The organism is Noviherbaspirillum sp. FW303-A3 (assembly GCF_058788695.1).
Genome location: NZ_JBYTAZ010000001.1, coordinates 905,825 through 1,019,760, shown reverse-complemented (window position 1 = coordinate 1,019,760; position 113,936 = coordinate 905,825). Strand labels below are relative to the sequence as shown.

The window sequence follows — 113,936 nt, the reverse complement described above, 5'->3', positions numbered from 1 at the left end:
ACCGGTCGGGGCGCGACGTTCATCGATCTTGGCGCAGGCAATTGCGCCAAGGCGGAAGGATTGTTTCATGCGCTGCAACCGGCGCAGTATGTGCCGATCGATATTTCCGTGGACTTCCTGCGGGATGCCGTCGAGCGGCTTCGCCAGCGCTACCCCATGATCCGCATGATGGGGATCGGCATGGATTTCTCGCATTCGCTCGAACTGCCGGCCAATGTACGGTGCGAGAAGCGCCTGTTTTTTTATCCGGGCTCATCCATCGGCAATTTCTCGCCGGACGAAGCCGCGTATCTCCTTGGCCAGATACGCGGCGCGTGCGGACTGGATGGCGGCCTGCTGATCGGCGTCGACCTGCTGAAGGACAAGGCCGTGCTGGACGCAGCCTACGATGACGCCATCGGCGTGACCGCTGCGTTCAACCTCAACATGCTGCGTCACCTGAATGTGCTCGTCGATGCCGATTTCGACGTGGTTGACTGGCGGCACCTCGGTTTCTTCAATGAAGCCTTGGGACGCATCGAAATGCATCTCGAGGCGCGGCGAAGCGTGACCGTTCGCTGGCGCGACGGAGTGCGCCATTTCCGCCAGGGCGAACGCATTCATACCGAGAACAGCTACAAGTACACGCGCCATGACTTCCTGCAATTGCTGGAACGCGCCGGTTTCGGTGCCGTGCGTACGTGGACCGACGAGCGCGAATGGTTCATGGTGTGCCATGCACGCGCACTGTGATGGAGATGGAAGATGAATGTCGATACGATCGCGGCACGCTACCTGGAAGTGCGCAAGCACACGATGGCGCTGGCCGATCCGCTGTCGGAAGAGGACTGCTGCGTGCAGTCGATGCCGGACGCCAGCCCGATCAAGTGGCACATGGCGCATACCACCTGGTTCTTCGAAACCTTCATCCTCGAACGCCATGAGCCGCAGTTCAGGCCCTTCCATCCGGCCTTCCGCGTTCTGTTCAATTCGTATTACAACGGCGTGGGCGACAAGCACCCGCGTCCGCAGCGGGGCATGCTGACGCGTCCCTCGCTGCGGGAGATTGCAGTGTACCGCCACAATGTCGACGAGCGCATGTGTGCCTTGCTGTCGGAACAGACGCTGACAGCCGAACTGCTGGCCCTCGTGGAAACCGGGTTGCAGCATGAGCAGCAGCATCAGGAGCTGATGCTCACTGACGTCAAGCATTTGCTGTCGATGAATCCGCTGTTTCCGGCGTACTCGTCTGCACCGTTCAGACCGGCACCTTCTGCGGCGCCGCTTGCATGGGTGGAACAGGAGGCGGCGCTGGTCGGTATCGGCCATGCGGGCGACAGCTTCTGCTTCGACAACGAGACGCCACGCCATCGCGCGTTTGTCGAGGGCTATGCCGTGGCTTCGCGGCTGGTCAACAACCGGGAGTACCTTGCTTTCGTGGAAGACGGCGGATACAACACGCCGTCGCTCTGGCTGTCGGAAGGCTGGGACTGGGTGCAAGCGAACCGGCTCGCGCATCCGTTGTACTGGCAACGGGATGCAGGAGGATGCAAGGAATTCACACTGCATGGATTGCATTCCCTCGATCCGTACCGGCCGGCCACTCATCTGTCATTCTATGAAGCCGACGCCTACGCGCGCTGGAGCGGCGCACGGTTGCCGACCGAGGCGGAATGGGAGCGCGCGGCACAGGGCGCGTCATCATTTGGCGCCGGCGGATTGCATCCGATGCCGTCGTCCAGGGAGCAGGCGGGCGGGTTGTGCGAACTCTTCGGCGCCGTATGGCAATGGACGCTGAGCAGCTATGCCCCTTACCCCGGCTATCGCGCGGCAAACGGAGCGATAGGCGAGTACAACGGCAAGTTCATGTCAAACCAGTATGTGCTGCGCGGATCATCCTGCGCCACTCCGGCAGGTCATGCGCGCGTGACCTACCGCAACTTCTTCCCGTCAACCGCGCGCTGGCAGTTCTCCGGTATCCGCCTGGCAAAATCCCGGTAAGGAAACAGGTCAGTCGAGCGACAGGCCGTAGTGAATGAACCCATCGTCCTTCACGTAGCCGTGCGACTCGTACAGTTTTCGTGCGGGATTGTCGTGTGCCGTCGACAATTCGATGCGCTTGCTGCCGGTCGCGGCCGCATGGGCGCGCGCCGCCTCCAGCAAGATGCTGCCGACGCCGTTTCCTCGCGCGGCGGGTACAACATACAAGTCATTGAGCACCCAGATGCGTCCCGCGCCGACAGACGTGAACGAGGGAAAAAGCTGCGTGAATCCGATAGCCTCGCCTGATTTATTCTGTGCAAGAAAGATGACGGATTCATGCCTGGCGAGGCGTTCAGTGATGAACGCGTGTGCCAGCGCCGGGTGCGATGGCTGACGGTAAAACTGGCGATACTGGTCGAACAGCGGGGCAATGGTGTCGGCATCCGACAATCCGGCCTGCCTGACGGTGATGCTCATGGTGATCCTTTGCTGTGGAGACAGGGGCAGCTTTCAAAATTAGCACAAATGCGCCAAGCACGAATGCCGGCGTCATTGGCTTTTGCATCGATGGCATCGATAATGAAAAATCGCAGGTCCATCGGACACACGACAAAGACAACAATGAATTTTTCCTTTCGCACCGCCACGCCGAACGAAATTGCCGGCGCATTGCAGGATGCGCGCGCGTACACGCTGGACCTGTTCGAATGCTATGCGGCAGAAGGGCTGGATGTCGCAGGCAGGGTACCGATCCTGCCCTTCATCAATCCGCCGCTTTGGCAACTCGGCCATATCGCCTGGTTCGCTGAGTGGATCATCCTGCGCGAGGCGTCCTCCAGCGAACCGTCGGCGGCGAAACGCGGGTCGCTGCTGACCAGGGGCGACGACTGGTTCGATCCGAACACGGTGCCGCACCCCTCGCGCTGGCTGATCGAATTGCCGAGCACGGGCGCGCTGAAGACGTATTGCCATGAAGTGCTGGACCGCGTGCTGGACAGGCTCGGCAGGGCCAGGAACGAGCCGGAGGCGCTCTATCCCTACCGGCTCGCGCTGGCGTATGAGGACATGCATGGAGAAGCGCTTGCCCAGGGTTTGCAGACGTTCAGCATTCCCGCTCCGCAGCAACTGGCGCAACGCAACCTGCCTGCCTGGGCCCAGGGCGAGATCCGTTTTCCCGGCGGGACGATCGAACTCGGCAGCAAACCCGACAGCGGCTTCGTGTTCGACAACGAGAAGTGGGCGCACCCCTGCCATGTACCGGCGTTCGAAATGGATTCGACACTGGTGTCCAACGCGCAGTATGGAGAGTTCGTCGACGACGGCGGCTACCAGAAGCCGCAGTTCTGGAGCAATGCGGGGCGCGCGTGGCTGATGGCCAACGACAGGTCCGCGCCGCGTGACTGGATCCGCGACAGCCGGCGCTGGCGCTGCATGCGTTTCGGCGCACAAGTCACCTTGCCTCCCGACGAACCGGTACGCCACCTCAGCCTCTATGAAGCGCAAGCCTATTGCATGTGGGCTGGGCGGCGGCTGCCTACCGAGGCGGAGTGGGAGTATGCCGCGCAGTCGGGGCATGCGGCGTTGCGCTGGGGCGACCTGTGGGAGTGGACCTGCACCCCATTCGAGCCGTACCCGGGCTTTGCGCCGGACGCATACCGCGAATATTCGACGCCTGCCTTCATGACCCATCAGACGGTGCGCGGCGCATCGCTTGCCACGCGCCAGCGCCTGCGTTCACTGAAGTTCCGCAACTTCTGCCTGCCGGAGCGGGACGACATGTTCATCGGTTTCCGGAGCTGCGCGTTGTAAACGAAAAAACGGCCACCGAAGTGGCCGTTTTTCTGATGCGGATACGGATCAGCGATCGCCGTAGGAACGGCGTCCGCCGCCGTTGTCACCGAAGTGAGAACCCTTGTTGTAGCCATCCTTGCGCGGTGCGCCCGGCTTGCTGAAGCTGCGCTGGCCCGGCTTGCCGCCGCGGTTGTCGCCCGGCTTCCAGCCGCCCGGCTTGCGAGCGGTGCGCGGTGCCGACGCCGTCTTCTTCGGCTCATAGCCCTCGATCACATCGACCGGAATCAACTGCTTGGTGAAGCGTTCGATGCGCTTGATATTGATGTTTTCCGAGTGGTTCACCAGCGAGATCGCCAGGCCGTTACGACCTGCTCGGCCGGTGCGGCCGATACGGTGCACGTAGTCTTCCGGGAACTTCGGCAGGTCGTAGTTCACGACGTGGGTAATGCCAGGCACGTCGATGCCGCGGGCGGCAACGTCGGTGGCCACCAGCACGCGCACATGGCCGCGGCGCAGTGCGTCGAGGGTGCGGTTGCGGGCGCCCTGGTGCATGTCGCCGTGCAGGGCGGCAGCGGCAAAACCGGCGATGTTCAGGCGGTCGGCGATCGTGTCTGCATCACGCTTGGTCGCGGTGAACACGACGGCCTGGTCGAGGGACGCATCGCGCAGCAGGTGGTCGAGCAGGCGGTTCTTGTGCGACAAGTCATCGACGAAGTGCACGCGCTGCTGGATGTTCTCGTGGCGGCTCGCCGCACTGGCGATCTGGATCACCAGCGGGTCGCGGGTGATGCGCTTGGCCATGGTGCCGACGACGCCGTCGAGCGTCGCGGAGAACAGCATGGTCTGGCGGGTTTCCGGCGTGGCGGCCACGATCTTCTCGATGTCTTCGATGAAGCCCATGTCCAGCATGCGGTCGGCTTCGTCCAGCACCAGGATCTCCAGTTGCGAGAAGTCGATCTTGCCCGACTCCATGTGGTCGATCAGGCGGCCAGGAGTAGCCACCAGGATTTCCGGGTTCTTTGCCAGCAGTTGCATCTGCTTCGGATACGGCATGCCGCCCAGGATGGACACAGTGCGCACACGGCGCAGGTAGGTGCCGTACTTGGTGGTCGCGGTCGTGACCTGAAGCGCCAGTTCGCGCGTCGGGGTCAGGACCAGCATCTTCGGCTGTGCTGCCTGGAAGCGCGGACGCTCGCCGCGCGAACGGGCGGACTGGCGTTCCTGGTTCGGCGTCTTCAGGGCAGGTTGAGCGGATTGTTCTGCGACGGCAAACTTGTTCAGCGCCGGCAGCATGAATGCCGCGGTCTTGCCGGAACCGGTCTGCGAGGAAACCATCAGGTCGCGGCCTTCGAGCGCCGCGGGAACAGCCTGCTCCTGGACGGGAGTCGGCTTGGTGTAGCCGGCTTCCGTCAATGCCTTGAGGATGGACGAGTGCAGGCCGAGTGTTTCAAATGTCATTGTGTTTCTTTCTTGAATTACAACGCCGCGACCACGTTCATGACGCGTACGCGAACGTATTGAAAAGGCAACGCCAACCAACGAAACAACTGAGAATTTTTCTGAGAAATTTCGGCACAAAGCTTTGCGCCGGGACGGTGTCTATCCAGAGCGACACCAAGAGGCGGGATGCTTTATCGTTATTGCTAAAGGGTTGCGATGCTGCGAGGTACATCATGCTGCAATGCACAGCGGCGCATTATACATACTATTTGAATCCGCCGTCGGCTTATTTTCGGAAGGGGCGGGCTGGCCCGCCCCAGTCCGGTATTACTCTTCCGGTGCGTACATGACGTGCGAGAAGCCGCCGTCGACGTAGGTGATTTCGCTGGTAATGCCCGAGGCGAGATCCGAAAGGAAGAAAGCGGCCGTGTTGCCGACATCCTCGATCGTGATGTTGCGGCGCAGGGGGGCATGGGCGGCGACGATGCCGAGCAGCTTGCCGAAGTCCTTGATGCCGCTGGCGGCGAGGGTCTTGATCGGACCGGCGGAAATGCCGTTCACGCGGATGCCTTTCGGGCCGAGCGATTCCGCCAGGTAACGTACGCTTGCTTCGAGCGAGGCCTTTGCCAGGCCCATGGTGTTGTAGTTCGGGGTGGCGCGGGTCGAACCCATGTAGGTCAGGGTCAGCAGCGAGGAGTTCGGGCGCAGCAGCGGCAGGGCGGCCTTGGCCATGGCCGGGAAGCTGTACGACGAAATGTCATGTGCGATGCGGAACGATTCCCGCGACAAGCCATCTAGGAAATCTCCGGTAATTGCTTCGCGCGGTGCGAAACCGATCGAGTGCACCAGGCCATCGAGGTGATCCCAGGACTTGCCGAGATCGGCGAATACCGCATTGATCTGTTCATCGCTGGAAACGTCGCAGTCGAATACCAGTTCGCTGTCGAATTCCTTGGCGAACTCGGTGATCCGGTCCTTGAAGCGCTCGCCGACATAGGTGAACGCCAGTTCCGCGCCTTCGCGCTTGCAGGCCTGGGCGATGCCGTAGGCGATGGAACGGTTGGACAGGAGTCCGGTGATCAGAATTTTTTTGCCTTGCAGGAATGCCATGAACGACTCCAGAAAATTTGGTGCGTATTTTATCGCGATACGGGTATAGACCATCGTGCCGCGGTCAAGAATCACCGGAAAAGCGCTTGTTTCAGCGGTTTTCGGGGTTCTGTTTTTCAGACTGGGCAAGATTGTAGGTTGGGTTGGGGCATAGGGCAACCTTTTGCGCGCTTGGGGAAAATCAACAGTGTTGGCTGTCTGGCATGTTAAAACGCTCACACTCGCTTACCGAAGGGCAAGGGCAACTTGATGGAATAGAAATCCTCGCTGTCCCTTTCGGTAAAATAGCCCGGCCCAGAGTCGCTGGGATGCACTACATATAGAGGCGCATGCGCAAATTCCTTATCCTCATCCTGCTCGTCAGCCTGGTATCCGCCAGCGGAAGCGCAATGGCCGCCCATGCCTTCTCCTTGTACGGGACACCGAAGTATCCCGAGGGTTTCAAGCACTTCGACTACGTCAACCCGGATGCCCCGCGCGGCGGCGAACTGTTCCTGGCCAATCCCGACCGGCGCACCAGTTTCGACAAGTTCAATCCGTTTTCCCTGAAAGGCGTCGCGGCCGCAGGCGTCTCCAACCTGATGTTCGAGACGCTCGCTGTCGGCTCGGCTGACGAAGTCGCCACCATGTACGGCCTGCTGGCGGAGGACATGCAGCTGGCGCCGGACCGCATGTCCATGACCTTCCGCCTCAATCCGAAGGCGAGGTTCAATAACGGCGATCCGGTGACCGCCGCGGATGTGAAGCATTCATTCGACAGCCTGGTCGCCAAGGGGGCGCCGTCCATCAAGATTACCTTCGCCGAGATCAAGCAGTGCGTCGTGATCGACGAACGCACGGTGCGGTTTGACTTCAAGTCCCTCAACCATGAACTGCCCCTGATCGCAGGCGGCGTGCCGGTGTTTTCGCGCAAGTGGGGGAGCAATACCAGCTTCGACAAAATCCAGCTCGAACCGCCGATTTCCACGGGGCCCTACCTGATCGACCGGTACGACATCGGACGCTCGATCAGCTTCAGGCGCGATCCGAAGTACTGGGGTGATGACGTGCCTTCACGGCGCGGCATGTTCAATTTCGCGCGGATCAACTACCAGTTCTACAAGGACGACGTCGCGCGGCTCGAAGCATTCAAGGCGGGAGAATTCGACGTGGTTGTCGAATATTCCGCAAAGAACTGGGCGCGTGCCTACATCGGGCCGAAGTTCGAGCGCGGCGAGATCATCAAACGCGAACTGAAGCACTCGAACGGCGCGGGCATGCAGGGCTTCATGATGAATTTGCGCAAGCCGCAGTTCCAGGACATCCGCGTGCGCAAGGCGCTGGGCCTGGCCCTGGATTTCGAATGGATGAACCGGCAGCTCTTCTACTTCCAGTACAAGCGCATCTATTCCTTCTTCAACAATAGCGAGCTTGCCGCCACCGGCATGCCCACTGCCGAAGAGCTGAAACTGCTTGAGCCCTTGCGCGCGCAGCTCGACCCGGCGGTGTTCGGCCCCGCGCCCGTGCAGCCTGTTACCACCCCGCCGTCGTCATTGCGGGCCAACCTCGTCCAGGCGAAAGCCTTGTTCAAGGAGGCCGGCTGGGAGTATCGGGACGGTGCGCTGCGCAATGCCAAGGGCGAGCCGTTCACGCTCGAAATCATCGACGATCAGGGTGCCATGTCGCGCATCATCAGCGTGTATGTGCGCAACTTGCAAAAGCTCGGTATCCAGGTGAACCAGCGCACATCGGACTACGCATTGATACAGCGCCGCATGCAGGAGTTCGACTTCGAGATGACGAGCATCAACCTTGGTGCATTCACCAGTCCCGGGAACGAATTGTTCGACATGTACAGTTCATCAGCGGCGGACGAAAAGGGATCGAGCAACGTCTGGGGCCTGAAGGATCCGGCCGTCGACAAACTTGTCGCCGCGGTGGTCGCCGCAACGACATGGAATGACCTTGTCACGGCATCGCGCGCCTTGGACCGCGTCCTGTTGCACAAGCATATCGTCGTGCCGCACTGGTTCTCGGGGACGCATCGCGTTGCCTACCGCAACCGTTTCGGCATCCCCAAGGTCGTGCCGCTGTATTACCAGGCCGACGGCTATGTCATCTCTACCTGGTGGGAAACCGGGCCGCGATAGGAAATTATCATGAGGATTGATCCATGAACCTGTGGGCTTATATCGGGAAGCGCATGCTGCTGATGCTGCCGACGTTGTTCGGGGTGATCGCGATCACGTTCGCCGTCATCCAGTTCGTGCCGGGCGGCCCTGTCGAGCAGATGCTGTCGGAGCTGAAGGGGCAGGCAGGCGCGGGCGAAGTCTCGACGAGAGGTCCTTCGGAGTACCGCGGGCGGCAGGGCGTCGATGCGGAGCGCGTCAAGGAAATCCAGGCGCTTTACGGCTTCGACAAGCCGCCGCTGGAGCGTTTCTGGCAGATGGTCAAGGGGTTCGCCACCTTCGACCTCGGGCAAAGCTTCTATCACCACAAGGATGTGTGGGGACTGGTGAAGTCGAAGCTGCCGGTGTCGATCAGTCTCGGCCTGTGGACGTTTTTCCTGACCTACCTCATATCGCTGCCGCTCGGCATCGCCAAGGCCGTGAGGGAAGGGACACGGTTCGACGTCGCCACAAGTATTGCGGTCCTGATCGGGTATTCGATTCCCGGCTTTGTGCTCGGTGTCTTCCTGCTGGTGATGTTCGGTGGCGGCAGTTTTGTGCAGTGGTTCCCGCTGCGCGGGCTGACTTCGGACAACTGGGAGCAGTTGTCTCTTTTTGGAAAAGTCGTTGATTATCTGTGGCATATCACGCTGCCCGTCACTGCATCGGTTGCCGGATCGTTCGCCGTCATGACCATGCTGACCAAGAACACCTTCCTTGAAGAGATCCGCAAGCAGTACGTGCTGACCGCGCGCGCCAAGGGTCTTAGCGAGAAGACCGTGCTCTACAAGCATGTATTCCGCAATGCGCTCATTCCGCTGGTGACCGGTTTTCCTGCCGCATTCATCGGCGCCTTCTTCGCCGGCAGCCTCCTGATCGAAACCCTGTTCTCGCTCGACGGCCTCGGCCTGTTGTCCTACGAATCGGTGGTCCGTCGCGATTACCCGGTGGTCATGGGGACCCTTTACCTGTTTACCCTGATCGGCCTTGTGGTGAAGCTGCTGGGCGATTTGTGCTACGTGTGGGCGGATCCCCGCGTGCAGTTCGAAAGCCTGAACCGATGACAACAACGACACCATCCATCTCACCGGGCCGGCGCATCTGGCTGCGCTTCAAGCAGAACCGCCGCGGCTACTGGAGCCTGATCATTTTCTGCGTGCTGTTTGGCATCAGCCTGGCAGCCGAAGTCGTGTCGAACGACAAGCCGCTCGCGGTAAGCTACAACGGCAAAATCATGTTCCCGATCGTGCAGACGTATTCGGAAAGGGAATTCGGCGGCGATTTCGACACACCTGCCGATTACCTCGATCCCTTCATCCAGGAACAGTTCACGCGCGACGGCAACTGGGCGATCTATCCGATCAACCGCTACAGCTATAACACGCTGAACTATTTCGCCAAATCGCCCAATCCGGCGCCGCCTTCCGGCGACAACTGGCTGGGGACGGACGATCGGGGCCGCGACGTGTTCGCGCGCCTGCTGTATGGCTTCCGGGTATCGGTGCTGTTCGGCCTCGCCCTGACCATCACGGGCGTGATCCTCGGCGTGATTACAGGGGCGATCCAGGGATATTTCGCCGGCAGGACCGATCTTTTCTTCCAGCGCTTCATGGAAATCTGGGGATCCATGCCGGAGCTCTACCTGCTGATCATTTTTGCGTCGATCTTCGAACCCGGCTTCGGGCTGCTGCTCATCTTGCTGTCCCTGTTCGGCTGGATGGGCCTGTCGGACTACGTTCGTGCCGATTTCCTGCGCAACCGCAACCTCGAATATGTGCAGGCGGCACGCGCGATCGGCCTGTCCAACCGCCAGATCATCTGGCGCCATGTGCTGCCCAACAGCCTGACGCCTGTCGTCACCTTCCTGCCGTTCCGCATGAGCGCGGCGATCCTTGCGCTGACCAGCCTGGACTTCCTCGGCCTCGGTGTGCCGCCGCCAACGCCAAGTCTTGGCGAGCTGCTCGCGCAGGGCAAGAACAACCTCGATGCATGGTGGATCGCGATGTCGACCTTCGTGGCGCTGACCATGATGCTGCTGCTGCTGACCAATATCGGCGATGCCTTGCGCAACGCGCTCGACGTGCGGAGGAAGGCATGAGCCTGCTGGATGTGCAGAACCTGCGGGTCGGCTTCGGCTCCGCCACTGTTGTCAGCGATGTCAGCTTTTCCATCGCGCCCGGCGAGAAGTTTGCGCTGGTGGGCGAGTCGGGATCGGGCAAGACCGTCACCTCGCTCTCCATCCTGCGGCTGAACCATGACGCGCAATACGGCGGCCGCATCCTGTTCGAAGGTGAAGACCTGCTACGGAAGCCGGAAGCGGCGATGCGCTCTGTGCGCGGCAAGGATGTCGCGATGATTTTCCAGGAACCGATGACCGCGCTCAATCCGCTCTTCACCATCGGCAACCAGATCGCCGAGGTGTTGATGCTGCATGAAGGCATCAGTGCCAAGGTCGCGGCGCAGCGTACGGTCGAACTGCTTGAAAAAACGGGTATTCCCGAGCCGGCGCGCAGGGCAATGGCCTTTCCGCACGAGCTGTCCGGAGGGCAGCGGCAGCGCGCAATGATCGCCATGGCGCTTGCCTGCAAGCCCAAGCTGCTGATCGCCGACGAACCGACCACGGCGCTCGATGTGACCATCCAGGTGCAGATCCTCGAATTGCTGAACCAGTTGCAGCGCGAGGAAAACATGGCCGTGCTGATGATCACGCACGACCTGAACCTGGTCCGGCATTTCGCCGACCGTGTCGGCGTGATGGAAAAGGGCAGGCTGATCGAAACGGCGAGCACGCACGACCTGTTTGCGCAGCCACGAGAGGCCTATACGCGCAAGCTGTTGGCAAGCCACCCGCAGCGCGTGGTGGAAACCGTCGACGAGAATGCCGCGCCTTTGCTGGCTGCCGAGCGTGTGCGCTGCACGTTCTCGATCAAGCGCGGCTGGTTCAAGAAGACCCCATTCGTCGCCGTCAATGATGTCGACGTGCAGTTGAAGCCGCATGAAACGCTCGGCATCGTTGGTGAGTCCGGATCAGGAAAGTCGACCCTGGGCATGGCGCTGATCCGCCTGTCCTCGGCGGCGGTAAATGGAAAGATTGCCTTCCTCGGCAAGCCTATCAGCGACATGTCGAGCGTCGAGCTTCGCCCCATGCGCGCCAAGATGCAGGTGGTGTTCCAGGACCCGTTTGCGTCGCTGTCCCCGCGCAGGACGATCGAGCAGATCGTCGGCGAGGGACTGGAGCTGCACCAGCCGCAACTCGGCCGCGACGGATTGCGCAGGGAAGTGGCGAATGCGCTCTCCGAGGTCGGGCTGGCGCCGGAGATGATGTCCCGCTATCCGCACGAATTTTCGGGCGGCCAGCGCCAGCGGATTGCGATTGCGCGCGCGCTGGTCCTCAAACCGGAATTGATCCTGCTGGACGAACCGACGTCCTCGCTCGACGTGTCGGTCCAGCAGCAGGTATTGCTGCTGCTCGCCGAGCTGCAGCGCAAGTACGGCATGGCTTACCTTTTCATCAGCCACGACCTGGCCGTGATCCGCGCGATGGCGCACCGCGTGATGGTCATGAAGGATGGAAAAGTAGTGGAGGCGGGAAAAACGGAGGATGTGCTGTCGAATCCGTCGCAAGCCTATACGCAGCGCCTGCTGGCCGCAGCAACGTACTCGACCCTGAGCAAGACCGCAACGCCCCGGAGCCACGCGGGCGCGGCTCCGGCCTGAGCCTGATCGTCAGCTCGAACGCTTCTTGCCGGTCTTGCTGTTCGATGCGGTCGCCTTGGCCTTGCGTGCCGGGGCAGGCGCGGCCTTGCGATACGTCGGCGTGCTCTTTGCAGCCTGCCGGGTCGGCGCTGCTTTCCCCGCAGCCGCCTTGTTCGGCACATTGAGTTCGAGACGCGTTCCGGTGGATACCTTATCCTGTTTCAGGTCATTCCAGGACTTGATCTGCGCGACGCTGACCTTGTGCCGCTGTGCGATCGTGGCGAGGCTGTCCTTCTTGCCGACCTTCACATAGATCTTGCGGGTTTCCGGCACGTCCGGCGCGGTCACCAGCTTGGCTGTGTCGACGAGTTCCGGCGCGATGTCCTTCTCGGGAGCATTGTCGCTCCTCGGCACAAGCACGGTCGAGCCCGCCTTGACCACCATCTTCGGCGGGATATTGTTGGCCTCGCGAATGACTTCCGGCGTGGTGCCGAACCTCTTCGCGATGCTGGCGATGCTCTCGCGCGCGCCGGTCACCTTGTGCGCAGTCCAGGAGGACAGGGCGCGGCCCCAGCGGGCGAGGTTGGATTTGAATTTTTCCGCGTTGCTTTGCGGCAGGAGGATCTGCGTTCCCGAACCGGCCGGAATGACCGGGCGGTTGAACTGCGGATTCAGCGCCTTGAATTCATCGACCGACAATTCGGCCAACTGCGCGGCAACCTTGACGTCGATGTCGCGCGTCTTGCCGATGGTGACGAAGTAAGGCTGGTTATCCACCTTCGGCAGCGCAATGCCGTACTCGCCCGGTGCCGCGATGATGTTCTTCACTGCCTGCAGCTTCGGCACGTAATTGCGCGTTTCAGCCGGCATGAATTGCGACAGGCCGTTGAAGTCCGTCGATACGCCGGCAGCGCGCGCCTTGTTGATTGCGCGCTGAACCGAGCCTTCGCCCCAGTTGTAGGCGGCAAGCGCCAGCTGCCAGTCGCCGAACATCCCGTACAGTCTCTGCAGGTAGGTCAGCGCGGCATCGGTCGAGGCCAGCACATTGCGGCGCTCGTCCTTGAACATGCTCTGGGTCAGGTTGTAGTCGCGCCCGGTGGACGGGATGAACTGCCACATACCGGCAGCATGCGCGCTCGAATAAGCCTGCGGATTGAAGGCGGATTCGATGAAGGGCAGCAGCGCCAGCTCCGTCGGCATGTTGCGCTTTTCCAGTTCCTGCACCACATGGAACAGGTAGCGCGATGCGCGCGTCGTGGTCCGCTGGATATAGTCAGGACGGGCCGTGTACCAGTCCACATGGTTGGCGACCAGCGGATTGTCCAGGTCGGGAATGGCGAAGCCTTTGCGGATACGCGCCCAGACGTCCACTTCCTCCATCGACAGGACCTGCGCCAGCGGGTCGTTCGGATCGTACGGTTTTTCCAGGATGGAAACCTGCGACCAGTTGTAGAGGGGAAGGGAAAGATCGGCTGCCTGGGCGGCGAGCGGTGCTCCGAGGATGAGTAACGCTGCAACTTGGAGGTTTCTTGTTTTCAGCGGCTGCATGGGGCCTCGCTTGCTGTTATTGGAGCCACGGCGATCGTCGGCGCCGGGTTGAATCGAGTGAGTTTACGTAATGGTGTTTTCCTGCGTCAAGATTTATTGCATGAATTGCAAAACCGGCAATGCCTTAACGGAAGGAATTCTTCCATTCGCGTAAGGCAGCAAAAACAGCAATTGGTTCCCGCGTGGAAATGATTCCACGGGACATGAGCCTCTCTGCAATGGTCGGCTCGCGGAACCTCAGAAACGGATTGGTGGCCTTTTCCAGGCCTATTGTCGATGGCACCGTCGGGATGCCTTGCTCGCGCTTGGATTGTTCGCTCCGGATGCGCGTTGTCAATTGCATATTATCCGGCTCGACCTCGTTAGCAAAGCGTAAATTGGCAAGAGTATATTCGTGCGCGCAGAAGATTTGCGTTTTGTCAGGAAGCGTTGCCAGCTTGTCGAGCGAATGCGCCATCTGTTCCGGCGTGCCTTCGAACAATCGGCCGCAGCCGCCGGCAAAGAGCGTGTCGCCGCAGAACAGCCAGCCGTTTTCCGCGCTGTAATAAGCGATATGGCCGCGCGTATGGCCGGGAACGTCGATTACTTGCAGCGTGAGGCCAAGCGACGGAACCTGTACGGTATTGCCTTCGGCAAGCGGCACCGTCACTTGTGCAATACCGTCCGAACGTGGACCGAAGACCGGCACGGGGGAATCTTTCAGCAGGGCCGGAACACCGCCGACATGGTCAGCATGGTGATGTGTCAGTAGAATAGCGGCCAAGGCAAGACCGTGATCCGCGAGCGCTGCCCGTATCGGCGCGGCATCGCCGGGATCGACAACGGCGGCATGCTCGCCATCGTGTATCAGCCACAGGTAATTGTCCTGGAACGCCGGAACAGTCAACACATTCAACATACGATGGAACGCCCTTCCGCTGAAAAGCCCATTATAGCCCTCGGCCCCTGGCTCGAAACGCCAGCCGGGAGCTATGTCCGCGCCTGGCAGCAGGCGCGGCTGGACATGCTTACGGCGGACATTTTCGGCTTCAATGCCATGCAGGTCGGCTTGCCGCAGGTGAATGCCCTTCAGGCAAACCGGATGCCGAACAAATGGCTGACCGACACGCATGTCCCGCCCGGCAACGGTGAGGATGGGCTCGCCCCGATTGTCGTCGTGCATGATTTCGCCGAGCTGCCGTTCGCTTCGCAGAGCCTCGATCTCATTGTCCTGCCGCATGTCCTCGAATTCGCGTCCGAGCCGCACCAGGTGTTGCGCGAGGTCGAGCGCGTGCTGCGTCCCGAGGGGCAGGTGATCATCGTCGGCTTCAATCCCGCCAGCATGTGGGGATTGCGCCAGATTGCCGGCCGACTGACGGGCGCGCATTTCCTTCCGCCGGAGGGCGAATTCATCAGCGTCCCCCGCCTCAAGGACTGGCTCAAGCTGCTCAACATGGAAGTCAGCCGCGGCCATTTCGGCTGCTATGCGCCGCCTTGCCTCACCGAGAAGTGGCTGACTCGCTTCACCTTTATGGAAGGGGCGGGCGACCGCTGGTGGCCCTATCTTGGTGCCGTCTATATCGTCCACGCGATCAAGCGCGTGCGCGGCATGCGTCTGATCGGCCCGGTTTGGGCCAGGAAATCTGCCACCGCCACACAAGGCGTGCCGGCAACCAATCGAATACAAAAGAAACATCAATAAGCATGGAAAAAGTGGAAATATTTACCGACGGGGCATGCAAGGGAAATCCTGGCCTCGGCGGGTGGGGAGCTTTGATGATTGCCGGCGCGCACAAGAAGGAGTTGTACGGCGGCGAGCGAAATACCACCAACAACCGGATGGAACTGAAGGCCGTGATCGAAGCGCTCACCGCGCTGAAACGACCATGCGATGTGATTGTCCATACTGATAGCCAGTATGTGCAGAAAGGCATCAGCGAATGGATCCATGGCTGGAAGGCGCGCGGCTGGAAAACGGCTGCGAAGGAGCCGGTGAAAAATGCCGATTTGTGGCAGGCGCTCGACGCCGCCCAGGCTCAGCACAAAATCGAATGGCGCTGGGTGAAAGGCCATGCGGGACACGAAGGAAACGAGCGCGCCGACGCCTTGGCCAACCTCGGAGTAGCCTCCGTGTCCTGATTTCACTGATATGCTACATTCGCTCGTTGGCAACACGGTTTGCCGCTGAAGATCAACACCCGCAAACGAGCACATGAACGCCCGGAGAATCCTGTATCCAGCCATCGCCGCCATCGGCATTTCTGCCCTTGGTGCCTATGCCTATTATGCCCAGCGCCAGCCTCAGGGGCCGATCGAGCAGACAGCGGCCCCGCAGGCCGGCGCGGCAAAATCCGGCGGTGGTACATCCTCTCCGGTATCGGTCGACGCTACACAAGTCAGCACTGCTCGCTTGATTGATGACATCAACGCCGTCGGTTCGATACGTTCGAACGAAGCTGTGATCATCCGTCCGGAAGTGTCCGGACGAATTGCCAGGTTGAACTTCAACGACGGCCAGCATGTGAAAAAGGGCCAGTTGCTGATTGCCTTCGACGCCACGGTCAACCAGGCGGAAGTGCAGCAGGCGAAAGCGGAGCTGGGCATTGCCCGCGCAAACTTCGAACGCACCGTCGACCTGGCGAAGCAGAAATTCATTTCCGAGCGCGCGCGCGACGAGTCGCAGGCCAACGTGCAGGTGCTCGAAGCGAAGCTCGCACTCGCCGAAGCGAGGCTGTCCAAGCTCGAAATCCGCGCGCCGTTTTCCGGCATTGTCGGTATCCGCACGGTCAGCGTCGGCGATTACGTGAAAGACGGCACCGACCTCGTGAACCTGGAAGACATCTCCAGCGTCAAGGTCGACTTCCGCGTTCCGGAACGCTACGTGGACCAGGTGCAAAGGGGGCAGGGGATTGAAGTGCTCGTGGATGCAGTGCCGGGCCGGCCTTTCCGTGCGCGCGTCGACGCCATTGATCCGCAGGTCGATAGCTCCGGGCGCTCCGCGCTATTGCGAGGCCGCATCGACAATCCGGAAGGCAAGCTCAAACCGGGCATGTTTGCGCGCGTCAGGCTGATCCTCGCCGAACGCGGCAATGCGATGGTTGTTCCCGAGGAGGCCATCGTCCCCCAAGGCAACAAAGCCACGGTGTGGAAGGTCGTCGACGGCAAGGCAATGCGAATCGAGGTCAAGACCGGCTTGCGCCGTGCCGCCACGGTGGAAATCGTGGAAGGCCTGCAGCCGGGCGACACTGTGGTGACCGCCGGCCAGATCCGGCTGTCCAAGGATGGCACGCCGGTTCGCATCGCCCAGATGAGCGGGCCGGACGGAAAGCCCGTCAGCGTCTCGACAGCGCCGGCACCGAAGAGTTAAACGGAGCGCATCATGGTCTTGTCAGACATCTGTATCCGCCGTCCCGTGTTCGCGACGGTGATGTCGCTGATCATCCTGCTGATCATCCTGCTGATCGGCCTGGTGTCGTACAACCGTCTCGCCGTGCGGGAATACCCCAAGATCGATGAACCGGTGGTCACAGTGGAGACGCGTTATCCCGGCGCCAGTTCCGAGATCGTCGAGTCACAGGTCACCAAGCCGATGGAAGACTCGATCGCCGGTATCGACGGCATCGACGTCCTGACATCGATCTCGCGCGCGGAGCAAAGCCAGATCACCGTCCGCTTCCGTCTTGAAAAAGATCCGGACTCCGGCGCCAACGACGTGCGCGACCGCGTCTCGCGCGTGCGTTCCAAGCTGCCCCAAACCATCGAAGAACCGGTGATCGCCAAGGTCGAGGCCGATGCCAATCCCATCATCTGGCTCTCGTTCTCGAGCGACAGCATGTCGCAGCTCGACCTCACCGATATCGCAAACCGCATCGTCAAGCCGCGCCTGCAACTGCTGCCCGGCGCAGCGGACGTGCGCATCGGCGGCGAGCGCAAGTATGCGATGCGCCTCTGGCTCAACCGGGACAAGCTGGCTGCCTACCGCCTGACCCCCGCGGATGTGGAAGATGCGCTCAGGCGGCAGAACGTCGAAGTACCGGCCGGGCGCATCGAATCACGCCAGCGCGAATTCTCGGTCGTGTCCCAGACCGACCTGGCGACGCCGGCGGAGTTCGAAAACATCATCGTGCGCACCGTCAACGGCTATGCCATACGGGTCAAGGATGTCGCAAAGGTCGAACTCGGTCCCGCCGCCGAGCGGACCTCGGTGCGCTTCAACGGCCAGAACGCCGTGTCGCTCGGCGTCATCCGTCAGGCAACAGCCAACCCGCTGGAACTGGCCGGCCATGTAAAGACCGAAGTGCCGAAGCTGAACGAAGAACTCGCGCCGCAAGGCGTGAAGATCGCGATCTCGGTCGACAACACGCTGTTCATCGAACGCTCCATCAAGTCCGTCTACTCGACCATCGGCGAGGCGATCGTGCTGGTCGCGCTGGTGATCTTCGTTTTCCTGCGCTCCCTGCGCGCTTCGATCATTCCGCTGGTCACGATTCCGGTATCGCTGATCGGCTCGTTTGCGCTCATGTCGCTGGCAGGTTTCACGATCAATACGCTCACCTTGCTGGCGCTGGTGCTGGCCATCGGCCTCGTGGTGGATGATGCGATCGTGGTGCTGGAAAACATCTATCGCCACATCGAGGACGGGATGAAGCCCTTCCAGGCGGCCCTGCAGGGCGCAAAGGAAATCGGTTTCGCGGTGATCGCCATGACGCTCACGCTGGCCGCCGTGTATGCGCCGGTCGCCTTCACGCCCGGCCGTACCGGCCGCCTGTTCGTCGAATTTGCGCTGACACTTGCCGGTGCGGTGATCGTCTCCGGCTTCGTCGCGCTGACCCTGTCGCCCATGATGTGTTCCATCATGCTGAAACACCAGGAAAAGCACGGCGCCGCCTACCGCGCGATCGAAAACACGCTCAATGCCATTACCGCCGGATACCGGCGCGTCCTGGCGATGACGCTGACCGCACGCTGGATGGTGATTCTTGTCTACCTGCTCGTCATCGGCGCGCTGGTGTGGCTCGGAACCGGCATGAAGAAGGAGTTGGCGCCAATCGAAGACCGGGGAACGATCTTCACGTCGATCACCGGACCGGATGGCGCATCCCTGGAGTACACAGAGAAATATGCCCGCCGCCTGGAACAGATTGCCGCGGATGCCAAGGAAATCGACCGCGTGTTCATCATCGCGGGCAACCCGACCGTCGAGCGCGGCGTCGCCTTCTTCCGCACGGTCGACTGGAGCGAGCGCAGCCGCAGCACGCTCGACATCATCAAGGAAATGCAGCCCAAGATGGCCGGCGTTCCCGGCGTGCTTGCCTTCCCCAACGCACCGCCATCGCTTGGCCAGTCGATCCGCGAGCGGCCCGTCAACCTGGTGGTCCTGACCAATGCATCCTATCCGGAACTGCAGAACGTCGTCCAGCAGATCGTAACCGAAGCCGGTAAGAACCCGGGCTTGGCCAACATCGACACCGACCTGCGCCTGAACAAGCCCCAGGTCAACGTCGAGGTCGACCGCGACAAGGCTGCCGATGCCGGCGTGCAGATCGAGACCGTCGGCCGTACCCTGGAAACCATGCTCGGCGGGCGCAATGTCACGCGCTTCAAGAGGGGCGGCGACCAGTACGACGTCATTGTGCAGATTGAGAATGTCGAGCGCGATGCGCCCGACGACATCAACAACATCTTCGTGCGCGCCACCGGCAAGAACGGCACGCCCGACCAGATGCTGCCGCTGTCCAGCCTGCTGAAAGTCCGCGAAACCGTTGCTCCCCGTGAGCTGAACCACTTCGGCCAGCGCCGTGCCGCGGTCATCACCGCCAACCTTGCCAACGGCTATACACAGGGCGAAGCGATCGAATTCATGGAGGAAACAGCCAAGAGCATCATCAAGCCCGGCTACGCCACCGACCTGTCCGGATCGTCGCGCGAATATCGTGCGTCGAGCGGCAGCCTGGCGCTGACCTTCATCCTCGCGCTCGCCTTCATCTACCTCGTGCTGGCGGCGCAGTTTGAAAGCTTCATCGATCCCTTCATCATCATGCTGACCGTGCCGCTTTCGATGGCCGGCGCGCTGGCGGCACTGAAATGGAGCGGAGGCACGCTCAACGTGTACAGCCAGATCGGCCTGATCACGCTGGTCGGCCTGATTACCAAGCACGGCATCCTGATTGTCGAGTTCACCAACCAGTTGCGAGAGCAGGGCCGGGAAATCCGAGAGGCTGTCGTAGAAGCCGCCGTCCTCCGCCTGCGCCCGATCCTGATGACCACCGGCGCCATGGTGCTCGGCGCGATGCCGCTGGCACTTGCCACCGGCGCGGGCGCCGAGTCGCGCATCCAGATCGGCTGGGTCATCGTCGGCGGCATGACCTTCGGCACGCTCCTCACACTATTTGTCGTCCCGACCTTCTATACTTTCCTCACCCGGAAGAAGGCGCATGCCGAGCCCGATGCCGCGCACGCCCAACCAACACCTGCAACCGTACATCAAGCATGAGACAGATCGTCCTCGATACCGAAACCACCGGCCTGAACCCACGCTCCGGCGACCGCATCATTGAAGTCGGTTGCGTGGAGATCGTGAATCGCCAGCTCACAGGCAACAACTTCCACTCCTACATCAATCCGGAGCGCGACTCGGAAGAGGGCGCACTCGCGGTGCACGGCCTGACCACCGAATTCCTGAGCGACAAGCCCAAGTTCGCGGAAATCGCGAACGAGCTGCGCGACTATGTCCGCGACGCCGAAATCATCATCCACAACGCGCCGTTCGACCTCGCCTTCCTTGATGCGGAATTCGACCGGCTCGGGTTCCCGCGCTTCGCGGAACACGTTGCCTGTATTACGGATACCCTTGTGCAGGCCAAGGAAATGCACCCCGGCAAGCGCAATTCGCTCGACTCGCTCTGCGACCGCTACGGCATTTCCAACGCCCACCGCGCGCTCCACGGCGCGCTGCTGGACGCGGAATTGCTGGCGGAGGTCTATCTGGCCATGACGCGCGGCCAGAACAGCCTCACGATCGACCTTGCCGCGCCAGAACAAGGCGTGACGCAGGATCAAGTGATCGAGGTGGTATCGCTGGCTGAAATCGTCATCCTTCAAGCGACGGAAGAGGAGCGAATGGAACACGAAGCGCTCCTGGACCGTCTTGACAAGGACGTCAAAGGAAAATGTCTGTGGCGTGTGGAACCGGAAACAGCAACGAATTGATTCCGCGCACGGTTTGTGCCATAATGCGCAGCTCTTCGGACAGTTAGCTCAGGGGTAGAGCACCGCCTTCACACGGCGGGGGTCACTGGTTCAATCCCAGTACTGTCCACCATCCCCAACACATTGATCAGCAAGGGATTTTTCAATCCCGCTCGATTTCTGTCCTCCCTGAATCGGAACATTTGCCACAAAATTGCCACAGTCGAGTGGCAGGGAGCTTGTGGTGGCGACGATTCGTCAACGTGGAAAATACTGGGAAGTTCAGATCCGGCGTGAAGGCTGGCCTAAGCTTACTCACACATTCAATTCGAAGCCGGCCGCACGTGCCTGGGCAACCGTTATCGAATCAGAGATGGAACGCGGCGTCTTTGTCGATCGAACCGAGGCGGAAAGAAATACCTTGGGGGATCTCTTAAGCCGTTATCTTTCCGACGTTTCCAATCACAAGAAAGGCGCGCAGGCCGAGCGCTATCGAATTACTTCATTGCTTCGAGACCCGATTGCCCAGTATAAGGTGGCCGGCCTTTCGGGCAAGATCCTTGCTGAATGGCGGGATAGACGGTTGAAGGAGGTCTCAGGGTCGACAACGAATCGGGACCTGAATTTGATTTCCCATGTAATCAACGTTGCCCGGAAGGAGTGGGGAATTCATATTGAAAACCCCGTATCGATGATCCGGCGGCCGCCAGAAAATAAAGGGCGAAACAGGCGTCTTTCACCAGGGGAAGAAGAAAGATTGCTGGCAGAATTGGAGCCGAGCACTCGTTCAGCTCAGGGGCGATTCGAAGAGGGTGGATGCAAAAATCCCTGGGTGTATCCGCTTGTGGTTTTGGCCTTGGAAACCGCAATGAGGCGGGGCGAACTGTTATCACTCCGATGGGGCGATGTCTTTTTGGCGGATCGCTTCGTCCGGCTGCACGATACAAAAAATGGCGACGCCCGTGATGTCCCGCTTTCCACACGTGCCCATACTGTTCTAAGCAATCTGCCTCGCCATATTTCGGGGAAGGTATTTCCGATTACAGCTGATGCGGCTAAGAAGGCTTACGAGCGTGCCGTAACCCGTGCCGGGCTCGAGAACCTGCATTTCCATGACTTGAGGCATGAGGCCACCAGCAGAATAGCGGAAAAGTTGGATAACGTCTTGGAGCTATCCGCGGTGACCGGCCATAAATCGCTTTCCATGTTGAAGCGGTACTACCACCCGCGAGCAAAGGACTTGGCAAGAAAGCTTGGATGACATTCTGAGAAAGTCGTGGCACATACCAATGAGTGCAAGCCCAGCTATCCGAGCATTGACGACTTGCATTCAGCTCAAAGCAGAGTTCGGCATCTTTCCGAGACTACGATCCTTTTCAATATCAACTAGTTCGAGAGAAGGCGTCGAATTGTTTTTGTTCCTACGCGATCGATTTTGTCGTGGCTGAGGAGTAGGGGGCTCTATGGGCAATGTGGCTATATCAGATCCCTTCTCAGTGACAATCAGCGGATATCTGTCAAGCGTCAGCAGACGCTGCGCACATGCTAATGACCGAGACATCCCCATAAACAAGACAAGAAGGGCGACTGATTCAACAAGAACAAAGATTCCTTCTACAGGCCACAAAAAAGAGAAGATGAATGAAAAGAGGATTGCTGGAATAAATATCAGCTGTGCGATCCAGTCCGCTATACGTTCGCGCGTTCGCAAGCTAAGCTTATGTTCTTTTATTGCCTCAAAACCTATCGCGGCTTTATTAAGTTTGACGAATGATACGCCGTATCTAATATCGAAGAGCAAACCACTGGTATTCTTTCGCGCCATCGCGAGTAGAATTTCGTCGCTGTTGTACCGGTATCCGTAAGCACGTCGGAATACAAGTTCTAGGCGTAGCGGATGTATAGCTTCCAGGCGCTCGCTCTTTAGTGTTTCCATCAGCCAGGATAATCGTTTGTCACTGTAATTGAGAGATTTTTCTCTCATTGCATACATAAGTCGCCACGAAGCAAGCCATACCACGGGTAGTGATATTGACGCTGCTACCGCTAACGCGAGCGCTGGGTTACTAAGTACCAACTGCTTTAGCGGGTCAGATAGCAGGTTAATGATCCAATTCATTTTTGCTCCTTTTTTGGCCCGGGAGATGTCTTCGGAGCAGTAACCTTCTTGGTGGAGTGTATCGATAGTACGTTGCACACGAACCGCGTGCCACTGTTCCTCGCGCCCAGGCAGCAGGCGATGAACTGCGTTGTAAAGAACCCTGTTGCGATCCACAACGCTAACTTCGTTGCGCCAATTAAATGCATGCCGGTGGGCACTAGAACAATCAGCGGTAGCGACATGGCGGCCATATCGCGGTACATCAAGTACATCTTGTGCGCTTCGACAACCGGCTTGTCGTCACTGACCATCTTGTACAGCTTGAACCACTTCTTGTTCTGCTCAGCAAGATCGGTCGGTAGCTCACCAACGTTCTTCTTCAACGCGGCCATGTCGATCCGAACATCCGCCGGCCCATGACGTGTGAAGGCCTCGCATCCAGGCATCGGATTCTTAATCCGCCAGTACACCAGGATGGCCTTCACGTTGTGCGACAGCAAACCAGTGCACAACAGGATCAGAACGGGCAGGACGGTCACTGCTAACCCGCGCATGATTGCGATCTGGCTCCACTCTGCGTCCTTGATGACCTCGGGAGCGACGAACAGCAACATCACGATTATGTCGAGGACGGCCAGCATCACCAACCACTTCATGTTCAGTGACTTCAATGAGCGGTCGAGGTCGGTCTTCATCCGTTGTACTCCGTATCGATGAAATACTGGCTATCGTCCTGCACGTCGAACTGGATCCAGCCGTCGCGACGCGTGGTTAGCACGTGTCGATCCTTCATCGTCGTGCGGACGCGCACGCCCTGAGAACGGATGACTTTCCGATAATCGGGCACTGTCTCCTGCGTGGAGTGCACCTTGGCTTTGTCCGAGATCACGACGCAACTTGGCGTGAAGTACTTGAAGATGTCCTCACAAAATCCGTTCTCGCGACCGTGGTGCGATGCGACCAACACATCGGTGTCGTGGAGTTCAGTGCGAAAGGCGGGTTGCTGCAGCAAGGCCAGCCAGCCCGGCTTTTCGAGATCACCAGGAAAGAGGATCTTGAAGTTCGCGTACTTGATGAAGACCACCAGACTCAGATTGTTCGTGTCGGTGAAGGTCGGGTAGGGGTTGTAGTACATCGACATCCTGATCCCACCCATGTTGTCGTCGAACGGCGAGGTCGTGACGGTGTTGTACCCATTGCACGACGCGACATACTTTTTGGCGTCATCGGTGAGTGGACGGCCACTTTGCCTCTTGATTGCCTCCAACTGATCGCCAGTGTACGACACGTTTCTGATTAGCGTGTCGATGTATATGCCTTCGTTCCACAGGCCCTGCAGATCGCTCATGTGATCTTGATCGGCGTTCGTAATGAGCAGGTAATCCAGCCTAGTGCGACAGAGAGTGTTCTTGATGAAAGTGCTCGGTCGCCAACCTGTCATGCAACCTGAATCGATCATCGCGAGCTTGCCGGCCCTATCGGGCCCACCCAGTTGGGGCTCAACGTGGTGAAGCATGGCGCACGCCCCGTGCTCCACATTCCAGATCCGTAGCCGCATCAATCCACCCATGTCGCCTCCCGTTATTTTCTTTCAGGGATTTTTCTTTGACTGGGACACCAATGAACCAGCTAAGGCCTTTGTTGTAGTGCTGGCCTTAGAGCTCTGTAATGCTCCGGAGGCCTTGGTTTCCATCGTCTTGCTCGTTGTTTTCGAGGTGCCGGCCTGTGCCAAGGCACTACCAGCAAGACTACGCTGGAGCGAGGATGCGTTCGAGCTCCCTAATACGCGTCCTGCCGTGGACGCCACTTTGCTACCGGTGGATTTATTTGCCATTGCTACCTCCAAAAGGAAATGACGAAATACCGCTCTAATGGAAAATCCAGAAACACCGTATATAGTGCTAAATTTTCCTATATGTACTATATATGGTGCTGTATGGATATACAAGTATTTTGGCGCAGGGAATCATGGCTAGTGGCATTAGCCTCCCCGGGTTGACGCTCCTCATTAGGGCGGAGTTGTGGCGGGAGCCAGCAGAGGTTTTCAGGGAGTGTGCAGTTGCGGTGTCAGAAAGGGGGGGGGCAATATTGTTTTCTTGGTAACTAGGCCGGTATACCAATTGCATACTGGGTATGACATTGGCATTGGAACTTGCTCAAAAAAGAGCTATTTGCTACAGGTCGCATACTATCGTCCCGCATCTGGTCAGTAGAGTCAGCTCTTGCCGTGATAGTAAGCGGCCATTTTGTTTTCTATCGAGCGACTTTCACCTGGGCGCAACGACATGGAGCCACCTGGTGATCTCCTTCGGGGGCCTTTCCATGGCCTCCCGGATGTCAAATTCGACCCGTCTCTTGCGCCGGACATGCACTGGCGTGAACGCGAGCTTTTCGGACCGGCTATTCTGGCGTGCCGCCGGCTGTGCCTAACCAAAGCTCGTAGGGAAGGTCGATGATGTCCATCTCAATGCTCCTGGGTATCTGCCGGATCGTCGTGAAGCATCGTTTCGTAATCCTGGCCGCCGTAGAACACGCCAATGATGGAAACCAGGTCGCCGTCCACGTCGAAGGCGATCACGGCACGTTTTTTATAGTTCGTGATCCGCAGGCCGGGGCGCACGTCATCGCGCTTAGTGCCTCGATGCGGAAAGGTTTGCAAGTTCTCGCAGTAGCTAACGATGGCATCTGTATAGCTGGCGGCAATGTTGGGTGAAGCTGCAGTGGCGATGTAGCGGTACAAAGCCGCAAGTTGCTCCTGGGCCTCGGGCGAGAACACGACCCGGAAGGTCATTGCGTCTTGGCATGCTCGGCGGCGAGACGGGCGCGCACCTGGTCGGCGGAGATGGCGCGAGAGGGATCAGTCTTCAAGGCATCGTAGGCCGGGCCCACTTGGCTATGCAACCAAGTTTCGACGGCACGATCCCGCGCCATAAGAGCGCGCAACCCGTCGCGGATGACCTCGCTTTCGCTCGCGTACTCACCGGTCTGCACTTTGGACTTGACCACATCGGCCATGTCATTCGGAAGGGTGATGCTGAGTTGCTGCGTGGTTCGTCCCATAATGGACCTCCAACTCTATCAGTAGGATTAAATCCTACTCCCACCAGCCGGTTCCGTCCACTGTTTTCCGATTGCGGGGCCAGGGAAATATTCGAATGGCAGCCACGTCGGCTCAGGACGGGCGTTTTTAGACCAAAAATTCCTGCGATTTGTGCTTGCATCCCTTGATAACCATCAAGTAGCAGCGTCACTTCATGGAAAAACCCACATACACGCCCCCATGCAATTACTGATTGGTTTCATATACTTCCATTGAAAAAGTCGGCCGGGGCACGGAATTTTAGTGGGTTGGGTGTTTGCTCGCTTTGTGATACATTGAGGCATCAAGAGGTAATTCGTCATGAGTCGTCACCACCAAAAATTCGTAAAAACTGAGCGCGATACATCGACGCTGCGAGCTGAAAAGCAACAGCGCCAAGAGGCATCGCGCCAAGCCGTGCGTTCTGGTGTGCTGACGCAGGACGATCTGTTCCTCGTGCCCCGCAGTCTCGCTAAATCACTGCGAATTCACCAATACAAAGCCTAACCGATGGCCGAAGAGCTCCGACTCGTTCCATTCAACGAGGAGATGCTTTTTAAGGTGCTTGAAATTGTCCAGCAAGACGCCGTCTTGGTTGGCGGACAAGCCCTAGCCGTATGGGTGGGCATCTACGAAATTCAACTCCCCAGCGATTCTGCCTCGCCTAACGCCACGTTCAGCGTAGGACGATCCGTTGACACAGGCACCACGCCGATTAGCGCCGATTCGGATTTCATGGGGGACAGGGAGTTGGTTGGCCGATTGGCCGGCCGCCTTGCCAACAGCTTACAGCGTTACCAACTGAGAAGTGCGCTCTCGAGTCTGCACGGTGTCGTCGAACTGTACCTCGATGACAAGAATTTCATGAGCATCGACATCATTCAAAGCGTGGCCGGCATCCAAGTTTCGAGCGTGTGGGACAGATCCATCACGCTGGAAACTCCGAACCAGGTCGCTTTCAGGGTACTCCATCCGCTTGACCTACTGCGAAGCAGGGTCTACAACATCGCCCATTTCCCCGAGAAGCAGAATGACAATGGTCGGATGCAACTGCAACTAGCGCTGCAGGTGGCGAATCATTACATTCGTGAAACGAAGAGTGTGCTCGGGGAGAAAACCGCGCTTAAGCAAATCGAGGAAGTGGTCGCTCTTGCCAAATCCAGTGAAGGCAGGGCGGCTCGGTATTTTGGTGCCGATTACCGCGTCGCACTTCCGGACGATGCCATCGAAAGCCAGAATTTCCATGAAATTCGGTGGCCAAGGATTCTGAAAGAACTTGACGCCGCCAAGCCGCAAGCCTACTTTTCGCCGTCAGCCGCGGCCGATGCAGGGGACGCCGATGCTGCCGACCAGGACGATCCTACGTCCGCCCCTCGATCACGACCCTGACGACCTTGGATAGGGCCTTCAGAGCAATAATTGCGCTCCGCCCAGCGTCGATAAAACCATAACACGCGACAAGGGTTTTTATTCTGGCAGGCACGCAGATTCGGGTCGCACCCAATGGATGTCGGTCGAGCAACATCACCTGCCTACCCCAAGCGTTGAGCAACGCGACGATGTCTTGACCTGCTATATCGACTTCCTTTTCTGCAAAAACCGTAGCCGGCGGATGTGACCAGCATCGCGTTACGTTACGACTTGTTTTGTGCCTCCTGCCAAGGTTCGGTCGTGGTTTCCTCTTGTGGGATTTCCAGCGGCACGACCGGCGTCAACGCTTGGCCAGCTGCCTCGCCCAGACTATTTTCGTCCTCTTCTGGTTTTCCGGGCACTTGGCGGCATTAGGGCCATGATCGGTGCATAGCAGGGACGCACCGAGAGGGCCGGCCGGCCTGTGGCGCGGTTTTCGTGCGCGAAAGTCGCCCCATGGCACGCTTGCATCCCTTGATAACCATGAATTATCAAGGGATGTAAAAAGGCATGCGAAATTACACGATCTAAAAACGCGCGGGCAAATCTCTCATTGAATCTGCGTAATCTACTGCTCGTTAACATCCAATCCGGCAACTCGAACACACGATCCGGTGTTCATGAACACCGTCAGCTTTCAGCCGTTAAGCAAACCGTCGGTAAATTTTCCGATAGACAACTGTCGACCCATTGCGGGCATTCAGCCGAAATGGATGAGCGTCCGATCTGCCACGATCGTCGCCTTCCATAGGCGAAGTTCGTATAAATGCTCTTGGCAAGTAAGCGGACGTCTGGAGGGGCTCATAGCGCGCATCCATCCATGTACGCCACGATCTGGATCGCGGCGCTGACCCAGCCCCGCTGGTCCACGACGGGACCGCCGGTGCGCTGGCGAACTGTGCCTTCGCGGCCATGGGGTTCATCCGCGTCTCGAGCGAAAAGCCGTGATGTGCGCCGGGGCAAGAGAAGCCTACGACGCCTATCACGAACGCACATGGCGGCTCATGCCGCGCTAACGCAGTCTCACGGCAAACTCAGATAAATCGCAGCCGACTCGCCTACACCAAGCGCAATTTTGGCGGAACTCTTGGCGCTGAATCCACATCAGCAGTCCCTGAAACCACGGACAGGTTGGTCAGCTGGAAGGTCAGCGCATTGATCTCATCTACGCTAATACTAAGACTCTCTGCGATTTCACGGCGTCCCTGCTTTCGGCTATGCAGAATGTCGAGCACTTTAGTGAGGAGTTGAGAGGTTTCTCTCTCCATCGGCTCTGGCTCGTTCGTGCGATAGCCACTCTTGGCAATCTCTATGCACAGGCTTCGATAGTTCCACTCACTGACCAGCCCAAGGGAGTTGAATCGATAGGCCAGCGCGGCCAGCGACACCCCCCAATAGTGCTTCAGCTTCATCAGGTACTTGATGGTGTAGGCGGGCGGCTGGTTGGCCTCCACGCTTTCCTTCGGCATAAGAAAAGCTGATGCAAATGCATCGGCCTGGCGCTCCATCTCAGGTCCATGGGCCTGACCATGCTGCATGGTGTAGATGTCCCGCACCAGATGACCGAGCTCATGAGCAGCATCGAACCTGCTGCGCTCGGCAGACTTGATGGTGTTGAGAAAGACGAAGGGCTTGTCTTCGTACCAGGTGCAGAAGGCGTCCACCTCACGGGTTTCTTCGGCCAGAGAAAAAACGCGGATACCTTTGGACTCCAGCAGATGGACCATGTTGGGAATGGGCGCATTGCCCAGGCCCCACGCCCTGCGCAGGGTAGCTGCCGCCTCTTCAGGCCCCAGGTCGCTCAGGTCCGGCAAATCCGCCTGCGGCAGGCTGAAGCGGTCTTCAACCCACTGGTTGACCTTGAATGCAATCGCGCCAGTTGCGAAGGCGCAGGCCTTCATGGCATCTGTCATTTTCGAAAGCTTGCGAAAACTCACCGCATGCTCTTTGATCTCCGGCATGTCTTCGTCAATGAAAAAAAACTGCTGAGGGAATTTCAGCAGTTTTGCAATACGGGCCAGAAGTTCCAGGTCAGGAGCAGATGCCCCAGTCTCGTAGTTCTGCAGGCTACGGCTGGTGACACCCAACTCCTTGGCTAACTGCGCCTTGGTCAAGCGCCTTCTCACCCTGGCAAATGTGATTTGCTTGGGGTTGATTTCGGACATAATCAACTACTCAAAACGTACCTGTCTTGAGCTCAACTTCCACAGTGGCAGGCGCGTTAGGCTCGTCCTTGCGAATGGTGAAGTCAGCCGGATTGTTGGGGATGCTGCCCAGAATCAGACGAACACCCCACTCAGTGATTTTCTTGTTGTCGAAACCGGTCGGCAGGGACAACTCGAAACGGACCTCGTTCAACAACTTGTCGTAGTGGTACAGCAGAGCCCAAACCTGGGTTTCCTTCTGCTTTTCTTTAGCGAGCTTGAACGAATCACGGTTGAAGAGCTCCAGCTGACTGTTCTGCTGAACGAAGTTCTCCGCCACGGCCCCCTTCTCGGCCTGGTTCGTAGGATCCTCGAAACCGTTCTTTCCCGTTTCGCTGTTACCGGTCATCACCACGATGGAGATTGAACGATCGGGCGAACTGATGAAGGGGCAGTTCTGCTGCTCGTGGATATGCCACTGGAGCGCCGCGAGCAAAGTGCGCAGATCTTCAACGGTTTTCAGCCACTGCTGTACACCTGCTGCCGTCGGAGCTGACGCGCGCGTGACCTCGTTGCGCCCTCCCAAACCACCCCTGATCGCATCCTTAATGAGGATGGCATTCAAGTCCGGATGCAGTTCCTGCAGCCGTGCTTCCACCAGCGCCGGATCATCGACGATCTCGGCACGGCGAACGAAGGCGTTGGGGGCTGTCAGATCAAATTTCCGCACGTTTATTCCTTTCTCGTTTCCGGAAATTCTACCTCATATTGAGGTGGATAAAGCGGAAAAATTTTAATATGGTCAGGGAATGTTCACGTCGCTAGAGTAAGTATCAACTCGAACCGTTCTGAGTGTTCAAGATTTACCGGGCTGGCTGATCAAGTTCGACCGGAATATGCAGAATCAAGGCGTTCCCCCATAAACGTTCACCTGTCGTCGGCTTCGACGTTTAGGCGAGGCCGCTTTCCGAACAATGAGCGTCCCGCCTTCCACAGAAAAAGCAAGGCGATCTCCAACATGCCAGCCGGCGACCCGCATTATTTCACCTGGAATTTTCAGCATTAAGTTATTTTGGATATCCGTATTTCGCGGTTGATTTCCTTGAATGTTACGCAGTAACGAAATAGAATAACGTTACTGCGTAACGAGGGGGGTATCCATGGTAAAGACGGTAGCTGAACGGCAAGCTGAGTATCGAAAGAAACGCGCGACGGCTGGGGATAACGGGGAAAGGCGGATCAATACGTGGGTAACAACTGGAGCGGCACTTGCACTAGGTCGCCTCGCCAAACGTTACGGCGTAACGCAACGCCAAATGCTCGAACGGCTCATTCTTTCCGCTGACCAGCAAATCGTCAGCGCTATTGATCCCGACAGTAAAGAATGGTCGGAATATTTTGCTGTTACTGCGTAACACGTGATTCGTCAACCGTAAAATACGAATACCCGTTATTTTGAGTCGCCTCTTATTTCAATTTCAAGGCATTGCAGACGACAAAGGAAATGCGGCCAGTAAGTCGATTCCACTTCTTTCTGCATCTCAGTAACGGCTTTGATTTCATGCATGCCCCATAAATGTTCACCTTCTGCTCTACTGCAGCCCCCCCCCATAAACGTTCACCTTAGACTAAGAGCGCGTCAGCGTGGTCTTTAGGATGGAGGGATTCTGCACTGCGGCCAGAGGCTTTAACAAGCGCCTTCGGTGGCAACCGCCTGAAAGTCCAGCACGACGCGGGTCGAGCCGCGGCGACTGGGAGAGCTTCTAATTCAGGACGAACCACCCCCTCCGCTCTCCGGAACATCCCCTGGACATTTCACCCCGCTACGCGGGGCCGGCTTGACGTAGTCAAATTATGTCGTCGCATCCGTCGGACGCTCACGAAACGGAAAATAGCTCTACGCGCCCGAATGTGCTTGTTTTGATAGATATGTTACTTGTTCTTTTTTTTCTCGCTATCTATCCATGCCAGCCATCCCATGCGATGCGCAAGCGCATCATGCAAGGCATGGTGCCAAGGGTGTCCAGGCGCATCGTGATAGCGGCACACGGCGGCGTGAAACACCGGGCTGTCGATCAGGGGGCGCATATCGTGCCACCCGGCTAGATTGGCCGGTGTTTCCCCATCAAGCGCATTGAGCAGCAGCTCATAGTCGGTAAACGAATCGCAACCGATCGTGACGCTGCGCGGCAGCTCAGCGAGCCACGTGACTAGCCGCTGGCGCAGCCCAGCACCATCGACCAGCGCAACTCTTTCCAGATGCGGCAGGACCGCCGTCCGGACGAAGCCATTGCACAGGCTGTCATCGAAGTCCGACCGCTCGCAGTAGAAAACGCGCTTTCCGTCTTCGCTGACCATGCCGATGCTGATCAAGTCGATTTGCAGCGGGTCCGTGTATTCGGTATCCAGAAAGATCAACATACCAGTCTTTCACTCTTGGAAATCCGAGTGACGACACGTCGGCAGGAGCCGAGCGATGTTGAGGGCGTCGTCAAGCGCCCTGTGGTGGTTCCCTTCGAACCTTAGGCCAACGATCTGCAGGGCGGTGGCCATGCCAACTTGCTTGATCTTACGGCGCTTTGCGAACTCAGCTTTGAGATTCTGATGCGGCAACCCTACCAAGGGATCAGCTACGCCGTGCCGGGCGCAATCCCGCTCGATCTGGCGGCGGTCATAGGCTCCCCAGCTTCCCCAATAGCTGTCCGCCTGCCGGTGGCATTCTGCAAACTCGCGCAGCTTGGCAGCGACGGCGGACCAAGTGCGCGCATGGTCGACGTCGGACTGCTGGATGCCGGTCAGCGAGATGCAGAACGGTGTGAGTTGCGGTCGCCCGACCGGGCGGACGAAACTTTGGAAATGCTCGATGATCTGACCGGTCTGCAGAGACCATACTGCGCCAACCTCGATCACTTCCATCTGTTCAGGCGCAATGCTTCCGTCATCGGAGCAGGTTGCCTCAAGATCGATCACGAGCACCTTGGCCACTTGTGCGGAAAATGCCATTGGTAGTCACCAGCATCCATCATATTGGCAACAAAAAGTTCAAATGCCTCGGCCGTGGTGCGCGAACCTCCAACTCGCTTACGTTGCAGTTCGATCACATCCGCCAGAACAGCAGGCGTGCGGCATGCCCTGACTACTTGATTCAGGGCTGGTCGTAGCATGGTGGTCAGTGCCTTGGAAAAGGCTTCAGGTCTTTTCTCAAGATCTGGATCAACTTCAATCAGCAAATCTTCGATTAATGCGGTTGATATAATTGCGTTGGTCATTGTCGTACCTCCCATATAGGTTGCTTTGACTAGGTAGATCTTGCGGTGGCTGCCGCTGGGTCTACCGACTTAGATTTCCACGGTCCTTTGATTCTTAGTGCATTTCAGGTCCGTGGCGACGCGTCATGCTTTCGGCGGGCTACGAAGTTGCCGGACAAACTACCGTCCGGCAAGGGCTGCCGCCCCGGCGCCTACCGCCGAACTTCGCCAAAAAGCCAGCGAAGACCGCGACATGACGCTCTGAAACGTGTCCGCAGTTTGATACCTCTTGGTTCAGCAATTGAATATTCACATTCGTCAGGCTGGCCTCCTGTGCTTACAGTTGTTTTTGCGAATTGGCCGTTGGGTACCAATACTCGCTGTCTAAAAAACGATCGTAATTTCTGTCAATATATTCGGAACGAACATATTGGTTGAAGTCCTCCACTTCTTCGGTAAGCCAATCACCCTCCGGTCCCCCTGCACGTAATGAAGCGTAGTCTTCAGGATGCCAAATACGTCCGTGTTTCCAACTGTTCATAGCCGTTACCGGCATACATTTACCGTCATGCAATTGATCAAACACGTGAGGTTCCAGTTCAACGCCCGTACAGCCGAAAATGTGGCGAGAGCTCGCCTGGTCACAGAAGGTCATGAGTAGTTTGTATTGCTGCCTACTGCGCCAGTAATTCCATCGTTCGAATTCCCATTTTTCAAACGCTGTATAGGACACCCCGTCCGATGTTTTTCGGTCAATGCGGATTACTATGCCCACGGGTTCTCGATCTTCGTGATTGTCGTTGCTCGCAAGCGCGGCTGGAAAATCAGCCCCTTCCCGACGTACGAAATACACGTGAATCCGCCCCCCATCTCTCACGAGAGTGCTTAAGCGCTGAATTGCCGTTGGAATTGCCTTGTACCAATTCAGTTTGGCGTCGGATGCTATTGGCGACGTGCCTCTAAGCCAGGCTTCGCTCACTCCCATTTGAGATGCAAGGAAGTTAATTAAGCGCGGACGGAGTAAATCCTCCAGCCGCTCACGATCAGTCAAAGCAGACAACGTGAGCCCGAAGTCATGCAAGATCGATGGAATATCAACGAGGTCGACCCGATTTTCTTTAAAGAGCAGAAAAAAGCGATCGCAGATTGTTTTTACAGCATGATTTGGATTATCGAACGCATTTCCGGCGACGGATACTTCGGCGAGCCCAGTTAACGCCATCGTTACCGCGGCTTGGTATGAAATGCCGCCCATTGCCTCCGCTTGCGCTTCGTAAAAACGCCGCACATGAGGTGGAAGACGTATCGAAGTTGGCGTGGAAGGCTCACTTGGATCGACGGCCTTTTGTTTTGCCAGACCTACGCCCAAGTTATAGAGATTGTACAAAAGTTGCCCAAAATTCAATTGCATATAGCCTCGTAGTCAAAACGCATACATCATTATATGCGTAATGAATGCCCATGCAAGCATGTCAATCATTTTTTTACGACCCCTTTCTAACGACGATCACAAAGAAGCATTGCCGTCGTCCAAACAGTTTCTGCCGCCCTCATAGTGATTCAAGCCATCCCAATGGCGAACGTGGGTTTCATCGCGAACATCACGTCACGACTCAAGGCCAAAATAATGCAGCGTGATCCGAATTGGGCTTCTGAAATCCATAGCCTTAACGACGCGACCGACATTAAAACTGCTCTGCCTCGGCATGAGAATCTCTGAAGCGTCACATTGACTGCACTACTACGCTAGGTTTTATACGACACCTTGGTCAATGTGACTCTAATCTGCACAAATTTTCAGCAACCTCGGGTCACTTTGACCTTTCAATTCAGACTCCGACACTACCTAAAGTCGATGTGACCCTAGTTCGCCTATTTTTTAGGCAGCCCAGAGTCACATTGACGCACCTTGTTTTTGGTGCGGACGAAAATTTTTCTTCAGTTCGCAACTTGGGCCAATGTGACCCAACCTAGAATTTCTGGTAGCGTCAATGTGACTCTGAACAAGCGACGTGCGTTTGAACTTTTAAGGGGGCCTCGCAGTCGCTCAACGGCCGGGGAGACTCCGCTTGCGACTATGCGGCAAGGATCTGGTAGCCTTTACTGTTCTTGCGGATTGAATCTGGGCGGGCTGAAGCCCGCCCGACGATCGTGACATCTGCCGTTGGCCGTACATCGTCGCCGTCTTGTCGACACAATGCCCCAAGGCCTGGCTTACTTCATCTGGAGATAACCAGGCTTTAAAATCGTTCGCGGCCGCATGCCGCAAGGTGTATCCGGTTACCTCGGTCTTATTCTGCGGCCAAAGTGCGCGCCCGATACGCCTGATCGCACTGGTGAAATTGACTTTGCTACGTACATTGACATTAATCTCTCGTACCTGTCGCTTTGCTAGTTCTTCGCAAAGTTCGTGAACGAGCGGATGTGACGTGGCGGTATCGTACGCAATCTTGCGCCAGGCTTGCCCCTGAGCGGTGCCTTTCACTTTTGCGCCGGCGATCGTAAGAACGAGGTGCGAGTCGACCAGTTCGACGGTTACTCCGGTCGCCAATTCTTCAGGGCGGCACCCCGTGACTGCGGCCACCAAGAAGGGAAGCCTGTACATGCTGGTTCTCATGGCGGCATGCATTTGCTCTCGAAAGTCGGAAGGCAAAGCTTTGAGGCTCCGGCGCTTGCTCCTACGTGGTTTTGGATCAGGTAAAGGGCACGAGCCCCGGTGCTGCTCAATCGTTTTATGCAGCTCCAGGAGAAAATTTACAACGGCGACGCTTGAAAGCCATGCCGCGGTGTCGCCGGCTCGTTGCCTTTTGTCTTGCTCCGATAGCGCACCAGCAAGCCGCGCCTGCACAAAGTGTTTTGTCGCGGCCAATCTTCTGAAGTATGTGCGTTTGCTGCTCGTGTTGCACATGGCAGCAAACAATTCGCCGGGAGATCGGGTCTGAAATTTAGAGATCAGACGCTGTACTTCGCGATCGTACATTTTTAGTGTGACCTCGGATGCAGTACTTGGCGTCAAAATCTTCTTGAGTTCCCGTGCGTTTCGTATGGTCTCGTAGGCTGCTTCTTTGATTTCAGGTTCCATGATTCGTGTCCAAAAATTTAAACTCGTTGTCGGATGCCCTCCTATCACTACGTGATTCCTTCGGACCGGCGGGCACATTCTCTGTCGGGACAGAGAATGTTTTCGAGTCGAGCTCGGAGAGTCAATGTGACCCGAACTAGCTGGGAACATTTGTCGCCGTATATCGAATGTGATAACTTGATGCATCTTGGCTTTATATTGATCGCGGAGGTGGCATGAGTAATGTTGACTACCAATCTGGCCTCACGTTTGGGCTTGCACGTGCTCGCACAACTCGTGAGGATGCAGAGAGTGCGATCGGAGAGTGGGCCTCGTTTTCCGGAAAACTGGAGAACAAGCTGCTTAATGAAAGTGTCGAGCGGGCAGTAAGCGTGGAATATGTTCGCGAGCTTCGCAAAGCCTTGCGCGAGTTGAATCCGGCACACCCACTCCTCAACGACGGAGTCGCAACCAAACTTTTTGAGCAGGCACGAGTAAAGGCATATGAGGAAAGGGGTTTTCAGTACGACCCGGCAAGTGGCCGTTTCACTAAGCGCAATTCCAGCTAGCTCGTTTTGATTCTGCTGCATCATCACTTAGTCCCCTAGGAGGTCCTTGTTCGACGGTGCATCTGTACCGTTTTTTTCTTGCCCACCGTTTGGTCGAGCGGCGCGGTCTTTCCCGCCCAAGCTTCCGGCTGCGCCGCCTTTCACTTCTCTAACACCACCTACCAGGATATTGTGGCCTTCCTCGCCAGAGCGTTCGGCGGACCCGATACCGCCGGCATGTGCGCCCAGCCAACGGAGGATGTTGTCGGGTATCCAGTGGATGAGCGAGAACACGATGTGTACTACCGTGGTCATCAGGATGACATAGATGGCGACATAGGCAATGAAGGACACGATGCCAGTCATCGAATCCGCCTGCACACCCCCGACGACGGTCATGAACGCTATGTTGATCAAGCCGGTAACAGGCTGGGTCAGCAGCATGGCACCGATAAGCCCGAACAACATCAACGCCGGCCGCATGACGAGCGACAGAATCATCATGTAGCCTTGCCCTGCTTTGCCGATCGCGTCATCGCCGTCGGGATGGACGTGCGCGACGGCGAACAGGGGGGCCGCAATGACCGCCTCGAGGACCAGTACAAACCAGTTCACGACCGATGTGATCCAGGTGATGAAAGGGATCATTGGGATGTATGTTGAAAGCGTTACCCCAAACCCTAGAAGCAGCCAAATCAGAATAGTGAACGTCCCGGACAGGAACTGCAGGACTGCTCCCCAATCCATGACACCCGCGCCGCCGAGTTTTCCCAGAGTTGCACTTGCCGCACCTGCAGCCCCAGCAAGCGTGATCAGGAGCACTTCGCCAGTTCCAACAATCGTGTCGCCGAAGGACTTCATCTGGCTCATGTGATTGAGGTTCGAGCCTGCAATCTCTTGCGTCATCTGGTTGATCGCGCCCATGAAAGGGGCCGACAACAGCTTCCTCACGTATTCGGCGTTTGTCAACGTAGTTGTCACATGACCTCAAGCTGCCTGCTTTAGCTGTTCCGCCTGACTCCGTTCCGGATTCAGCCAAACCTCATCCCGCAATTCCCAATTCCTTGTCTGCCCTGACCATCGCCTCGGATTGCTGTTTTTGGCGGCGGCATAGAGGTGCTCACGATGTCTCAGAATGGCAGTCGCTTGCCCGGCGTGACGCTGCCCCGGTGTCACGAATTTCAGGCCACTGTGCTTGTGCTCCTGGTTGTACCAGCGAACAAACTGCTGCGTCCACGCCTGCGCCTGTTCCAAACTGTCGAACGGTTTTCTCGGGTAATCGGGCCGGTATTTGCAAGTGCGGAACAGCGACTCGGCATAGGCATTGTCATTGCTCACGCGCGGTCGGCTGAACGACGCAGCCACGCCCAGATGCTCCAATGTGGCCAGCATGGTGGCGCCTTTCATCGCGCTGCCGTTATCCGAATGCAGCACCAGCGGGCGCCCGCCCAACCCTTCGGCCAGACTCGCCTTGCGCATCAGCAGCGCGGCCAGCTCGCTTGATTCCGCCACATGCACTTCATGGCCAACAATCTTGCGGCTGAACACGTCGAGCATCACGTACCAGTAAAAATACTGACCCTTTAACGCCGCCGGCAACCACGTGATGTCCCAGCTCCACACCTGGTTCGGAGCGGTCGCGCAATGACTCGTCACCACGCGCTCGGAAGGCTTCTTCGCGCGCCCTCGGTGATGCTGCTGCGATGCCTGTTTCAGCACCCGATAAAAGCTCGATTCCGACGCCAGATAGACACCACGATCAGCCAGCGTCGGCACGATCTGCGAGGGCGGCAAGCTGGCGAATTCCTCGCTGTTGGCCACCGCCAGCATCCGCTCGCGTTCAGACTCGCTGAGCTTGTGCGCAGGCGCCGGCCGGACGTTCGTCGTGCGACCATCGGCGCCAATTACCTCATCCCCTTCGCGCACCCAGCGAAAGAACGTGCGCACACTCAATTCCAGTTCGGCACAGGCACAATGCAAGCGGCAGCCAGCCTCTTGCGCTTCACGGATCAACGCAACACATAAACGGCGATCTGGGGCGCTGATCAGTCTTCCTCTTTGTCCCCCCAGATCGCCTGGGCTTTTTTTCGCAGAACCAGCAGCGCCGCCGCTTCGGCCAACGCTTTCTCCTTGCGATGCAATTCCTTCTCCAATTGCCGGATGCGCTTCTTGTCTTCCTTCGACTGCTCGCGCTGGCTGCGCGCCTGCTCGCCCGCATTCGCATTGGCGGCCCGACATGCCTCGCGCCACGCCGCAATCTGTTCCACGTACAGACCTTTGCGCCGGCAATACTCGGCCAGCTCCGCTTCATTGAGCGCGGCCGTCTCCAGCACCACCGCAAACTTGTCTTCCGAGGACCATCCCTCGGGATTCTTCCCATCTCCCGGCACCGGCATTCCCTGTTTCTTCAATTGACGCCGCCAAGTATAGAGCGTCTGTTCAGTGATACCAGTCTCCTTGGCCAGTTCCGATACCGCCTTGTTCTCCGGAGGCATCATCCGTCGCAACACCGCTTCTTTCCGTTCCGCTGAATATGCCTTCACTTCGACTCTTTAACCGCCCCCGATAAGATTTACTTCCATCAGGTGACGCGACAACTAGTCTGACACCGGGGGTATTCCCAGGCACCTTCGCCCTCGCGAGGGGCGCGGACATTGGTATCGTTGTAGTAGTTCTTCTTGACGTCATCGGAGCGATGCTTGGCATACTCATCCGCCGCGGTCATTGCATCAGAGTACGTCAGCAGGACCTCTCTGGTTTCCTTGTCGACGATGTCGATTGGTTCCGAAGTCGGGAGTCCGTTCAGCGTGGACTGCATCACGTCGTTCATCTTGACGATGTGGTTGTACCAGGTCCCTGCAAAGATCCAGCCGCCGCTTTCGGCTCCCTTCAGGAAGTCCGTTCGTGCGCGGTCATTCGTCTGCTGTACAGCCGATTTTGCCGCTGCTCGAAGAGCATTCTCATACTCGGCCGCCGCTGTATCCAACGCGCCTGGGACCGGTTTTTGACCGGCCACTATCTGTGCCGCGATCGGGCGCAGCGTCAGGACCATTTTCTGAACGGCCTGGGCATGAGCGTTGATGATTGGATCTTTGATGACCTTGGTGTTGCTGTTGCCCTCGGACGCCTCCCATGACTGCTTCCATGAGATACCGCCGCACACGTCGGGATTCATGTAGCTGTTGTCATTGGCTCGCCATTTGTAATCGGTGACGGAGTACGAGGCCTTGGAATAGTTCTTGACGGTCGTGTATGCCCCGACGAGAGGGATGCCGTCAAAGACGTCGTAGTTGGTCAGTTCCCCGGTATTCGCCACCTTGCGAGGAATCGCGACTGCATTGATCCGCGTGCTGCGGTTCGATTCCTGGAACTGCTTGTTCATGGCTGCGGCGCACACCTCGAATTTGAGGATGTTTGCAGCCAGCGGCCGTGAATCGGGAATCATTGGCCGGCTGATCATGTTGTCCTGCTTGATCTGCTCGATAGCAGCCTTCCAGATAGCATCGGCGACGCCGACGCCCTGGAGCGCGAGCCACAGAATGCAGATTTGGATCAACGAGTAGCCGGACCCGAGGGGCAGCAACAGTGCGGTGCCGCCGACGGTGCGAAGCGGAACCCAGATTGACGACATCTTCTTGCCGAGCATTTCGCCGTCGTGTGCCGAGTCGATCGTCCCCTTCAACGTAGTGAAGCCGACAAACAACATCCCGAGGAATAAGACAGCACTGCCGAAGATTTTCATCATCGCGCCCAGCACGTCACTGGTTTGGCTACCTTCGACGTTCCCGCCGGTGGCGATCAGCCCGATGATGCTGCCGAAGACCTCGCGCAGAAATTCAACCGACGTGTCCCCGGCGGGCGGGGTGAACTGACCAGGCAGAGAGCTGCTCGACGCTGCGACAGCAGTGCTCGACAATGCAATCAATGCAATCAATGCGGTCAGCGTGGCAGACCTTTTCATTCTGCTCGACCTTTCTCACATTTTTGCAAGATGGTTTCTGGCGTTGGCGTTTTGGTCAATAGCCAAGCGTCATGTGTCAGCAGTAGTGGGAATGGCCAGGCCAACACGCTCCATAGTGGATTATGAAACGTTAAGAAGGCAAGACCGCCAATACTTGAGAAGGTGAAAGCCGCGGGAAAGAGCCACCAGCCTGGCAGCTTCATCCAAGGCCGGTGCAAACCCAATGGCATCACAATATTCAGGAGCAGAAGGAGATATGCACCAAGGCGGTGGGTCACGCATTCGAATCGTCTTGAATTAAAGATACGAAAAAGAATCTTCATAGTGGTCTTACTCCCTTGCTTAGCAAATTGGGAGAGGTCTTCAAAAAGTCGACAAACGCGCTATTCACTAATGGACCTTTCAATCCTTGTTTTTTAAGTAGCTTGTGAACGCTCGGATTTTTCATGGCGGTATACTCTTCAAAGGCGACGAGCACTTCCTCTTGACGGCTGGCATCAATTGCACGGAATCCGGAGAGAATGCGTTCCTGCTCACTGTTTTGTTCGAGCTTGCGCGCCTCGGCCTTCGCGGTGGCCTGTTGAAGAGACGCGTGTTCACTCCTTGCCTTTTCCATTTCCGTGCGCCAAGCGGTATGAGTTTGAAGGTCTTCAGCACTTGCCCCACTTTTTTGAATGCGGGACCTCACTGCATAGCGGTAGCCCACTTCATTGTTAATTACCCCATTCTTTGACGCGGCCCAAACTGCTGCTGTGACGAGAGAGTCGATGCTTATCTGCTCACCACCACCACCTGAATTGTTGGTGGTGGTAGAAATAGGGGTAAGGATATGGGTAGGGTTACCGCCTGACCCTTGCTTGTCTCTGGCAAGCCCCTCGGAAGCCCCTTCCAAGGAGCTATGAAGGGGCCGGAAGATCCCGTCATCATCGTGCGATGCGATCCATTCTTGAACCGCATCGCGCCACTGATCAGGAACTTGGCTGAGTTCTGCACGCGCCTTCCGCGCGACGTTCCCCAAAAATGCCGCTCGAAGTGAGTTGTGGTCCCACCAGTTTTTTACCCACACCCAGCCTGTCGGTTCGTCGATCGCTACTATCTCTTTTTGTGCCAGATCGCGAGCAGCGCTAAGTAGTTGAGCTTCCGTCCAACCGATTCCAGCACCGATCGAGCGCCACATGGTGCGATAAACACCGATCACGTTACTGTCACGACTCGTGAGAAACAGCAAATTCGTGAATAGGTTCTCGCTTGTGCAATGGGCCAGCTGCGGATCGGACCAGAAACTGTCGGAAATCATGCGTTGGCGCCCCATATTCATTTACCTTTCTCTTTGGTAGAACGGAGGAGCGGGCTTCGATTTCGTCTTGAGTTGGTTCCTTCTCTTTTATCCGGCGCATTGGTTGGGCGAGCGCTAGTCTGACTATTTTGCGCGTCTAGTCCCCATGCACGGATTTGTCCGATGTGCCATGTCAAACGACGCGGCCCCGAAATCGGTTCTGGGAAGCCCTTGATACGACGCTGTTGAATGGTTAGAGCTGCGAAGTTCGTGATTGCTGCGACTTCTTGAACACCGATACAGACTGAATCGTCCAGCTTTGATAGCCGCTCCAAAAGCTGCCAATCTCTTTCCATTTTCTTGCTCCAGGTGGGTTAAATCTATGTTGCGCACTATGTTTCTCTTGGGCACAATGAAAAAGGACAGAAAATTCAAGGACGAGGTAAACGATGGGATACCTAGCGGAACTTGCGGCCAATGCCTCAAATTTAGCGACATGGAACGCGGATGTTGAGGGCATGGATAGTCAAGATGAGTTGTTCGATGCGTTGTGCGCGCATGAACAGAAACGCTGGTTTAATGCGGATGAGGTGGCGAAGCAGTACCGGGAAAGACTTGTGAGATCCGCAATGGAGGAGTTGGCAGCTCGCAGCCATTCCAGGGCGAAGGTTGGCCGTCGTCCCGCGCTAACGGCCTACAAGGAATACAAGCAGACGTTCTTGCGCGGTTGGGCTCACTTCGTGACCAAATGCGCAAAAAGGGATGGGCTCACAATGAACCGTCTAGCTTGGGCGTTCGGATTCACCGAAGATTCCGAATGGCGGGCGCTTCAGCGCGGGGACTGCTACCGAATGACGCATCAGCGATTTGTAAGCCACTCACGATGGACAGTTCCACATCGAGGTTGGAACGTATTAAGGGAGGGAAGTCTGGTCAGGTTCCTGAATCAGAATTTAATGGACCCCAATCAGTTTGAGACTTGGGTGCGCGAACAATACGAAAATTTGCCACAGAATTGCCACAAATCAAAAGGTAATTTCTGCTAAGATTTTCTATGAGTTTCTAATTTAAGCTATTGTTTTTTAAAGATTTATTTAACTAAGATTTTCTAACGCTAGGCAAGTTTTCCGATTCACACGGCGGGGGTCACTGGTTCAATCCCAGTACTGTCCACCAGAATTCACGCCAATATCAGCGTTCAGACCCACTCGGTTGGGGCACAGTTGGGTCAAGAAAGCCTGCCTCGAGCAGGCTTTTTTATTGGACCTGAACTACAACCACAAGGTGGCTGACTGGCGTTTGTTTTTCTGTCTCAACTGATACTGCCTTGCATCGCGCTACAAGGGCGATGGAATGGGCGCAGATGGTTTTAGGAGCGCTACTGGCGCATGCCAAGCGCAATGAGGTACGTGGGGCGCATAACTATGCGCATCACAACCCAGGCCAGTATCCGATCCAGCAGCGCTTCATCCGACTACGCCGACTGACCAAGACGCAGCAACTACGCCTAGAACGCATACGCAGTAGATCAAGATGGCCTGCCATCAGCTCGACACTCTTGCGTTGGCGCTGTGGCATCAGTCCCGCGCAGTAATTTCTCAACCTCCCTCCCGATCTGCATGCGCCAGTACCGGCGCCAGGGATTGCTTTTTTGCATCTATATTTGAAGCGCTTCAAAAAAGCTTTACACCGAATAACGAAAAGAGTATCGTCCGTAAAAGTAATTTGAAGCGCTTCATTTTTTCGAGATTGGCGCGAACGGAGACAGCAGCCCATGTACAAGAACCATATTGCGGGTGAGTGGGTCGAGGGCGTTGCGGTTAACCGCAACATCAACCCTTCCAATACTGACGATCTCATTGGCGAATATGCTTATGCCGATGCCCGCCAGGCCCTGATTGCCATCGAAGCTGCAGCACAGGCGCAAACAGGGTGGGCGCGCAGCTCGCCGGAAGTGCGTAGCGACGCGCTCGACCGGATCGGCAGCGAAATCCTCGCACGCAAGGACGAACTCGGATACCTGCTGTCGCGCGAAAAGGCAAGACACTTCCTGAAGGAATCGGCGAGGTCGTACGGGCCGGCCGCATTTTTAAGTTCTTCGCGGCTGAAGCGCTTCGAATGGGGGGCGAGCGTCTGCCATCGGTGCGGCCCGGTGTGGATGTCGAGGTCACCCGCGAAGCGGAGGGCGTGATTGCCTTGATTACACCGTGGAATTTTCCGATCGCCATTCCGGCCTGGAAAATCGCGCCGGCCCTGGCCTACGGGAATGCCGTTGTATTCAAGCCGGCAGATCTGACGCCCGGCTGCGCTTGGGCGCTTTCCGAAATTATCGTGCGGGCCGGCAACCTGCCGCCCGGCGTATTCAATCTTGTGATGGGACGCGGCTCGCAGATTGGCGACACGATCATCCAATCCCGACTGGTCCGCGCGGTCAGCTTTACCGGCTCGACAGCAACCGGCAGGCGGATCGGCATGGATTGCATGCAGCGCGGCGCCAAGGTGCAACTGGAGATGGGCGGGAAGAATCCGCTCGTGATCCTTGACGACGCCGACCTGGACGTCGCGGTATCCGCCGCACTCAATGGCACATTCTTTTCGACCGGACAGCGCTGCACCGGTTCGAGCCGCCTGGTTGTGCAGGATGGCATTCATGACCGCTTCGTCGCGGCTCTCGTTGAAAAGATGAAAGCGCTGAAGGTCGACGATGCGCTAGCGCCGGGAACGGATATCGGACCGGTCGTTTCGCAGGCGCAGCTGGACCAGGATCTTGCTTACATCGACATCGCCTGCAATGAGGGGGCGCGCCTCGTCTGCGGTGGAGACCGCCCGCAACGAAGCACACCGGGTTTCTATCTTTCTCCGGCGCTCTTCGTCGAAACCACCAACGACATGCGGATCAACCGCGAAGAAGTATTCGGCCCCGTTGGCAGCGTCATCCGCGTCAAGGATTACGAAGAAGCCCTCAGCGTTGCCAACGACACGGTCTATGGGCTTTCCTCCGGTATCTGCACCACGTCGCTGAAGTATGCGAGCGATTTCAAGAAACGTTCCTCCGCGGGGATGGTGATGGTGAACCTTCCTACCGCCGGCGTGGATTACCACGTCGCCTTCGGCGGGCGCAGGGATTCCAGCTACGGACCGCGCGAGCAGGGCAGTTATGCACGCGAGTTCTACACCGTCGTCAAGACGGCCTATACACAGGCGTAATACAGGCGTAATCACATGAACACAATTTCAGGAAAAACCCGGCTATACGCGATCATTGCGGATCCGATCCATCACGTGAAAACACCGCAGGCGATCAATCGCTTGCTGGGCGAACGTGGCGTGGACGGTGTGATGGTCGCCTTGCATGTGTGTCCGGAAAACCTCCAGAACGCAGTGCAGGGTCTCAGGGCGATCAGCAACCTGGGCGGATTCGTCGTGACCGTGCCGCACAAGACATCCATCCTGTCTTTCTGTGACGAGGTCTCCGACGCTGCACGGCAAATGGGCGCGGCAAACGTCGTTCGCCGCGAGGCTGACGGACGGCTGGTTGCGGATATGCTGGACGGAAAAGGCTTTGTCGCCGGACTTGCACGCAACGGCATTCCGGTCAAGGGCTGCAGCGCCTATCTTGCAGGCGCGGGCGGTGCCGCCAATGCCATTGCGTTTGCCTTGGCCGAGGCGGGCGTGTCGCGCCTCACCATTGCGAACCGAACAAAGGACAAGGCGCTCGATCTGGTCGAACGCCTCGCCACGGCCTATCCCGCTGTCCCCGCAAGCGTCGGCACGACGGATCCAACCGGTCATGATCTTGTCATCAATGGAACATCGCTGGGCTTGCGTCCCAATGATGCCTTGCCGCTGGACACCGGCAAGCTGTCTCCGTCGCAAACCGTTTGCGAAATCATCATGGACCCGGTCGACACGCCCTTGCTGGTCGCTGCAAAGGCGAAAGGCTGTGCCATTCATCGTGGCCTGCCGATGCTGGCCGGCCAGGTGGAACTCATGGCGGCCTTCATGGAAGCATCCGATAAAGCCGGTCAGGCCTGAGCGACGATGAATACGCCGCATTCTTCACTTCTCGCCAGCTTCCGCGATCTTCTCAGGCAGCGTGGCGTCATTGAACTGCAATCCGACCTGGCGCGGTTCAACACGGACTGGCGGCAGCTGTTTCGCGGCAAGGCGCTGTGCGCCGTATTGCCGACGAGCGCAGCGGAAGTGTCGGCCATCGTCAAGGCATGCGTGGATGCCGGCGTGGCGATCGTCCCGGCCGGTGGCAATACCGGCTTGTCCGGCGGCGCGACGCCGGACGCGTCGGGCACGCAGGTGGTGCTGTCGCTGGAGCGCATGAACGCCATTCGCCATCTGGATACGGTTGGCGCAACGCTGGAAGTGGAAGCCGGTTGCATCCTGAAGGTCGCGCAGGACAAGGCGCGCGAAGCAGGCCTGCTGCTGCCGATCAGCCTCGCTGCCGAGGGATCCGCGCTCATCGGCGGCATCCTCGCGACCAATGCGGGCGGCATCAATGTGCTGCGTTACGGCATGGCGCGTTCGCGGGTGCTCGGCCTTGAAGTCGTGACGGCGGAGGGCGACATCGTCAGCGGCTTGCGCGGGCTGCGCAAGGACAATGCCGGTTACGACTGGAAGCAGGTGTTCATCGGCAGCGAAGGCACGCTCGGCATCATCACGGCGGCCGTATTGCAACTCGCGCCCTTGCCGCGACACCGTGAAACCGCGCTGCTGGCCGTACCCACGCCCGAGGCGGCGCTGCGCGTCTTGCAGGCGGCACGTGGCGCGCTCGATGAAACGCTCAACGCATTCGAACTCATTTCCGGCGTATCGATGGGACTCGTCGTGAAACAGGCATCGCGCACCTGTCCGCTCGGACAGTCTCCCTGGTATGTGCTGCTGGAAGCCAGCTCATCCCTTTCCGGCCTGCGCGCCGCGATGGAAGAAGTGCTGGCGCAGGTCCTCGAGAACGAGGATGCAAGCGATGGCGTCGTTGCCGAGTCAGGCCGCCAGGCTGCGGACCTGTGGGCATTGCGCGAGCACATCACTGAAGCGGAAGCGCGCGAAGGCCGGTCGGTCAAGCATGACGTTTCGGTGCCGATCGCGGCCATTCCCGGCTTCCTGCAGCAGGCCGGCGAGGCGTTGCGAACCGTATTCCCGGACGCGCGCGTCAACGCTTTCGGCCATGCGGGCGACGGCAACATCCACTACAACATCCTGGTGGATTCCGCGACCGACAGCCACGCGGTCAACACGCTGGTGCACGACATCGTTGTTGCGCACGGCGGCAGCATCTCGGCGGAACACGGCATCGGACAGTACCGGGTCGGCGAGCTGATGCGTTGCCGAGCAACGCCCGAACTGAACATTGCGGCGCGCATCAAGCATGCACTCGATCCATCCGGCCGTATGAATCCCGGCAAGGTCTTCCCGAAAAACATGTAATGAGAAAGATCGACATGGAAGAGTTTGACTACATCATCGTCGGCGGCGGAACCGCGGGATGCATCCTCGCGAACCGCCTGACCGAATCCGGACGTCATCGTGTGCTCGTGCTGGAAGCGGGCGGGAACGGGCGCGGCTTCTGGGTGCCGATTCCGGCCGGGTTCAGCAAGCTGATGACTTCGCCCAAATTCACCTGGCGCTTCGAGACCGAGCCGGAAGAGAACGTCCTCGGACGCAAGATCGCGATACCGCGCGGCAAGGGGCTGGGCGGTTCGACGCTGGTCAACGGCATGATCTATGTGCGGGGACAGGCACAGGATTACGATCGCTGGGAACAGTACGGCGGGCGCGAATGGAACTTCAAGAGCGTCGAGCCCTATTTCAGGAAGATCGAAAATTACGCCGAAGGCGGCAAGGAACGCGGTCATGCCGGACCGATGCACCTGCTTCGCGTGCGTGAGCGTTTCCCCATCTCCGACGCGTTCCTGGCGGCGGCCAGGGAGGACGGCCAGCCGATGAACGAGGATTACAACGGCAGCACGCAGGACGGCTTCGGTTATTACCAGGCGACGCAGCGGGCAGGGCGGCGCTGGAGCGTGGCGGACGGCTATCTGGCGCCTGCGCGCAGCCGCAAGAACCTGGTGGTGCGCACCGAGTGCCACGTGCTTCGGCTGAACCTGAAGGACAAGCGTTGCACCGGCGTGACCTACCGCCAGGATGGCAAGGACGTGACCGTGAATGCACGCGCCGAAGTCATCATGGCCGCCGGTTCGGTGCAGACGCCCCAAGTGCTGGAGCTGTCCGGCATCGGCAATCCGGACCTGCTGCAATCGCTCGGCATTCGCGTCACGCACGCATTGCGCGGTGTCGGTGAAAACTATATCGACCACTTTGCCACGCGCATGAACTGGCGGGTGAAGGGCACGAACACGCTCAATGAGCTGGCGCGCGGCTGGCGGCTCGGTCTTGCGGTCAGCGAGTATTACCTGCGCAAGACCGGCATCCTTACGCTGGGTACCGGCCTGGTGCATGGTTTCGTCAAGTCGCGTCCGGACCTTCCCAGCCCCGACGTGCAGTACTTCTTCGTCCATGCCAGCTATGCCAACGCGGCGGACCGGAAACTGGACAAGGCACCGGGCATGACCATCGGGGTTTCACAGTTGCGCCCGGAGTCCAAGGGCAGCATCCACATCCGCTCCGCCGATCCGATGGACGGACTGGCGATCCGTCCCAACCTGCTCGCCAGCGAAGCCGACCAGGACAGCCTGATCGGCGGCATGCAGATCGCGCGGCGCATCGTCGAGCGGCCGGCAATGAAACGCTTTGTCGACTTCGAGATGAGCCCCGGCCGCGAAGTGCAGTCACGCGACGAATGGCTGCATTTCGCCCGCAGCAACGGCCAGACCATTTACCACCCGCTCGGCACCTGCCGCATGGGCAGCGATACCGATGCGGTCGTCGATCCGGCACTGAAGGTGCATGGCCTTGCCGGTCTGCGGGTTGTCGATGCATCTGTCATGCCATCCATGGTGTCGGGAAACATCCAGGGTGCCGTGATGATGGTGGCGGAGAAAGGGGCCGAGATGATTCTTGCGGACGCGCGGTAACGCCGTCCGTGGGCGAGGCAACCTGCAGCATGCCGGGCCGGCAGTAGCAACAGCAGCAAGGACAGGACATTCCCTCGTTTTTCAAGAAAGCGCAGCGGCCGAAATGCGGTCGCAAAATGAAGCGCTTCAAAAAAGTATCACCCGGACTGCGATGACGATAGAGATCCGGACATGGGTTGCAGCGAAACGCATGCAACGTTTTGTATTGAAAGTTGACTGGAGACAGATATGAACAAGTTTTTTCATGGTTTTCTCACGGTATGCGCGGGTGTCGGCATTGCGATGTCTGCATCGGCGCCGGCCAGTGCGGCAGATCTCAAGGTCGGTGCACTGTTTCCGTTCAGCGGCGCGCTCGCATCGCTGGGCACTGAAAGCTATCGCGGCCTGGAACTGGCCATCGAAGAGCGCAACGCATCGGGCGGCATCAACGGCCAGAAGGTAGTACTGGTCAAGGCGGACGCCGTGGACGCCAACCAGGCTGTCGGCGAAGCGCGCCGCCTGACTTCCGTCGAGGATGTGAAAGCAATCTTCGGCAGTTATTCGTCGTCCATCTCCTTCGCGGCAACCCAGGTGGCGGAACTTGCCGGTGTGCCGTATTTCGAACTGGGCGCCGTGTCCAACCCGATCACCGAGCGCGGCTACAAGTACGTGTTCCGCACCAATTCCACCGCAAAGGACTTCGCGGACACCACCGTCAGCACGGTCTCGAACATGATTGCGCCGGCCATCAAGGCCGACCCGAAATCATTGCGCATCGCGATCATCCATGAGGACGGCCTCTACGGCACCACGGTCGCCGGCTTCCAGAAGGAAAAGGCGAAGCAGTTGGGCCTGAGCGTCGTCGAAACCCTGCCGTACTCCGCCAAGTCGGTCGACCTGTCGTCCCTGATCCTCCGCCTCAAGGGGGCGAAGGCCGACGTGGTGCTGCAGACCTCCTACCAGAACGACACCATCCTGTTTTTCCGCCAGGCCAAGGCAGCGGGCTACAAGCCGAAGGCAGTGATCGGCGCCGGCGGCGGCTATTCCATGTCCGACACCGCACAGGCACTCGGCGCGGATATCGACGGCGCATTCGATGTCGATTTCCCGACTTATCAGACCAAGGAAGCCGGCGCGCCGGGCATGAGCGCGTTCGTCGACGCCTACAAGAAGCGCTATGGCCAGCCGCCGCATTCCGGCCACAGCCTGGTCAACTATGTCGGTGCGAAAGCCTTCCTGGATGCGATGGCAAACGCCGGCTCGACCGACAAGGACAAGATCCGCTCCGCCGTCCTGGCCTACAAGAAGCCACTCGCATCGAGCGCCGCCGGCTGGGGCTTCCGCTTCGGCGAAAACGGCCAGAACGAGCTGGCGTCCGCCAACGTCATGCAATGGCAGGGCGGCAAGCTGATGACGGTGTTCCCGGCTGAAGCGGCGGTTGCCAAACCGATCTTCGCCCAGTAATCGCGGCAATTCTCCCCGCATTCCCGCTGTTGGTGCGGCCGCCCCCGTCGCAGACGGGGCTCGGCCGCCCTTTTGAGGTCACACAAATGGAAATCTTTGTCCAACTGGTCTTGAACGGACTGTTGCTCGGCGGAGCCTACGCCATCATCAGCGTCGGACTGACGCTGATCTTCGGTGTGGTACGGGTCGTCAACTTCGCGCACGGCGAATTCCTGATGATCGGCATGTATGGCGTCTATCTGATGGCGAGCTTCGCAGGATGGCATCCCTATGCTTCCGCCATTCCGCTCGCTGTGATGCTGTTCCTGATCGGCGCGGTGATGCAGCGATTCATCATCCAGCCGCTCCTGCACGCCGATGCACACATCCAGATCTTCGCAACGGTGGGCGTTTCGACCGCATTGCTGAACCTGTCCCTGCTCGTGTTCGGCGCGGACGTGCGTCCCTCGAATGCCGCTGTCGGAACGGGCACTCTTCAGCTGGGCGAGTTCACCTTCGTGAGCGGGCAGGTAATTACCTTTGCCATCGCCATCGCACTGGTCGGCGCAACCCATGTATTCCTGAAAACGACCCATGTCGGGCGCGCTTTCCGCGCGGTGGCGCAGCACCGTTACGCCGCCACGCTGATGGGTATCAACGTGAACCTGATCTACATCCTGGCGTTCGGCGTCGGATCTGCCTTCGTCGGCATCGCCGCGGCGCTGCTGTCGACCCAGTATCCCGCCTTTCCGACGGTCGGCACCTATTTCGCCCTGACGGCATTCGTCATCGTCGTGCTGGGCGGCCTGGGCAGCATGGTTGGCGCGCTCTGCGGCGCGTTGATCATCGGCCTGGTGGACAGCCTTGCCGGGTTCTATATCGCGCCCGACCTCAAGGAAGTCGTCTACTTCGTCATCTTCATCCTGATTCTTGTCTTCCGTCCGACGGGTCTGTTCGGCGCGGGACGCGGGTCCGAATAGTCGGGGAGCACCATCGTGATACCAAATCTTCGTCATCCTCGCACTTACGTCAGCATTGCGGTGCTCGCGCTGCTGCTGATCATCCCGGTGGCGGTCAATTCGCCATTCGTCTATCACCTGTTCGTCCTGATCTGCATCTTCGGCGGCCTGGCGACGGCATGGAACATCGTCGGCGGCTATGCCGGGCAATTGTCGCTCGGACATGCGGTGTTCTACGGCATCGGCAGCTATACCGGAGCCCTGCTGATCATCAAGTTCGGCATCAACCCCTGGATCGGCATGATCGCCGGCGCGTTCTGCTCCGCCGTCGTGGCTGCAGCCATCGCCTATCCGACCTTCCGCCTGCGCGGACCGTTCTTCGCGCTGGCGTCGATTGCGGTGCTTGAAGTGTTCAAGCTGCTGACCGTGCACCAGGGCAGCTGGACCGGCGGCGCGGCCGGCCTCTCCGTGCCGCTGAACATCGGCCTGCAGTGGATGATCTTCCGCGAGAAGTGGGCGTACCTGTTGATTGCCTTCGGCTTGCTGGCCATCACCTTGTGGGTTGCCTGGTATATCCGCCAGTCGCGCCTCGGCTTCTATCTGGTGGCCGTGCGCGAACGGGAGGATGCCGCCAGCGCGGTCGGCATCAATACCACGCGCGTCAAGCTGATCGCCGCCGTTATTTCGGCGGCTCTGGTCAGCGTTATCGGCACCTTCCATGCGATGTACCTGACCTTCATCGAGCCCAGCGCAGCGTTTTCGCTCGAGTTGTCGATCCAGGTGGCGATGTTTGCGCTGATCGGCGGCCTCGGCAGCATCGCCGGCCCGCTGGCGGGGACGGTGCTTGTCCTGCCGATTGCGGAACTGGCGCGCGGCTGGCTCGGTACCTTCGGCAGCGGCACGCACGGCTTCATTTACGGCGTCATCCTGGTGGTCGTGGTACTGACCATGCCCAAAGGCATTGTTGGCCAGTTCGGCGCGCGTATCCGGGAGCTGGTCGATCGCTTGCCCTACCTCGGCATCGAGAAAAAGCCCGTGGTCAAGATCAAGCCAAAGGCAAAGGTCATCGTCGCGCATGGCACGCCGGTGCTGAAGGCGGAAAACCTGCACAAGCGTTTCGGCGGCCTGCAGGCGACCGATAACGTTTCCCTGACCTTGCACCAGGGCGAAATCCTCGGCGTCATCGGTCCCAATGGCGCGGGCAAGACCACGGTGTTTAACCAGATCTCCGGTTTCATCCGGCCTGACAGCGGCACGGTGCAGGTGCGCCGGGCCGATGGCAGCTGGGCGAGTCCCGCCTCACCGAATGACTTCGCGCATGGCGGCATCGGCCGCACTTTCCAGATCGCGCAGCCGTTTGCCGGCCTGAGCGTGCTGGAGAACATCATGCTGGGCGCTTTCATGCACACCAAGAGCCGCGCCGAAGCGGAGCAGGTTGCGCGCAACGTCGCCGAACAGACCGAACTCACCGGCCTGCTCGATACCGAGGCGAGAAACCTGACCGTCGGCGGCCTGAAGCGTCTCGAAGTCGCGCGCGCCCTGGCAACCGGTCCGAGCATTCTCCTGCTCGACGAGGTCATGGCCGGCCTGAACCCGGCGGACGTCGAGCGCGCGATCGCCATGGTCAAGCGGATACGCGATACCGGCGTGTCGGTGCTCATGATCGAACATCTGATGCAGGCCACCATGGCCTTGTCGGACCGGATTCTCGTCATCAATCTCGGCAAGAAACTGACCGAGGGCGCACCGGCGGATGTCGTCAACAATGCCGAAGTGATCGAGGCTTATCTCGGGAAGGAGTATCTCCATGCTGCAAATTCGTGACATCCGCGCCGGCTACGGGAAAAGCGAGATCCTGCGGGGCATTTCCCTGGATGTGCATGCCGGCGAAATCGTGACGCTGGTCGGCGCCAACGGCGCGGGCAAGAGCACGACGCTCAAGACGATCTGCGGCGTCGTGAAGGCAAGAACGGGCTCGGTGCATTTCCAGGGTCACGACATCACCAATCATCCGACTCAGGACATCGTGTCCCTCGGCGTCACGATGGTCCCCGAGGGCCGCCAGTTGTTTCCGTTCCTGTCGGTCAAGGACAACCTCCTGATGGGCGCGTACAAGAAATCGGCGCGGGCCGACATGGAAGAGCGCCTCGGGGAAGTGCTCGAACTGTTTCCGCGTGTTCGCGAACGCCTCGGCCAGTACGCCGGCTCGCTGTCCGGCGGCGAGCAGCAGATGGTGGCGATTGCACGCGGCATGATGGCCGGCCCGCAGTTGCTGATCTTCGACGAACCCTCCCTCGGCTTGTCGCCGCTGCTGGTGGGGCAGATGTTCGACATCATCAAGACCGTCGCGGCGCAGGGCATCACGGTGCTGCTCATCGAGCAGAACGTCTTTCATACGCTCAGCATTGCCCATCGCGGTTATGTCCTGGAAAACGGCGAGATCGTCCTGTCCGGCACCGGCAGGGAACTGCTGGAAAGTCCCCATGTGAAGCGCGCCTATCTGGGCCTTTGATTTCAAATAACGAATAGACAGGTGAACAAATGACGCAACAGATGAAACGTGTCGATCACGGAAAAGGCGGCGCGGTGGATGTTCTTCGCGTTGTGGATGACGCGATACCGTCTCCGGCGCCCGGCCAGGTACTGCTTGAAGTCGCATTCGCGGGCGTCAACCGCCCGGACGTGCTGCAGCGGTCCGGTTCCTATCCGCCGCCCGCGGGCGCGTCGCCTTATCTCGGGCTGGAAGTGGCGGGTACGGTGGTGGCGGTGGGCGAAGGCGTCACGCAATGGCGCAACGGCGACCGGGTGTGCGCCCTGACGCCGGGCGGCGGTTATGCCGAGTATTGCGTCACCGACGCGGCGCACTGCTTCCCGATTCCCGCGAACGTCTCCATGCTGCAGGCGGCAGCGCTGCCGGAGACCTATCTGACGGTGTGGGCCAATGTGTTTGAACGCGGCGGACTGAGCAGCGGGAAATCGATGCTGGTGCATGGCGGCTCCAGCGGTATCGGCTTGACCGCGATCCAGCTGGCGCATGCGTTCGGCGCAAATGTATTCACCACGGTCGGTTCGCAGGAAAAAGCCGATGCCTGCATCGCCGCCGGCGCCGACAGGGCGATCAATTATCGCAACGAAGATTTCGTGGCGGCGGTGGCGGATGCGACGGACGGAAAGGGCGTCGACCTGATCCTCGACATGGTCGGTGCCAGCTATGTCGAACGCAACATCAAATGCCTCGCCCTGGAAGGCTGCCTGGTGCAGATTGCCTTCCTCGAAGGCAGTCACTTCGCATTCGATGCCACGCCCATCATGCTCAGGCGCCTGACGCTGACCGGATCGACGCTGCGCGCGCGCTCCAGCGAACAGAAGGCACGTCTCGTACAGAACCTGCAGGCAGCCGTCTGGCCGCTCCTGGAGAGTGGAAAATGCTTGCCCCATATCCACCAGGTCTTTCCCCTGCGCGACGTGCAGGCCGCGCATGCATTGATGGAAAGCAGCCGGCATATCGGAAAAATCATGTTGTCAGTCAAGGATTAAGGAAACTCTCATGCGTCATGCAAATCGTACTGTCCTCGTGACAGGGGGGCTCGGCGGGATCGGTTCGGCCATTGCCGAACGTTATGTGCAGGAAGGCGCCGCTGTCGGGGTCGTCGACTTCGACAAGGCGCGCGGCGAAGCATGCCTGCGCGAATGGCAGGGCAAGGGCCTGAAAATGCATTTCGCGGCGGCCGATGTCGCCAACTTCAATGAGTGCGAACGCGCCTGCCGCGAGATCGAAGAACGCCTCGGGCCCATCGACATCCTGGTCAACAATGCCGGCATTTCACCGAAACACGAGGGCCATCCGCGACCCGTGCATCTGATGGAGCCGGACGAGTGGCGCCGTGTCGTCGAGGTCAATCTCAATAGTGCCTTCTACTTCTCGCGCCTGCTGGCGGGAAGCATGATCGAGCGGAAGTTCGGGCGCATCATTTCCATGTCGTCGGTCGCCGGCAAAGCCTATCTCGGCGATATCGTCGCCGCGCATTACAGCACGACCAAGGCAGCGCTGATCGGATTCACCCGGCATCTGGCCGGCGAACTCGGGCCGCATGGCATTACCGTCAATGCGCTGGCGCCGGGCCGGATCGACACGCCATTGCTGCGGACGGTCGTCAGCGAGGCCAATACCCGCGTCATCCAGCAAACGCCTTTGCGGCGACTTGGCGCGCCTGGCGAGGTCGCGGATGTCTGTTGTTACCTCACGTCGCCGGACGCCAGCTTTGTCACGGGGCAGGTGGTCGATGTGGCGGGAGGCTGGTTGTTGACGTAGGGCTCGGTGGCGCCAGCGATCCTCGTTCGACGATATACGTGGTCAGCCGCTCCTCTTCGGGCAGCGGCTTTCCGTCGATCAATGCAACCATCTTTTGCGCGGCGCGCACGCCGATGTCCGACACCGGGATATGCACCGTGGTCAGGCCCGGCTTCACCATGCCGGCCAGATCGGTATCGTCAAAGCCAGTGATGGAGAGCGTCCGAGGCACATCGACGCCTCGTTCCATGCATTCATGGATCGCACCAATCGCATGCAGGTCGGTGCCGCAAATGAGCGCCGTGGGTTGCTCGTCAAGCTTCCACAGCGCCTGAATCGCGTCTCTGCCGCCTTCAAAGGAATAAGGCGATTCGATGATCCAGTCCGGGGGCACCTCGATCCCTGCCTCATGCAGCGCGTCCAGCGCTCCTGTCAGGCGCGCGCGCGACCTTTCGTTATGCATGGTCGGGCCGCCGCATATCGCGATTTTCCTGTGGCCTTTTGCGATGACCAGCCTGGCCATTTCGTACGAGGCCTTGCGGTTCGAAAATCCGACCGTGTGGGGATAGGTCGTCTCGTCGGTGGACCAGGTCAGCACATACGGCAGCTGGCGCTGGCGGATCAGCCGGAATACCTGGTCATCGTGATCGGAACCGACCAGAATCAGGCCGTCGATGCGGTGTTCGAGAATGTTGCGGATCAGATCGATCTCGCGCAGTGTGTCGTACTCATGGCTCGAGACGAGCAGTTGATAGCCGAGCTGCGACAGCGTTTGCTGCATGGCGTCGATCGAAATCGCGAAAATCGGATTCTTCAGTGTCGGGTAGATGGCGGCGATGGAATGCGTCTTGCGCGATGCCAGGGCGCGCGCGGCGCCATTGCGGACATAGCCGAGTTGCGCGACCGCCATGTTCACCTTGGCCAGGGTTTTCGGCTTTACCTGGCCCGGTACGGAAAGTGCCCGCGATGCACTGCCCAAGGACACCCCGGCCAGTTTTGCGACATCGGCCAGGGTGGCGGTTTTAAGAGAGTCTTTCATGACGGAGCACGAGGCCGTTTCCAAAATGGATGAAGCGCTTCAAAAGAGGGCGCAGGCTATCCTCGATAAGAGGAAAACTGCCATGAAACGAGTGTAACACGCGCAAGTTATGAAGCGATTCAATATTCGGCGAAGTCCGCTGCGATTCTTCGGACAATCACGCTGCAATATCGATTCGCCGGTGCTTTGGCTCCATTGAAAACAGCTAAGGCAAGTGCATTTCAGACATTCTCGTACATGTTCAACCGCTTGGCCGCATTGTGCAGATGCGTCTCGGCGGCATTGGCCGCCGCCGCCGCATCGCCTGCTTCGATCGCGTTGAAGATCGCCTTGTGCTCATCCTGCACGTCCTGAATCAGGTCGCTGTAATTGGCGGCCGTGTTGCTGCGCGCTTGACGGATAAGCTTGCGTGCATGCTGTTCGAGGTAGTCGTTGAGCGCCTTGAAATGCGGATTCTTCGTGGCATCGACGATCGCCTGGTGAAAGGAAAAGTCTTCCTCTTCGCCAAGCTGATCGTGGACGATCGCGTACTCCATGCCGATCAGCGCGCGCTTGATGCGCTTGAGATCCTCCGGTGTGCGGCGCACCGCCGCATAGCGGGCCGCCGCCGATTCAAAAGTGACCAGCAGTTCGATGATATGCGCCAGGCCCTCGGCATCATCGAGCGACGGGTTCTGCAGCCTGAACGTCTGGCGGGCGCTGCGCTCGTTGACGAACACGCCCCGGCCTTGCTGGGCGGTGACGATGCCTTCGGATTTCAGTTGCGACAGCGCTTCACGCACTGCGGAGCGGCCAACGGAAAAGCGCTCGCACAGTTCGTTTTCGCTGGGAAGCTTTTCTCCCGGCTTGAGCTGCTCTGTTTCGATCTGCCGGCGGAGCCATTCGACGACTTCTCCTGTCACCGACTGGTGCGGCCGCGCGGGCGGCTTCTTCCTCTTGATCGGCGCTTTTTGCGTTACTGTCATCTTGTCAGGCTTTCGGAGGTTGGAATGTGTTCAGGCATCGCGCGGTATGGCGCTCATACGACATACAGTCCGCCGTTGACGTGCAGCGTTTCGGCAGTAATGAAGCGCGCCAGCGGAGAACAAAGGAATATTATGCCTCCGGCAACTTCCTCTGCGGTGCCAAATCGCCGCAGCGGGGTGCTGTCCAGCAGCGCCTGGCCTTTCTGTCGCAAGAGGCCGGTGGTCATCGGCGTTTCAATAATACCCGGGGAAACAATGTTGACCCGTGTTTTCGGCGCCAGTTCGAGCGCCAGGCTCTTGCTGAAACTGATGACGGCTCCCTTGGATGCGGAATAGTGCGCATGCGAGAAACTGCCGCGATGGGCTGCGACCGACGCCAGGTTGACGATTGAACTGTCGTCGCTGAGGAAGGGAATCACTGCGCGGCAGATGTAGAAGGTGCCATCGAGATTGATGCGCATGAGCTTTTGCCAGTCCGCATCCTGCATGTCGCGCACCAGTCCTTCAGGGTAGATGCCAGCCGCATGAATCAGATGGTCGATCTTTCCGTGGAAGGCCGCAGCCGCTTCGACGGTGCGGATGCATGACGCTTCGTCGCCGATATCCAGTGCATGGCAGCTGATGCGGCCCTTGCCGCCATCCAGTTCGGATTTCACTGTTTCCAGCGCGTCGGCGTTGATATCGCTGAGTGCGAGATCGGCCCCGGCGGCGGACAACATGTGCGCGCAAACGCGTGCGATGCCGCTTGCGGCGCCGGTAATCAGTATCGTCCTGCCTTCGAAATCAATCATTTTTTCTCCTTTATATGCGGGCCTTTTCCTGTCGACGGATAGGGCCGGCGATGACATGTGCACTTGTCATACAAGTGCAAAATAGTTGTTGACATGATGTTTTGTCGTGGCTATTATGCGCTTCACTTGTATGACAAGTAAAGATAATTCATCAGACATGTTGGCGACACATCGAATGTCGTCAAAACAACAAAATGGAGGAGCGCATGGTGAACGGAGAGGCGGGCGTGGTCGGCATCGCGGCTGATTTCGTCATGGAAGCTATCCCCATGTGCCCTATGTACCTATTCCCAGTTCCTTTTTTGCGGCCACTTGGTCGATCCGCAACACGATCAATGGGCGCGATTCGCCGGCCTGTTCATGGCCGTCCCACATTGCCGTAATCGGCTTTTTTAGCAAGCAAAACCTAGGAGATATCCGGATGAACCATAAGACAAACGCTTGCGTGCTTACCCTCTTCGCCGCACTTGCATCGACTGCGGCCCAGGCGGAGCCGCTCAAGATTGCGCTGGTTGAAACGCTGTCCGGCGCGCAGGCGTCGACCGGCCTGATGTATCGCGCCGCGGTCAAGTACCAGCTTGACAAGATCAACGCCGCCGGCGGCTGGAACAACGAGCCGATCCAGCTCATTGAATACGATAACCAGGGCGGTCCGGCCGGTGCATCGGACAAGGTCAAGGCGGCCATTGCAACCGGCGCGAAGATCATCATCCAGGGATCGTCGTCGGCGATTGCGGGCCAGATCACCGAGGACGTCCGCAAGCACAATCTGCGCAATCCGGGTAACGAACTGCTCTACTTCAACATGGGCGGCGAGGCCCTGGAACTCACCGGCGAAAAGTGCCATTTCTATCATTTTCGCTTTACGACCAACGCGCCGATGCGCGTGAAGGCGCTGGTCGGCGCAATGCGCGATGCGAAAGAGCTCGGCAGCCGCGTCTACGCGATGAACCAGAACTATTCCTGGGGCATGGACATGGAAAAGTCGATCAAGGAATTTGCGCCGGCGGGCGGCTATAGCGTCACGGAGAGCACCTTGCACGACGTGAACAAGATCCAGGATTTCTCGCCCTACGTGAACAAGATCAAGTCTGCCGACGCGCAGACTGTTCTTACCGGCAACTGGTCCAACGACCTGCTGCTGTTGATGAAGGCGACCAGCGCCGCCGGCCTGAAAGTGCGTTTCGGCACGGTATTCCTCGACCAGGTCGGCAACATCGCCAATGCCGGCGAAACCGCGCTCGGTTACTACGTGGCCCATCCGTTCAATGCCGAACTCAACAAGCAAACTGAACAGTTCGCCGAAGAGTACAAGTCCAAGACCGGCCACTATCCGACCTTTGTCGAGCCGCAAACCGTGTTCGGCATGATGCTGATCAGCGAGGCGCTCAAGAACGTCAAGCCGGTGAACGGCGCCTTCAACACCACCGTCATGGCAAAGGCACTGGAAAAAGCCAAAGTGCGCACACCGGTGGGTGAAAACAGCGTCCGCGCGGCTGACCATCAGATCGTGATCCCGATGGTCGTTTCCAAGGTGACCAAGGATGCGAAGTTCAAGGCGGACGGCACTGACATGGGCTTCAAGCCAGTCAAGGTGTTCAGCCCCGAAGAGTCGGTCAACCCGGTCCAGTCATCCTGCAGGATGCAAAGCCCGGCCTAAGCGCCTCGCATGAACGCCGCGGGCGGTCCGCCCGCGGCAAACCAGAAACCATCTGACACATCCCGCTGGCTGCATGCGCCGCCGGGCAGGGCTGCCGTCATCTCTTCACTTTGCACGACGACCGCATCCAGCACCGGTTGGAAGGGGACACGTATGGAATACTTCAGCATCTCATTGCTCAACGGCGTCATTTACGGCTTGTTGCTGTTCATGGTGTCGGCGGGCCTGACGCTCATCTTCGGCATGATGGGCGTTCTCAATTTTGCCCACACATCGTTCTACATGGTTGGCGCGTACCTCGCGTACACGCTGGAGAAGGCGTTCGGCTTCTGGCCTGCCGTGCTGATTTCGCCGTTGATCGTCGGCGTGCTCGGCATGGTCGTGGAGCGTTTTTTCCTGCGGCGCGTGCACCGGTACGGCCATGCACAGGAACTGCTGCTGACCTTTGGCCTGTCGTTCATCATCGCCGAAGTGATCAAGCTCTTCTACGGCAATTATCCGGTCAACTATCGCGTACCCGGCTCGCTCAATTTCGCGGCTTTCCAGCTGTTCGGCGCGGACTATCCGTTCTACCGCCTGCTGATGGGGGGGATTTCCGTGCTCATGTTCGTTTTGATTTATCTCCTGCTGGCACGCACCCGCATCGGTATCGTCGTCCGCTCGGCCATCTATCGGCCACGCATGGCCGAGGCGCTCGGACATAACGTGCCCCTGGTCTTTCTGGGCGTCTTTGGGGTCGGCGCCGCGCTTGCCGGTCTGGCGGGGGCCATTGCCGGCGCTTTCTATACGACCAACCCCAACATGGCACTGGAACTGGGCGTACTCGTTTTCGTTGTGGTTGTCGTCGGCGGACTCGGATCGCTCGAAGGCGCAATGCTGTCATCGATCCTGATCGGCCTGATCACGTCGTTCGCGGTCGGCATCGATCTCAGCACAGCGGACCTGCTTGCCGTGTTCGGTGCGCGCGAATGGGCGCAAAGCGTCGGCGGCTTGCTGACCCTGAAGATCTCCTCCCTCGCAGCGACGATTCCGTTTGCGCTCATGTTGCTGATCCTGCTGGTGCGTCCCTCCGGCCTGATGGGCGATAAGGACTGAAAATGAAGAATTCCTCACGTCTCCTGCTCGCCGCAGGCTTGCTCGGCCTTGCCGTGCTGCCTGTCGTGCTGTCGCCGTCGCTCGTCAATGCCGCGATCCAGATGCTGATCACCGTGCTGTTCGCCTGCGCCTTCAACGTCCTCGCCGGGCAAGGCGGCATGCTGTCGTTCGGCCACGCCGCTTATTTCGGCATAGGCGCCTTCGCCACCGTTCACGCCATGAACGCCGTTGGCGGCGCGGGCCTTCTTCCGACGCCGTTATTGCCGATCATCGGCGGCATCGTCGGATGTGTCCTCGGCGGTATCGCCGGCTGGTTCTCCACGAAACGTACCGGCGTCTATTTTTCGATGATCACGCTCGCGCTCGCCGAGCTGCTGCATTCGATCGCACCGCACCTGGCAGGCGTGTTCGGCGGCGAAGCGGGTATTTCATCGATGCGAATGCCCGCCTGGGGGCTCAGTTTCGGCACCTCGACCCAGGTGTATTACCTGACGCTGTTCTGGGTACTGCTGTCGCTGGCCATCTTGTACTTTTTCACGCGCACGCCTGTCGGCAGGCTCACTCTCGGATTGCGCGAGAACGGCCATCGCATCCAGTTCCTTGGCTACAACGTGCATGCACTCAGGGTATTGGTGTTCATGGTATCGGCGACATTCGCCGGCATTGCCGGGGGCCTGCAGGCGATGAACAACGAAGCGGCGAACTACGTCCTGTTCGACGCGCGCCTGTCTTCCGAAGTGGTGCTCAACGCCTATATCGGCGGTGTCGGCGTGTTCCTCGGGCCGGCGCTCGGCGCAGCGGTCATGACCTTCTTCGGCTATGCGGTCTCCGACATGACGCGCACCTGGCTGCTCTATCAGGGCATCCTGTTCGTGATCGTGATGATGTTCATGCCGACAGGCATATCAGGATTGATTGCATGGTGGGGCGCGCAACGTCGCGTGCACACATTGTCCACGCTGTTGCCACCGCTCCTGATTTCCATTGCCTGTGGCTTGCTGCTGGCGGCAGGCACGGTGTTTACCGTCGAAATGCTGCAGCGGATTTTCCATCAAGACTACCAGTCGCTCATCGCACCAGGCAGCGCCTGGCCGCCGGTTGCGCTATTCGGGCGCGAATGGCTGCCGGGCAGCGCCGTCACCTGGGTCTTGCCGGTGGCTGCATTCTTTGCGGGATTGGCGCTGTTGCGTAACGCCGCGGCCAAGTGGCAATTTCTGAATGACAAGGAGGGGGCATGAATATGCCGATACTTCGACTGCGAGACGTCCATAAGCAATTTGGCGAAGCGCACATCATCCGTGGCATCAATCTCGACCTGACGGCCGGAGAACGGCACGCGGTGATCGGCCCCAACGGCGCGGGCAAGTCGACCTTGTTCTCGCTGATATCGGGCCAGTTCTCGCCGACCAGCGGCGAAATCGTGCTCGACGGTACGCCGATTCATGGCCTGCCGCCGCAACGGGTCAATCATCTCGGCTTGGCGCGCTCATTCCAGATCACCAATATCTTCCCGCGCCTGACGGTGTTCGAGAACCTGCGCCTAGCCGTGATGCAGAAGCACGGACTGCAATATACGTTCTGGAAGCCAGTCTCGCGTGCTGCCAAGGTGCGGGAGGAAACCGAGCAGTTGCTGGAACAGGTGCGCCTGTCCGCACGAGGCGACACGCTCGCAGGCGAGTTGTCCTATTCCGAACAGCGTTCGCTCGAAATCGGAATGACGCTTGCTTCCGACCCGAAGGTGATCCTGCTGGACGAGCCGATGGCGGGCATGTCGCGCGAAGAAACCGACTATACGGTGGACCTGATCCGCAAGCTGACCGAAGGACGGACACTGCTGATCGTCGAGCACGACATGGACGTCGTGTTTTCGCTGAGCGACCGGATCAGCGTCCTGGTCTACGGCGAACTGATCGCCACCGGCACACCCGACGAAATCCGCAACAACACGCAGGTCCAGGAAGCTTATCTTGGCGGGGAGGTAACGGCATGAACCGGAATACGTCAACTCCACTTCTGGAGGTCAAGGACCTGCATGCGCATTACGGCAAGAGCCATATCCTGCAGGGAGTCAATTTCACGGCCGGCAAGGGCGAGGTCATCAGCCTGCTAGGGCGCAATGGGTCAGGCCGTTCTACCACCATGAAAGCCATCATGGGACTGGTTCCGCCAACCTCGGGTCACGTGCTGTTCGAAAGGCGTGACCTGACCGGCGCCAGGCCTTACACCGTGTGCCGCTCCGGTATTGCGTTCGTGCCGGAGGAGCGCGAGGTGTTCGCCAACCTGACCGTGGACGAAAACCTGCGGATGGGCGAACAGCAGGGTCATGACGATGCGCCGAAATGGACGCTCGACCAGATGTTCACCTATTTCCCCCGGTTGAAGGACCGGCGCAACACCCGCGCCGGAAACCTGTCCGGCGGCGAGCAGCAGATGCTGACGATGTGCCGCTCGCTTCTGGGCAATCCGAAACTGATCCTCATCGATGAGCCGACGGAAGGCCTGGCCCCCAAAATCGTTGCCGTCGTCGGCGAGGCGATCCAGGACATCCACCGTCGCGGCGTATCGGTCGTTCTGGTGGAGCAGAAGCTCACCATCGCGCTGAAGATTTCGACGCGCGTATGCGTGCTCGGCCACGGCCACATCGTGTTCGAGGGAACGCCGGATGAGCTGAAGGGAAATTCGCAACTCATGAAAGACTGGTTAGCCGTATGACACAACAACATGCTGTAGAAGCGGGTACGCACGGCGGAGCGCAACGGTATGCCGATCTGGCGGGCAAGGTCGTGTTCATCACCGGTGCGGGTAACGGGATCGGGCTTTCGATGGCAGGGGCGTTTGCCGCCAATGGTGCACGCCTCGCGTTGTTCGACATCAATGCCGACGCACTGGCGGCGGCAAGGAAAACCCTGCAGGAGGCGCATTCGAACGTCGAGCTCATCTGCCTGACCGGTTCCATCACCGACGAGTCGGTCGTGGAGGAAGCCGTCGCACAGGCGGAACGACAGTTCGGCCGCATTGATGTGCTGCTCAACAATGCAGGCATCTCCATGAACAAGCCGACGCTTGAATTGAGCGCCTCGGACTGGCGTCGCGCAATCGATATCAACCTGAATGGCGTCTTCTATTGCGCGCAGGCGGCAGCACGCCGGATGGTTGCACAGGGCAGCGGCGTCATTCTGAACACGGCATCGATGTACGGCCTCGCCGCGGCGCCGGAGCGCGCCGCGTACTGCGCGAGCAAGGCCGCCGTCGTGATGCTGACCAAGGTGCTCGCCATCGAGTGGGCGAAATCGAATGTGCGGGTCAATGCCATCGCGCCGGGCTACGTGAAAACGGCGCTTGTCGACCAGCTCGTGCACGAGGGCCGCATGGACCTCGATGCACTGACCGCGCGCACGCCGTCCGGCCGCATGGCGCAGCCGGATGAGATCGCCGCCATTGCCCTTTTCCTTGCGTCCGACACGGCTTCCTTCATCAACGGCCAGGCGATTGTCGCCGACGGCGGCTGGACGGCCTACGGCTATATCTGAACCACATCATCCACTCTGGAGATCGATATCATGGCAGAACATATTGCGCTTTCGCCCGCCGCACCTTGGGTGGAACTACGCACCACTGAACAGGATTGGAAAAACGCCGATCCGATCATGCTTGGCACGCTGCTGTCGCAGCTGCATCTGATCCGCGCGTTTGAAGAAAGCGTACAAGACCTCGCCGGAAAAGGACTTGTGCACGGTCCCGCGCACTTGAGCATCGGCCATGAAGGCGGCGTGGTCGGCGCCACCGTCCCGCTCGTCGCGGCGGATCAGGTCAACGGCCCGCATCGCGGCCATCACATCCTGCTGTCCAAGGCGCTTGGTTATCTTATGCCGGACGGTATCGATCCGAAGGCGCCGCTGACGAACGATATCGAGAACCTGCTCAAGCGCACGCTGTCCGAGATCCTCGGGCTGGCGCAAGGCTTTTCCGGCGGACGCGGCGGTTCCATGCACCTGCGCTGGGCCGAAGCCGGCGTGATGGGGACGAACGCGATCGTCGGCGGCGGCGTGCCGCTCGCGGCCGGTGCGGCATGGGCAAACCGGCAGGCCGGCACGGACAACGTTGCGGTCACTTTCTTTGGCGACGGCGCGGTCAATATCGGCTCGGTGCTGGAGAGCATGAACCTTGCCGCCGCATGGAAGCTGCCCCTGTGCTTCTTTATCGAGAACAACCACTACGCGGTCGCGACGACGGTGGAGGAATCGACCGCCGAACCGCGTTTGTCGGCACGCGGTGCAGGATTCAATATCGCAAGCTGGCGTGTCGACGGCATGGACCCGCTCGCTGTGTACCTCGCCATGCAGGAGGCACTGAAACACATGCGCGCCGGCAAGGGACCGACAATCATCGAAGCGGACCTGTACCGGCACTTCCACCATAGCGGCGTCCTGCCCGGCAGCGCCTTCGGCTATCGCAGCAAGGAAGAGGAAAAAGGCTTCCGCGAACGCGACCCGGTCGAGCAGCTCGGAAAACGCATGATCGCGCGCGGCCTGATCAGCGACAAGGAGATCGCCGAGTTGCGTGAGCGCGCCCAGGCGGCGATGGCACGCGTCGTTGCCGCGCTCACTGAAGCCGACCCCGCGGACAAGGCGGGAAAGGCGCGCATACGGCCCGAGCTCTGGCCAAGCCGCGATTTCGTGGACGTCGGCATTCGCGGCGACTTGAGCGAGTTGCAGGGGGCGCGCACGGAAGAAGAGGGCAGTTTCCAAGGCAAGCTGGAATCGCGCAAATTCATCGACGCCGTCGCGGATGTGATGACGCGCCGCATGGAAACCGATTCCCGCGTGGTTGTGCTCGGTGAAGACGTGCACCGCCTGAAGGGCGGCACCAACGGCGCGACGCGCGGCCTGAAGGACCGTTTCCCGGACCGTGTCCTCGGCACGCCCATCAGCGAGAACGCCTTTGCCGGACTCGGCGGCGGCCTCGCGATGGACGGCCGCTATGCGCCCGTGGTCGAGTTCATGTACCCCGATTTCATGTGGGTGGCGGCGGACCAGGTCTTCAACCAGATCGGCAAGGTGCGCCACATGTTCGGTGGCGATATCAAGATGCCGTTGGTCTTGCGTACCAAGGTGGCCATGGGCACCGGCTACGGCTCGCAGCATTCCATGGATCCGGCCGGCATCTTCGCTACCAGCCCTGGATGGCGCATCGTCGCACCGTCCACACCGTTCGACTATGTCGGCCTGATGAACACCGCCGTCGCATTGAACGATCCTGTGCTCGTGATTGAGCATGTCGACCTGTACAACACGGCTGGCATGGCCCCGACCGAGGATTTCGATTATCAGCTTCCCTTCGGGAAAGCAGCGGTACGCCGCGCAGGCAAGGAAGTCACCGTGCTCACCTATCTCTCGATGGTTGGACACACGCTGGAGGCGGTCGAGCAGGCCGGCGTCGATGCGGAAGTGGTTGATTTGCGCTGGCTCGATCGCGCCAGCCTCGACTGGGAGACCATCGAGGCAAGCATCCGCAAGACGAACAATGTACTCGTCGTCGAACAAGGCGCCCAGGGCACCTCCTACGGCGGCTGGCTCGCGGATGAGATTCAGCGCCGCTGTTTCGACTGGCTCGACCAGCCGGTGCAGCGCGTCACCGGCAGCGAGGCTTCGCCGAGCATCTCCAAGGTCCTCGAGCGCGCCGCCTGCGCGCGCACGGAAGAGGTAGTCAACGGCCTGCGTCGCGTCATGCGCGACAAGGGCGCACTCTGAAAACGCCAGGGAGAAACAGATGACGATGAACATGACGGTCCCGCTCGAAGTGGGTATTGCATGCCGCGACCTGCCGGCACTGCGGCAGTTCTATGAAGGAACGCTCGGCTTCCGGTTTGTCAGCGAATTCCAGGTCCCGGCCGACAAGGCCGCGGCAGCCGGATTGTGTCCGGAGCCATACACCGTGGTGCGCCTGCAGACCTCGTACGGCGAACGGATCAAGCTGCTCGCCCGCGCGACGCCCCCGGCGCCCGAAGCCCCAAGCAAATGGATTCTCGACAAGCCGAACGCCGCTTACCTGACGTTCATCATCGACGACATCGATGCGGCGATGGCCCGATTGGCCGCCGCGGGCATCACGTTCATGACCGGGCCGCAGCGGGTGGAAGTCCGTCCGGGTGTCTATCTCGCATTCTGCCGCGACCCCGAAGGAAACGTCCTGGAGCTCGTGCAATACGAGGATATCGGGGCCTATCGCCCCGACCTGATCAAAGGAGTTGTCTGATATGGCCAAGCTGATTCACATGCCGGAAATTGCTGCCGACGGCGGCCTTGTCGTGGTGAAGGAATGGCTGAAGAAAGAAGGCGAAAGCGTCTCCGCGGGCGACACGCTGGCCGGTATCGAAACCGACAAGGCGCTGATCGACCTTGATGCGGAAGATGCGGGGATTCTCGGCCGGATACTCGTGCCGGCAGGAGGCGAGGCGCGTGCCGGCATGCCGGTCGCCGTGCTGCTTGCCGCGGGCGAAACCGCTGCCGATATCGACGCACTGCTGGCCGGCGCTGCCCCGGCCCCGTCAGCGGCATCCGCACCTGCGCCCGAAGCGACAAAGCAGCCGGAAAGCCAGATGCCGGCGCCGGATCGCGGTACGCGCGTATTCGCCAGCCCGCTCGCACGGCGCCTGGCGAAAGAACGCGGCGTGGAACTGTCCGCAATACGCGGAAGCGGCCCGCATGGCCGCGTCGTCAAGCGTGACGTCGAGGTCGCGCAGCCGGTGACCGCACCTGCTGCGGCAGCAACGAAAACAGCGATCCTGCCGCAGGCACTTCAGGTCAACGCCGCCTATGAGGAGATCCCGCATTCGACCATGCGCCGGACAATCGCGCGGCGCCTGTCCGAGAGCAAGTCCTCCATTCCGCATTTCTATCTCACGGCCGATTGCCGGATGGACAAGCTGATCGACTTGCGCGCACAGGTCAATGCCGGTGCGCCGCGCAAGGTTTCCGTCAACGACTTCATCGTCAAGGCGGTCGCTGCCGCATTGCGCGAGATGCCGGAGATGAACGTCAGCTGGAACGAGAACGCGCTGCGCCGTTACGCGCAGACTGACATCTCGGTCGCGGTATCGACCGATAACGGATTGATCACGCCGGTCGTTCGCGCTGCCGACAGGAAAACGCTCTCGGCCATCAGCAGCGAGATTGCCGATCTCGCGGTCCGCGCACGCAGCGGCAAGCTGGCGCCCGAGGAATACCAGGGCGGCAGTTTCACCATCAGCAACCTCGGCATGTTCGGGGTACAGGAATTTTCCGCGATCATCAATCCGCCGCAGGCTGCCATCCTCGCCGTGGGCGCAACCCAGCAGCGTCCCGTCGTGGAGAATGGCGCGCTTGCCATCGCATCGGTCATGACGGTGACGCTGTCGGTTGACCACCGGGCGATTGACGGGGCGCTTGCCGCGCAATGGCTCGCGACGCTGAAGCGCATGATCGAAAACCCGCTTGCAGCATTGATCTGAGGACGCGATGAAAAAACAGGAATTCGATCTGGTCGTCGTCGGCGGCGGCCCCGGCGGTTATGTCGCGGCGATCCGTGCGGCGCAGCTTGGCATGCGGACGGCGCTGGTCGAAAAGACGCATCTCGGCGGCATTTGCCTGAACTGGGGCTGCATCCCGACCAAGGCCTTGCTCCGGTCCGCCGATGTCCTGAGACTGGTCCGCGATGCGGCGCAGTTCGGCATCAAGGTGGGCGCGCCGCAAGCCGACCTCGCGGCGATGGTGGCGCGGTCGCGCGCGGTTGCCGCCCAGCTTCAGCGCGGGGTCACCCACCTGATGAAGAAAAATGGCGTGACCGTCATCAACGGACATGGCCGCCTGGCTGGAAAAGGCATGCTGCAGGTGGACGGAGAACAGGGCGGCACGGCGCTCTCGGCGCACCATATCATCCTGGCGACCGGCGCCCGTGCGCGCGAGCTGCCGGGACTGACGCCGGACGGCGACAGCGTCTGGTCGTATCGCGAAGCCCTCATGCCTGCCACATTGCCAAAGCGCTTGCTGGTGATCGGCGCCGGCGCGATCGGCATCGAATTCGCGAGTTTCTATCATGCGCTAGGCAGCGAAGTCAGCGTGGTGGAAATGGCAGACCACATCCTGCCGGTGGAAGACGAAGAAGTTTCCGCCCATGTCGCCGAAGCGTTGAAGAAGCAGGGCCTGCAGCTGCATACCGGCTGCCGTGTGAAATCGAGCAGCAAGGCGGGCAGTGCGTGGAAAGTGGAACTGGAAGGCGCCAACGCGAAAACGATCGAAGCCGACGTGGTCCTGTGCGCAGCCGGCATTGTCGGCAACGTCGAGAACATCGGACTGGAAGGCACGGCAATCAAGGTGGAGAAGACCCACATCGTGACCGACCCCTACGGCGCAACCGGCGAGCCGGGCGTGTATGCGATCGGCGATGTTGCGGGACCGCCCTGGCTGGCGCACAAGGCGAGCCATGAGGCGCTAGTGTGCGTCGAAAAGATTGCCGGCCTCCACCCGCACCCGCTCGATATTTCCCGCATTCCCGCCTGCACCTACAGCCATCCGCAGGTGGCAAGCGTCGGCCTGACGGAAGCAAAGGCGCGCGCCGGCGGACGCGCCGTACGCGTCGGCAAGTTTCCGTTTGCGGCCAATGGCAAGGCCATCGCGCTCGGCGCCACCGGCGGCTTCGCCAAGGTGGTTTTCGACGCGGACAGCGGCGAACTGCTTGGGGCCCACATGGTCGGCGAGGAAGTCACCGAGATGATTCAGGGCTATGCCATCGCCAGCGAGCTCGAGACGACGGAAGCGGAATTGATGGCAGCGATCTTCCCGCACCCGACCCAATCCGAAGCGATGCATGAAGCCGTGCTCGCGGCGTATGACCGCGCCTTGCACATATAAAAATTCCCATGAAAGGAAGCACCGTGGTAACTCTGAACAAACCCGGCTTGCTGCGCAAGCAATGCTATATCGACGGATCCTGGCGCAATGCGGACAGTGGCGCCACCTTTGGTGTGTCCAATCCGGCAACCGGCGAGTTGATCGGCACGGTTCCGGAAATGGGCGCAATGGAAACCAGGCGCGCCATCGAGGCGGCAAACACGGCATGGGCCGGTTGGCGGCAGAAGACAGCAAAGGAGCGCTCCGTCATCCTGCGCCGCTGGTATGACCTGATGCTGGCCAATATCGACGACCTTGCCTTGATCATGACCACCGAGCAGGGCAAGCCGCTGGCGGAGGCGCGCGGCGAAGTGATGTACGCCGCTTCCTATCTGGAGTGGTTTGCTGAAGAAGCCAAGCGTGTCAACGGCGACACGGTGCCGGGGCCGGGCGCCGACAAGCGCATCCTCGTCCTCAAGGAACCGATCGGCGTCTGCGCCGCCATCACGCCGTGGAACTTTCCGTCTGCGATGATCACGCGCAAGGCAGCCGCAGCGCTGGCCGCAGGCTGCACGATGGTGGTCAAGCCAGCGGAGCAAACGCCGTTTTCGGCGCTCGCGCTCGCCGTACTTGCGGAAGAAGCCGGCGTGCCGGCCGGCGTGTTCTCCGTCATTACCGGAAATGCGCCGGCAATCGGCGGCGAAATGACGAGCAATCCGACGGTACGCAAGCTGAGCTTTACCGGTTCCACCGAGATTGGCCGGCTGTTGATGCAACAGAGCGCATCCACCGTGAAAAAGGTTTCCATGGAACTGGGCGGCAATGCGCCCTTTATCGTGTTCGACGATGCCGACCTGGACGCGGCGGTCGAAGGCGCCATGGTCAGCAAGTACCGCAATGCCGGCCAGACCTGCGTCTGTGCCAACCGCCTGTATGTGCATGACAGCATTTATGATGCCTTCGCCGACAAGCTGGTCGCAGCCGTGCGCAAACTCACGGTGGGGCAGGGTACTGAAGCGGGCGTCACGCAGGGCCCCTTGATCGATGCGGACGCCGTGGCGAAGGTCGAAACGCATATTGCCGATGCCATCGAGAAGGGCGGCAAGGTGCTGACTGGCGGCAAGCGGCACGCACTTGGGGCCACCTTTTTCGAGCCGACCGTGATCGCTGGAGCGACCGTGCAAATGAAAGTCGCGAAAGAGGAAACGTTCGGGCCCGTCGCACCGCTGTTCCGCTTCCGTACCGATGAAGAAGTGGTCGCCATGGCCAACGATACCGAGTTCGGCCTGGCGAGCTATTTCTACTCTCGCGATATCGGACGGATCTGGCGCGTGGCGGAGCAGCTGGAATACGGCATGGTGGGCATCAACACCGGCCTGATTTCGAGCGAAATGGCGCCGTTCGGTGGCGTCAAGCAGTCCGGCCTCGGGCGCGAAGGTTCGCGGCACGGCATCGATGATTACCTCGTGATGAAGTATTTGTGCATCGGCGGCGTGTAGAGCCGGCGCTTCCGGCGGGAGAGCGGAATGAATGATCTGAACACGGACTCCATCGCCCGGTTTGGCGTCGAACCGGGATGGGGATTCGGCAAGCGATTTGAGACACGCTGGAGCGACATCGATCCTTTCGGCCATGTCAGCAATCGCGCTTACCTCATCTGGTGCGAGGAAACGCGCAACGCCTACATCGCTGCGCTTGGCGTGCCGGCATTGTCGATCGATACGCCCGGGCCGGTGCTCAAGGACATTGGCTTCACGTTTGACCGTGCGCTCAATCACGGGACGGAAGTCATTGTCACGGCACGCGTTTCCTGGGTGCGCACGACCAGCTTTCGCATGGAATATGCGGTCTGGAACGGTGCCAAGGCCGGACATGGCCACGCCATCTGCGTATGGCTGTTGAATGCAACAGGCGAACGGATTCCTGTGTCCGCACAGATGCGGGAAAGAATCATCGAACTAGAGCAATGGGATGGAGATCTGGTGTAGCAGCAGGAAGTTGATTCCACCGATTGCACAGGCAATCAAGAAGTGATGGCAAACAGGTTTGACGCATCTCAAGCAATGCCTTCACCTGTCCTTCCTGTCATTAATTCGTCATCTCTCGTGCCTACGATAACGAATTCTGCGTAGTTGCAAGAAGAACGGCAAAAGGCAATCAGCGCAGGTCGGCGCTGTCGGCTCCAACCGTCACCTCTATCGCCATCGACCGATGTGCTGAAGGTCGACCGGGCTTTCACATCCAGACTGGAAGAATCCGAGGAGGGTAGCGTTTTCTTCAGGGCCATCATTACCATGGCTCATGCGCTCGGCATGCGCGTCGTGGCGGAAGGCGTCGAGACGGTTGGCCAGGTCAGGATATTGAAGGCACTGCACTGCGACGAGATCCAGGGCTTCTACATTTCGCGGCCGCTACCGCCTGCAGAAATGCAGCCGATTCTCAGGCTGCTGCCGTCCACTGCGTGACCCGAACGTTCTGGCGGGGAGGGCGCAAACACTCAGCGCAATTGGAGTGCCGGTAGCGCTTTCTTCAATTGATCGAGGTAGCGCTCGCCGAGGTGCTTGCCGAACCTCGAGTCGCGGATTGCCGCTGCCCAGTAGCCGACGACCGGAGGCAATTGCGCTATTCGTTCCACCCGCTCGATGCGCGTGATGAGGTCGGCCGCCAGCAGGCCGAGGCAGGAATGGGCCACGGAAATCATGAACTCCTTTGCATCACGCAAAGCATCTTCGCTTTCCATCGGGTTTTCCCCCGGTAGTGCGACTGGCAATGGCCCTGTATTTTTTTGCGCAATGAAACCCTGTTCGGCGAGAGATGGAATGATTTGGCCGACATCATCCGCGGCCAGAATGGATGCTACGGCACCGGCGCTCCTTTGACCGTCGATGACGATCAACACACGCCGCTGCCGGACGTCCAGCCCGTGCACGCGCCGCGACACTTCGTCCTGGCCTTTTGCGGTTTTTGCAAAAACAGTGTCGGATGTCCAAAGGGCCGAGGCTTGCAGCGCGTTCATAATAAGGAAGGGAGACGTTGAGATCGCCGGCCATTATCACGGCAACTTCTTACACGGCTGTGACACTATTCGACGCACAGCGGCAAGCAGAGTGCGTTGTCACTTTTTGGAAACGGCTGCAACAATCAGCCTGATTGTTGATCTCAAGAGGAGTTCCCATTGAAACAGGAAGCGGGACGTTTCCGCTTGCAACCATATCTGCAGCCGAATGGCGACGAAGGACCTCCCCGAGATGCTCGCACTGGAGAGCATCGCCAACGAAGGCCACCCTCAACTCGCGGTGCGCGAGATGTGCCGGGTCGAGGCGGGAGGCCGCGTCTTCCCGGTCCATGTGCTTGCGCTGGGCAGCGACCGGACGGATATTCCCGCAGTCGGCTTCTTCGGCGGCGTGCACGGGCTCGAACGGATCGGTTCGCGGGTCCTGCTGGCTTTTCTCAAGAGTCTGCTGGCGAGGCTGCGTTGGGACCGGACGTTGCAGGCGCAAATGGCGTCGATGCGATTCGTGTTCATGCCCATCGTCAATCCTGCCGGCATGTGGCGGGGGACGCGATGCAATGGCCGGGGCGTGGACCTGATGCGCAACGCTCCCGTGGATGCGCAAGAAAAGGTGCCGCTGCTCGCCGGCGGACATCGCCTCAGTGCGCGGCTGCCGTGGTTTCGCGGTTCCGAAGGACAACCCATGGAGGTGGAGAGCGACGCCGTATGCCGTGTCGTGCGCGAGGAACTGATGAGCCGCCGGTTCAGCATTGCGCTCGACTGCCATTCCGGCTTCGGGCTGTGCGACCGCATCTGGTTTCCATTCGCGCACAGCACGTCGCCTATCCGGCACCTGGCGGAAGTCTTTGCACTGAAGGACTTGTTCAGCCAGGCCTATCCGCACCACGACTACGTCTTCGAGCCGCAGAGCAGCCAGTACCTGACACACGGGGACCTGTGGGATTACCTATACCTGCAGGTGATGGAGGATGAGGACAAGATCTTCCTGCCGCTTACGCTGGAGATGGGCTCATGGCGCTGGGTGAAGAAGAACCCATTGCAGCTTCTCAGCCGCATCGGGATGTTCAATCCGCTGCCCGTACACCGGCTGCAGCGCGTGTTGCGGCGCCACCTTGTTTGGTTGGATTTCCTGGCGCTGGCCACGGCAGGGTACAAGCACTGGTTGCCCGAGGGGGCCCAGCGTAATGAGCAGCAGGCGCGCGCCTTCGCTCACTGGTACAAGGGGAGGGGCGGGTGAGCAGATGGGTTTTCCTGCGCGGTCTGATGCGTGAAAGCCGCCATTGGGGCGTGTTTCCGGCGCAGTTCTCGCAATGCATCGACGGCGCGGAAGTCATGCTTCCAGACTTGGCTGGCAACGGAAAGCTGTACGGCGCCCGGAGTCCGGCCCGCGTGGACGACATGGTCGAGCATTGCCGCGCAATGCTGTCCGCGCGAGGAGGGCGGCCGCCGTATTTCCTGCTTGCCCTGTCGCTTGGCGGCATGGTCGCCGTGGCATGGGCGCACCGGTACCCGGAGGAGCTTGCCGGTTGCGTGCTGATGAACAGCAGCATGCGGTCGTTCAGCCCTTTCTATCGACGCCTGCTATGGCGAAACTATCCCCGGCTGCTCGGAATAGCCTTGTCGCGGCACGACGCGGACGCGCGCGAGCGGCTGATCCTCCATCTGACGAGCAGCCGGCCCGGGATGCATGCGCATACACTGAGCGCATGGGTGTCCTATCAGGAGGAATGCCCGGTCTCGCGCGGCAACGCACTTCGCCAGCTGATCGCAGCGGCGACGTTCCGCGCGCCCGTGGCAAGGCCGAAGGTTCCGATGCTTATCCTGTCTTCCGCCGGGGACCGGCTGGTCGATACATCCTGTTCACAGCGGCTGGCCCACGCCTGGCGTACCGATTTCGCACTGCATCCCGATGCGGGGCATGACCTGCCGCTGGATGATGGGGATTGGGTGGTGGCGCGGGTGCGCGACTGGCTTGGCAGCGAGCGTACCTGAGGCGAGGAAGCGGTGACGGTTTTATTCGACTTGGCTGCCGATTGCCTTTTGCTCGGCGAGGATTTCCTTCAAGTCATCCACCGTCGTCAGCAGATTGGTCAGGACCGCGCGCAACACGGTCACCTGGCCGGGATACGGCGTCGATTCGAGTAGTGTCCGTGAGACGAAGCTGAGGCCCCGGCGCTTCTGCTCGTCCTGGAGGGCGGTATTCATCCGATTCAGCGTCTCTGTAAGGCTGGCGACCGTTTCACCGTCCCCGGCACGCATGCTTGCCTTGAGCTGCGTCTGCATCTCGCGCGGCGCATAACGATAGGTGAGGATGAAGGTGTCCGAGCAGGTGATCAGCTCGAAATCCGGATCCTCCATCACCAGTTTACGCATGCTTGCCGCACGTGCAGCGCACTGGTCGAGCAGGGCATCGTAGCCTTTCATGCCGAAGAGCTTGAAGGAAAACCAGAGCTTCAGCGCATCGAAGCGACGCGAGCCTTCGAGCGAGGTGCGCCCCAGGTCGCCGGAGCTCTTGCGGATGATGTAGTTGGCCGCGTGCAGCAGGTGGTTCAGGCTGTTTTCGCTCTTGAACAGCACCATCCCCTGCGCCATCGATACCCAGAACAGTTTGTGGCCGTCGATAACGACAGAGTCTGCCATCTCGATGCCGTGGAACATGTCGCGGTATTTGTCCGCAAGCAGCAGGGCGCCGCCCCATGCGGCGTCGACATGGAACCAGATGTCTTCGCGTTGCGCGATCCGGCCGAGTTCTTTCAGCGGGTCGATGCTGCCGGTTTCCGTCGTGCCGGCGACGCCGATCAATGCGAGGATCTTGACCTTGCGCTGCTTCAGCTCGGCGATTCGCTCTTCCAGGAGGTCGAGCCGTATCCGGTTGTTTTCGTCGGTGGGAATGACGCACAGCGCGTCTTCGCCAAGTCCGAGCGTCGCCAGTGATTTCTTGACGGAGTAGTGCACGCGGGCCGAGGCGAGCACGGCGAAACCGGTGTAATCCTTCTCGCGCAGGATTGTCAGGAAGCCTTTCTTCCTCAGGCCGGGCATCTGGCTTTCGAGCGCGACCGACAGCGCCGTGAGGTTGCCCATGGTACCGCCGTTGACCATGTTGCCGAGCGTGACGTCATTGGACTGGAAGCAGGCGCGGTAGAAGGCGTCGTCGAAGCGGTAGATCTGTCTGTGCATCCATCCGAGAACCTGCTTTTCGACCAGCGTGGAGCTGTAGGCGGTCTCGATCTTTACCTGGTTCTGGTTGAGCGTTGCAATGAATGCTTCCACCAGCACGGATATCCAGGGCAAGGCCTGGGTCATGTGGCCGATGTACTTCGGGTGGTTGACGGGGACGGAGTGCGCAAAAACCTGCTGCTGGAGCGCATCGAGCACGGCGTTCATCGCAGCACCGTCGAGCGGCATCGCGGGTGCGTTGAATTCCTTCTTCAGGCCTTCGAAATCGGCGGGAGGATACGCGTGGCGCTTGTCGACGAAGAGCCATTCGCGGATCAGGCGCATGGACTGCTGCAAAAGCGCCGGGTCCTTGTCCAGGCCCTGGGCCGAAAAGTAGGTTTTCAGGAGCTCTTCCATGTTGGTTCCAGACCGCCGCGCGAACAGCGGCGAAGCGGCGCGATTATACAGGGCGCGCCTGAACGTCGCTGAAGGCCGGTAAGGATTTGCTGGAAGAAGCGGTGGTGCCGGACGCAGTGATGCGTCCGGGGGAAGATGGTCGTTACGGTGATGTGCGGCTTAGAACAGACTCTTGATCGCCCAATAGATGATGGCAATGCTGACTGCCGAGGACGTCGCGATGCAGGCGGCTGCTTGCAGCTTGTTGACGTTGAATTGCGCTTTGGCGGTGCGGGCTACAGCTCTTTGGTGTGCGTTTCTCATGTCTGCCTCGTCTTGAATTGGCGCAATTCCCTAATTGCTGGAATTCATTTTATAGAAGAGGTGACTGGAATCAATAGTCTGACCGGCAACTTCGTGAAAATTTGTTCGCACGAGAGCATGTGTTGCACACATTTCCTGTGGCTAATTCTGTGGACAAGTTGGTGCGGGGTGATCCAAGTATTTGATTCTAAAATGGTTTTTATTGCTGATTAAAATCAAGGCACAGAAGGGATGGAAAACGAAACGCGGAAAAAAGAAAGCCCGCAGTCCTTTCGGTTTGCGGGCTAAATCCAATTCAAGAAGAGTTGGAGGAGACAGGTTCACTATAGTTGAGCCGTCTCTTCCCGTCTGCTTTATTGTTGCAATAACAGATATTCGAACTATTTATATCTTCAATGGACTGCTCATTTCCGGCCGGCTTTGTGCGGTCCGGGAGGTCCTTGCCGGGACGGTTTTGCGCGACCTTGCGGGACTGGTTTTCCTGCTGAACGCTGGGGTGCTGCTGCACGAGTCGGCTTGCCCGAAACTTGAGGGGTTCCCGGCGGCTGGAAGCGCGGCACGAGGTGACGGTCGCTGTTGCCGATCAGGTCCGAGCGTCCCATCCGTTGCAATGCCTCGCGGAGGATCGGCCAGTTTTCCGGATCGTGGTAGCGCAGGAAAGCCTTGTGCAGGCGGCGGACCTTGCCGGTACGCGGCGTTTCGACAACTTCGGAATCGGCGGAAACCTTGTGCAGCGGGTTGCGGCGGCCATGGTACATCGCGGTGGCCATCGCCATGGGCGTGGGCATGAAGTTTTGTACCTGGTCGAGCTGGAAGTTGTTCTGCTTCAGCCACATCGCGAGGTTGAGCATGTCTTCATCGGTGGTGCCCGGGTGGGCGGCGATGAAGTAGGGGATCAGGTATTGCTCCTTGCCTGCCTCGCGTGAGTAGCGTTCGAACATTTCCTTGAACTTGTAGTACGCGCCCATGCCCGGTTTCATCATCTTCGACAGCGGGCCTTCCTCGGAATGCTCTGGCGCGATCTTCAGCAGGCCGCCGACGTGGTGGGTCACCAGTTCTTTCACGTATTCAGGTGAACGCACTGCGAGGTCGTAGCGCAGGCCGGAACCGATCAGGATCTTCTTGATGCCGGGGATGGCGCGCGCCTTGCGGTAAAGCTGGATCAGCTTGCTGTGGTCGGTGTTCAGGTTGACGCAAATACTCGGGTACACGCAGGACAGGCGACGGCAGGTTTCCTCGATCTTCTTGTCCTTGCAGGCAAGACGGTACATGTTGGCCGTCGGCCCGCCGAGGTCCGAGATGGTGCCGGTGAAACCTTTCGTCTTGTCGCGGACAAGCTCGATCTCGCGCAGGATGGACGGCTCGGAACGGCTCTGGATGATGCGGCCTTCGTGTTCGGTGATCGAGCAGAAGGTGCAGCCGCCGAAGCAGCCGCGCATGATGTTGATCGAGAAGCGGATCATCTCCCAGGCAGGGATGCGCGCCTTGCCGTAGCTCGGATGCGGCCCGCGCGCGTAAGGCAGGTCGTACACGCCGTCCATCTCGTCCATGGCGAGCGGCAGCGGCGGCGGGTTCAGCCAGACGTCGCGTTCGCCATGGGCTTGAACGAGCGCGCGGGCGTTGCCGGGATTGGATTCGAGATGGAGGATGCGCGAGGTGTGCGCATACAGGATCGGGTCGCCCTTGACGTCTTCATAGGCCGGAATGCGCACGACGGTCTTGTTGCGCTGTTCCTTCAGTGCTGCCTGGCGCTCTTCGCGAGACAGGATGAGGACGGGCTGCTCCGCAGGCTTCTGGTCGGTCGCGCAGCTCGCGGACTGCTTGTCCTTCATCTCGTACGGATCCGGATGCGCCTCGATACGGCCTGGCGTGTCGTAGCGGGTCGAGTTGGCTTCGCTCCAGTCTTCGGCGGGCTTCCAGCCGCGCTTGACCATGAACGCCGTGCCGCGGAGGTCGCGAATCGACTCGATCGGTTCACCTGCGGCGAGCCGGTGGGTGAGCGCGACCAGCGCGCGTTCCGCATTGCCGAACAGGAGGAGGTCGGCCTTGGAATCCGGCAGCACGGAGCGGCGCACCTTGTCCGACCAGTAGTCGTAATGCGCGATGCGGCGCAGGCTGGCTTCGATGCTGCCGATGATGATGTTGGCGTCGGGATAGGCTTCGCGTGCGCGTTGCGCATAGACGGTCACGGCGCGGTCGGGGCGCTTGTCCGGCTCGCCGCCTGCGGTATAGGCGTCTTCGGAGCGGATTTTCCGTTCCGAGGTGTACCGGTTGATCATCGAGTCCATATTGCCGGCGGTGACGCCGAAATACAGGTTCGGCTTGCCCAGCGCGCGGAACGGCTCCGCGGAATGCCAGTCGGGCTGGCTGATGATGCCGACCCGGAATCCCTGTTTCTCCAGCAGCCGTCCCACCAGCGCCATGCCGAAGCTCGGATGGTCGATATAGGCATCCCCGGTGACCAGGATGACATCGCACGAATCCCAGCCGAGCGCCCCCATTTCCGCGCGAGACATCGGGAGGAAGGGCACCGGCGTCGTGTAGTCGGGACGGTAACGCGGATAGGAAAACAGGTTTTTCGGGGGGCTCATCGTGGGGCGAATTGTACAGGAACTGTCTTACACGCAAGGCTTGCCGGAATGGCATCAAAGGCGCAACAAAATAAGACCTCGCATGGCCGCTGAAGTTGCGCGGGAACGGCTGGAACTAGGTTGTCAGGCAGTTATCAAATGATTCCCTCGATTGCGAGGGAAACCGTTAGGAGGCATGACATGATGCAAGCAAACGAACTGCAGCAACGCCTGGTCCATGTGGAGAGCACCATCCATGAGGCCGCCCAGCGTTGCGAATCGGCGCAGGCTGTGCCGATGGACATCAAGAACTGTATGCAGGAGCTGGACCAGAAGATCGGTCAGGCGCGCAACATGGTGCAGTCGGCGCAGGATGAACAGCAGGTGCGCCAATGCGTCGATGACCTGGAACAACTGGGCGATCGCGCAAAGGATGCATGCGAACATTCGACAGGCAATGTGGATGCCGAACTGAAGAACGCCATCATGCAGGCACACCGCGAACTGTCAGACTTGAAACACCAGCTTCACTAAACAGGCTTTCCTTCGAAGGCGCAATGCCTTCGAAGGACGCGGTCAAACTTTACTTGCCCGGCATCACATCCGGCAATACTACATTCACATCCAGCACTTCCAGGTTGCCCTGGCGATCGAGCGAAATCTTGATGTCGTCGGCATTCACCTTCGCATACTTCGAAATCACTTCAATCAGTTCCTTGTGCAGGGCCGGCAGGAAGTCCGGGCCGTCGCGGCCATTGCGCTCGCGCGCGATGATGACCTGAAGGCGCTCCTTGGCTGCGCTGGCGCTTTTCGGTTTGGTATTGAACAGGAAGGAGAGCAGCGCCATGTTTACTTTCCTTTAAAGAGTCGCTGGAACAGGCCCGGCTTTTCGTAGGCGGTAAAGCGCAGCGGCACTTCATGGCCGAGGAAGCGCGCGACGACGTCCTGGTAGGCTTCCGACACGTCGGAACCGGTCATGTGGATGGCCGGGTTGCCCTGGTTGGATGCATGCAGCACGGACTCCGATTCCGGGATGATGCCGATCAGCGGAATGCGCAGGATTTCCTGCACGTCGGTGTAGGACAGCATTTCGCCGGCTTCGACGCGCTTGGGCACGTAGCGGGTGATCAGCAGGTGTTCCTTGACCGGCTCCTGGCCGTTCAGCGCGCGGCGCGACTTGGCCTGGATGATGCCGAGGATGCGGTCGGAGTCGCGCACCGAGGATACTTCCGGATTGGTGACGACGATTGCCTCGTCGGCGAAGGTCAGCGCCATCACGGCGCCGTGCTCGATGCCCGCCGGCGAATCGCACACGATGTACTCGAAGTCCATCTTGGCCAGGTCGTTCAGCACGCGCTCGACGCCGGCTTCGGTCAGCGCATCCTTGTCGCGCGTCTGCGAGGCGGGCAGCACGAACAGGTTTTCGCAGTGCTTGTCCTTGATCAGGGCCTGGTTCAGGGTCGCTTCATTGTTGATCACGTTGATCAGGTCGTACACCACGCGGCGCTCGCAGCCCATGATCAGGTCGAGGTTGCGCAGGCCGACGTCGAAGTCGATCACAGCGGTCTTGTGTCCGCGCAGTGCCAGGCCGGAGGCGAAGCTGGCGCTGGAGGTGGTTTTGCCTACGCCCCCTTTGCCGGACGTTACAACAATGATTTTGGCCACAAACAACTCCTTTCGTTAGATCAAAAAAACTAGACGCGAATGGACAGGACATCTATCCGGTCGCCAGCAAGACGGACCTGCGCCGGTTTTTTCGCCAGATCCTGGGGTAGACCGCTCTCGAAAGTGCGGTAGGTGCCGGCAATGGAGACCAGTTCGGCTTCCATGCTCAGCGTGAAAATGCGTGCTTCGTTGTTGCCGCTGGCACCTGCAAGCGCGCGGCCGCGCAACGGTGCGTAGACGTGAATGCTGCCGTCCGCGATCAGCTCTGCGCCCGGGTTCACGATCGCGTTCACCACGAGGTCGGCGCCGCGCGCATAGATGCGCTGGCCTGCGCGGACCGGGGTGTCGATGATCATGGCCGCAGGTGCGGCGGTTGGCGCTGCCGGGGCAACGGGCGCCGGCGCGGGGGCTGGTTCGGGTACGACGGTCACCGGCGCTTCTTCCTCGGCAGGCCGGCGCGGCTGCACCAGGGTGTCGATGGACAGGCCGCTGGACAGGATCGCCTCTTCCATTTCCACAGGCGCGCCGCGTACGGCGACCGGGTTCAGGCTGTAGGACTTGAACAGGGAAATCAGCGCGGGCCACTCGATCGCGGTCGGCAAGGTTTCACAGGACGTGACGTCGAGGATCGCGAACTCGTTGTCGAAGTAGTCGGATGCGCCACCGGTCATCGCCTGCATCGCCGCGTCGAGGACGGACAGGTCGGAGGTGTGGAGGATGGCGGAAACGGCAACGACGGTCGAAATCTTGATTTCTATCGGTTTGCTGCTTGGATTCTTGGACATAGGGCGCTATCAGTGAATGCGGGCGTGAGCAAAAGGCCATGTTCCGGCTGCCAAATGAAACGGGCCGCATCGAAAGCGGCCCGAACATGAGGGGGAACCATTGACTTCATTACAGCGTATTGAACAATTGCTCACCGCTCGCTCTGTGCTTCGCGCCGTATTATACCCGTTGCCGTCGCGCTACCTCCCTTCAAATCGGCGTTGTTGCGGAAAAATTGGCGTCAGAGCGCGGTGCGCAGGGCGAACAACTCCGGGAAGAGCACGACCTCCAGCATTTTCTTGAGGTAGCTGGCCCCGGCCGTGCCGCCGGTGCCGGTCTTGAAGCCGATGATGCGTTCCACGGTCGTAACATGCCGGAAGCGCCAGAAGCGGAAGGCGGTTTCCAGATCGACCAGTTTTTCCGCCAGCTCGTAGAGCTCCCAGTGCTTTTCCGGCGACTTGTACACCTCAAGCCAGGCCGCTTTCACCGATTCGTCGGCGATGGTTGGCGTCGTCCAGTCTCCCTGCAGGCGGCTCTTGTCAATGCTGAAACCGCGACGCGCCATCAGCAGCAGGGCTTCGTCGTAGATCGAAGGCGCGCGCAGGGCGCTGTCGAGGCGGGCATGGACTTCCGGCGACGAAGCATGGACATTCAGCATTGCGGCATTCTTGTTGCCGAGAACGAATTCCAGCTCCCGGTACTGGTAGGACTGGAATCCGGACGACTGCCCGAGGTAGGGGCGGATCGCCGTGTATTCCGGCGGCGTCATCGTCGCCAGGACATCCCATGCGTGCACCAGCTGGTCCATGATCCGCGCCACGCGGGCGAGCATCTTGAATGCCGGCTGCAGGTCATCCTTCTGCATCTGGCGCAGCGCGGCGTGCAGTTCGTGCAGCATCAGTTTCATCCACAATTCGCTGGTCTGGTGCTGGACGATGAACAGCATCTCGTCATGGGCGGGCGAGCGCGGATGCTGCGCCGACAGCACCTGGTCCAGCGCCAGGTAATCGCCGTAGCTCATGGCCTTGCTGAAGTCCATCTGCGCGCCGTGCCATTCGGCGGTTTTTTTCGAATCCATGTTCGCCTCGCTCAGGTGACTGCGTCGTGTTTTGCGCCGACGTCGTATTTTTGTCCATCCAGGATATCGGCCAGGATATCCACCGCATCCCACACATCGACGAAGCGCGTGTACAACGGCGTGAAGCCGAAGCGCATGATTTCCGGCTCGCGGTAATCGCCGATCACGCCGCGTTCGATCAGTGCCTGCATCACCGGGTAGCCGTGCGGATGCGCGAAGCTGACCTGGCTGCCGCGTACGCGGTGCTCGCGCGGCGTGGCCAATGTCAGCGGATGGCGCGCGCAGCGGGTTTCGACGAGCTCGATGAACAGGTCGGTCAGTGCCAGCGACTTCTTCCTGACCGCTGCCATGTTTGTCTGCGCAAACACATCCAGGCCGCATTCGACCAGGGCGAGCGAGAGAATGGGCTGGGTGCCGCACAATGCGCGCCGGATGCCGCTGGCGGGCGCGAATTCCGGCTGCATCGTGAAGGGGGTCACGTGGCTCCACCAGCCGGACAGGGGCTGCCGGAATGCAGCCTGGTACCGCGGCGCAATCCAGGCAAATGCAGGAGCGCCCGGTCCGCCGTTCAGGTACTTGTAGGTGCAGCCGACGGCGAAATCCGCGCCGTCCTCGTTGAGGTTCACGGGAACGGCGCCGGCAGAATGCGCCAGGTCCCAGACTGCGAGCGCGCCTTGTCCGTGCGCATGTGCCGTCACCGCACGCATGTCATGCATGTGGCCTGTACGGTAATTCACATGCGTCAGCATGACGACAGCCGTGTCCCGGTCGATGGCGGCGGGTAGTTCTTCCGGCGTGTCGACCAGCCGCAGGCGGTAGCCGCGGTCCAGCCATTCCGTCAGCCCCTGGGCCATGTAGACGTCGGTCGGGAAGTTGGCGCGTTCGGTGACAATGGTTTTCCGGCTCGCGGTTTCGCTCTTTCCCGACTGGATGCGCAGTGCGGCGGCGAGGACCTTGAAGAGGTTCAGGGATGTGCTGTCCGTGACGGCAATCTCCCCCGGAGCAGCACCGACCAACGGCGCCAGCTTGTCGCCCAGGCGCAGCGGCATGTCGAACCAGCCTGCCTTGTTCCAGCTCCGGATGAGATCGTGGCCCCATTCCCGCTCCAGCACTTCGCGCGCGCGGTCGAGCGCCTTCTTCGGCCGCACGCCGAGCGAATTGCCGTCGAGGTAGACGACGCCTTCGGGCAGGTCGAATTCCTCGCGCAGGCCCGCCAGCGCATCCATTGCGTCCAGTGCGGCACAATCGCTTCTTGTCAACATCATGCATCTCCTTGCGGAAGGGATCGGAGCACGGCGCGCACCGGACTGGCGTCCATGCCGGCAAGTTTCAGGGGCAGGGCGATCAGTTCATAGTCGCCAGCGGGCACATCGTCGAGGACGATGCCTTCGAGGATCGCCATGCCGTGCGCCCTGACCGCGTGGTGCGCATCCATGGTCTTGGAGTCCTGCGGATCGAGCGAGGGCGTGTCTATGCCGATGAGCCGTACGCCATGTGCCGCCAGCAGCGCCACCGTACTGGCGGCCACGCTTGCGAAGGCGCTGTCCCAGCTGTCCACGGGCGCTTTCGCATAGGTGCGAAACAGAACACGCGGAGGAATCCCGTCGAGCGTACCCTTGAGATGCTCCGGTTCGACGCGTTTTACACCGGTGCAATCCACAATGCGGCAGCGTCCAAGGTAGGCGTCGAGCGGCACGGCGTCGATCGCGGCGCCGGCGGGGTCATAGTGGGAGGGCGCGTCGCAATGCGCTCCCGTGTGGGTGGACATGGTGAGCCGGCTCACCTTCACAGGGCAGCCGCCCCCGATTTCCCAGGTGGTTGCGGTGCTGAAGGGGGTATCGCCTGGCCATACCGGCATCCCGGCCGATACCGGCGGCGTGATATCCCAGATCCGCAGGGGTTTTGTCATTGCTGTCGCCTCCAATCGTTGCGCTTGAATGAAGTGTAAGGCGAAATTCATGACGATTTGTTGCGAAGTGCAGCACAAAATCCATTGAAAATGAAATAGGATTCGAGAATTGACTCAATTTTCAGCTGGATATTCGAATGAACCTCGATCATGTCGATCTGAAGATACTTTCGCTCCTCCAGGAGGATGGCCGGATGAGCAACCAGGAGCTCGCCGAACGGGTTTTTCTTTCGCCATCGTCCTGCCTGCGCCGGGTACGGCTGCTGGAAGAGAACGGCGTCATCGCCCGCTACAGCGCCGTGCTCGACACCGCAACGCTTGGACTCGAGGTCGATGCCTTCGTGCAGGTGACGATGCGGCGCGACGTCGAACGCTGGCACGAGAACTTTTCCGCGTTCCTGAAAGCATGGCCGGAGGTGGTCGGCTCCTACATCATCACCGGGGAAGCAAACTACCTGCTGCGCGTGAGGGCGCGCAGCCTCAAGCACTTTTCCGCCTTCATCCTGGAAAAACTGTACAAGACGGACGGGGTGCTCGACATCCGATCCAATATCGTTCTCCAGACCATCAAGGACACGCACGCCATCGCTACCGAACTCCTGTCCGACCGTCCCGGTTGACCCGCCCGCTTTTCGTACGATAATGAATCGATGCCGGGGAGCCCAGGGAGGGCCATGAAGAACGATCCAGAACAACTGTCTTCAGGGACGGCGCATTGGCTGCCGGCGGACTTTGATGGCAGTCCTGTCGCTGCCTTTGCCATTGACCTTGAACACACGGTGATCCGCTGGAACAAGGCCTGCGAAAGCATGACCGGCATCGCTGCGGACAAGATCGTCGGCACCGGCAATCATTGGCAACCCTACTACGTGCAGCCACAGAAGGTGCTGGCCGACTACGTCATGCTGGACCGGCCCGCCGATATTGCCGAGGCGTTTGCCGGAATCCGTTTCCGGTCCGTGCCGCTTGTCCCCGGCGCCTACGAAGTCGAGGATTTTTTTCCGCACTTGGGGGAGAGCGGCCGGTGGATTGCCTTTTCGGCGGCGCCACTGCGGGACGGGCAGGGCAGGATCGTTGGCGCGGTGCAGACGATGCACGACATCACCGAAACCCGGTTGGCCGAAGAATCGCTGCATGATGCGCAGGTGCGGGTCGAGCGGTTCGCCGCGAGGCGCAGCGAGATGCTTGCGCAGGCAAGCGGCCAGTCCGGCAAGCGGCAGGAAGATGGCGCCGCCAGTCTTGAAAAAAGCATTCCCGCGGAATTCATCCGTGCATCGAATGACATGCCGGCAACCGCAGTCGCCGTACAAGCCCCTCCGGCAAAGGGCGACAGCGCCATGACGCCCGCCTTGTCCGCTTTCTTCGACGGCAGCCCCGTCCCGGCCTTTGCGATTGACGCCAACCATGTCGTCACCCACTGGAACCAGGCATGCGAACGGACCATCGGTGTCGCAGCCTCGCGCATGATCGGCACGCGCAACCAGTGGGCGCCGTTCTATCCCAAAGAGCGGCCGGTGCTCGCTGATCTCATTGTCTCCGGCGCCGTGGAAGAGATGGTGGAAGCCTATTACCACGGGAAGTTCAGGCGTTCTCCCATCATTCCGGGGGCATTCGAGGCAGAGGATTTTTTCCCGCATATGGGGGAAAGCGGACGCTGGCTGTTTTTCTCCGCCGCGCCGTTGCGCGATGCAAGCGGACGCGTGGTCGGCGCCATTGAAACGCTGCAGGACGTGACCAAGCGCAAGCTGGCGGAACGGGACTTGCACAAGGTCCAGGTTGACCTGGAGCAGCTCGTGGTCAAGCGTACCGCCCAGCTTGCGCAGGCCAATCGCAGGCTGGAGGATGACATCCGCAAGCGGGAAGAGGCAGAGGCGGAACTCCTGCGCCGCAATGCGGAGCTGACCGACCTGAACGAAAAACTGTCGATGGCGCAGGAACAGCTGATGCAGTCCGAAAAGCTGGCCTCGATCGGGCAACTGGCGGCCGGTGTCGCGCACGAGATCAACAATCCGATCGGCTATATCTTCTCGAACTTCGGCGCGCTGGAACAGTACTTCTCCGGCCTCCTCGAAATGCTGGAGGCTTATGAAGAGGTCGAGGACCGCATCAACGACGAGGCGGCCCTGGCACGGCTGAAATCGCTCAGGGAACGCGTGGAATTCGACTATCTGAAAGGGGATCTCCCATACCTGATGGAAGAGTCGCGCGAGGGACTGATCCGTGTCCGCAAGATCGTGCAGGACCTCAAGGATTTCTCCCGTGTCGACTCGCATCTGCAATGGCAATGGGCCGATGTCCACCAGGGCATCGACTCAACGCTGAACATCGTCAACAACGAGATCAAGTACAAGGCGGACGTCGTCAAGGAGTACGGCACACTGCCTGAAATCGAATGCCTGCCATCGCAGATCAACCAGGTTGTCATGAACATGGTCGTCAATGCGGCACAGGCGATCGGCCAGGAACGGGGACGCATTGTCATCCGAACCGGTGCCGACGGCACGCATGTCTGGATCGAATTCGAGGACAACGGCTGCGGAATGACGAAGGAAACCATGTCGCGAATCTTCGATCCCTTTTTCACGACCAAACCGGTTGGCAAAGGGACAGGCCTTGGATTGTCCCTCTCGTACGGGATCGTACAAAAGCACCAGGGCCGCATTGAAGTGCGCAGCGAAGTCGGCAAGGGATCGACTTTCCGCGTTGTCCTTCCTTTGCGGCATGCCCCTGCGTGACCAGGAGTGGCGCATGCAGCCGGACTCGGTTAGGATGGCGTCGCCTGCGTCATCCCCAACTGCACTCGAAACATGACCTCTCCCGCACAGACCGCAATCGCTCCATCGAGCAGGCCTCTTCTCGCCTGCGACACGAACGCTCTCCCATGGATTTCCTGGGCCATGCCCGGCGCGCAATTCAAGCTATTGAGCGCCGACCCGGCCAGCGGGCGTTTTTCCCTCATGATCCGGCTGGAAAAAGACTGTGTCGCACCGATGCACCGGCATGTGGGCGCCGTCGAGGGGCTCGTGCTTGAAGGAGGCTTTCATTATGACGACATGCCCCATGTCCGCTATACCGCGGGCATGTACGTCCTCGAACGCGACGGTGCGGTGCATCGGCCCGTCAGCCCGGAAGGCGCCATCATGTTCGCCGTCTTCCATGGCCCCGTCGAGGGGCTCGACAGTGAAGGAAATGTCACCGGCCGCATCGGTTGCGAATGGCACATGCACACCTGGGATGCGGCAATGGCGGCGCGTGCCGCCTGACGTTGTCCGCAGTCAGCCGGCCGGCACCTTTTCATTGAGCCGCCAGTATTTGCGGAGGAACTGCACGACGTTCGCGTCCGTGCCCGGCGTCGCATGTATCCATTGCGTGCCGTACTTGCGCAGCCGTTGCAGCCGCCGCCAGCGGATGTTCGCCCAGTACACGGGGAGACCCTGCACCTGGTAGGCGGCCAGCTCCGACTCGATGTGCTCATCGTCCCCGAAGAACAGCCAGTCCTCCACGAACAAGGACTGCAGGCGCTCCAGCTCGTGCAGTTGCGCTTCAGTCAGCGGACAGCGGATCTGGTTGCGCGTCGGAGGGTGGTCGATCGTCCACGGGCCATGCACATCGTCTTCGACGCTCCGATACAGGCGCATGTCATGGTCGGCGTAGAAGTTCTCGATCATGAAGAACGCGGCCGAGAAATAGGTCTCCCTTGTCTCGATGTGCCAGCCGAAGACGTCGTCGCCCGATTCGCAATAGAACAGTGCGAAGACAGAGCCTGCTTTATCGGGCGAATACGAGATGTAAATCCTGGACTGCATTCGCTCATAGCCTGGTCTGAAGGAATGCCGGCGCGAGCCGGCAAAGGACGTGCACAAAGCTCGTGAACCGCGCACGTATTCGTTCGAACCTTATAGACAGCCTTGGGCTGAACGGGTTCGACCGCACACGAAGGAAGTGTGGGGAGGCGATGGCTTGTATCGCCCCTGCTGCATTTCCGGACATTCTCTCTTCTCGAACTAATCCATGACACGGAAATCCAACGATTCTGGTGCATGCGCCAGGCGTCCGTTCGTCCTGCTTCGGACGTGCAGTGCAAGGGCTGACAACTTCAACATAAAGCAAGGGGTGCATCATGGACGACAGAAAGGTGGCATTGGTAACCGGTGGCATGGGAGGGCTGGGTGAGGCCATTTGCACGCGGCTGTGCCGCGCCGGATATCGCGTGGCGGCAACTTATTCGCCTCGCAACGAATCGGCTGCGGAATGGGTAGACGTACACAGGAAGGAAGGCGTGGAGGTGATGGCGTATATGGTGGATGTGACTGACTATGCGTCGTGCGATGCCGGCGTAAAGAAAATCGTGGGTGACACCGGGCACATCGACATACTCATCAACAATGCCGGCATCACGCGGGATTCCACGCTGAGAAAGATGTCGTATGAGGACTGGCAGGCAGTGATGAGAACCAACCTGGACAGCGTGTTCAACATGACCCGGCCAGTACTCCACGGCATGCTCGAATCGCAGTGGGGGCGCATCATCAACATTTCCTCCGTCAACGGGCAAAAGGGGGCCTACGGCCAGGTGAACTACTCCGCCGCCAAGGCGGCCATGCATGGCTTCACCAAGGCGCTTGCACTGGAAGTGGCGAGCAAGGGAATTACCGTGAATACGGTTTCGCCCGGTTACCTGCGAACCAGCATGGTGATGAAGGTGCCGAAAGAAATTCTTGAATCGAAGATCATCCCTGAAATCCCTGTCGGGCGACTCGGCGAGCCCAGCGAGATCGCAGCACTGGTTGCTTATCTCTGTTCCGATGACGCCGCCTTTGTGACCGGCGCCAACATCGCCATCAATGGTGGGCAGCACATGCACTAGGTTGCATGCCGTCCTTCTCGCTTGCATGGGCATGCGTCCCGCAGGGCAATCCGGCGATTGATCTGCCTCAAGCGCACGCTGCAGTGAGTGGAAGGACGGGGTGAATGCGAACAGAATGTACCAACCCCGATTCACATCCGACTGGAGCGGCAGGAACCTCGGCTGCAGGGCGTTGTCCGGCAGGTGGGGCGCCCGTGTCTGAAATGCGCGCCGGGACGGTTATTGCCGCATCCAGTCGCGTCCCATCCTCTTCTTCTCATTCCCAGGAGAGTCATCATGCAGAACGGTAGCAATCCCTTGGTCACGATGTACAACACGCAACTCGAAGCATCGCGAAGATTTGCCGAGGCCGTATTTGCCGGCTCGGAGAAAATCGATCGTGTCATGAGAGGCGCGACGCAGCGCGTCTTCAACGAGCAGTTGAACCTGGTGCAGGCGATCACGACCGCGCGCGATCCGCGTACGGTCGGTTCAACGCTGCAATCGAGCTTGTTTACTCGCAATCCGGATGATGCGGTGAACTACCAGCAAGAGATCGTCCGTATCGTCGCGGAAATGCAGAACGAGATCAGCCGCTCCATGCAGGAGTACATGACGGAGATCCGCTCCGGCGCGACGACGAGCGCAACCCGTCCCCTGCAAGCGGCACAGGCGCAAGCCAACGATGCGGTGTTCAATCCGATGACCAGCATGTTCTCCGTATGGGAATCGGCATTCAAGGAAGTCGCGGAACTGGCCAAGAAAAATATGGTGGCCGCGCGCGGTGCTGTCGAGCAGGCCGCAGGCAAATCGGCGCAAGAGATGGCAACCTATGTCGAAGTGGCGACCGGAACGGCGCAGGATGCAATGAATCGCACAGTAGACCAGGGCGCAACAGCAGCCTCCCATGCAGCGCGTGGTGCGGCGACGGAAGCGGAGACAGTCGCATCCGCAGAAGACAAGCGTGGCGGTCAGCCATCGGGCCCGAGCCGCAAGAGGTAGGCGTTCAAGAAAAAAGCCCTGTCCGACGGACAGGGCTTTCCGGAAAGGCAGGAGGAGCCGTTATGCGGTGGCCAGCGAACCCCACTCACCATCCGGCTGATCGGGCTCCTTGGCCGCGGCCTTCGATTTTTTCGAGGCAACCTGTTTTGCGCGTGCACTCGAAGGCGGCAGTCGGCGCAGGGTCTTCAGTGCATCCAGATCCTTGATGCCGATGGAGCGCTGGTCCACGGAAATGAGGCCGATTTCATTGAATGCCGACAGTGTGCGGCTGACGGTTTCCAGGGTCAGGCCGAGGTAGCTTCCGATTTCATGGCGTGTCATGCGCAGGTTGAACAGCTTGCTGGAATAGCCCATGTCGGCATAGCGTTCGGACAGGTTCACGAGGAAGCGTGCGACGCGCGCTTCGGCGCTCAATGCGCCAAGCATGCTGACCATCGCCTGCTCGCGCACCAGCTCCCGGCTCATGACGCTGTACATGGCATGTTCGAATTCGGGATGGGCGCGGCCCAGTGCGGTCAGTTTCTTGAACGGCAGCAGGATCAGGTCGCAATTGGACAGTGCGACAGCTTCCGATGCATACCGCTTGGTATGGATGCCATCCACACCGAACAGATCGCCCTTCATCGGGAAGCTTAGTACCTGTTCATTGCCGAACTCATCGATCAGCACGGTCTTCAGGAATCCGGAATGGACGATGTATAGCGTATCGAACGGCTGGCCGATCGTATGGATGCGCTGACCGGTCTTGAACTGGACGTGCTGGAACAGGAGTTCTTCGTCGGTATGGACTGCGGCGGACGGAATGCGGAGGACGTCGCACAATTCCTTGAGGTTAGACCAGAGCTTGCCCTGACGCTGCCAGCCGGCTTCCACGGAAGATGAGTGCATCGCCGGGACGGGAGTCTCGGGGCGGGGGTCAGTCATTTGCGTGGATAACATGGGCTTCTCCTAATCCAGGGTAATTCGGTCTGTTTATCCGGCGGCGTGCAATAGGGTGTTGTTATGCCATCGCCGTTTCACGCTCGCCGAAAAGCCTTCGTCCCGATTTTGTTGTTACGAAACAAAAGCGCGTTGTTTGCTTGTCATGCTTTGCTGTGAGTGACCAGTATCGCAACCGCAACAGCCGATTGCTATCGGTGTGGGCTGAATTGACATGTAGGAGACCGTTGCGCAGTGTAGGAATTTCCTTACATGCACAAAGGAAGTTTTCCTATAGGACTTCCGATGGGAACGCGTGCATGGCTGCCCGCTGTGTCGAGGATGTTGGCTTGGGGAGGAGGAGGCGTATCAGTTCTTCAGCGGGCCAAGCAGGCGATGCTGAACGGCATACTGGACCATTTCTGCCAGTGAGTTCATGTTCATCTTGGTCAGGATGCGCGTCTTGTGCGTACTGACCGTTTTAGCGCTCAGGTGCAGCAGGTCGGCAATCTCGGTAATCGACTTGCCGCTGACGAGAAGGGTGAAGACTTCGAATTCACGGTTGGAAAGCTGCTTGTGCGGCAAGTCCTCGTTGGACGGCATCACATCCATCGCCAGTTGCTCGGCGACTTCAAGGCTGATGTAAGGCCGCCCGGATGCAACCTTGCGGATTGCGCTCACCAGTTGCGTACCGGCGCTTTCCTTCGTGAGGTAGCCGCGTGCGCCTGCGCGGATTGCACGTACCGCGTATTGCTCTTCCTCATGCATGGTCAGGATGAGGATCGGCAGCTTCGGGACTTCATCCTTGATCTGGCGGATCAGCTCGACCCCGCTGCGGCCGGGCATGGAAAGGTCGAGCATCAGCAGGTCGAAACCACCCTTGCGGACATGGGCAAGCGCTTCGAAGCCATCGACGGCTTCGCCCACGACCTGGATGTCGTCGGCCCCATCAAGAATGCGCTTCAAGCCTTCGCGCATGATAGTGTGGTCGTCGGCGATAACAATACGGATCATGGGTATGTTGTTGGCGGGTGAGGGCTCTGTTCTGAATTGAAAATAGGATCGATCGGAATCGATGCGTGGATCGCCAAGCCATGTGGCGTCGCGTTTTCGATGCTGATCGTACCTCCCAGTACGAAAATGCGTTCCTGCATGGCGATCAGGCCATAGCACCCCGGCTTGAACTCGCTGCCGGCGGCCATGCCTATACCGTCATCCTGAATCATAACATCGAGTTGGTTTTCGGTACGTTCGAATAATATCCGTGCATTGCGGGCATGGGCGTGCCGCTCGATGTTGGACAGCCCTTCCTGTATCACCCGGAACACTACCGACTCGATGGGATCGTCCAGCTTGCCTGTCATGCCCACGCTTTCAACAGTGCACGAGATGGCGGTCTTCTTGCGGAAATTTTCGGCCATCCACTCGACGGCGGGAAGCAGCCCGAAATCGTCGAGGAGCGGCGGGCGCAACGCCGACGCCATGCTCTTTGTCATCGTGATAACGTTGTCCAGCAGTCCTTGCATCTGTGCAAGGCGTGCCGGAAGACCGTCATCGGTTTCCGGGAGGCTGTTTTCGAGCCAGTCAAGGTCGAGCTTGAGGACGCTCAGCCGCTGGCCGATCTCGTCATACAGCTTCCGTGAAAATCGCCGCTTTTCACTCTCGGTTGCTTGTTGCGACGACACGGCCCAGCGCCGGAAATCGTGCGGACGCACCAGCCGACGTTTTGTCTCGTGTTCGTTCCGGTGGCTGCCTGGCTCATGCAGGATCAGCGCCAGGAAAAGTTCTCCGTGCACCGTGACTCGCGAAATGCTGGCGTTGAATGTCAGACACTGTCCGTCCGCACGCATGCCCTTGAGTTCGAGCTTGTTCCGTCTTCCCGAAAATCGGGTCGCCGAAAGGCGATCCATGTGTCTCCGTGGTTCGGAAGCGGTACGGGGCGGGATGAGGACGTCGAGCGGCTTTTCAAGCAGGTCGTCTGCTGGATAGCCGAACATCCGCTCCACCTTCTGGTTCACGAGGACGATGTGCCGCATCGAGTCGACAATGACCACGCCATCCATTGCCGAATGAATCACCGATAGAAGCGAAGGTCCGACCTTGGCGGCGGGGAAGCGCGACAGGGAGGTAATGAAGTTTGGCAGTTTGCCCGTGCTGTATTCCAATTGTGTGGTCATCGCAATTCTCTGTTGCCAATGCCTGTTCCGCATTCATGTGCAGGCGGAGTGTTGGTGCCGCCGGAAGGGCGGTCGATCCGGCACTGGACAAGGGTGTACCGGTGCATCGGTTGCGAGTAAGTGCTTAACGTCGAACCAACTGCCGGGAACCGCAAGATCCTCGCCGATAGCAAACGGATGTGACTGCGGCAGTTCCTGTCAAAGCCCTGCGCCGCAAACATTCGTCCTGCGTATATCAGCCTAAGACCGTTGTGAGCTCAAATTAACAGACCAAAGTGAAGCTGGATTGAGAAAAAACAACCAGTCGATTGCGATAAGGTAAGCGGATTGGCAGGCGGTTCCAGCGGGATTTTCGCTCTTTGCGTTTGCTCAAGAACTCGGGGAGGGGCACAAGCGAGAGGGGCGTCCGAAGACGGACAGTCGGCGCAATGGCGGAAGCAAATGGCCTGTATGCAAATTTCGTGCTGCGTGCTGCTACACTACGTCGTCCTCTCGGACAGGGGGCTAACGCGCTCTCCAGCATCCCTCCGCATAATCGAACGAACAAAAAATGGATATTCATCTCGGCGACATCAGCCACATCATTCAGCTCTCGATTGCACCGGTATTTCTTCTGACCGGCGTCGGGACGAAGCTCGCCGTCCTGACCAACCGCCTTGCGCGCATCATCGACCGCTCTCGTGTGCTTGAGGACAGGTTGGGTGCGACAGGAGGTGCGGGATTCGCCGAGGCGCACGCCGAACTGCTGACCCTATACCGCCGCGCGCATCTCATCAATCGTGCGATCACACTGAGTACGTGCTGCGGCTTGCTTGTGTGCGTGGTGATTGCGGCGCTGTTCATCGGCGATGCGCTTGACCTTGCGCTGGCGAAATTCATTGCACTCTGCTTCGTGGTCGGGATGTTCTCCCTTATCGGCAGTTTCGTCTACCTCCTCCGCGAAATCTTCGTTGCAACACAGACGCTGTCGCGGCGCAATCTGCCAAACGTTCCAAAATAACGCTCAGTGTCTCCGCCGGAGGCCGAGTTGTCTATGCCAGGCGGGATCCACTGCATAGCGGTCACCATCTTCGAGGCAGCGGTCGATCGCCGATCGCCAGACGCGAGCGACTTTCGCAACTTCATCCGGCATGTCGTTGCGTGCTTCCACCTGGATCGCGCGGATTCCGAGCGATGCCATCAAGGGCAACTGCTGCAAGGCCTCCGCCAGATGATGTTCAGACGAGTAACATGGGTCATTGCAAGGATCTTCGGCAATTATCCATTCAGGGCGCAAGCTATCGTGCGTTTGATCTCCGGCATTCGAAATGAGCGTAGTTTCGGAAGCAAGAATCTCGATTTCGACATCGCTCTTGGTCGAAATCTCGACAAGCTGTGCTACTGAAAGTGCTTGTGGAACAAGGATGCGCGCTGCATTCAGTTGCAGCTTCAACTGCGTTGCTGTCCTGGCGCAAATAGCGGGGGGCGCGACGAAGTGCAGGAGGAGGGCAGGAAAGCGCGCTGCGCAGTGGAGGGCCAATGCAATGTCCGACAATACAATCGCATCGAATCCCTGCGCTGCTGTCCATGCGATCGCATCGCGGCAATTCTTCCATGGCTGGCCCTGGGCGGAAATGCTCAGGTCGAGTGCAATCTTTCTCCCTCTTCCATGAGCGTACCGAATTGCCTGGCTGGATCGATCGTTCTTGAGTCCCGGTGAGCACGATTGTGCGAGTCGATAAGGTATCCGCACCCAGTCAGCGCCAGCGTCTATCGCTGCCCGCACTGCCACCGGACTTGCGGCAAGGCATGCGAGTTGCAACCTGGAGGATGATGATACTGAAGAGGCCGCAGCAGAATACGTTGATGCGAATTTCATGATGAGCCTCCTTGAGTGGAAGGCAAGCGCAAAGCAATACAGACGACGCAGCAAGAGGAATGGGGGTATCCCAACCCTTTGTTTCTACCATGCAATCGATTTCAATTTAGCAGTGTTTCGATTGAGCAGTTTGATATCGCGCAAGCGTTGTTGCCGAGTGGGAGCTACGTGCGGAAGAGAAAGGATGACGGGGGAAAGTGATGCCCGAGCTCGCAGCATCAGAGAAAAAACAAAAAGGGCTTACGTTTTCACGTAAGCCCTTCGAATTTTTTGGCTCCCCGACCTGGACTCGAACCAGGGACCTGCGGATTAACAGTCCGTCGCTCTACCGACTGAGCTATCAGGGAACAGCAGAAACGCTATTATAGGCAGATTTTTCTGTCCGTGTCAAAACTTTTGGAACAGAAATGCGGGTGAACGCGCAATCGATTCACCCGCAGATACTATTTTTACAGCACCTTGCCGATCGCATCGACCACGGCGTCGATATTGCGCGAATTGAGCGCAGCGACGCAAATACGGCCGGTGTCCACTGCGTAGACGGAGAACTCGCCGCGCAGGCGCTCCACCTGAGCCTTGGTCAGGCCGGAGTAGGAGAACATGCCGCGCTGCTTGATGACGAAATCGAAGTCCTGGCCGGGGGCCTTGTCCTTCAGCTTCTGCACCAGCGCCTGGCGCATTTCGCGGATGCGCACGCGCATGCCGGCCAGCTCGTCTTCCCACATCTTGCGCAGTTCAGGCGTCGACAGGACGGTCGCGACAACCTGGCTGCCGTGGATCGGCGGGTTGGAGTAATTGGTGCGGACAACGCGCTTCAATTGCGAGAGGACACGGGACGCTTCGTCGGCGCTGGCGGCAACGATGCTCAGCGCGCCAACACGCTCACCGTACAGCGAGAACGACTTCGAGAAAGAGTTCGACACGAACAGAGGGCCGCCGGCATCGGCAAAGCGGCGGACGACCTTGCCGTCCTCGGCGATGCCGTCGCCGAAGCCTTGATAGGCCATGTCGAGGAACGGCACCAGGCCACGCTCGGTGACAACCTTGATCACGTCGGTCCATTGCGACTCGGTGAGGTCGGCGCCGGTCGGGTTGTGGCAGCAGGCGTGCAGCACGACGACGGAGCCGGCCGGCATTTCCTTCAGGGCCTTCAGCATGCCGTCGAAGTTCACGCCGCGGGTCGCTGCGTCATAGTACGGGTAGTTGTTGACGGTGAAGCCTGCGGATTCAAACAGTGCGCGATGGTTTTCCCAGCTCGGGTCGCTGATCCATACCTGTGCGTTGGGCGAGAACCGCTTGAGGAAGTCCGCGCCGAGCTTGAGCGCGCCGGTGCCGCCGATGGCCTGCGCGGTGATCGCGCGCTTTTCCTGAATGACGGCGCTGTCGGCGCCGAACACCAGCTCCTGCACCGCCTTGTCGTACACAGCCAGGCCTTCGATCGGCAGGTAGGTGCGCGGCGTTGCCTTTTCCATCAGTTGCGATTCTGCCTTGCGGACGCATTCGAGCAGCGGCACCTTGCCGTTGTCATCGTAGTAAACGCCGACGCCGAGGTTGACCTTGTTCGGGTTCTTGTCGGCGTTGAAGGCTTCGGTAATTCCAAGGATCGGGTCGCGCGGCGCCATTTCGATGGCGGTCAGCAGGGAGGCGGGATGGGATTGGCTCATCGTGATAACATGAAAAGTTGACTGTAAAAGCGGGCTTTTGCAGACGGGTTGTAGTCAGTTCCGAGCAGGTTGGCCGGAACGGATGTGCAACTTTCTATTCTACCAAAGGTCGAATGCAGATGGCAGATTTATCCCAGGTATCAAGCACCGTCGACGAATCCAGGATCGTCACTTTTCCGGACTCGCCTTATCGGCTCTACCAGCCGTTTCCGCCTGCGGGCGACCAGCCCGATGCGATCGCCAAACTGGTCGATGGGATCGAGGACGGATTGTCGTATCAGACCCTGCTGGGCGTGACCGGTTCCGGCAAGACCTACACGATGGCAAATGTCATCGCGCGCCTCGGCCGCCCGGCGATCGTGTTCGCACCGAACAAGACGCTGGCCGCGCAGCTGTACAGCGAGTTCCGCGAGTTCTTTCCGCAGAACGCCGTCGAATACTTCGTCAGCTATTATGACTACTACCAGCCGGAAGCCTACGTTCCGCAGCGGGACCTGTTCATCGAAAAGGATTCCTCCATCAACGAGCATATCGAGCAGATGCGCCTGTCCTGCACGAAGTCGCTGATGGAGCGTCGCGACGTTGTCATCGTTGCGACCGTTTCTGCGATCTACGGTATCGGTAATCCGAACGAATACCATCAGATGATCCTGACGCTGCGCGCGAAGGACAAGGTGAGTCAGCGCGACTTGATCGCGCGGCTCATCCAGATGCAGTACACGCGCAATGAAGTCGATTTTGGCTGCGGTACGTTCCGCGTGCGCGGCGACACCATCGACGTCTTCCCGGCCGAGCATGCTGAACTTGCACTGCGCATCGAGACGTTTGACGACGAAATCGAGAGCCTGCAGTTGTTCGATCCCCTGACCGGGCGCGTTCGACAGAAGATCCCGCGGTTCACTATCTATCCGGGCTCGCACTACGTCACCCCGCGGGCGACCGTCCTCAGGGCGATCGAAACCATCAAGGAAGAGTTGCGCGAGCGCCTGGAATTCTTCCGCAAGGAAAACAAGCTCATCGAGGAGCAGCGCATCGAGCAGCGTACGCGCTTCGATCTCGAGATGATGCAGGAGCTGGGATTCACGAAGGGCATCGAGAACTATTCGCGCCACCTTTCCGGCGCCAGGCCGGGGGAGCCGCCGCCGACGCTGGTCGACTATCTGCCGCAAGACGCTTTGATGTTCCTTGACGAGTCGCATGTGCTGCTCGGCCAGCTCAACGGCATGTACAACGGCGACCGCGCGCGCAAGGTCAACCTGGTCGATTACGGCTTCCGCCTGCCGTCCGCGCTCGATAACCGGCCGCTCAAGTTCCAGGAATTCGAGAGCAAGATGCGCCAGACGGTTTTCGTGTCGGCGACGCCGGCGGAGTATGAGGCAACGCACGCCGGGCAGGTGGTCGAACAGGTGGTGCGCCCGACTGGCCTGGTGGACCCGATCATCCAGGTGAAGCCGGCAAGTACTCAGGTCGACGACCTGATGTCTGAGATCACCGACCGGGTAGCGAAAAACGAACGCGTGCTCGTCACGACGCTGACCAAGCGCATGGCGGAGCAACTGACGGAATTCCTGGGGGATCACGGAGTGAAGGTTCGTTATCTCCATAGCGATATCGATACAGTGGAACGTGTGGAGATCATTCGTGACCTTCGCCTGGGTACCTTCGACGTGCTGGTCGGGATCAACCTGCTGCGCGAAGGCCTGGATATTCCGGAAGTGTCGCTCGTCGCAATCCTTGACGCCGACAAGGAAGGTTTTCTGCGATCCGAGCGAAGCCTTATCCAGACCATCGGACGCGCTGCGCGGAATTTGAATGGCACTGCGATCCTCTATGCGGACCGTGTCACCGATTCCATGAAGCGGGCCATTGACGAAACCGAACGGCGCCGGGCAAAGCAGGTCGCCTTCAACAAGGCAAACAACATTACGCCGGCCGGGGTCAAGAAGGAAATCCGCGACCTGATCGACGGCGTCTACAGTCCGCAGGAGGCGAGAGCCGAACTGCTGGTGGCGCAGGAGCAGGCCAAGTACGAATCCATGAGCGAGAAGCAGGTCAGCAAGGAAATCAAGCGCCTCGAAAAGCTGATGGTTGAACACGCCAAGAACCTCGAGTTCGAAAAGGCCGCGCAGGTACGCGATCAGCTGCACACGCTCAAGCAGCAGCTGTTCGGCGCTCCCGGACTGGACAATGTCGCCTCGCTTTCAGGCAAGTAAGGGGGGCATGTGAACGCCACCCTATCCGCAACGGCGGGGCGCGGCGGTACAATCCGGGTTTCTCAGCTCCTGAACGACCATGTCCGATACCTTTCCGCCGGCGATACTTGATGCGCTCAAGCTGGCCGATCCCTCCTGGCAGCCGATCCTGAAGCGCGGCCTCGACGCCGTCCGTAATGCGGAACCCGGCTATCTCGACACGCTGGCTGCCGACAGTTACCTGCCTACTCAGGGCCGCCTCTTCGCAGCATTCATGCAACCGTTACACAGCGTTCGCTACGTGCTGGTCGGGGAGGGGCCTTATCCGCGGGAGCAAAGCGCGACGGGCGTATGCTTCATGGATGGCGCGGTGGAGTCGCTCTGGTCCGAAAAGGGCTTGTCGAAGCAGGTCAACAAGGCCACGTCGCTGCGCAACTTCATGAAGATGCTTCTGGTTGCCGCAGGCATCCTCTCGGAAGGCGGAACCTCGGGCGATGCGCTGGCCCATGTTTCACTGAAGGCGCGCGCCATCGGTTCTCCCTTTATCCAGACGCTGACCGAATTGCAGGCCAACCTGACCGGGCAGGGATTTCTGCTCCTGAATGCATCCCTGGTCTTCCGCCCGCATGTCGCTCCCGCAAAGGACGCCAAAGCCTGGCAGCCTTTCCTCCAGACAGTCCTCGAAGCACTTGTCGCGGATGCCGAAGAAAGGCGGACGGAACTGCCTAAACTGGTCTTGTGGGGGAAAATCGCCGAGCAGTTGAATGCCCTTGAAATTACTGCGCGATTCCCGCGCGCAGTTTCCGAGCATCCCTACAACCTCAGTTTCATTGCAAACGCGACCATGCAGTCGCTCTTCGGTCCTATGGACTTGCTTTTCAAAAGGTCGTCTCCGTAGTCCGTGTGAAGGTGCGGGATGGGGTTCCTCTGACGCCGATTCGATCTGCGGAAATATTTCTTGCTGTTTGTGAAAAACAATCTGCAAATTCATATTTGATTGCGATTCTGATATTGTCTATTTTTTAACAAAATCTTGCGCAAGCTCATGGCTCGCCGTCTTGGCTACTGTAACTATCCGGGATATCAGTATTCCGGGGCGCCCGAGGGTGATTGAGGATCCTTTATGAAATCGACGCAAATCCTGTTCGTCTGCATGGGCAATATCTGCCGTTCGCCCACGGCGGAAGGAGTGATGCGGAAGTACGTGGATGAATTGGGCCTGTCACAGCAAATCATCGTGGATTCGGCGGGAACGCACGACTACCACGTTGGCGAAGCGCCTGATCCACGTGCACAAGTCGCTGCCATGCGGCGCGGCTATGACCTCTCGGGCCTGCGCGCCAGGCAGGTCCAAATGGAGGATTTCGAGCGATTTGATCTTGTGCTTGCCATGGACTTCAACAACCTCGCTGCCTTGCAGGCCTGGTGTCCTCCAGGAGCGGAACAGAAAATGGGCTTGTTGATGCCTTATGCGCAGTCCCGCCGCGCAACCATCGTTCACGATCCTTACTACCGGAGCGACAGGGATTTTGATCATGTATTGGATGCGATCGAGGACGCGTGCAAGGGACTTCTCGATGCGCTGGTTGGTGATGAGAGTGTGCCGGATGGCCCCAGGCAGCGCCTGCAGGCAAGGTTGAGTGCGCATTCCAATTCGTGGGCGTTTCCCGCGCGCGTAGCTGATTCGCGCCCATGATTGTCCCTTGAGCGGGCAGCTCAATTCCGGAGGCGGAGCGTGTAAGAATTACCACGCCGGCTTGCACAATAATTCCTGTGCCGGATCGCTCCAGCCGAAGGGCGGCGCGAAAAATGGCTGCACAGCACCTGCCGCCGGGATGGTATGACGATTGCATACGGCAATGTTGGGTACATATGCCAAATCGGGCGGAGTCATGAACGCGATGAAGTCGACAATAGCGGCAGTCGTGTGGCTGGCGGCAAGCGTGGCGTTTGCGCAGGAGTTCGTGCCGCAAGGCCGGGGAGTATCGGACGCTGATACATCCGGCAATACTTCTCATTCTGACAGCGAGGACGCGCTTGCGCCGCTGCTTGACTCCGAGCGTGTTTCTGACGGGCATTTGCAGGCAATCGCATCATCCGGAGCCAGTCTTTCGCGCGCAGTTTATCCTGATTCCAGTTATCTGTCGTTCTACCGCCCGACTTCCATCGGTGGCATCAGGACTTCAGTTGGTTTGCATCCTCTGCCGACATCCGCCGTTTCCGCCTCATTTATCCAGGAGCGCACCGGAATCGACACCCGCGCAACGCTTTCGGCAGAGCGCTGGCTGGAGCAACGCGCCGGGTTCGCCCAAACATTTGCTGTCGGCCATGCCTGGCGTGACCTGACGCTTGAGGGGGCGGCATTCTCCAGCCCGGCTGACGGACGGTTACAGGGAGCGCATGAGCCCAGGAAAATCGATTCCCGCTCCGCGCGCCTGTCATTTTCACCTCTCGAAAACTGGGTAGTGCGTCTCAGCCGTGGAACCGTAAGCGGTCTGGACCATCTCGTTGTCGGCGAGCAAATGAGGCGAACTGCGCTTTCGGCTACCTATCGCCGGGCATTCGCCGAAGGCGATTGGGAGACGACACTTGCATGGGGGCGAAACTCGCGAAAGTTCAGGGAGTCCACCGTTGGTTATCTGGTGGAGTCAGCATTCCGGTTTGACGGTGTGCATTCCCTGTTCGGCCGGTTCGAACAGGTGGGTAGCGATGAAATCGTCCGGGAGAATGAATCCCTCCAGCGACAACTGTTCATGATGAACAAGCTGACCTTCGGCTATTCCCAGGACTTGCGGCTGACGTCTTCCCTGCGCATGGACGTCGGCGCTTACGTCACGCGCTATTTCGTCCCGTCCAGCATGACTCCCTCCTATGGCTCGGGGCCAACTACTTATATGATGTTTGCGCGCGTGAAGCTTCGGTAGCCGCATGGCGGCGTACGCGAGGCTGTGCGAAATATGAAATAATAGCGTTGCATCGCAGCAAACAGTCTTCGGTCCTTCATCGAGCGCGCCGCGCCCCTGTCCTTGTCCTGCCTGATTTTCTGCGTCCACAAGTCGTCAGTCAATACCTGACAAAATCACTCAACTTTGATATACTTGACCAAAATCTTCGGGAATCGGGGATATTCGAGTGAACTTGGATAAAGTTTCCTATTGGAGTTGAAGTCTATGCGTCTGACCACCAAGGGCCGTTTTGCAGTCACTGCGATGATCGACCTCGCAATGCGCCAGGACAAGGGGCCCGTTACATTGTCCGCGATCAGCCAGCGACAGGAAATTTCCCTGTCCTACCTGGAGCAGTTGTTCGGCAAATTGCGCCGGCATGAGATTGTGGAGTCGGTACGCGGCCCCGGCGGCGGATACACGCTCGCTCGCCGTCCCGAAGATGTGACGGTCGCCGACATCATCATTGCCGTCGACGAGCCGCTCGATGCCACGCAGTGCGGGGGCAAGGAAAATTGCCACAGCCATGGCCATGAGCATGGTTCACGCTGCATGACCCATGACCTGTGGGCGACGCTGAACGCCAAGATGGTCGAGTACCTGGATTCCGTGTCGCTGAAGGATCTTGTGGACCAGCAGCGCCAGAAGAACGCCGAACAAAATGTGGTGGTCGTTCCCCGTCCCCACGTAGCTGCATGATTGGAGTAAGTGAGAGTATGAACGCCCCTCTGGAAAAAAGCCTCGTCGACACCATCAAGGCTCCCCATTTTCCGATCTACATGGATTACTCGGCGACCACGCCGATCGATCCGCGTGTGGCCGACAAGATGATTCCCTACCTGCGCCAGCAGTTCGGCAATCCTGCCTCGCGCAGCCATATGTATGGCTGGGAAGCGGAGAAGGCGGTCGAGGAAGCGCGTGCGCACGTCGCCGCTCTGGTGAACGCCGATCCTCGCGAAATCATCTGGACTTCCGGCGCGACAGAAGGCAACAACCTGGCGCTGAAGGGGGCTGCGCATTTTTACAAGACCAAGGGCAAGCACATCATCACGGTGAAAACCGAGCACAAGGCCGTGCTCGACACCGTGCGCGAACTCGAACGCCAGGGCTTCGAAGCCACCTACCTGCAGCCGCAGGACAACGGCCTGATTACGCTGGAGCAGATCCAGCAAGCGATCCGCCCGGACACTATCCTTGTTTCCGTCATGCTGGTGAACAATGAAATTGGCGTGATCCAGCCGATTCCGGAAATTGGTGAGCTGTGCCGCTCGAAGGGCATCATTTTCCATTGCGATGCCGCCCAGGCAACCGGCAAGGTGCACATCGACCTCGAGAAGTGGAAGGTCGACCTGATGACATTCACCGCCCACAAGACCTATGGACCGAAGGGTATCGGCGCGCTGTACGTCCGCCGCAAGCCGCGTGTCCGTATCGAGCCGCAGATGCACGGCGGCGGGCATGAGCGTGGCCTGCGTTCCGGCACCTTGCCGACACACCAGATCGCCGGCATGGGCGAAGCCTTTCGCATCGCCAAGGAAGAAATGGATACCGAGATCGCGCGCGTCAAGGCGCTGCGTGACCGCTTGGCGAAGGGCCTGACCGAAATCGAAGAGGTCTACATCAACGGCGACATGGCGCACCGCGTTCCGCACAACCTGAACGTCAGCTTCAATTACGTCGAAGGCGAATCGTTGATCATGGCAATCAAGGACATCGCGGTGTCGTCCGGTTCGGCCTGCACCTCGGCCAGCCTGGAGCCGTCGTATGTTCTGCGCGCACTGGGCCGCAGTGATGAGCTGGCGCACAGCTCGATCCGCTTCACCATCGGCCGCTTCACCACCGAGGAAGACATCGACTTTACGATCAACCTGATCAAGACCAAGGTTGCCAAGCTGCGTGAACTGTCTCCGCTGTGGGAAATGTACAAGGACGGCGTCGACCTCAACTCTATCCAGTGGGCTGCGCATTAAGCGGCACTGACCAAGCTAAAGGAGCTCAACATGTCTTATTCCGAAAAAGTTCTCGACCATTATGAAAACCCGCGCAATGTCGGCTCGTTCGAGAAGGGCGACAACTCGGTAGGCACCGGCATGGTCGGCGCACCCGCTTGCGGCGACGTGATGAAGTTGCAGATCAAGGTCGGCGCCGACGGCGTGATCGAAGACGCGAAGTTCAAGACCTATGGCTGCGGTTCGGCGATCGCATCGTCGTCGCTGGTGACCGAATGGGTCAAAGGCAAGACGCTCGACCAGGCAATGTCGATCAAGAATACGCAGATCGCGGAAGAACTCGCGCTGCCGCCGGTGAAGATCCACTGCTCGATCCTCGCCGAGGATGCCATCAAGGCTGCCGTACAGGACTACAAGACCAAGCACGCGGCCGACGCCAAAGAAGCGGCCTGATTTGTGTGCCCGGCCTGGCCGGGCGGTACTGAGGAAGAATCGTAAGCGTCATGGCAATCACACTGACTGAAAAAGCGGCAAAGCATATCAACCGTTATATCGAACGGCGGGGCAAGGGGATTGGCCTGCGTTTCGGCGTGCGCACGACCGGATGCTCGGGCATGGCATACAAGCTCGAGTATGTGGACGAGAGCGCGCCGGACGATGCAGTGTTCGAGTCGCACGGCGTCAAGGTATTCGTCGACCCGAAGAGCCTTCCCTATATCGACGGGACCGAACTGGACTTTGCGCGCGAAGGGTTGAATGAAGGTTTCAAGTTCCACAACCCGAATGTCAAGGATGAGTGCGGCTGCGGCGAAAGCTTCCGTATCTGATCGGTTCGGCGGCGTTCTTCCCGGAAGATCGCCGGAAAACCGTTTCGTATACCAAGCCTGTTGATGTCCGGACAGGCTTTTGTTTTAGGTAACCATGCAAAACCACTTCGAGCTGTTTAACTTGCCGCAACGCTTCACCATCGAGACGGAAGCGCTGGACAAGGCGTATCGCGAAGTGCAGAACCGTGTCCACCCGGACAAGTTCGTCAATGCGACCGATGCCGAGAAGCGCGTCGCAATGCAATGGGCAACGCGGGCCAACGAGGCTTACCAGACGCTCAAGAACCCGTTCAAACGGGCCGCCTACCTGTGCGAGCTGAACGGGATCGACCTGCAAACGGAGTCTAATACAGCCATGCCGCGCGAATTCCTGATGCAGCAGATGGAATGGCGCGAAGCCCTGGAAGACGCGAAGGCAGCCAGGGATATCGATGCGCTGGAAAGCGTCGAAGCCGATTTGCGCGCAGTGCGTAAATCCGCGCTCGAACAGATCGGCAAACTGCTGGATACGAGTGATTTCGAGTCCGCCGCCAAAGGTGTGCGGCAGCTCATGTTCCTCGAAAAATTCGGAAACGAAGTCCACGCCGTTTTCGAGAAGCTGGAAAGCTGAACAGAAGAATACTGACAAGGGAACCGTAACCGGTCCCGGCATGATCGCCGTCCGGTGCGTTGACTGACTGAAGACAACCTATGGCACTACTCCAAATTTCCGAACCTGGCATGTCCACCGCGCCGCACCAGCACCGGCTGGCCGTGGGCATTGACCTGGGGACGACCAATTCGCTTGTTGCGACTGTCCGCAGCAGCATTCCAGAAGTGCTCACCGACGAAGAGGGCCGGTCGCTGCTGCCGTCGATCGTGCGCTATCTGGCCAATGGCAACGCAAACATCGGCTACAAGGCGCAGGCTGCGCAAACCACCGACCCGAAGAACACGATCGTCTCCGTCAAGCGCTTCATGGGCCGCGGCCTGAAGGACATCGCTTACGCGGAGAACCTGCCGTACGATTTCGTCGATGCACCCGGCATGGTCCAGTTGAAAACCGTCGCGGGAATCAAGAGCCCGGTTGAGGTATCCGCGGAAATCCTTGCCACGTTGCGGCAGCGGGCGGAAGACGCACTCGGCGATGAACTGGTCGGTGCCGTGATCACGGTGCCGGCGTATTTCGACGATGCGCAACGCCAGGCGACCAAGGATGCGGCCAAGCTCGCCGGTTTGAACGTGCTGCGCCTGCTGAATGAGCCGACCGCAGCCGCAATCGCGTATGGTCTGGACCACGGCTCCGAGGGTATCTATGCCGTATACGATCTTGGTGGCGGAACGTTTGATATTTCCATCCTCAAGCTGACCAAGGGCGTGTTCGAGGTGCTGGCAACCGGCGGCGATTCCGCACTGGGCGGCGACGACTTCGATCATCGCCTCATGTGCTGGATGATCGAGCAGGCGCATCTTGCACCCTTGTCCGAAAAGGACATGCGCGTCCTCATGGTAAAGGCGCGCGAGACCAAGGAGCTGCTGTCAACGCAGGCGGAAACCCACATCGATGTGGTGCTCAATTCCGGCGAGGAAGTACATCTCACAATTACTGCGGCGACCTTCTCCCAGATTACACAGCATCTCGTCAACAAAACGATTACGCCGACCAAAAAAGCCCTGCGCGATGCCGGCCTGACCGCAGATGACGTGGACGGTGTAGTCCTTGTCGGTGGCGCGACGCGCATGCCGCACATCCGCAAGGCGGTGGGCGACTTTTTCCAGACCACGCCGTTGGCCAACATCGATCCCGACAAGGTTGTCGCGCTTGGGGCGGCCATCCAGGCCAACCTGCTTGCAGGGAATCGTGCTCCCGGAGACGACTGGCTGCTGCTCGATGTCATTCCACTGTCGCTCGGTATCGAAACCATGGGCGGGCTGGTCGAGAAGGTCATTCCACGAAACTCCACGATTCCGTGCGCACGGGCGCAGGAATTCACCACCTTCAAGGACGGGCAGACTGCCATGGCCATCCATGTCGTGCAGGGCGAGCGTGAGCTCGTCAGCGACTGCCGTTCGCTGGCGCGCTTCGAGTTGCGCGGCATCCCGCCCATGGCGGCAGGCGCGGCCCGCATTCGCGTTACCTACCAGGTAGACGCCGACGGCCTGCTGTCCGTGTCCGCCCGCGAGCAGCGTTCGGGCGTCGAAGCCTCGATATCCGTCAAGCCGTCCTACGGCCTGGGGGATGAAGAGATCACGAAGATGCTGCAGGACTCTTTCCAGTCTGCCGATATCGACATGAAACTGCGCGCCCTGCGGGAGGAGCAGGTAGAGGCCGAACGGATCCTCCTGGCTACGCAGTCCGCTCTGGATGCGGATGGCGACCTGCTCTCGGACGAGGAACGCGGCGAAATCGCGGCTCTGATGGCAGGGCTTCGCCAGACTGTTAGCGGCGAGGACCATGACGCAATCAAGGCATCGGTGGAGGCGCTTGCAAAAGGAACCGAGGAATTTGCCGCGCGCCGGATGGACCGTAGCGTGCGTCACGCGCTCGCAGGCAAGAAGCTCGACCAGGTGGCGTGACGCCCCGGAACACATCAATAACACTCTATCGAGGTAACACAAGTGCCCCAAATCGTCGTACTTCCCCACGCGACCCTTTGTCCCGAAGGTGCGGTAATCGAAGCGCCCGCAGGCAAGTCGATTTGTGACGTATTGCTCGAGAATGACATCGATATCGAGCATGCATGCGAAAAATCATGCGCATGCACGACTTGTCACGTTGTTGTCCGGGAAGGATACGATTCGCTCGGCGAGCCGGAAGAAAAGGAAGAGGACCTGCTGGACCGCGCATGGGGTCTTGAGGCGACCTCGCGCCTTTCCTGCCAGGCTGTTGTCGAAAACGAAGACCTCGTGATCGAGATTCCGAAATATACGATCAACCAGGTCAGCGAAAACCACTAATTGGGGGACATCATGAAATGGACTGACGTTACCCGTATTGCCGAAGAGCTGCACGACAAGTTTCCCGACGTTGACCCCATGACGATCCGCTTCACGGACCTGCACAACTGGGTGTGCGAGCTGGAAGACTTCGATGACGACCGCAAGCACGGAGGCGAAAAAGTCCTGGAGGCGATCCAGATGGCCTGGATCGAAGAAGTAAAGTAAGTTTCCTGTACGGTGTCAGGCCGGATCGAGGGGAATCGAGACGGTCACAGTCGTGCCGTGATCGGTATTGCTATGGATGTCCAGCTCGCCGCCCAAGGCGATGATCCGTTCCTCGATGCCGATGAGGCCGAAGGAGTTCGCCTTCCTCCGGCAGTCGGGATAAATCCCGATCCCGTTATCGGTGATCTGCATGTACAACTTTTCATCTGCGATACCCAGAGAAATCTCGACGTTGTTTGCTTGCGCGTGCCGGATGACATTGTTCAGGGATTCCTGAAGGATCCGGAACAAGGCTGTCGCACGATTGTCGTCTAGAGCAATATCGTCCTCCATGCGCAGGTCACAGTCGATCCCGCTCCGGCGTTCGAAATCCTTCACCTGCCATTCGATTGCCGCGTTGAGGCCGAGATCCAGCACGGTCGGACGGAGGTTGTTGATCGCAGCACGCACCGCTTTCATTGTTGCATCAATGTGGTTGAGTGCGAGGCGTACCCGCTCGTTCAGTTTTGAATGCAGCCTGGTCCGGTCATAGAGCATCGCCACGTCGATCCGAAGCGCGAGAAGGTTCTGCCCGAGGTCATCGTGCAGTTCGCGCGCGATCCTTTTCCGCTCGTCCTCCCGTACCCTTTCCTGGTGTGACACGAGGTGGCGCAGCATTTCCCGCGAGTGCTGGAGTGCATCCTCCATTTTTTTTCGCTCGGTAATGTCGGTACAGGTGCCGATGTAGCCGAGGAAGCGGCCTAGCGGAGAAATGCGCGGCACGCTATGTGCGAGCATCGTGTGGAACTGGCCGTTACGGTGGCGCAGTCGATACTCGACGGTGAACGGGGTACGTGAATCGAGCGCTGCGGCGTGCGCATTGATGCAGGCAGGCATGTCATCCGGATGAATGCCCTCAAGCCATCCGCTTCCGAGTTCATCTTCAAGGGGGCGGCCGGTGAAATCGAGCCACATGCGGTTGAACCAGAGGTAGTCGCGATTGGGACCTGTGATCCAGATCAGGACCGGCGCGGAGTCTGCCATCAGGCGGAATCGCTCTTCGCTCTCGATCAGGCTCAACTCGGCCTGCTTGCGGTCGCTGATGTCGCACAGGACCAGGCGGCACGTCTTTCTTTCATCGTCGGCGTTCGCTTCCAGGTGGGCAAAGAATGCCTTCTTGTCCGTGTCGAGGAAGCGAAGTTCGCATGTCTCCTTTGAATCGCCTTGGAAGACCTGCTTCAGGAAGGCGTTGAACGAGGCATGCATGTCGATCGAAATGAATTCCTCAAGCCGGCGGCGGAGCAGGGAGGCGCGCGTGATGCCGAGCAGGCCGGCGCCGGTAAGGTTGACTTCGATGATCGTGCCAGTGCGGTCCAGGCGGAAGTAGCCGACCGGGGCGCTGTCGTAAAGGTCTGTGTAATGGGCTATGGTCTCTTCAACGCCCAGCCTGGTAGAGAGCGCCGAGATTTGCGACTCAGGCCATGTGCTTCCGGCGTCCGGATACTCATGGTGTCTGGAGAGTGTGGTGGCATCGCTTCCGGCGGGCAAACCAAAACCAAGGACAGAGGATTCTGCGTTGGTTTTTCCTAGCGTCAAATTGTCGTCGTCGTGAGCCACTATCGATCGTCTCCAATGATGCATAAATGGCAAGTATGCGTTGGCCTGCTATCGAGCGCAAGTGTGATGTCGCATCTTGTACAAAGGCCGGGTGGGCTCAAAAATTGTTGCGGGAAAGAAAAAAGGCGGCACGAAGCCGCCATGAGGGGGAGGGGCGATTGCTTCAGGCGCGGGAAGTGAGTTGGCCGTCTACCACCCGTACCCGGTCACCGACACTCCAGCCTGGTTGCTGGGCATACGGGAAGGTACGGACTTCGCCGCCCTCCATGCGAACGCGTACCTGATAGGTTGCCGTGGTTCGCGTGCGCTTTTCAATTTCATTCCCGGCATAGCCGCCGCCGACTGCACCTGCGACGGTAGCGATCTTGCGGCCGTTGCCGCCACCGACCTGGTTGCCCAGGACGCCGCCGAGGACTGCGCCGGCCACCATGCCGACGCCGCTCGGTTGTGCTGCCTGCTCGATCACCTGCACGGATTCCACGCGGCCGCAGCTATGGCATACCGCTGGAGCCTGAGCGACTTTCGGAGCCGGTTCGCTATAGATGCGGCGGGCACGTGGCTGCTCTGCCTGGGCCGTGCGCGATGCGCTGGCTCGCTTTTCCGGAACAGGTTCGTCTTCCTCTTTCGCTGCAGTCTTTGTTTCTGTCTTGCTTTCAACCAGCGCGGCTGGCGACGTTGCCGCAGCGGCGGCGCCGACGGTCGCGGTAACGGGCGTGGCCGTGCTATGTGAGTTCGGGATAAGACCGGTGATGGCGGCCACGCCGGTAAGGCTGACCAGCATGACGGAAATCGCTGCGCCGGCGACCAGCGGATGAATTCGGGTGGATGGCGTATTTTCCATTTTTTACCTCCTGATGCGGACATCGTCCGTGAAATGCATTTGAGACGATTATCAGAGGTAAGCCTTGGCAAAAAAAGGCGTTTAGTGTGTCAGGTGTAAGGCTTTGTAACGGCGTTTGTCGTCTGTCAAGGCAACCGCTGCATGAAAGGGAAACGGGACCGTCTCCGGTCCCGTTTCCCTTGCCAGTCTGGCAGCGTATTTCAGTCTTCCCGGCGCAGGTGCGGGAACAGGATCACATCGCGAATGTTGGGCGAATCGGTGATCAGCATCATCAGGCGGTCGATGCCGATGCCGCAGCCGCCTGTGGGCGGCAAACCGTACTCCAGCGCACGGATGTAATCGGCGTCGAAGAACATCGCTTCCTCGTCGCCCGCATCCTTGGCTGCTACTTGCGCATGGAAACGCGCAGCCTGGTCTTCCGCATCGTTCAGCTCGGAGAAGCCGTTGGCGATTTCGCGGCCGGTGATGAAGAGTTCGAAACGCTCGGTGATGCCCGGCACTGTATCGGATGCGCGTGCGAGCGGCGACACTTCGATCGGGTAATCGATGATGTAGGTCGGATTCCAAAGCTGGGATTCGGCCGTCTCTTCGAACAGCGCGAGCTGCAGGGCGCCGATGCCGGCGTTCTTCATCGGCTCGACGCCGAACTTCTTCAGTTCGGTGCGCAGGAATGTCGCATCGTGCAGCTGTTCGTCCGTGTATCCAGGCGCATATTTGTTGATGGCGCCGACGATGGTCAGGCGTTCGAACGGCTTGGAGAGATCCAGTTCGCGGCCCTGGTAGGTCAGGCAAGCCGTGCCGTGCGCATCGATCGCAGCCTGGCGGATGACTGCTTCGGTGAAGTCCATCAGCCACTTGTAGTCCACGTAGGCGGCGTAGAACTCCATCATCGTGAATTCCGGATTGTGGCGCGGCGACACGCCTTCATTGCGGAAGTTGCGGTTGACCTCGAACACGCGATCAAAACCACCGACCACGAGGCGCTTCAGGTACAGCTCGGGCGCGATGCGCAGGAACATTTCCATGTCCAGCGCATTGTGGTGGGTGATGAACGGCTTGGCCGCGGCGCCGCCTGGGATCGGATGCAGCATCGGCGTCTCGACTTCCATGAAACCGTGCTCGGACATGAAGCGTCGCATGGATGACATGGCAGCGGTGCGCTCCTTGAACACACGGCGCGTGTCCTCGCTCATGATGAGGTCGACGTAACGCTGGCGGTACTTGGTTTCCTGGTCGTGCAGGCCGTGGAACTTGTCGGGCAGGGGGCGCAGCGACTTGGTCAGCAGGCGCAGGCCGGTCACCTTGACGGACAGCTCGCCGGTCTTGGTCTTGAAGAGCAGGCCTTCCGCGCCGAGGATGTCGCCCAGGTCGTAATGCTTGAACCTGGCGTGCGTTTCCTCGCCGGCATTGTCATTGGTGATGTAGAGCTGGATGCGGCCGTTGGCCTTTTGGCCGGACGCATCCTGCAGGGTGGCGAAGGACGCCTTGCCCATCACGCGCTTGAGCATCATGCGACCGGCGACGGATACCTTGATCGGTTGTGCTTCAAGTTGTTCGTTGTCGAGTTCGCCGTACTGCGCGTGCAGGTCGGCGGCCTTGTGCTCCGGGCGGAAATCGTTGGGGAAGGCAGGACCCTGCTCGCGCAGCGCGGCCAGCTTGGCGCGGCGTTCGGCGATGATGGAATTCTCGTCTTGCGCCGGTACGTTTTGTTCGTGTTGGTTGGTCATGGACATTCTGCGGTCGATGGTGAAATGCGGTTATACGCCCTGCTTGAGCGAGGCAGCGATGAAATCGTCGAGGTCGCCGTCAAGCACGGCCTTGGTGTTGCCGACTTCATGATTGGTGCGCAGGTCCTTGATGCGCGACTGGTCGAGCACGTAAGAGCGGATCTGGTGGCCCCAACCGACATCGGTCTTGGAGTCTTCCAGTTTCTGCTGTTCACTCATGCGCTTGCGCAATTCCAGTTCGAACAGGCGCGATTTCAGCATTTCCCACGCTTCGGCGCGGTTGCGGTGCTGGCTGCGGTCGTTCTGGCACTGAACGACGATCCCGGAAGGCGCGTGCGTAAGACGGACGGCGGAGTCGGTCTTGTTGATGTGCTGGCCGCCGGCGCCGGATGCGCGATAGGTGTCAACGCGCACATCAGCCGGGTTGATGTCGATATCGATCGACTCATCCACTTCGGGATACACGAAAATACTGGAGAAAGAGGTGTGGCGGCCGTTGGCGGAATCGAACGGTGATTTCCGCACCAGCCGGTGCACACCGGTTTCCGTGCGCAAAAAGCCGTAGGCGTAATCCCCTTCGACCTTGAGCGTCGCGGTCTTGATGCCGGCCACTTCACCGTCGGACTGTTCCAGGATTTCGACCTTGAAACCCTTGCGCTCGCAATAGCGCAGGTACTGGCGCAACAGCATCGACGCCCAGTCCTGAGCCTCGGTGCCGCCGGCGCCGGCCTGGATGTCGATGAAGCAGTTGTTCGGATCCATCGGATTGGAGAACATCCGGCGGAACTCCATGCCTTCGACCAGCTTCCTGAGTTCTTCCGCGTCCTGCTCGATGGCAACCAGCGTGTCTTCGTCCTGCTCTTCGCGCGCCATCGCGAACAGGTCGCGGGTGTCGGCGAGATCGGCGTCGATCTTGGTGAGGGTGAGGACGATCGCTTCCAGCGATTTCTTTTCCTTGCCGAGGTCCTGGGCCCGTTTCGGGTCGTTCCAGACGTTGGGGTCTTCCAGTTCGGCGTTGACTTGTTCGAGCTTCTCCGACTTCACATCGAAGTCAAAGATACCTCCGTAGTTCGGCCGTGCGGGTGCTCAGGTCCGCGAGCAGCGAGGAGAGGGAATTTAGGCGTTCGGCTTCCATGGCGAATTCACTTGCAATCAAACCTGCCATTATACCCGACGCAGGCCCTTCCGAGGCGGGAAGCGGGCTTGCGCCGATGTCAGATTGTCACGCTTCAGGCCGCCTGCGCATGTTCCACCATCAGCTGGACGCGGGTCACGCCATTGTATTCATTCGCATCCAGCCGGTAGGCAACGAGGGCGCGTTCCGGCAGGTCGTCGATATGGCCGAACCAGATGGCGTCGTAGCGCTTGCCATTCTTTTCCAGCAGCAACTTGAGGTGCTTTTCCTTCAGGATGCGCTGGTTCAGGACGCGGAACTCGTCGCAGAACACCGGCGGTGCGAAGCCCTGGCCCCAGACCTGGCTGTCGATCAGCTCGATGAATTGCGTCGAGAAATAGGCTTCCTCCAGCGGCCCGTCGGTTTCGATCACGCG

The 113,936-nt window shown here is 59.4% G+C and carries 108 protein-coding genes, 2 tRNA genes and 2 pseudogenes (2 of these 112 running past the window's edge); 64 read left to right on the top strand and 48 right to left on the bottom strand.

Annotated elements, in window-relative coordinates; all coding sequences use genetic code 11:
• Both egtD and egtB read left to right on the top strand, forming a co-directional pair.
• Positions 1-732, top strand: partial view of an L-histidine N(alpha)-methyltransferase gene (egtD, locus tag AC3WOY_RS04990; protein ID WP_492421370.1) — the 3' portion only. It extends 255 nt beyond the left edge of the window; 732 of the gene's 987 nt are visible here — the last part of the coding sequence; its start codon lies beyond the left edge, outside the window; the stop codon is at positions 730-732.
• A 12-nt stretch (positions 733-744) separates the two neighbouring features.
• Positions 745-1,980: an ergothioneine biosynthesis protein EgtB gene (egtB, locus tag AC3WOY_RS04985; RefSeq protein ID WP_492421368.1), complete on the top strand. Its 1,236-nt coding sequence runs from the start codon at positions 745-747 to the stop codon at positions 1,978-1,980.
• 9 nt (positions 1,981-1,989) lie between these two features.
• Here egtB and AC3WOY_RS04980 read toward each other — a convergent pair whose 3' ends face one another.
• The gene (locus AC3WOY_RS04980; RefSeq protein WP_492421366.1) at positions 1,990-2,439 is read right to left on the bottom strand and encodes a GNAT family N-acetyltransferase; all 450 of its coding nucleotides are present in this window, start codon (positions 2,437-2,439) and stop codon (positions 1,990-1,992) included.
• 144 nt (positions 2,440-2,583) lie between these two features.
• On the opposite strand from AC3WOY_RS04980, the gene senA reads away from it, so the two are divergent.
• On the top strand, positions 2,584-3,771 hold the full coding sequence (gene senA, locus AC3WOY_RS04975) for a selenoneine synthase SenA (protein WP_492421364.1): 1,188 nt from the start codon (positions 2,584-2,586) through the stop codon (positions 3,769-3,771).
• Between the two features lie 48 nt (positions 3,772-3,819).
• On the opposite strand, the gene AC3WOY_RS04970 is transcribed toward senA, so the two are convergent.
• Complete coding sequence (locus tag AC3WOY_RS04970; protein WP_492421362.1) at positions 3,820-5,211, bottom strand: DEAD/DEAH box helicase; 1,392 nt, start codon at positions 5,209-5,211, stop codon at positions 3,820-3,822.
• A gap of 309 nt (positions 5,212-5,520) precedes the next feature.
• On the bottom strand, positions 5,521-6,303 hold the full coding sequence (gene fabI / locus AC3WOY_RS04965; protein WP_492421360.1) for an enoyl-ACP reductase FabI: 783 nt from the start codon (positions 6,301-6,303) through the stop codon (positions 5,521-5,523).
• Positions 6,304-6,632: 329 nt separating this feature from the next.
• Here fabI and AC3WOY_RS04960 point away from each other — a divergent pair, with 329 nt between their 5' ends.
• From AC3WOY_RS04960 to AC3WOY_RS04945, 4 genes are read left to right on the top strand one after another with little or no spacing between them, the layout of a single operon-like run.
• Positions 6,633-8,432 (top strand): extracellular solute-binding protein, encoded by a 1,800-nt coding sequence (locus AC3WOY_RS04960; RefSeq protein WP_492421358.1) that lies wholly within the window; start codon positions 6,633-6,635, stop codon positions 8,430-8,432.
• Positions 8,433-8,455: 23 nt separating this feature from the next.
• Entirely contained in the window at positions 8,456-9,514 is a 1,059-nt protein-coding gene (locus tag AC3WOY_RS04955; RefSeq protein WP_492421356.1) for a microcin C ABC transporter permease YejB, read from the top strand.
• Positions 9,511-10,548, top strand: a complete 1,038-nt coding sequence (locus AC3WOY_RS04950; RefSeq protein ID WP_492421354.1) for an ABC transporter permease — start codon at positions 9,511-9,513, stop codon at positions 10,546-10,548. The genes AC3WOY_RS04955 and AC3WOY_RS04950 overlap by 4 nt, the downstream gene beginning before the upstream one ends.
• On the top strand, positions 10,545-12,167 hold the full coding sequence (locus tag AC3WOY_RS04945; protein WP_492421352.1) for an ABC transporter ATP-binding protein: 1,623 nt from the start codon (positions 10,545-10,547) through the stop codon (positions 12,165-12,167). The genes AC3WOY_RS04950 and AC3WOY_RS04945 overlap by 4 nt, the downstream gene beginning before the upstream one ends.
• Positions 12,168-12,176: 9 nt before the next feature.
• Here the strand turns inward: AC3WOY_RS04945 and AC3WOY_RS04940 are convergent, their stop codons facing one another.
• Positions 12,177-13,694, bottom strand: coding sequence for a transglycosylase SLT domain-containing protein (locus AC3WOY_RS04940; protein WP_492421350.1), 1,518 nt, complete (start codon positions 13,692-13,694; stop codon positions 12,177-12,179).
• A 124-nt stretch (positions 13,695-13,818) separates the two neighbouring features.
• Positions 13,819-14,592 carry a hydroxyacylglutathione hydrolase gene (gene gloB / locus AC3WOY_RS04935; protein ID WP_492421348.1) on the bottom strand — a complete coding sequence of 258 codons (774 nt, stop codon included), beginning with the start codon at positions 14,590-14,592 and terminating at the stop codon, positions 13,819-13,821.
• A 3-nt stretch (positions 14,593-14,595) separates the two neighbouring features.
• On the opposite strand from gloB, the gene AC3WOY_RS04930 reads away from it, so the two are divergent.
• From AC3WOY_RS04930 to AC3WOY_RS04900, 7 genes are all read left to right on the top strand, one after another.
• Positions 14,596-15,375 carry a class I SAM-dependent methyltransferase gene (locus AC3WOY_RS04930; RefSeq protein WP_492421346.1) on the top strand — a complete coding sequence of 260 codons (780 nt, stop codon included), beginning with the start codon at positions 14,596-14,598 and terminating at the stop codon, positions 15,373-15,375.
• 2 nt (positions 15,376-15,377) lie between these two features.
• Positions 15,378-15,812 (top strand): ribonuclease HI, encoded by a 435-nt coding sequence (gene rnhA, locus AC3WOY_RS04925; protein WP_492421344.1) that lies wholly within the window; start codon positions 15,378-15,380, stop codon positions 15,810-15,812.
• Between the two features lie 73 nt (positions 15,813-15,885).
• The gene (locus AC3WOY_RS04920; protein WP_492421342.1) at positions 15,886-17,040 is read left to right on the top strand and encodes an efflux RND transporter periplasmic adaptor subunit; all 1,155 of its coding nucleotides are present in this window, start codon (positions 15,886-15,888) and stop codon (positions 17,038-17,040) included.
• Positions 17,041-17,052: 12 nt separating this feature from the next.
• On the top strand, positions 17,053-20,166 hold the full coding sequence (locus AC3WOY_RS04915) for an efflux RND transporter permease subunit (RefSeq protein ID WP_492421340.1): 3,114 nt from the start codon (positions 17,053-17,055) through the stop codon (positions 20,164-20,166).
• Positions 20,163-20,882 (top strand): DNA polymerase III subunit epsilon, encoded by a 720-nt coding sequence (gene dnaQ / locus AC3WOY_RS04910; protein WP_492421338.1) that lies wholly within the window; start codon positions 20,163-20,165, stop codon positions 20,880-20,882. Before AC3WOY_RS04915 ends, dnaQ begins: the two co-directional genes overlap by 4 nt.
• A gap of 37 nt (positions 20,883-20,919) precedes the next feature.
• Positions 20,920-20,994: transfer RNA gene (locus tag AC3WOY_RS04905), tRNA-Val, on the top strand.
• A 111-nt stretch (positions 20,995-21,105) separates the two neighbouring features.
• A complete protein-coding gene (locus AC3WOY_RS04900; protein WP_492421336.1) occupies positions 21,106-22,122 on the top strand; it encodes a tyrosine-type recombinase/integrase in 1,017 nt (338 codons plus the stop codon).
• Positions 22,123-22,191: 69 nt separating this feature from the next.
• Here AC3WOY_RS04900 and AC3WOY_RS04895 read toward each other — a convergent pair whose 3' ends face one another.
• From AC3WOY_RS04895 to AC3WOY_RS04885, 3 genes are read right to left on the bottom strand one after another with little or no spacing between them, the layout of a single operon-like run.
• Positions 22,192-22,980: a hypothetical protein gene (locus AC3WOY_RS04895; protein WP_492421334.1), complete on the bottom strand. Its 789-nt coding sequence runs from the start codon at positions 22,978-22,980 to the stop codon at positions 22,192-22,194.
• On the bottom strand, positions 22,977-23,657 hold the full coding sequence (locus tag AC3WOY_RS04890; RefSeq protein ID WP_492421332.1) for a hypothetical protein: 681 nt from the start codon (positions 23,655-23,657) through the stop codon (positions 22,977-22,979). The genes AC3WOY_RS04895 and AC3WOY_RS04890 overlap by 4 nt, the downstream gene beginning before the upstream one ends.
• Positions 23,654-24,532, bottom strand: coding sequence for a ComEC/Rec2 family competence protein (locus AC3WOY_RS04885; RefSeq protein ID WP_492421330.1), 879 nt, complete (start codon positions 24,530-24,532; stop codon positions 23,654-23,656). Before AC3WOY_RS04885 ends, AC3WOY_RS04890 begins: the two co-directional genes overlap by 4 nt.
• Between AC3WOY_RS04885 and AC3WOY_RS04880 the strand changes: the two genes are divergently transcribed.
• On the top strand, positions 24,531-24,818 hold the full coding sequence (locus tag AC3WOY_RS04880) for a hypothetical protein (protein ID WP_492421328.1): 288 nt from the start codon (positions 24,531-24,533) through the stop codon (positions 24,816-24,818). The two genes, AC3WOY_RS04885 and AC3WOY_RS04880, sit on opposite strands and share 2 nt — an antisense overlap.
• A gap of 608 nt (positions 24,819-25,426) precedes the next feature.
• On the opposite strand, the gene AC3WOY_RS04875 is transcribed toward AC3WOY_RS04880, so the two are convergent.
• Together AC3WOY_RS04875 and AC3WOY_RS04870 are read right to left on the bottom strand one after the other, a co-directional pair.
• A complete protein-coding gene (locus tag AC3WOY_RS04875; protein WP_492421326.1) occupies positions 25,427-25,753 on the bottom strand; it encodes a type II toxin-antitoxin system RelE/ParE family toxin in 327 nt (108 codons plus the stop codon).
• A complete protein-coding gene (locus AC3WOY_RS04870; protein ID WP_492421324.1) occupies positions 25,750-26,022 on the bottom strand; it encodes a ribbon-helix-helix domain-containing protein in 273 nt (90 codons plus the stop codon). The genes AC3WOY_RS04875 and AC3WOY_RS04870 overlap by 4 nt, the downstream gene beginning before the upstream one ends.
• A 340-nt stretch (positions 26,023-26,362) precedes the next feature.
• Between AC3WOY_RS04870 and AC3WOY_RS04865 the strand changes: the two genes are divergently transcribed.
• Together AC3WOY_RS04865 and AC3WOY_RS04860 are read left to right on the top strand one after the other, a co-directional pair.
• Complete coding sequence (locus AC3WOY_RS04865; RefSeq protein WP_492421322.1) at positions 26,363-26,548, top strand: hypothetical protein; 186 nt, start codon at positions 26,363-26,365, stop codon at positions 26,546-26,548.
• A 3-nt stretch (positions 26,549-26,551) separates the two neighbouring features.
• The gene (locus AC3WOY_RS04860) at positions 26,552-27,430 is read left to right on the top strand and encodes a hypothetical protein (RefSeq protein WP_492421321.1); all 879 of its coding nucleotides are present in this window, start codon (positions 26,552-26,554) and stop codon (positions 27,428-27,430) included.
• 1,079 nt (positions 27,431-28,509) lie between these two features.
• Here AC3WOY_RS04860 and AC3WOY_RS04855 read toward each other — a convergent pair.
• Both AC3WOY_RS04855 and AC3WOY_RS04850 read right to left on the bottom strand, forming a co-directional pair.
• Positions 28,510-29,616 carry an ImmA/IrrE family metallo-endopeptidase gene (locus AC3WOY_RS04855; protein WP_492421319.1) on the bottom strand — a complete coding sequence of 369 codons (1,107 nt, stop codon included), beginning with the start codon at positions 29,614-29,616 and terminating at the stop codon, positions 28,510-28,512.
• A 10-nt stretch (positions 29,617-29,626) separates the two neighbouring features.
• Positions 29,627-30,325, bottom strand: coding sequence for a hypothetical protein (locus tag AC3WOY_RS04850; protein ID WP_492421317.1), 699 nt, complete (start codon positions 30,323-30,325; stop codon positions 29,627-29,629).
• 430 nt (positions 30,326-30,755) lie between these two features.
• Between AC3WOY_RS04850 and AC3WOY_RS04845 the strand changes: the two genes are divergently transcribed.
• Positions 30,756-31,010 (top strand): hypothetical protein, encoded by a 255-nt coding sequence (locus AC3WOY_RS04845; RefSeq protein ID WP_492421315.1) that lies wholly within the window; start codon positions 30,756-30,758, stop codon positions 31,008-31,010.
• Between the two features lie 517 nt (positions 31,011-31,527).
• On the opposite strand, the gene AC3WOY_RS04840 is transcribed toward AC3WOY_RS04845, so the two are convergent.
• The 5 genes from AC3WOY_RS04840 to AC3WOY_RS04820 form a co-directional block, all read right to left on the bottom strand.
• Entirely contained in the window at positions 31,528-32,016 is a 489-nt protein-coding gene (locus tag AC3WOY_RS04840) for a hypothetical protein (protein ID WP_492421313.1), read from the bottom strand.
• Positions 32,017-32,025: 9 nt separating this feature from the next.
• Entirely contained in the window at positions 32,026-32,598 is a 573-nt protein-coding gene (locus AC3WOY_RS04835) for a 3'-5' exonuclease (protein WP_492421311.1), read from the bottom strand.
• Positions 32,562-32,864 (bottom strand): hypothetical protein, encoded by a 303-nt coding sequence (locus AC3WOY_RS04830; protein ID WP_492421309.1) that lies wholly within the window; start codon positions 32,862-32,864, stop codon positions 32,562-32,564. Before AC3WOY_RS04830 ends, AC3WOY_RS04835 begins: the two co-directional genes overlap by 37 nt.
• 316 nt (positions 32,865-33,180) lie before the next feature.
• Positions 33,181-34,254 (bottom strand): hypothetical protein, encoded by a 1,074-nt coding sequence (locus AC3WOY_RS04825; protein WP_492421307.1) that lies wholly within the window; start codon positions 34,252-34,254, stop codon positions 33,181-33,183.
• Positions 34,255-34,890: 636 nt separating this feature from the next.
• A complete protein-coding gene (locus tag AC3WOY_RS04820) occupies positions 34,891-35,925 on the bottom strand; it encodes a site-specific integrase (protein ID WP_492421305.1) in 1,035 nt (344 codons plus the stop codon).
• A 215-nt stretch (positions 35,926-36,140) separates the two neighbouring features.
• Here AC3WOY_RS04820 and AC3WOY_RS04815 point away from each other — a divergent pair, with 215 nt between their 5' ends.
• Entirely contained in the window at positions 36,141-36,473 is a 333-nt protein-coding gene (locus AC3WOY_RS04815) for a hypothetical protein (RefSeq protein WP_492421303.1), read from the top strand.
• Between the two features lie 27 nt (positions 36,474-36,500).
• On the opposite strand, the gene AC3WOY_RS04810 is transcribed toward AC3WOY_RS04815, so the two are convergent.
• The 6 genes from AC3WOY_RS04810 to AC3WOY_RS04785 form a co-directional block, all read right to left on the bottom strand.
• Positions 36,501-37,403 carry a DotA/TraY family protein gene (locus AC3WOY_RS04810; RefSeq protein ID WP_492429193.1) on the bottom strand — a complete coding sequence of 301 codons (903 nt, stop codon included), beginning with the start codon at positions 37,401-37,403 and terminating at the stop codon, positions 36,501-36,503.
• Positions 37,404-37,439: 36 nt separating this feature from the next.
• A protein-coding gene (locus tag AC3WOY_RS04805; RefSeq protein ID WP_492421301.1) for an IS3 family transposase occupies positions 37,440-38,995 on the bottom strand; the annotation gives its coding sequence in 2 pieces (ribosomal slippage) (positions 37,440-38,533 and positions 38,533-38,995; 1,557 coding nt in all).
• 38 nt (positions 38,996-39,033) lie between these two features.
• Positions 39,034-40,413: a DotA/TraY family protein gene (locus tag AC3WOY_RS04800; protein ID WP_492421299.1), complete on the bottom strand. Its 1,380-nt coding sequence runs from the start codon at positions 40,411-40,413 to the stop codon at positions 39,034-39,036.
• Complete coding sequence (locus tag AC3WOY_RS04795; protein WP_492421297.1) at positions 40,410-40,736, bottom strand: hypothetical protein; 327 nt, start codon at positions 40,734-40,736, stop codon at positions 40,410-40,412. Before AC3WOY_RS04795 ends, AC3WOY_RS04800 begins: the two co-directional genes overlap by 4 nt.
• A complete protein-coding gene (locus AC3WOY_RS04790; protein ID WP_492421295.1) occupies positions 40,733-41,731 on the bottom strand; it encodes a hypothetical protein in 999 nt (332 codons plus the stop codon). Before AC3WOY_RS04790 ends, AC3WOY_RS04795 begins: the two co-directional genes overlap by 4 nt.
• Positions 41,728-42,045 (bottom strand): hypothetical protein, encoded by a 318-nt coding sequence (locus tag AC3WOY_RS04785; RefSeq protein ID WP_492421293.1) that lies wholly within the window; start codon positions 42,043-42,045, stop codon positions 41,728-41,730. Before AC3WOY_RS04785 ends, AC3WOY_RS04790 begins: the two co-directional genes overlap by 4 nt.
• Positions 42,046-42,138: 93 nt before the next feature.
• Here AC3WOY_RS04785 and AC3WOY_RS04780 point away from each other — a divergent pair, with 93 nt between their 5' ends.
• From AC3WOY_RS04780 to AC3WOY_RS04730, 11 genes and pseudogenes are all read left to right on the top strand, one after another.
• On the top strand, positions 42,139-42,735 hold the full coding sequence (locus AC3WOY_RS04780; protein ID WP_492421291.1) for a hypothetical protein: 597 nt from the start codon (positions 42,139-42,141) through the stop codon (positions 42,733-42,735).
• A 728-nt stretch (positions 42,736-43,463) separates the two neighbouring features.
• A pseudogene (locus AC3WOY_RS04775) lies at positions 43,464-44,896 on the top strand (aldehyde dehydrogenase family protein).
• A gap of 15 nt (positions 44,897-44,911) precedes the next feature.
• A complete protein-coding gene (locus tag AC3WOY_RS04770) occupies positions 44,912-45,724 on the top strand; it encodes a shikimate dehydrogenase family protein (protein ID WP_492421289.1) in 813 nt (270 codons plus the stop codon).
• Between the two features lie 6 nt (positions 45,725-45,730).
• A complete protein-coding gene (locus AC3WOY_RS04765) occupies positions 45,731-47,128 on the top strand; it encodes an FAD-binding oxidoreductase (protein ID WP_492421287.1) in 1,398 nt (465 codons plus the stop codon).
• A 14-nt stretch (positions 47,129-47,142) separates the two neighbouring features.
• Positions 47,143-48,735: a GMC family oxidoreductase gene (locus AC3WOY_RS04760; RefSeq protein ID WP_492429191.1), complete on the top strand. Its 1,593-nt coding sequence runs from the start codon at positions 47,143-47,145 to the stop codon at positions 48,733-48,735.
• Positions 48,736-48,963: 228 nt separating this feature from the next.
• The gene (locus AC3WOY_RS04755; protein WP_492421285.1) at positions 48,964-50,178 is read left to right on the top strand and encodes an ABC transporter substrate-binding protein; all 1,215 of its coding nucleotides are present in this window, start codon (positions 48,964-48,966) and stop codon (positions 50,176-50,178) included.
• 86 nt (positions 50,179-50,264) lie between these two features.
• Entirely contained in the window at positions 50,265-51,137 is an 873-nt protein-coding gene (locus AC3WOY_RS04750; RefSeq protein WP_492421283.1) for a branched-chain amino acid ABC transporter permease, read from the top strand.
• A gap of 15 nt (positions 51,138-51,152) precedes the next feature.
• Positions 51,153-52,940 (top strand): branched-chain amino acid ABC transporter ATP-binding protein/permease, encoded by a 1,788-nt coding sequence (locus tag AC3WOY_RS04745; protein WP_492421281.1) that lies wholly within the window; start codon positions 51,153-51,155, stop codon positions 52,938-52,940.
• Positions 52,924-53,628, top strand: coding sequence for an ABC transporter ATP-binding protein (locus AC3WOY_RS04740; RefSeq protein ID WP_492421279.1), 705 nt, complete (start codon positions 52,924-52,926; stop codon positions 53,626-53,628). The genes AC3WOY_RS04745 and AC3WOY_RS04740 overlap by 17 nt, the downstream gene beginning before the upstream one ends.
• 29 nt (positions 53,629-53,657) lie before the next feature.
• A complete protein-coding gene (locus AC3WOY_RS04735; RefSeq protein ID WP_492421277.1) occupies positions 53,658-54,653 on the top strand; it encodes an NAD(P)H-quinone oxidoreductase in 996 nt (331 codons plus the stop codon).
• 10 nt (positions 54,654-54,663) lie between these two features.
• Positions 54,664-55,428: an SDR family oxidoreductase gene (locus AC3WOY_RS04730; RefSeq protein ID WP_492421275.1), complete on the top strand. Its 765-nt coding sequence runs from the start codon at positions 54,664-54,666 to the stop codon at positions 55,426-55,428.
• Here AC3WOY_RS04730 and AC3WOY_RS04725 read toward each other — a convergent pair.
• The 3 genes from AC3WOY_RS04725 to AC3WOY_RS04715 all read right to left on the bottom strand — a co-directional run bounded on the left by AC3WOY_RS04725 (position 55,382) and on the right by AC3WOY_RS04715 (position 58,202).
• Positions 55,382-56,446, bottom strand: a complete 1,065-nt coding sequence (locus AC3WOY_RS04725) for a LacI family DNA-binding transcriptional regulator (RefSeq protein ID WP_492421273.1) — start codon at positions 56,444-56,446, stop codon at positions 55,382-55,384. The two genes, AC3WOY_RS04730 and AC3WOY_RS04725, sit on opposite strands and share 47 nt — an antisense overlap.
• A 221-nt stretch (positions 56,447-56,667) precedes the next feature.
• Entirely contained in the window at positions 56,668-57,411 is a 744-nt protein-coding gene (locus AC3WOY_RS04720) for a FadR/GntR family transcriptional regulator (RefSeq protein WP_492421271.1), read from the bottom strand.
• 53 nt (positions 57,412-57,464) lie between these two features.
• Positions 57,465-58,202, bottom strand: coding sequence for an SDR family NAD(P)-dependent oxidoreductase (locus AC3WOY_RS04715; RefSeq protein ID WP_492421269.1), 738 nt, complete (start codon positions 58,200-58,202; stop codon positions 57,465-57,467).
• 421 nt (positions 58,203-58,623) lie between these two features.
• Between AC3WOY_RS04715 and AC3WOY_RS04710 the strand changes: the two genes are divergently transcribed.
• The 13 genes from AC3WOY_RS04710 (at position 58,624) to AC3WOY_RS04650 (ending at position 72,289) form a co-directional block, all read left to right on the top strand.
• Positions 58,624-59,862 carry a branched-chain amino acid ABC transporter substrate-binding protein gene (locus tag AC3WOY_RS04710; RefSeq protein WP_492421267.1) on the top strand — a complete coding sequence of 413 codons (1,239 nt, stop codon included), beginning with the start codon at positions 58,624-58,626 and terminating at the stop codon, positions 59,860-59,862.
• 153 nt (positions 59,863-60,015) lie between these two features.
• Complete coding sequence (locus AC3WOY_RS04705; RefSeq protein ID WP_492421265.1) at positions 60,016-60,957, top strand: branched-chain amino acid ABC transporter permease; 942 nt, start codon at positions 60,016-60,018, stop codon at positions 60,955-60,957.
• A gap of 2 nt (positions 60,958-60,959) precedes the next feature.
• Complete coding sequence (locus AC3WOY_RS04700; RefSeq protein WP_492421263.1) at positions 60,960-62,195, top strand: branched-chain amino acid ABC transporter permease; 1,236 nt, start codon at positions 60,960-60,962, stop codon at positions 62,193-62,195.
• Positions 62,192-62,947 (top strand): ABC transporter ATP-binding protein, encoded by a 756-nt coding sequence (locus AC3WOY_RS04695; RefSeq protein WP_492421261.1) that lies wholly within the window; start codon positions 62,192-62,194, stop codon positions 62,945-62,947. The genes AC3WOY_RS04700 and AC3WOY_RS04695 overlap by 4 nt, the downstream gene beginning before the upstream one ends.
• Complete coding sequence (locus AC3WOY_RS04690; protein ID WP_492421259.1) at positions 62,944-63,669, top strand: ABC transporter ATP-binding protein; 726 nt, start codon at positions 62,944-62,946, stop codon at positions 63,667-63,669. Before AC3WOY_RS04695 ends, AC3WOY_RS04690 begins: the two co-directional genes overlap by 4 nt.
• Positions 63,666-64,487 carry an SDR family NAD(P)-dependent oxidoreductase gene (locus tag AC3WOY_RS04685; protein ID WP_492421257.1) on the top strand — a complete coding sequence of 274 codons (822 nt, stop codon included), beginning with the start codon at positions 63,666-63,668 and terminating at the stop codon, positions 64,485-64,487. Before AC3WOY_RS04690 ends, AC3WOY_RS04685 begins: the two co-directional genes overlap by 4 nt.
• Positions 64,488-64,517: 30 nt before the next feature.
• Positions 64,518-66,707, top strand: a complete 2,190-nt coding sequence (locus tag AC3WOY_RS04680; RefSeq protein WP_492421255.1) for an alpha-ketoacid dehydrogenase subunit alpha/beta — start codon at positions 64,518-64,520, stop codon at positions 66,705-66,707.
• Between the two features lie 19 nt (positions 66,708-66,726).
• A complete protein-coding gene (locus tag AC3WOY_RS04675) occupies positions 66,727-67,212 on the top strand; it encodes a VOC family protein (protein WP_492421253.1) in 486 nt (161 codons plus the stop codon).
• A gap of 1 nt (position 67,213) precedes the next feature.
• Positions 67,214-68,446, top strand: coding sequence for a pyruvate dehydrogenase complex dihydrolipoamide acetyltransferase (locus tag AC3WOY_RS04670; RefSeq protein WP_492421251.1), 1,233 nt, complete (start codon positions 67,214-67,216; stop codon positions 68,444-68,446).
• 7 nt (positions 68,447-68,453) lie between these two features.
• Positions 68,454-69,845, top strand: coding sequence for a dihydrolipoyl dehydrogenase (lpdA, locus tag AC3WOY_RS04665; RefSeq protein WP_492421249.1), 1,392 nt, complete (start codon positions 68,454-68,456; stop codon positions 69,843-69,845).
• Positions 69,846-69,853: 8 nt separating this feature from the next.
• Positions 69,854-71,323 carry an NADP-dependent succinate-semialdehyde dehydrogenase gene (gabD, locus tag AC3WOY_RS04660; protein ID WP_492421247.1) on the top strand — a complete coding sequence of 490 codons (1,470 nt, stop codon included), beginning with the start codon at positions 69,854-69,856 and terminating at the stop codon, positions 71,321-71,323.
• Between the two features lie 27 nt (positions 71,324-71,350).
• On the top strand, positions 71,351-71,812 hold the full coding sequence (locus tag AC3WOY_RS04655; RefSeq protein ID WP_492421245.1) for an acyl-CoA thioesterase: 462 nt from the start codon (positions 71,351-71,353) through the stop codon (positions 71,810-71,812).
• Between the two features lie 225 nt (positions 71,813-72,037).
• Positions 72,038-72,289, top strand: a complete 252-nt coding sequence (locus tag AC3WOY_RS04650) for an EAL domain-containing protein (RefSeq protein ID WP_492421243.1) — start codon at positions 72,038-72,040, stop codon at positions 72,287-72,289.
• A gap of 32 nt (positions 72,290-72,321) precedes the next feature.
• Here the strand turns inward: AC3WOY_RS04650 and AC3WOY_RS04645 are convergent, their stop codons facing one another.
• Positions 72,322-72,840, bottom strand: a complete 519-nt coding sequence (locus AC3WOY_RS04645) for a hypothetical protein (RefSeq protein ID WP_492421241.1) — start codon at positions 72,838-72,840, stop codon at positions 72,322-72,324.
• Positions 72,841-73,048: 208 nt separating this feature from the next.
• Here AC3WOY_RS04645 and AC3WOY_RS04640 point away from each other — a divergent pair, with 208 nt between their 5' ends.
• Both AC3WOY_RS04640 and AC3WOY_RS04635 read left to right on the top strand, forming a co-directional pair.
• Positions 73,049-74,074, top strand: a complete 1,026-nt coding sequence (locus tag AC3WOY_RS04640; protein ID WP_492421239.1) for a M14 family zinc carboxypeptidase — start codon at positions 73,049-73,051, stop codon at positions 74,072-74,074.
• Positions 74,071-74,829 carry an alpha/beta fold hydrolase gene (locus AC3WOY_RS04635; RefSeq protein ID WP_492421237.1) on the top strand — a complete coding sequence of 253 codons (759 nt, stop codon included), beginning with the start codon at positions 74,071-74,073 and terminating at the stop codon, positions 74,827-74,829. Before AC3WOY_RS04640 ends, AC3WOY_RS04635 begins: the two co-directional genes overlap by 4 nt.
• 21 nt (positions 74,830-74,850) lie before the next feature.
• On the opposite strand, the gene AC3WOY_RS04630 is transcribed toward AC3WOY_RS04635, so the two are convergent.
• From AC3WOY_RS04630 to AC3WOY_RS04620, 3 genes are all read right to left on the bottom strand, one after another.
• Positions 74,851-76,410 carry an aminotransferase class V-fold PLP-dependent enzyme gene (locus AC3WOY_RS04630; RefSeq protein WP_492421235.1) on the bottom strand — a complete coding sequence of 520 codons (1,560 nt, stop codon included), beginning with the start codon at positions 76,408-76,410 and terminating at the stop codon, positions 74,851-74,853.
• Positions 76,411-76,569: 159 nt separating this feature from the next.
• Positions 76,570-76,713 carry a hypothetical protein gene (locus AC3WOY_RS04625; RefSeq protein WP_492421233.1) on the bottom strand — a complete coding sequence of 48 codons (144 nt, stop codon included), beginning with the start codon at positions 76,711-76,713 and terminating at the stop codon, positions 76,570-76,572.
• A gap of 404 nt (positions 76,714-77,117) precedes the next feature.
• Positions 77,118-79,304, bottom strand: coding sequence for a YgiQ family radical SAM protein (locus AC3WOY_RS04620; RefSeq protein WP_492421231.1), 2,187 nt, complete (start codon positions 79,302-79,304; stop codon positions 77,118-77,120).
• Positions 79,305-79,484: 180 nt separating this feature from the next.
• Between AC3WOY_RS04620 and AC3WOY_RS04615 the strand changes: the two genes are divergently transcribed.
• Positions 79,485-79,817 carry a hypothetical protein gene (locus tag AC3WOY_RS04615; protein ID WP_492421229.1) on the top strand — a complete coding sequence of 111 codons (333 nt, stop codon included), beginning with the start codon at positions 79,485-79,487 and terminating at the stop codon, positions 79,815-79,817.
• 49 nt (positions 79,818-79,866) lie between these two features.
• Here the strand turns inward: AC3WOY_RS04615 and minE are convergent, their stop codons facing one another.
• The 6 genes from minE to kynB all read right to left on the bottom strand — a co-directional run bounded on the left by minE (position 79,867) and on the right by kynB (position 84,700).
• Positions 79,867-80,130, bottom strand: a complete 264-nt coding sequence (minE, locus tag AC3WOY_RS04610) for a cell division topological specificity factor MinE (protein ID WP_492421227.1) — start codon at positions 80,128-80,130, stop codon at positions 79,867-79,869.
• A gap of 2 nt (positions 80,131-80,132) precedes the next feature.
• Positions 80,133-80,948 (bottom strand): septum site-determining protein MinD, encoded by an 816-nt coding sequence (gene minD / locus AC3WOY_RS04605; RefSeq protein ID WP_492421226.1) that lies wholly within the window; start codon positions 80,946-80,948, stop codon positions 80,133-80,135.
• A 29-nt stretch (positions 80,949-80,977) separates the two neighbouring features.
• Positions 80,978-81,733 carry a septum site-determining protein MinC gene (gene minC, locus AC3WOY_RS04600; RefSeq protein WP_492421224.1) on the bottom strand — a complete coding sequence of 252 codons (756 nt, stop codon included), beginning with the start codon at positions 81,731-81,733 and terminating at the stop codon, positions 80,978-80,980.
• A 221-nt stretch (positions 81,734-81,954) separates the two neighbouring features.
• The gene (kynA, locus tag AC3WOY_RS04595) at positions 81,955-82,791 is read right to left on the bottom strand and encodes a tryptophan 2,3-dioxygenase (RefSeq protein ID WP_492421222.1); all 837 of its coding nucleotides are present in this window, start codon (positions 82,789-82,791) and stop codon (positions 81,955-81,957) included.
• Positions 82,792-82,802: 11 nt separating this feature from the next.
• Positions 82,803-84,053: a kynureninase gene (gene kynU, locus AC3WOY_RS04590; protein ID WP_492429189.1), complete on the bottom strand. Its 1,251-nt coding sequence runs from the start codon at positions 84,051-84,053 to the stop codon at positions 82,803-82,805.
• Positions 84,053-84,700, bottom strand: a complete 648-nt coding sequence (gene kynB / locus AC3WOY_RS04585; protein WP_492421220.1) for an arylformamidase — start codon at positions 84,698-84,700, stop codon at positions 84,053-84,055. Before kynB ends, kynU begins: the two co-directional genes overlap by 1 nt.
• Before the next feature lie 137 nt (positions 84,701-84,837).
• Between kynB and AC3WOY_RS04580 the strand changes: the two genes are divergently transcribed.
• From AC3WOY_RS04580 to AC3WOY_RS04570, 3 genes are all read left to right on the top strand, one after another.
• Positions 84,838-85,320 carry an Lrp/AsnC family transcriptional regulator gene (locus AC3WOY_RS04580; protein WP_492421218.1) on the top strand — a complete coding sequence of 161 codons (483 nt, stop codon included), beginning with the start codon at positions 84,838-84,840 and terminating at the stop codon, positions 85,318-85,320.
• A gap of 54 nt (positions 85,321-85,374) precedes the next feature.
• Positions 85,375-87,435, top strand: a complete 2,061-nt coding sequence (locus tag AC3WOY_RS04575; RefSeq protein WP_492421216.1) for an ATP-binding protein — start codon at positions 85,375-85,377, stop codon at positions 87,433-87,435.
• A 72-nt stretch (positions 87,436-87,507) separates the two neighbouring features.
• A complete protein-coding gene (locus AC3WOY_RS04570; protein ID WP_492421214.1) occupies positions 87,508-87,963 on the top strand; it encodes a 2,4'-dihydroxyacetophenone dioxygenase family protein in 456 nt (151 codons plus the stop codon).
• Between the two features lie 12 nt (positions 87,964-87,975).
• Here AC3WOY_RS04570 and AC3WOY_RS04565 read toward each other — a convergent pair whose 3' ends face one another.
• The gene (locus tag AC3WOY_RS04565; protein WP_492421212.1) at positions 87,976-88,506 is read right to left on the bottom strand and encodes a hypothetical protein; all 531 of its coding nucleotides are present in this window, start codon (positions 88,504-88,506) and stop codon (positions 87,976-87,978) included.
• 314 nt (positions 88,507-88,820) lie between these two features.
• Between AC3WOY_RS04565 and phbB the strand changes: the two genes are divergently transcribed.
• Together phbB and AC3WOY_RS04555 are read left to right on the top strand one after the other, a co-directional pair.
• The gene (phbB, locus tag AC3WOY_RS04560) at positions 88,821-89,567 is read left to right on the top strand and encodes an acetoacetyl-CoA reductase (protein ID WP_492421210.1); all 747 of its coding nucleotides are present in this window, start codon (positions 88,821-88,823) and stop codon (positions 89,565-89,567) included.
• 276 nt (positions 89,568-89,843) lie between these two features.
• Entirely contained in the window at positions 89,844-90,548 is a 705-nt protein-coding gene (locus AC3WOY_RS04555) for a phasin family protein (protein ID WP_492421208.1), read from the top strand.
• Between the two features lie 60 nt (positions 90,549-90,608).
• On the opposite strand, the gene AC3WOY_RS04550 is transcribed toward AC3WOY_RS04555, so the two are convergent.
• The 3 genes from AC3WOY_RS04550 to AC3WOY_RS04540 all read right to left on the bottom strand — a co-directional run bounded on the left by AC3WOY_RS04550 (position 90,609) and on the right by AC3WOY_RS04540 (position 93,643).
• Positions 90,609-91,487 (bottom strand): Crp/Fnr family transcriptional regulator, encoded by an 879-nt coding sequence (locus tag AC3WOY_RS04550; protein WP_492421206.1) that lies wholly within the window; start codon positions 91,485-91,487, stop codon positions 90,609-90,611.
• A gap of 348 nt (positions 91,488-91,835) precedes the next feature.
• A complete protein-coding gene (locus AC3WOY_RS04545) occupies positions 91,836-92,480 on the bottom strand; it encodes a response regulator (protein WP_420476437.1) in 645 nt (214 codons plus the stop codon).
• The gene (locus tag AC3WOY_RS04540) at positions 92,477-93,643 is read right to left on the bottom strand and encodes a PAS domain-containing sensor histidine kinase (protein ID WP_492421204.1); all 1,167 of its coding nucleotides are present in this window, start codon (positions 93,641-93,643) and stop codon (positions 92,477-92,479) included. The genes AC3WOY_RS04545 and AC3WOY_RS04540 overlap by 4 nt, the downstream gene beginning before the upstream one ends.
• Positions 93,644-94,193: 550 nt before the next feature.
• Here AC3WOY_RS04540 and AC3WOY_RS04535 point away from each other — a divergent pair.
• Positions 94,194-94,643: a DUF2721 domain-containing protein gene (locus AC3WOY_RS04535; RefSeq protein ID WP_492421202.1), complete on the top strand. Its 450-nt coding sequence runs from the start codon at positions 94,194-94,196 to the stop codon at positions 94,641-94,643.
• Between the two features lie 3 nt (positions 94,644-94,646).
• On the opposite strand, the gene AC3WOY_RS04530 is transcribed toward AC3WOY_RS04535, so the two are convergent.
• The 3 genes from AC3WOY_RS04530 to AC3WOY_RS04520 all read right to left on the bottom strand — a co-directional run bounded on the left by AC3WOY_RS04530 (position 94,647) and on the right by AC3WOY_RS04520 (position 97,165).
• Positions 94,647-95,501 (bottom strand): peptidase U32 family protein, encoded by an 855-nt coding sequence (locus AC3WOY_RS04530; RefSeq protein ID WP_492421200.1) that lies wholly within the window; start codon positions 95,499-95,501, stop codon positions 94,647-94,649.
• 271 nt (positions 95,502-95,772) lie between these two features.
• Positions 95,773-95,848 (bottom strand) — tRNA-Asn (locus AC3WOY_RS04525).
• Between the two features lie 102 nt (positions 95,849-95,950).
• On the bottom strand, positions 95,951-97,165 hold the full coding sequence (locus tag AC3WOY_RS04520) for an amino acid aminotransferase (RefSeq protein WP_492421198.1): 1,215 nt from the start codon (positions 97,163-97,165) through the stop codon (positions 95,951-95,953).
• 119 nt (positions 97,166-97,284) lie between these two features.
• On the opposite strand from AC3WOY_RS04520, the gene uvrB reads away from it, so the two are divergent.
• The 12 genes and pseudogenes from uvrB (at position 97,285) to iscX (ending at position 108,222) form a co-directional block, all read left to right on the top strand.
• The gene (gene uvrB / locus AC3WOY_RS04515) at positions 97,285-99,378 is read left to right on the top strand and encodes an excinuclease ABC subunit UvrB (protein ID WP_492421196.1); all 2,094 of its coding nucleotides are present in this window, start codon (positions 97,285-97,287) and stop codon (positions 99,376-99,378) included.
• 79 nt (positions 99,379-99,457) lie between these two features.
• Positions 99,458-100,255, top strand: coding sequence for a uracil-DNA glycosylase family protein (locus AC3WOY_RS04510; RefSeq protein ID WP_492421194.1), 798 nt, complete (start codon positions 99,458-99,460; stop codon positions 100,253-100,255).
• Positions 100,256-100,480: 225 nt separating this feature from the next.
• Positions 100,481-100,942: pseudogene (locus AC3WOY_RS04505) on the top strand (low molecular weight protein-tyrosine-phosphatase); the annotation flags it as partial.
• A 307-nt stretch (positions 100,943-101,249) separates the two neighbouring features.
• Positions 101,250-102,281, top strand: a complete 1,032-nt coding sequence (locus AC3WOY_RS04500; RefSeq protein WP_492421192.1) for a hypothetical protein — start codon at positions 101,250-101,252, stop codon at positions 102,279-102,281.
• 246 nt (positions 102,282-102,527) lie between these two features.
• Complete coding sequence (iscR, locus tag AC3WOY_RS04495) at positions 102,528-103,001, top strand: Fe-S cluster assembly transcriptional regulator IscR (RefSeq protein ID WP_492421190.1); 474 nt, start codon at positions 102,528-102,530, stop codon at positions 102,999-103,001.
• A gap of 17 nt (positions 103,002-103,018) precedes the next feature.
• Positions 103,019-104,272, top strand: a complete 1,254-nt coding sequence (locus AC3WOY_RS04490; protein WP_492421188.1) for an IscS subfamily cysteine desulfurase — start codon at positions 103,019-103,021, stop codon at positions 104,270-104,272.
• Between the two features lie 30 nt (positions 104,273-104,302).
• Complete coding sequence (gene iscU / locus AC3WOY_RS04485; protein WP_492421186.1) at positions 104,303-104,704, top strand: Fe-S cluster assembly scaffold IscU; 402 nt, start codon at positions 104,303-104,305, stop codon at positions 104,702-104,704.
• Positions 104,705-104,754: 50 nt separating this feature from the next.
• A complete protein-coding gene (gene iscA, locus AC3WOY_RS04480) occupies positions 104,755-105,078 on the top strand; it encodes an iron-sulfur cluster assembly protein IscA (RefSeq protein WP_492421184.1) in 324 nt (107 codons plus the stop codon).
• Between the two features lie 94 nt (positions 105,079-105,172).
• Positions 105,173-105,688: a Fe-S protein assembly co-chaperone HscB gene (gene hscB / locus AC3WOY_RS04475; protein WP_492421182.1), complete on the top strand. Its 516-nt coding sequence runs from the start codon at positions 105,173-105,175 to the stop codon at positions 105,686-105,688.
• 80 nt (positions 105,689-105,768) lie between these two features.
• Positions 105,769-107,634, top strand: a complete 1,866-nt coding sequence (gene hscA, locus AC3WOY_RS04470; RefSeq protein WP_492421180.1) for a Fe-S protein assembly chaperone HscA — start codon at positions 105,769-105,771, stop codon at positions 107,632-107,634.
• A 42-nt stretch (positions 107,635-107,676) separates the two neighbouring features.
• Positions 107,677-108,015, top strand: coding sequence for an ISC system 2Fe-2S type ferredoxin (gene fdx / locus AC3WOY_RS04465; RefSeq protein ID WP_492421178.1), 339 nt, complete (start codon positions 107,677-107,679; stop codon positions 108,013-108,015).
• Between the two features lie 12 nt (positions 108,016-108,027).
• Positions 108,028-108,222: a Fe-S cluster assembly protein IscX gene (gene iscX, locus AC3WOY_RS04460; RefSeq protein WP_492421176.1), complete on the top strand. Its 195-nt coding sequence runs from the start codon at positions 108,028-108,030 to the stop codon at positions 108,220-108,222.
• A gap of 15 nt (positions 108,223-108,237) precedes the next feature.
• Here the strand turns inward: iscX and AC3WOY_RS04455 are convergent, their stop codons facing one another.
• The 5 genes from AC3WOY_RS04455 to recJ all read right to left on the bottom strand — a co-directional run.
• A complete protein-coding gene (locus AC3WOY_RS04455) occupies positions 108,238-109,818 on the bottom strand; it encodes a PAS domain-containing sensor histidine kinase (RefSeq protein ID WP_492421174.1) in 1,581 nt (526 codons plus the stop codon).
• A gap of 163 nt (positions 109,819-109,981) precedes the next feature.
• A complete protein-coding gene (locus tag AC3WOY_RS04450; protein ID WP_492421172.1) occupies positions 109,982-110,659 on the bottom strand; it encodes an outer membrane lipoprotein in 678 nt (225 codons plus the stop codon).
• 200 nt (positions 110,660-110,859) lie between these two features.
• Positions 110,860-112,386 (bottom strand): lysine--tRNA ligase, encoded by a 1,527-nt coding sequence (lysS, locus tag AC3WOY_RS04445; RefSeq protein ID WP_492421170.1) that lies wholly within the window; start codon positions 112,384-112,386, stop codon positions 110,860-110,862.
• 30 nt (positions 112,387-112,416) lie between these two features.
• Positions 112,417-113,521 (bottom strand): peptide chain release factor 2 gene (prfB, locus tag AC3WOY_RS04440; protein ID WP_492421168.1). Its coding sequence is split into 2 segments (ribosomal slippage): positions 112,417-113,439 and positions 113,441-113,521, totalling 1,104 coding nucleotides; the frame shifts between segments, so codons are not numbered across the junction.
• Positions 113,522-113,615: 94 nt separating this feature from the next.
• On the bottom strand, positions 113,616-113,936 hold the 3' end of the coding sequence (gene recJ / locus AC3WOY_RS04435; protein WP_492429187.1) for a single-stranded-DNA-specific exonuclease RecJ. 1,329 nt of this gene lie beyond the right edge of the window; 321 of the gene's 1,650 nt are visible here — the last part of the coding sequence; its start codon lies beyond the right edge, outside the window — the gene reads right to left on this strand; its stop codon occupies positions 113,616-113,618.

Coding starts and splice junctions, on each gene's coding strand:
- egtB (WP_492421368.1), top strand. CDS start 745: ATGAATGTCGATACGATCGCGGCACGCTACCTGGAAGTGCGCAAGCAC.
- AC3WOY_RS04980 (WP_492421366.1), bottom strand. CDS start 2,439: ATGAGCATCACCGTCAGGCAGGCCGGATTGTCGGATGCCGACACCATT.
- senA (WP_492421364.1), top strand. CDS start 2,584: ATGAATTTTTCCTTTCGCACCGCCACGCCGAACGAAATTGCCGGCGCA.
- AC3WOY_RS04970 (WP_492421362.1), bottom strand. CDS start 5,211: ATGACATTTGAAACACTCGGCCTGCACTCGTCCATCCTCAAGGCATTG.
- fabI (WP_492421360.1), bottom strand. CDS start 6,303: ATGGCATTCCTGCAAGGCAAAAAAATTCTGATCACCGGACTCCTGTCC.
- AC3WOY_RS04960 (WP_492421358.1), top strand. CDS start 6,633: ATGCGCAAATTCCTTATCCTCATCCTGCTCGTCAGCCTGGTATCCGCC.
- AC3WOY_RS04955 (WP_492421356.1), top strand. CDS start 8,456: ATGAACCTGTGGGCTTATATCGGGAAGCGCATGCTGCTGATGCTGCCG.
- AC3WOY_RS04950 (WP_492421354.1), top strand. CDS start 9,511: ATGACAACAACGACACCATCCATCTCACCGGGCCGGCGCATCTGGCTG.
- AC3WOY_RS04945 (WP_492421352.1), top strand. CDS start 10,545: ATGAGCCTGCTGGATGTGCAGAACCTGCGGGTCGGCTTCGGCTCCGCC.
- AC3WOY_RS04940 (WP_492421350.1), bottom strand. CDS start 13,694: ATGCAGCCGCTGAAAACAAGAAACCTCCAAGTTGCAGCGTTACTCATC.
- gloB (WP_492421348.1), bottom strand. CDS start 14,592: ATGTTGAATGTGTTGACTGTTCCGGCGTTCCAGGACAATTACCTGTGG.
- AC3WOY_RS04930 (WP_492421346.1), top strand. CDS start 14,596: ATGGAACGCCCTTCCGCTGAAAAGCCCATTATAGCCCTCGGCCCCTGG.
- rnhA (WP_492421344.1), top strand. CDS start 15,378: ATGGAAAAAGTGGAAATATTTACCGACGGGGCATGCAAGGGAAATCCT.
- AC3WOY_RS04920 (WP_492421342.1), top strand. CDS start 15,886: ATGAACGCCCGGAGAATCCTGTATCCAGCCATCGCCGCCATCGGCATT.
- AC3WOY_RS04915 (WP_492421340.1), top strand. CDS start 17,053: ATGGTCTTGTCAGACATCTGTATCCGCCGTCCCGTGTTCGCGACGGTG.
- dnaQ (WP_492421338.1), top strand. CDS start 20,163: ATGAGACAGATCGTCCTCGATACCGAAACCACCGGCCTGAACCCACGC.
- AC3WOY_RS04895 (WP_492421334.1), bottom strand. CDS start 22,980: ATGAATTGGATCATTAACCTGCTATCTGACCCGCTAAAGCAGTTGGTA.
- AC3WOY_RS04890 (WP_492421332.1), bottom strand. CDS start 23,657: ATGAAGACCGACCTCGACCGCTCATTGAAGTCACTGAACATGAAGTGG.
- AC3WOY_RS04880 (WP_492421328.1), top strand. CDS start 24,531: ATGTCGCCTCCCGTTATTTTCTTTCAGGGATTTTTCTTTGACTGGGAC.
- AC3WOY_RS04885 (WP_492421330.1), bottom strand. CDS start 24,532: ATGGGTGGATTGATGCGGCTACGGATCTGGAATGTGGAGCACGGGGCG.
- AC3WOY_RS04875 (WP_492421326.1), bottom strand. CDS start 25,753: ATGACCTTCCGGGTCGTGTTCTCGCCCGAGGCCCAGGAGCAACTTGCG.
- AC3WOY_RS04870 (WP_492421324.1), bottom strand. CDS start 26,022: ATGGGACGAACCACGCAGCAACTCAGCATCACCCTTCCGAATGACATG.
- AC3WOY_RS04865 (WP_492421322.1), top strand. CDS start 26,363: ATGAGTCGTCACCACCAAAAATTCGTAAAAACTGAGCGCGATACATCG.
- AC3WOY_RS04860 (WP_492421321.1), top strand. CDS start 26,552: ATGGCCGAAGAGCTCCGACTCGTTCCATTCAACGAGGAGATGCTTTTT.
- AC3WOY_RS04855 (WP_492421319.1), bottom strand. CDS start 29,616: ATGTCCGAAATCAACCCCAAGCAAATCACATTTGCCAGGGTGAGAAGG.
- AC3WOY_RS04845 (WP_492421315.1), top strand. CDS start 30,756: ATGGTAAAGACGGTAGCTGAACGGCAAGCTGAGTATCGAAAGAAACGC.
- AC3WOY_RS04840 (WP_492421313.1), bottom strand. CDS start 32,016: ATGTTGATCTTTCTGGATACCGAATACACGGACCCGCTGCAAATCGAC.
- AC3WOY_RS04835 (WP_492421311.1), bottom strand. CDS start 32,598: ATGGCATTTTCCGCACAAGTGGCCAAGGTGCTCGTGATCGATCTTGAG.
- AC3WOY_RS04830 (WP_492421309.1), bottom strand. CDS start 32,864: ATGACCAACGCAATTATATCAACCGCATTAATCGAAGATTTGCTGATT.
- AC3WOY_RS04825 (WP_492421307.1), bottom strand. CDS start 34,254: ATGCAATTGAATTTTGGGCAACTTTTGTACAATCTCTATAACTTGGGC.
- AC3WOY_RS04820 (WP_492421305.1), bottom strand. CDS start 35,925: ATGGAACCTGAAATCAAAGAAGCAGCCTACGAGACCATACGAAACGCA.
- AC3WOY_RS04815 (WP_492421303.1), top strand. CDS start 36,141: ATGAGTAATGTTGACTACCAATCTGGCCTCACGTTTGGGCTTGCACGT.
- AC3WOY_RS04800 (WP_492421299.1), bottom strand. CDS start 40,413: ATGAAAAGGTCTGCCACGCTGACCGCATTGATTGCATTGATTGCATTG.
- AC3WOY_RS04795 (WP_492421297.1), bottom strand. CDS start 40,736: ATGAAGATTCTTTTTCGTATCTTTAATTCAAGACGATTCGAATGCGTG.
- AC3WOY_RS04790 (WP_492421295.1), bottom strand. CDS start 41,731: ATGAATATGGGGCGCCAACGCATGATTTCCGACAGTTTCTGGTCCGAT.
- AC3WOY_RS04785 (WP_492421293.1), bottom strand. CDS start 42,045: ATGGAAAGAGATTGGCAGCTTTTGGAGCGGCTATCAAAGCTGGACGAT.
- AC3WOY_RS04780 (WP_492421291.1), top strand. CDS start 42,139: ATGGGATACCTAGCGGAACTTGCGGCCAATGCCTCAAATTTAGCGACA.
- AC3WOY_RS04770 (WP_492421289.1), top strand. CDS start 44,912: ATGAACACAATTTCAGGAAAAACCCGGCTATACGCGATCATTGCGGAT.
- AC3WOY_RS04765 (WP_492421287.1), top strand. CDS start 45,731: ATGAATACGCCGCATTCTTCACTTCTCGCCAGCTTCCGCGATCTTCTC.
- AC3WOY_RS04760 (WP_492429191.1), top strand. CDS start 47,143: ATGGAAGAGTTTGACTACATCATCGTCGGCGGCGGAACCGCGGGATGC.
- AC3WOY_RS04755 (WP_492421285.1), top strand. CDS start 48,964: ATGAACAAGTTTTTTCATGGTTTTCTCACGGTATGCGCGGGTGTCGGC.
- AC3WOY_RS04750 (WP_492421283.1), top strand. CDS start 50,265: ATGGAAATCTTTGTCCAACTGGTCTTGAACGGACTGTTGCTCGGCGGA.
- AC3WOY_RS04740 (WP_492421279.1), top strand. CDS start 52,924: ATGCTGCAAATTCGTGACATCCGCGCCGGCTACGGGAAAAGCGAGATC.
- AC3WOY_RS04735 (WP_492421277.1), top strand. CDS start 53,658: ATGACGCAACAGATGAAACGTGTCGATCACGGAAAAGGCGGCGCGGTG.
- AC3WOY_RS04730 (WP_492421275.1), top strand. CDS start 54,664: ATGCGTCATGCAAATCGTACTGTCCTCGTGACAGGGGGGCTCGGCGGG.
- AC3WOY_RS04725 (WP_492421273.1), bottom strand. CDS start 56,446: ATGAAAGACTCTCTTAAAACCGCCACCCTGGCCGATGTCGCAAAACTG.
- AC3WOY_RS04720 (WP_492421271.1), bottom strand. CDS start 57,411: ATGACAGTAACGCAAAAAGCGCCGATCAAGAGGAAGAAGCCGCCCGCG.
- AC3WOY_RS04715 (WP_492421269.1), bottom strand. CDS start 58,202: ATGATTGATTTCGAAGGCAGGACGATACTGATTACCGGCGCCGCAAGC.
- AC3WOY_RS04710 (WP_492421267.1), top strand. CDS start 58,624: ATGAACCATAAGACAAACGCTTGCGTGCTTACCCTCTTCGCCGCACTT.
- AC3WOY_RS04705 (WP_492421265.1), top strand. CDS start 60,016: ATGGAATACTTCAGCATCTCATTGCTCAACGGCGTCATTTACGGCTTG.
- AC3WOY_RS04700 (WP_492421263.1), top strand. CDS start 60,960: ATGAAGAATTCCTCACGTCTCCTGCTCGCCGCAGGCTTGCTCGGCCTT.
- AC3WOY_RS04695 (WP_492421261.1), top strand. CDS start 62,192: ATGAATATGCCGATACTTCGACTGCGAGACGTCCATAAGCAATTTGGC.
- AC3WOY_RS04690 (WP_492421259.1), top strand. CDS start 62,944: ATGAACCGGAATACGTCAACTCCACTTCTGGAGGTCAAGGACCTGCAT.
- AC3WOY_RS04685 (WP_492421257.1), top strand. CDS start 63,666: ATGACACAACAACATGCTGTAGAAGCGGGTACGCACGGCGGAGCGCAA.
- AC3WOY_RS04680 (WP_492421255.1), top strand. CDS start 64,518: ATGGCAGAACATATTGCGCTTTCGCCCGCCGCACCTTGGGTGGAACTA.
- AC3WOY_RS04675 (WP_492421253.1), top strand. CDS start 66,727: ATGACGATGAACATGACGGTCCCGCTCGAAGTGGGTATTGCATGCCGC.
- AC3WOY_RS04670 (WP_492421251.1), top strand. CDS start 67,214: ATGGCCAAGCTGATTCACATGCCGGAAATTGCTGCCGACGGCGGCCTT.
- lpdA (WP_492421249.1), top strand. CDS start 68,454: ATGAAAAAACAGGAATTCGATCTGGTCGTCGTCGGCGGCGGCCCCGGC.
- gabD (WP_492421247.1), top strand. CDS start 69,854: ATGAAAGGAAGCACCGTGGTAACTCTGAACAAACCCGGCTTGCTGCGC.
- AC3WOY_RS04655 (WP_492421245.1), top strand. CDS start 71,351: ATGAATGATCTGAACACGGACTCCATCGCCCGGTTTGGCGTCGAACCG.
- AC3WOY_RS04645 (WP_492421241.1), bottom strand. CDS start 72,840: ATGAACGCGCTGCAAGCCTCGGCCCTTTGGACATCCGACACTGTTTTT.
- AC3WOY_RS04640 (WP_492421239.1), top strand. CDS start 73,049: ATGGCGACGAAGGACCTCCCCGAGATGCTCGCACTGGAGAGCATCGCC.
- AC3WOY_RS04630 (WP_492421235.1), bottom strand. CDS start 76,410: ATGGAAGAGCTCCTGAAAACCTACTTTTCGGCCCAGGGCCTGGACAAG.
- AC3WOY_RS04625 (WP_492421233.1), bottom strand. CDS start 76,713: ATGAGAAACGCACACCAAAGAGCTGTAGCCCGCACCGCCAAAGCGCAA.
- AC3WOY_RS04620 (WP_492421231.1), bottom strand. CDS start 79,304: ATGAGCCCCCCGAAAAACCTGTTTTCCTATCCGCGTTACCGTCCCGAC.
- AC3WOY_RS04615 (WP_492421229.1), top strand. CDS start 79,485: ATGATGCAAGCAAACGAACTGCAGCAACGCCTGGTCCATGTGGAGAGC.
- minE (WP_492421227.1), bottom strand. CDS start 80,130: ATGGCGCTGCTCTCCTTCCTGTTCAATACCAAACCGAAAAGCGCCAGC.
- minC (WP_492421224.1), bottom strand. CDS start 81,733: ATGTCCAAGAATCCAAGCAGCAAACCGATAGAAATCAAGATTTCGACC.
- kynA (WP_492421222.1), bottom strand. CDS start 82,791: ATGGATTCGAAAAAAACCGCCGAATGGCACGGCGCGCAGATGGACTTC.
- kynU (WP_492429189.1), bottom strand. CDS start 84,053: ATGTTGACAAGAAGCGATTGTGCCGCACTGGACGCAATGGATGCGCTG.
- kynB (WP_492421220.1), bottom strand. CDS start 84,700: ATGACAAAACCCCTGCGGATCTGGGATATCACGCCGCCGGTATCGGCC.
- AC3WOY_RS04580 (WP_492421218.1), top strand. CDS start 84,838: ATGAACCTCGATCATGTCGATCTGAAGATACTTTCGCTCCTCCAGGAG.
- AC3WOY_RS04575 (WP_492421216.1), top strand. CDS start 85,375: ATGAAGAACGATCCAGAACAACTGTCTTCAGGGACGGCGCATTGGCTG.
- AC3WOY_RS04570 (WP_492421214.1), top strand. CDS start 87,508: ATGACCTCTCCCGCACAGACCGCAATCGCTCCATCGAGCAGGCCTCTT.
- AC3WOY_RS04565 (WP_492421212.1), bottom strand. CDS start 88,506: ATGCAGTCCAGGATTTACATCTCGTATTCGCCCGATAAAGCAGGCTCT.
- phbB (WP_492421210.1), top strand. CDS start 88,821: ATGGACGACAGAAAGGTGGCATTGGTAACCGGTGGCATGGGAGGGCTG.
- AC3WOY_RS04555 (WP_492421208.1), top strand. CDS start 89,844: ATGCAGAACGGTAGCAATCCCTTGGTCACGATGTACAACACGCAACTC.
- AC3WOY_RS04550 (WP_492421206.1), bottom strand. CDS start 91,487: ATGTTATCCACGCAAATGACTGACCCCCGCCCCGAGACTCCCGTCCCG.
- AC3WOY_RS04545 (WP_420476437.1), bottom strand. CDS start 92,480: ATGATCCGTATTGTTATCGCCGACGACCACACTATCATGCGCGAAGGC.
- AC3WOY_RS04540 (WP_492421204.1), bottom strand. CDS start 93,643: ATGACCACACAATTGGAATACAGCACGGGCAAACTGCCAAACTTCATT.
- AC3WOY_RS04535 (WP_492421202.1), top strand. CDS start 94,194: ATGGATATTCATCTCGGCGACATCAGCCACATCATTCAGCTCTCGATT.
- AC3WOY_RS04530 (WP_492421200.1), bottom strand. CDS start 95,501: ATGAAATTCGCATCAACGTATTCTGCTGCGGCCTCTTCAGTATCATCA.
- AC3WOY_RS04520 (WP_492421198.1), bottom strand. CDS start 97,165: ATGAGCCAATCCCATCCCGCCTCCCTGCTGACCGCCATCGAAATGGCG.
- uvrB (WP_492421196.1), top strand. CDS start 97,285: ATGGCAGATTTATCCCAGGTATCAAGCACCGTCGACGAATCCAGGATC.
- AC3WOY_RS04510 (WP_492421194.1), top strand. CDS start 99,458: ATGTCCGATACCTTTCCGCCGGCGATACTTGATGCGCTCAAGCTGGCC.
- AC3WOY_RS04500 (WP_492421192.1), top strand. CDS start 101,250: ATGAACGCGATGAAGTCGACAATAGCGGCAGTCGTGTGGCTGGCGGCA.
- iscR (WP_492421190.1), top strand. CDS start 102,528: ATGCGTCTGACCACCAAGGGCCGTTTTGCAGTCACTGCGATGATCGAC.
- AC3WOY_RS04490 (WP_492421188.1), top strand. CDS start 103,019: ATGAACGCCCCTCTGGAAAAAAGCCTCGTCGACACCATCAAGGCTCCC.
- iscU (WP_492421186.1), top strand. CDS start 104,303: ATGTCTTATTCCGAAAAAGTTCTCGACCATTATGAAAACCCGCGCAAT.
- iscA (WP_492421184.1), top strand. CDS start 104,755: ATGGCAATCACACTGACTGAAAAAGCGGCAAAGCATATCAACCGTTAT.
- hscB (WP_492421182.1), top strand. CDS start 105,173: ATGCAAAACCACTTCGAGCTGTTTAACTTGCCGCAACGCTTCACCATC.
- hscA (WP_492421180.1), top strand. CDS start 105,769: ATGGCACTACTCCAAATTTCCGAACCTGGCATGTCCACCGCGCCGCAC.
- iscX (WP_492421176.1), top strand. CDS start 108,028: ATGAAATGGACTGACGTTACCCGTATTGCCGAAGAGCTGCACGACAAG.
- AC3WOY_RS04450 (WP_492421172.1), bottom strand. CDS start 110,659: ATGGAAAATACGCCATCCACCCGAATTCATCCGCTGGTCGCCGGCGCA.
- lysS (WP_492421170.1), bottom strand. CDS start 112,386: ATGACCAACCAACACGAACAAAACGTACCGGCGCAAGACGAGAATTCC.